Genomic DNA, 115343 nt, shown 5'->3' with positions numbered 1-115343 from the left:
GCGGCTTCATCGGGCAGACAGTATCTGTACGGCATTCTAAACAGCCTCTCGCCTGAGCAGCCTGCTCTACCTTTTTTACCTTCGGGTTGCATTCGTGATACGTAACTGGATGATCAGACGCGACCCATGACAATCGACCAATTAGAAGAGTATGGGCTTGAACAGATGGGCGACGAGGAGATGCGGGAATTCCTCGCCGCACACTCAACCGGGGTACTGGGGCTTCCAACAGCGGATGTCCCGTATCTGCTGCCGCTATCGTACGGCTTCGACGACGGGGCCTGCCTCTATTTCACGTACCTTCTCGGCGAGTCGAGTCAGAAAGCAGAGTTGACTGAGCGGGCCGGCCGTGGCCGGTTTCTCGTATACGACATCGACACCGCATTTGAGTGGCGGAGCGTGATGCTTGCCGGCGATATCGACAGTGTGCCGGAAGACGAATGGTCAGATATCACGGCGATGACGCAAAACGCCTGGCGACCCAACACACTCCAGACGGCCACCACCTCCGGTGGGGTTGCACTCTACGAATTCGAAATAACGGATCTAGCCGGTATCCGACAGACCGGATTAGCACCCGACTTTCGGGAGAACATCGAACCGTGACTGCCACCGGCTTGTGACGGGAAAAACTGTTTTAGCCATTGAGGATACGATAACCGGCATCTTCACAAAATTGGGCTGGTTGGTCTGTGGCCGTTTACTGAATATGGCAACAGATTATTGATATTTGAGAATGGACAACTAATTGAAATAGTATGGGGCCCATTCATCTAGCATGTACGACACAATTGTCGTTGCGACCGATGGCAGTGCTGACGCGAATCGCGCCGTGACACACGCGCTTGAACAGGCTGAGCAACACGGTGCCGAGCTGCACGCCGTTTTTGTTGTCGATACGGACCGACACGCCGAACCAGCCCTGAGCAGTATGGAACTGGAGACCATCGAAATCGAGGAGTGGGGGAACGACGAACTCGCAGAGGTCGCCGAGAGAGGCGACGCACTCGGCGTCGAGGTCACCACTCGGTGCTGTCACGGAAAACCGTACGTGGAACTCATCAGCTATGCCGACGAAGTCGACGCCGATCTTATGATACTCGGATACCATGGCCATTCCCACACGAAACCCGACCAAATCGGAAGTGTGGCCGACCGGGTCGTCCAGAACGCGGGCCGACCGGTTCTGGTGGCTACCTGAGAGGACAGACAGATCGCCGTTCAAACGGGTATACACGACGGAACTGTATCCGGGCTTGCACTCCGACTCACCATTCAGGCAGCGACTGCTACCGAAACCGATTCCAGTGTCACCGTCTGATTTATGATCCGAGCGATGCTCCAACCGACGGCTGACTGGCTCGGTCCCGGGCAATCCGCAATGTTGATAGCCGTGCTGGGTCTCGCCACACTCGGAACGCTGGCGTTGTTTTTCGTCGCAGCGGTCAGTACACGCCGACGCCGGTCACGGCCGTACGTGCTGTTGACCGCCGCTATCGGGCTTCTGGTCCTTCGGTCCGTGGTCGGTATCGGGACTGTCCTCGGTGCCGTCCCGATGGTAGTACATCACCTCACGGAACACGGGTTCGACTTCCTCATCGCGTTGCTTGTGCTGGGTGCGATCTATTCAGTCGCGCCGCCGAGTGTCCCCGACTGACCGGCGTTTCGACGGTCGCACCATGAACCATTTGGTGTCGTTCAGTGTACTATCTAGTATGTCTGAATATGCACCAACCCTGACACGCCGGCACTTCATCGCTGGGACCGCGACAGTCATGGCGCTCTCGGGATGTCTGGGGACCGGTGAGGAACTGGAACCGGTCAGCATCGAAAGCGGCCAGAGCTGTGACCAGTGTGGGATGGTCATCGACCAGCACCCGGGTCCGGTCGGGCAAACGTACTATCAGGACAACACGCCCGAGGGGCATGATCCGCCGGCTCGGTTCTGTAGTACGCTCTGTACGTACCGGCACCGATTCGCCAAAGAACAGTCGGGATGGACCCCTGCGGAGACGTTCCTGACCGACTACAGTGTAACCGACTACGAGATTCGAACCGACGGGGGCAAGACAATCATCTCCCGGCACTTGGAGACAGAGGCGTTCGCCCCAGTAGGGCAACTCACCGTTGTCGCAAACTCGGATGTTGAAAGTGCAATGGGGACCGCTATCGTTCCGTTTAGCGACAGTGCAGACGCCGATTCATTTGCCGAGGAGTACGGCGGCCAGACTCTCCCGGCAACGGACATAACCCGAGAACTGGTCGGCGGGATGTAGGCGATTTCCCGCGCAGTGAGAACGTCCGATACCCTGTTGTCTCGGTGGCTGGAAGACTGTCCTGAAGACTATGTCCACGGTTACTGAGCAAGTGCGTTCCCACGTCGAGTCCAAACCGGGGGTCCATTTCAACGCGCTTGCTGCTGATCTCGATATCGCGACTGGGCAGGCACAGTATCACCTGCGGAAACTGCGCCGTGCTGGCGACATCGTCGCCGAGGAGATTCAGGGCAAAACGCACTATTACAGCCGGGAGTACGACCCCTGGGAACGACGTGTGCTCGCCTTTGCCCGGCGGGAGACTGCGCGGACGACTCTCCTGCATCTGCTGGAAGCGGAGTCCCTGTCGGCAGACGAACTGGCCGACCGACTGGGAGTCGCCCGGAGTACCGTTTCCTGGCACGTTTCAGCGCTGGCTGACGCGGGAATACTCGAAAAGTCATACGGCGAACGAGGGCGCGTCGTCGTGACCCTGACCGACCCGGACGAAACACAGCGGCTGCTTGCGGCGGTCCGTCCGTCGCTTACCGACCGCCTCATCGACCGGTTCACGCGGCTGGTCGACGACGGGCTTGCGGCCGCGGCGGACGACGGCTGAACTCACACTGCTGGCTGTAACTAGTATACGTTGCTCACGGTGGGGTACTTCGTTACCGACGTACAGCCGACAGTGTCAGGCTGCATCCGTCGCAAGCATTGCCCCCACAAACGTGAGTCCCCACCAGAACAGCAGCGAGAGGGCGGCGACCCACGTCGGGACGAACGCGGACCGGCCCGGAACAGCGACGTACAGAACCTGATCGAACACGAGCCCGCGGTACGCCCCTGCAGGAGTCATGGCGAGTGCGCCGCCGAGTGTGCTCGACGTGACGCCGGTGTCCAGTGCTGCAAACACCGCGAGGTCACTTCCAACAGTGAGAACAAGCAGCCCGGCAAGTGCGAGTACGAGCGCTCGGCCCCGGCTACCGGCGAGTGCTGACAGCAGAAACGCGATAGTCAGCGACGAGAGCGCATACAGGACGGTCAGCGCGATAAACCGGATGAACAGGAACGGTGAGTCGACACCGCGATGGCTCGCAAACACCGTTGTCTCCGGTCCAGCGGTCGTCGCCACGGTGACGCCCAGCGCCAGCAACGGGACGACGACAATAGTGAGCAACAAGAGGGCACGACCTGCGTACACCCCGCCGACGTACGACCACGTCGAGAGCGGGTAGGTGTCAAGGATATCGAGTTCACCCCGGACGGCGGGGTCGGCTATCGCGCGATAGCCGACCGCGAAAGCAAGTGTCGGCACGAGTACTTCGACGGCGACGAGCGTATCGACGACGGTGGGGACGTAGCCACCGGCGGGGCCGCCGCCGGCATGGGCGAGGCCAAACAGAACAATCCCCGTGACCAGTCCGAGCGCGAGGTAGGTGCGTGTCCTGACCACACCCCGGACTTCTCGCACGAAGACCGTCCAGAACCGGTTTCCGTCCGTCATGCCTGCTCTCCCTCTGGCGCGGCGATAGCGGCTCTGTCCTGTTCCAGAAGCGCCGTGAACGTCTCGTGGAGCGGCCCGCCGGTCTGTTCTCGCAGGGATTCAACCGACCCGGTCCGCACGAGGCGGCCGGATTCGAGCACTGCCAGCCGGTCGGCCGTCGCCTCGACTAACGGCAGTTCGTGCGAGCAGAGAACCACGGCGCGACCGGCATCGGCAATCGACGCAACGATGTCGAATATCAGCCGGCTCATCGCCGGGTCGAGGCCGCTTGCCGGCTCATCGAGCATCACAATCGGGGGGTCACCGGCCAGTGCCTGAGCGATTCCCAGAAGGCGCGTCATTCCCCCGGAAAGCCCTGACACGGGACGGCTGGCTACTTCTTCGAGGCCAACACGTTCGAGAAGGCGGTCCGGGTCGTCGTCAACGAGATCCGCGTAGAACGCCGCGGTCTCTCTGACGCTGAACCCCGGCCGGAAGGTCGGTCGCTGTGGCAGGTACCCCAACTGCCGTTCGGCCTCCGGGCCGTCGTACGAGACGGTCCCGCTTGTCGGCTGCTCGACGCCCAGAAGCATACGCAGGAGCGTCGTTTTCCCGGACCCGTTTGGTCCAATGAATCCGGTTACGGCGTCGGACGGTACGTCGAGTGACACTTCCGAGACGGCCGTCACGTCGCCGTACTTCTTCGTGACCTCGTCCGCCGTGAGGTACGTCTCGCCAGTCATGTTGCCCCCTCTATCGATGTCTCATTGCGAAGTTTCCCGACCGTCTCGGGATTAGCAGGGCCTGAAAGCGGTGCCCTGTCGACGATACTTCCCCGGCGAAAGCCGGGCGTAGTTCCGCGGAGCGACCGGAGGCCACGGACGCTCGGTGCCGACCTGAGGACGACCGCAGCGTCGGTCTGATGGAGGCGACGGTCGACGGAGTCGGTGGGCGAGTAGGGCTGGGCCAACACCGGACTGCCACCGCCAGTGAGGTCATACGAACCACTCCAGTAGTTCCCCCTGCCTTCATGAGTGTACACGCGTAGCGGTCCCGGCCCGGAGACGGCGTGGCGGTCATTTGCGATGAAGTCGTTCTCGGTGACGATGTTCGACGGGACGACTGTCGACGCCCGCACGCCGATGTCGTTTCCGTAGAGTACGTTGTGCTCGTAGAGGGACCGGTCGGCATTCGTCGACATCGCCTGCGTGGTGTCGACTACCACGTTGTGCGCAATATAGCTCCGGGACCCGGCTAACATGACGCCACTGCCGGAGTGGCGCACGTCGTTGCCGACGATGGCGTTCGAGACAGGGTTCGTCATGACGACGACGCCAGCGTACTCCTGTTCCCGAGCGACGTTGTCGGCGACGAGCGACCGGGAGGTGTACATCAGGTGGACGCCGAAGCGGTTGTCCCTGAACGTGTTGTTCCGGATAGCGGTCCCGTCGGCCCGGTGGAGGTACACACCGTCACGCCCGCTGTTGAAGACCGAGTCCTGTACGACTATCGGCCCGTGCATCCCGATAACGCCCATGAATCCGTCTTGCCAGTCTGCTGTCCCGTTGATTGTGACGTTCTCCACAACCGCGCCGGGTGTCCGCCGCAGAACGACGCCACTGGCAGGCGTCTCGACGGTGAGGTCCGCGACGTAGAGGCCGGACGCGTTCCGACCGGTTACGGCGGCGTCGCTGTTGCCGTAGGCGGTTGTCACAGTTGCGTCCCAAGCGCTGTTGCTTTCGTTCGTCGGGTCGCCGACCGTCCTGTTTCCGACGCCGACGATTTCGAACCCGGTGACACCGACCCGGTCGGCAGTCACTGTCACGATAGTTCCGTTCCCACCCCCGTCAAGCGTCGCTTCGGAGCCGCTAAGGGTCAGCGGCTTGTCTATCGTCACCTGTTCGTCGTAGGTCCCAGACGGGACGTAAACCGTCGTGTTCGGCGGTGCCACATCGACGGCGGCCTGAATCGTCGGCGCACCGGTGCCGACCTCAACCGAGACAGGGCGGGTCCGACGTTGTCGTACCGCCTGTACGGTGGCGTTCGCATCGCTTCGTCGCGGCGCGACCTGCTTTCGGACCGCGGCCGCCTGTTCGAGGTCGAACGACCGGGTCTTGAGCGTCTCCCAATCGACGATTCGTCCGCCACACGTATCGGCAAACGCCGCGGCGTCGGCCCGGTCGGCGAACGGGACAACTGCCGGGCCGGACGGGACCCGCGCCGACCCATCGACGACGTAGTGGGCCTGATCCGCCACGACCCAGTCCGGCGGTGCGGCGGTCCGGAGGTAGCCGTCGTCGCCGCACCTGACCGGCCTGTCGCTGTAGTCTGAGACATACACCGTCAGCGGGTAGCCAAACTGCTGCTCGTGTCCCGGTTCCGTGAGTGCGGTCACAGCCTGGTCGAGGCCGACGTAGCCGACGACGTAGCGATACTGTGAGTAGAAGACCTCTACTTTCGGGACGCTGATGCTCTGGTTCCGGGCAATCTGTTCGTCAGCCATCGTCATCCCACGTTGCACGGTGTTATCGAACGGCACTGGTTCAGGCCGGGCGCTGGTTGTATCGACAGCAAACGACGCGGCGAAAACCAGTGTCCCGACAACTACCGCGAGGAGCGCGAAGACTTGCACGGTCGTCAGGGCTGGTCGCATCTACCGGGACTACGAGCGAAGGCCCATTACAGTATGTGGTGTACCTCTCGAAACTACCGAGAGACCGTCAGACGGTACGGCTACACTGGTCCAGAAATCAGCTTTGGCATCGGTAGAGTTGCGTCGTTGTTGTTACACTGATAAACTCACACACGTTTTACCGGTCGGCTACTTGTGCCTGCGAGCCGTTTGTCTGAGATAGCGATGAGTGACAATCAGGGCCAAAACCCCCGGGCCGAGGAGACAGTCTGTCCGTACTGTGGCGTCGGCTGTACGATAGCGTACGCGGGCAACGGCAAAGCAACCGGTACAGCGGGGCCTGTGAACACGAGCGGTGAGGTCTGTCCGAAGGGTGTGGCTGCATTCGACGTGGTGACACACGAGGATCGACTGACGGAACCGCTCGTCCGTGAGGGCGGTCGCTTCGTCACTGCACCATGGGAAACTGCCCTGAACCGTGTCGCTGATGCACTCACGGAAATCATCGACCAGCACGGGCCAAACGCCGTCGAGTTCTTCGCCTCGTCGAACTGTACGAACGAGGAGAACTACGTCTTCCAGAAGCTCGCGCGGATGCTCGGTACCAACAACGTCGACAACTGCGCTCGCCTCTGTCATTCGTCGACCGTCGCCGCAATGAGCGAGCGCCTCGGTGCCGGAGCGATGACGAACACACTCGATGACCTCGCCGAAACCGACTGTCTGCTCGTCACCGGGGCGAACCCGGCCGAACAGCACCCGGTCATCTTCCGTTCGTACTTCTTGCCGGCGATCCGAAACGGAGCGACACTCATCCATATCGACCCGCGCGAAACGGCCACGACCGATGCGGCCGACATCCACCTCGACGTCCGTCCCGGATGCGATATCCAGCTCCTCAATTCGATGGCGAAAGTCGTACTCGAGGATGGACTCGTCGACGAGTCGTTCATCGAGGAGCGAACGACCGGCTACGCGGACTTGACAGCACATCTCGACGACGTCGACATCGAATCGGGTGCCGACGTAGCCGGTGTTTCCCCAGAAACCGTCAGGGAGGCAGCCAGAGCGTATGCCGAAGCCGACAGAGCGGCAATCGTCACCGGAATGGGGATGAGCCAGCACACGTCCGGGACCGACAACGTCCACGCGCTGTTGAATCTCGCGCTGCTGACCGGCAACGTCGGCCGGCCGGGGACCGGTGTGAACCCGCTTCGTGGCCAGAACAACGTTCAGGGGGCCGGCGACGTCGGCGCGCTTCCCAGCGTACTCCCCGGCTACGAGCCCGTAACGGACCCGGAAGCCCGACAGCGTATCGCCGACGAGTGGGGCGTCGAGCCGCCAAGCGAGCCCGGCTTGACGGAGACGACTGCGACACACCAGTTCGGTGACGAGGTCCGGGCCGCGGTCGTGTTCGGTGAGAACCCGGCCGTCACCGAGCCTAACGCCAACTCCGTCAGGGCTGGCTTCGACGACCTCGATTTCTGCGTCGTTATCGACCTCTTCGAGACAGCGACCGTCGACCATGCCGATGTCGTGCTTCCGGGCAGCAGTTGGGCGGAGAAAGCGGGGACGGTGACCAACACGGACCGGCGAGTGATGCGGATGCGACCGAACGCTGATCTGCCCGGGAACGCTCGCCGTGACCTCGACATCCTCACGGCCCTCGGCGAGCGACTGGTCGGCCAGTCGGAGGCGTTCGACTACGACGGGCCGGAAGACATATTCGAGGAGCTAACGCGGGTCAATCCGCTGTACGCCGGCATGAGTTACGACGGCATCGGGGACAGCTACCAGCGGTGGCCGTTCCCGGCCGACGCCGATTCCGGAACCGACGTGCTCCACACGGAGACGTTCGCTTCGGGCGAGCAAACGGCACCGCTACTCCCAGTGTCGCCGACGCCGCCGGCCGATGCCGTCTCCGAGGACCAACTCGTTCTCACGACGGGGCGTGCGCTCCAACACTTCAACAGCGGCGCACTCACTCGGCGGTCGGAGACGCTCATGCGAATGCGCGGGGAGGACGTCCTCGAAATCCATCCGGACGATGCCACCGCTCGCGGTATCGAGGACGGCGATACCGTCGTCGTCGAGAACGACCGCGGCAGCGTGACAGTGTCGGCGGCCGTGACGGCGGCCATTCGGTCAGGAGTCGTGTTCTGTACGTTCCACTATCTGGATCCGCTCGCAAACGCCCTGACCGGCGATGCCCTCGACCCCGTCGCCGAGATTCCCGAGTACAAACATTCGGCAGTGCAGGTGCGAAAGCCAGCGTAGTGAGCCACCGGGAGGCCGAGCCCGTAGTGGCCAGTTCAAGCGATATCCGAAGCGCAATCGGCCCACTCCAGACACCAATAAAACAGTTTCTACGGTTCTCAGTGCAGTGGATTAGTCGCAATAGTAATTCCTGTCGGACACGTAGACAACGGTATGTTAGACAGTCGAAAAAGTCGCAAACTCAGTGCAGCAGTCGTACTTTGCCACGGCGTCGTGACTGCGCTCTTCCCGCAGATAAGTGTCAAATGTATCAAATTCATGATCGGGAAGAACTTCGACAATGCCTCTGCGCTCAATGTAAAGCCGGCGTATCGCCGGCAGTTGCGCGCGGTTGGCGTTGGTATGGTCGCCGCAGCCGGTACCGATCTCCTGTTGCAGAGTACTGAGGGGACAGACGACAGTCTCCCTGCGGGTGATGGAGACAGCGAGTAGCGCGGCCAACTACCCAGAGACGTGTAGGCGCGGGTCTGAAGATTCGAGGGTCAGACCCGTCACATCATCCAGTTTCTTCTCCCTGTGGACGGCCTTCTTGAATAGCCTGCGACCAGTTCAGTCGTCGCTGTCGACAGTCGGCTCGGTGCCGGCGTCGCGAACCTGTGTCACTTCACTCTCAACGTTGACACCTTCCCAGTCGTGGTCCGTGTGGAACCCCTCGCGTTCTTTCGCACTCTGGGCGACACGGATGAACTCCGCCTTGTCGCGGGCCCCAGTGATGGTATGCCCGCCACAGTAGGAGAGGCCGGAACGAACCCCGGCACAGAACTCCTCGGCGACGGCAGCGACCGGACCTTTGTATGGGGTCAGTGCTTCAACCCCTTCGTCGGCGCTGACGTTGTTCTGTTTATCATCGCGGTCCTCGGCCGCGGCGGTGGTCGCCATCCCTCGTGATCGCTTGTACCGCGTCCCATCGACTTCGACGACTGCACCGGGAGCCTCCTCCGTGCCGGCAAAGAGACTCCCAAGCATCACGGTATCGGCTCCGGCCATGAGGGCCTTCACCGCATCACCGGACGTGCGAATCCCGCCGTCTGCACAGATAGTGACAGCCAAGTCTTCGGCTGCTGTGGCACAGTCATCGACGGCAGTCAGCTGGGGGACGCCGGCACCAGCGACCTTTCGGGTGGTACAATGGGACCCGGGTCCGATACCGACTTTGACACAATCAGCCCCGGCGGCGGCGAGGTCTTCGACACCCGCGGGCGTCGCGACGTTGCCGGCGATGAGATCGGTGTCGGGAAACTCGTCAGCGAGGGTTTCGACGGCGTCGACCGCCCGGTCGAGATGGCCATGGGCCACGTCAACGACGAGTGCATCGACACCGGCCCCAATCACGGCCGCACTCCGTGCAACGTAATCTTCGTTGATGCCGACTGCCGCACCGATCTGTTCGTCCGCTGCCTTCGCCTGCTCGACCTGTTCGGCCTGTTCTCCGGGCGTAAGGAATCGGTGCAGTACCCCAAACCCACCCGAGCGCGAAAGCTCGATTGCCAGTTCTGCCTCGGTGACGGTGTCCATCGCGGCGGAGACGAGCGGCGTGTCTAGCTCGACGGTGGGAGTAAGGGGCGTCGAGAGGTCAATGTCGCTCCGACTGTCGACCGGAGATCGTTTCGGGACGAGAAGAACGTCGCCATAACTCAACCCAGTACGTAACTCGTTCATACCCCGCTAACGGAGCGCTTCCTAGCACAAAAGAACTCGGGTTGAAGACACTCTGCCCGCCCCGGTAACCGCGGTTTGATGGCCCTGCGGGACGCTGGCATACGCTTGCTCAACAAGCATACTGACGCAGGCACACGCTTCTGCGAGCAGCTACCAACCATCGGTAGAGTCTGGACAGAGACAGCAGCTGCACTCTCTCGTAAGCAAATCAGGCCAAGCAGGTTTTGCGCTCCTGCTCGAAAATGGACGCGGAGTGGCGGTGAGTACAAATTCGAAACGGCCCAGAACGGGGACCAGAACCCATGTAACTGTGAGTCATCGTTCGTGAAATTTTTGTGGGGGCTCCTAAGACAGTGGCAACTCCGCACGATGTAGCCATTCCCGGAAGACACGGCTCCGCCGTTCAAGTAAAGAGTAGTACGTTGCTGTGGGGGTGGGAGAGATGGGGTGCAACGTACCATCTGAAGTCGTCGGTTTCGACGACAGATTCCAACCCGAAGCAATCGCGCGGGTGAATCCAGCGCAATTGGGCAGGGGCCAGAACCCGTCTAGCTCCGATACGAGTGTATATAAAGTGCTTGTGATATTCCCACGCCGTCTGTGGGTTTTATCCCAATCCATTTGGTTCTCAGTAGCGGTAGTCATCCGACCACGCGCGAAGCACACTTGCACTCCAACAGCAACGGAATGGTGGGCAGCCGGGGGGAGTGGCGTGCAACAACACCATTTGGAGTCGTCATCCACGACGACGGGTTCTGGCTCCGGACCGTTTGATGACCGCGATCGGACGCAAGGGGGAACTGGTGCGGGGACCAGAACCCTAGCAGATGGCATGTGCTTGATACAAAATAACAGCTGTGACGTTTTATTTCATTTTATTAGCTCTGCGATCACTGAGCTTCCGCAATCGCGGCATCGGGAATTAGGTCACTCGATGACTTCGAGACCAGTACTCTCAAATCGTGTCCCACCCATTGAGCTCTCAGTGACGCGAATATTCCAATCGTGAGCGTCAGCGACTCGCTTGACGACGCTGAGGCCCAGTCCAGTCCCAGATTCTGAAGTCGAGTGGCCAGCCTCAAACACCTTGTCGCGGTCTTCAGCGGGGATTCCAAGGCCGTCGTCTTCGATGTAGAATCCGTTGGCGTCCTCGGAAATCCCCCCGACGACGACAGTGACATCTATGCCTGCGTGCTCAATCGTGTTCTCGGAGCATGATGCTGACCCAAATCTCAGATTATAGACTCCGGTGCCAGCGGCGCATGGTTTACCGATAGCGGTGGACGAGTAGATGGTAGCTGAGTGCATCAGACCCGGTCACGGTACGTTCGGAAAGCCTCCCAGTTCTGCTTCTGGGTATCACAAATAAGAATTAGCACATATACTTGATAAAAGCGAGCGGCGTAGATAGAGTAATGTCGTATACAGGTGGTGGAACTCCCGATGCCATTCATGTTCTATATATTAACGACGATGGTGATTTTGCCGAGTTAGCGCAGACGAAACTCGCGAATATCTCGTCGGATTTTGATGTCACAACTGTCGGGACTGTAGAAGCGGCCCTCGAATTGCTTGGGACTTCGACGGTCGATTGTGTGGTCACCTCGTACTCACTGCCGGACGGGACGGGAATCGACCTCTTGAATCAGCTCCAAGCCGAACAGTACGAGCTACCGACGATACTGTTTACCGGCCGGGGGAGCGAGCGAATCGCGAGCGAAGCAACACAGGCGGGCGTCTCCGATTACATCCCGATCAATGCGGGCCAGAACAATTTCGAGTTGCTCGCGCGCCGCATCCGGACACTCGCCGAGGCTGCCCGCAAACAAGTGGTCGCCGAGCGGCTGTCTGACCGCTTCCAGCGGACGCTCGAACGCGCAACTGACGCGATATATGCCGTCGACGACGAGTGGCAAATTGAATACATAAACGAGAAGATGGCTAGGCGTGTCGACCGCGATCCCGACGCTATCGTCGGTGCCACAATCTGGGAAGAGTTCCCCTCGATAGTTGGAACAGAGCTCGAAGACAAGTACCGGACCGCGATGGAGACCGGCGAACCGGTGGCGTTCGAGCAACGCTTGGGAGAGCCGTTTAATTACTGGATCGAAGTGCGGGCATTCCCGGACAATGACGGTCTCACTGTCTTTTCACGCGAAACAACGGTCGAACGGGAGCGAGAACTGGAACTGGAGCGCAGTGAGACGATACTCGAAAACATCCACGACGCTGTGTTCGTCCTCAATGATGAGGGGATAGTCGAATTCGCGAACGCGGCTTCGAAACGATTGATCGCCGGAGACCAGTCGGCGCAGATCACGGGACAGCAGCTAGAGACTGTTGTGGGTGACCGGATCTCTGCGTCTGATGCGGAGCAATTTACAGCGGCAGTTGATGCAACGCTTGAGGACATAGAGGGCGACGGTGGCGTCACGGGATTGTACGACGCGGACCTGCAACTCGATATCACGACCGGGGGCGATAAACGGACGTTTGATGTTCGAGTTGCACCGTTCCAGAGCAACAAGAGCCGTCAGGCGCTCGTCGTCGCTCGGGACATCACGGAACAAAGCGACGTCAAGCGACAGTTGGAGCGCGAGCGCGACGCGCTCCGGGAACTCCAGACCATTATTGCGAGGAGTGATGCCTCGGCCGAAACACGCCTTCGCGAGCTTCTTGAATTAGGGTGTCAAACGCTGGGCCTCGATGTCGGTATCGTCTCGCACATTCAGGGCGATGCGTACACGGTCAAATCAGTGCACGCGCCGGATGCCGAGATCGAATCCGGGGATCAGTTCGACCTCGAATCGACGTACTGCGAAGAAGTCGTGGGCACAGATTCAGTCTGTTCGTTCGCAGACGCGGTCACTGATGGAAGAGAAACCCATCCCGCGTACCGTGAGTTCGAGTTAGAGTCGTACATTGGCGTCCCACTCGTCGTCGACGGGGACCGGTACGGGACGGTCAATTTTTCCAGTCCCACAACGCGAGTCGCCCCCTTCGGAGCGCTTGAGCGGACGTTCGTCGAGTTGCTCTCTGAGCTCGTGAGCGCCGAAATCTCGCGGGGGCAAGACCGGGCGGACCTACAGCGCCAAGAGTTCCTGTTCGAGCGAGTGCAAGACATCGCAGAAATCGGCGTCTGGGAGTACTTCCCGTCAACGGGCGACCTCGACTGGTCGGATGGGGTCCGTCGGATTCACGGCGTTGACGACGAGTACGCCCCGACTCTCGATGATGCGGTTGAGTTCTACCATCCCGACGACAGAGAGACGATTACGGAGGCAGTTGCTCGGGCACTCGAGGACCGGGAACCGTACGATCTCGATCTCCGCATCGTTCGGACTGACGGGGAGGTACGCGATGTGCGGGCATGGGGCGAGCGCGTCGACGACACGCAGGACGACGAGCCTGTGCTACGGGGCGTGTTTCAGGACATCACGGAGCGAAAAGCCGAGGAGCGAGCACACCGAGAACTTGCACAGGAGTACGAGGCACTGCTCAACACCTCCGGGGACGCCATCTTCATGCTCGATGTCGAGACGGCCGGTGACGAGCCATCGTTCGAGTTTGCTCGACTCAGCCCCGGGTATGAGTCACAGACTGGGCTCACGACCGACGAAGTCCGGGGCCAGACGCCACGGGAGGTCTTCGGTGACGACCGCGGTGCCGAACTCGCGGCGAACTACACTCGCTGTGTCGAACAGCGTGAGCCAATCTCGTATCAAGAAGAGTTGGACATCGCTGACGACGCGCGGTTCTGGGATACCAGCCTCGCGCCGGTCACCCTCGGCGACGAGATCGTCCGGATCGTCGGTATTGCCCGCAACGTAACCGAACAGGTCGAGCGGGAACGCGAACTCGAGACGACGAACCAGCGGCTGGAATCACTCATCGACGCGACGCCGCTCACCGTCATGGAAATCGACACTGACGGGACCGTCGTCCGCTGGAACGACGGGGCCGAAAACATGTTCGGCTGGTCGCGCGAAGAGGTGCTTGGGGAATCCAATCCGATGATCCCGGACGAGCGACAATCTGAGTTCGCGTCCCACCGGGACCGCGCACTGAGCGGCAAGCCGATTCGCGGCAAAGAGGTACGCCGGGAACGGAAAGACGGCGAGAAGCTAGATCTGCTCCTGTCGGTCGCCCCGATCACGGCTCCGGACGGTGAGATAACGAGCGTACTGGCCGTGCTGGAGGATATCACTGAGCAGAAACAGTTGGAGTCGAAGCTCCGCTCACTGCAGGAGACTGCACAGCGGCTCAGTGCTGCACAGTCGAGTGACGAGATCGGGGACATCGCTGTCGAGGCTGCCGTCGATATTCTCGGGTTCGAGCTGACCGGGATCTGGGAGTACGCCGACCAGACCGACGAACTCATCCCGCTGACAGCGAGTGCAGCCACGAGAGAGCTACTCGATGAGTTGCCACGTTTGGAAGCCGGCGAGACGCTTGCGTGGGAAGCGTTCGAGGCGTCGGAGCTGCGTCGGTACGACGACCTCCAGTCCGTAACATCACTCGACGAGGCCGACACGGAACTCAGAAGAGGCCTGTTTGTCCCCTTAGGCGAGTTTGGACTTATCGGCGTCGGGGCACCACAGGAACGGACCTTCTCTGAGGCGGACGTGGACCTGTTCCAGATACTGGGCGCGACTGTCAAGGCAGCGTTCACGCGCGCGAGCCGGGAAACCGAACTACAGCGACAGAACGAACGACTCGATGAGTTTGCCAGTGTCGTCGCCCACGACCTCCGGAATCCGCTGTCCATCGCTATCGGGTTTCTCGACATCGTCGAGGAGACGGGCGATCTCACTCACCTAGACCGTATCGAGTCGGCACACGACCGCATGGAGCGGTTGATCGACGACCTCCTTACGCTGGCGCGCGGCGAGACCACGGTTACGGAGACGAAACAGATCGACCTCAAGACAATGACAACAGAGGCGTGGGGGTACGTCGACACCGCCGAAGCAACGCTGACGGTTGCCGAGACAGTCCCGACAGTGGCCGGTGACGCCAGCCGATTGACACAACTGTTCGAGAACCTCTTCAGAAACGCAATCGAGCACGGTGGGAAAGATGTCACAGTCACCGTCGGGCAGCTAGAGGACGGTGACGGGTTCTACGTCGCGGACGACGGCGACGGGATTCCACCGGCGAAACGTGGAGAAGTACTCGAACACGGCGTCACATCTACCAAAGGGGGCACTGGCTTCGGCCTCTCGATAGTGGAAGACATCGCTAAAGCGCACGGCTGGACCGTCCGTGTAACGGCGGGTGCTGCTGGTGGGGCACGGTTCGAGTTCTGCTACTGAGCGTCACGGTAGTCGCGGTTTCCCCGCACCGCCGGCCAGTGGCGGAATCCGTGATGGAACCGACAGAGCCGGTCTACGGCCAGAGCCCGCGTGTTTCGTGGGCCGTCGCAATACGGGACAGGGCGACAATGTACGCCGCATCGCGCCACGTGATGTCGCGCTTTTCGAACTCCGTCCGGACTGCATCCCAAGCTGCCCGCATCTCCTCGTCGAGTTCGTCGTTCACTCGCTCGAGTGACCACGACCGACGGTTGATATCCTGTAGCCACTCGAAGTAACTCACCGTGACGCCACCGGCGTTTGCCAGAATATCCGGAATCACTACCACATCTCGCTCGGCGAGAATCGAGTCAGCAGTGGACGTGGTCGGGCCGTTCGCCCCTTCGACGACGAAATCCGCGGCGATGTCGTCCGCGTTCGCCTCGGTGATGACGTTCCCGAGTGCTGCCGGGATGAGGACGTCAACATCCAGCGTCAGCAGTTCGTCGTTCGAAATTACGGTGTCAGCGTATTCGGTGACCGCTTCCGGTTCCTCGTCGTGTGACGGAACTGTCGCTGTATCGATGCCGTCGGGGTCGTACATTGCCCCGTTCACGTCGCTGATCGCGACCACAGACGCGCCCTGTTCGTCGAGCAACCGTGCTGCGTTCGCACCGACACTACCGTAGCCCTGTACGGCGACCGTGGTCTCCGCCAGCGGTTGGTCGTAGTACTTACAGACCTGCTGCGTGATAATCGCGACGCTCCGGCCGGGCGCGTCTTCACGCCCTTCGCTCCCGCCGACGACCGGCGGCTTGCCGGTGACGACGCCCGGACTCGTCTCGCCTTCTTGCATGGAGTAGGCGTCCATCAGCCATGCCATCGTCTGTGGGTCGGTTCCCATATCCGGAGCGGGAATATCTCGGTTCGGACCGATGACCTCGCGGAGTTCCTGTGCGAACCGGCGGGTGAGCCGTTCTTTTTCGTCTCGGCTCAGCGTTTTCGGATTGACTGCGATACCCCCTTTCGCACCGCCGAAGGGGAGGTCCATCACCGCGCATTTCCAAGTCATCCAGATCCCGAGTCCGACGCATTCGTCCCTCGTCACGTCGGGGTGATACCGAAGCCCGCCTTTGTACGGCCCTCTGACGTTATTGTGTTGGGCTCGATAGCCGGTGAACACGTCGACTGTGCCATCGTCCCGCTCAATCGGGACGGTGACTTCGTGAACGTTTTGCGGATGCCTGAGTCGTTCGACGATGTTCGGGTCGATATCGAGGTGGTCCGCGGCTCGGTGGAGTTGCAGACGGGCTGTTTCGAGCGCTGATTCCGGCTCAGACGGTGTCGACGAGTCTCCAGAAGGAGAAGCGGAGTTCAGTTTCTGTCCCATGGTTATTCCAGCGGTGTCAGTCGGTTGCGCATCTCACCGCCACAGTCCTGACAGTTCTCCGGGTGGCTCTCTGCAGTGATGACTTTGCCACACGCAAAGCACTCGTACGGTGTCTTCTCGTCGTGGTCTTGCTCGACATCTCTCATGTGTATTCACGAGTGACGGTCTCCGACCGCCAGTACTCGATTAAGGAATAGAAGGACATCAAAGGAATATTCAGAGGTTAAACAAAGAAGCAGGGGAAGATTGGGTTGTTTATTATTGAACCCCCATCAGGACTCCAGCCCCGATACGCTCCGGTCTTCGAACAGTGTGGTGAACAGCTTCCGTTGGACGGTCCGGACGTGCTGATAGAACGCCGGTGGCGAGATCTCGAGCATCGTCGCGATGTCCTCGCCGGATTTTGTGCGCGGTGACTCGAAATAACCGCTGTAGTAGGCGGTCTGAATCACTTCGAGCTGGCGCTCTGTGAGGTCCGTGAGTAACTCCGAACTCCGGTCCTGCTCGATACCCCGTTCGAGCGTTTCCTTGCGCTTGAGTTCGACGCCGGAGAACGTCCTGTCGACCAACTGCGCAATGTTTCGAACGTCGACGCTCTGTGGCACATCGACGACAAGCGTGGTTCCCTCCGGGTCCGCGGTCGCTTCCCGGAAGATAGCGCCGTGGTCGGCCAGTTCCAGCGCGAGAAACGGCTGTGACAACTCTAGCCGGAGGACGCCACTCTCAGTGTCGTCGTCACTGATCCGTGTCACGTCATCTATCGTCGTCATATCCGCTGCAGCCGCCGCAACTGTACGCATATCGGCGTCTTCGACCGTAACAAATACACTGTTACCGGCCGGCGCGTGCTGGATGCCGCCCTCGTAGGAAAGGGTACACCCCGTCGACCGGGCGAGTCGCGACAGAAGGAATCGCTCGTCGTCAATGTCGAACTCGACGCGGGTCACCGACGTCGTGAGCAACGCATGTTTCCGTTCGATGGCGCTGAGCGCCGACGCGATTGTTTCGCCGAGTTCGCGCAATACTGTTCGCGTTGTCTCGTCGAACGCGTCTTTCGTGTCCGCATAGATAGTGAGGACCCCGTGCCTGAGGTCGTTGTACACCAGCGGGATACTCAACACAGAGAGGAAGTCGCGCGTGAGCGCGTCCGAGCGCCACGGCGCGTTCCGGAGGTCGGCGGCGACGTTTGGTATCATGGTCAGCTCACCGGTCGCCGCCGTCTGGCCCGCGGGCTCGGTCTCGGAGTCCGCGACGGTGATTGACTGACTGTCGAGATACCCCTGTTCGTTGCCGGCCCACGCTTGCGGTTCGACGGTATTCCCGGCCGGATCGACGCTCCCGATCCACGCGAACTTGAACCGGTCCGTGTCAGTCAGCCGTTCACAGACGGTGTGATTGATCTCGTCCTGTGTTTCGGCGCTGACGATGGTCTGATCGATCTCCCGAATCGTGTTGTTGATGTGGTTCAGGGCGGTCAGTCGCTCGTTTTGTCGCTGGAGTTCGCGGTCCTGTTCCCGGAGCTGGGACTCCCGGACGACCCGGTCGAGGGCAGCTTCGGCGGTGGCTGCAAGCAGGTCGGTGAGTTCCTGTGTTACGTCATCGAAGACGCCGACAGCCGTCGAGCCGGTGACGAACACGCCGTGGTTGCCGAGCGGAATGAACATGACGCTCCGGAGGTCGGTTGCCCGGTTTTCCAGTCGGTCCGACGTGTGGACATCGTCGAACACGAGTGTCTCGTCGTTGACGAAGCTGTGGCTCGGAAGCGTATCGTCGTTCGTGCGGACGGCCGGCAGCGGCCCGTGGTGGTCGGTCATCGCCTGAGACTGTGCCACGGGCTGGAGTTCGTTCGTCTCGACGTCGTGCAGGTAGATGGCACTCGCGGAGACGTCGAAGACACTGAGCACGTCATCGACGATGTGCTGGGCGATTTCCTGATTTGTCTCGGTGTAGAGGAACTTCCGTGCGGTTTCCTGCAGGGTCGCCAGCGCTTCCTCGCGCTGTTTCCGTTTCGTAATATCCCGACAGCTGTACAGCAGTGTCCCGCCCTGAATCGCGACTTCGCGGACGTTGACCAGCAGCGTGTGCTCGTGGCCGGCTTTGTCGGTGACGGTACACTCGATGTTCTTGAGAACGCCCTTCTCGGCGAGTTCCGAACGGTCGAACAGGTCCTCGCCGAGGAGCGTGTCGATGGTTTCCTGCTCGCGAATCTCGTCGTCGGTGTAGCCGAAGATGAAGTGGACGTTCGGGCAGACGTAGGTGTACTCCCCGTCCTCGTTCGTCATGAGGACAGTGTCGGTCATATTGCTGAGCGTGACCCGGTGGAGTTCCTCGGACTGGCGGAGGTCACGGTCGAGGGTGACCTGCTCCGTGATATCGATCCCGTCGATCACAATCGAGGTGACGTCGCCGAAGTCGTTCTCGACCGGCCGAACCGAAAGCTCGATCACGCGGTCTGTGGCCGTGGTCGGCCAGTGAACGACTGCGTTACCGAACTGCCCGTCGCGTGCGGCCGCCACGAGTTGCCGGATATCGCGCTCGGTCGCCGGAGACTGTGCCCACCACGGCAGCGTCCAGAACAGGTCACCGATGACCGCGTCCACGTCCTCGTCAATCATCGCCCGTCCCGTCTGGTTTACACGGGCGAGAGAGCCGTCCGGGTCGAGGACCCACGTGGCCGTCTGTGCGTCGTGAAAGACGGCGTCGAACTGCCGTGCTCGTTCGCGCTGCGTGATCGCTTGCCGAGCGGACTGGAGCGCCTTCTCGGTTCGCTCAACCAATTCGTCTATCCGCAGACCGTCTGGCCCTGTGAGAGGCACGTAGTCGGAAACGCCAACCTCGATTGCCTCGCTTGCCAAGGCCTCACTTCCGTCCGTGGTACCGAGGACGACAGGGAGATCCGGAGCCGAGTCCCGGAGCTGTCGGACCAGCCCAGTGCCACTCCCGTCGTCGAGTGTCTCGCCCGTGACGACACAGTCGACCGAGCGCTGCCGAACGGTATCTATGGCGGCCGATGTCGTCGCAGCGGTGAGGATAGCGGCCTCGGTGCTGGCTTCGAGAGCCGCTGTGAACGGCTCGATCCAAGTCGTCGAACCAACGATGAGGACCTTGGCCGTGTTGAGGGGAGTTTCAGTGTCGCTCATCTGATGCTCCCGGGCCCGAAGCCGTCACTGAGACTACCGGTTCTATGCGTGGACGCTCGTTCGAGTTGTCGCCACCTGTCGGGAACGGGGTGCTTCAGTTGCCGCGTTTTGGATTGGGGGTTCAATAATAAACACCAGCTGTCTGGAGTCCTTCGTTGCTAAACAATTTAGTATTTGTTCATACCTGCGCTGCTTTCCGATGAGTGCCATGGGTCGACGGCAGGGACTCGCGGAGACAGACGACGGGCAGCACACAGACGTCGACGCGGCCGGTCCTGCTCGTCGTTCCGGCAGTCATGACCCATCAGCTCCCGCCGATCCAGCTCAGCTATGATGGACCTGCAACGTCGTTTGACCGAGAAGAGAGCTATCAGGCACGTCGACGAGCCGACGTCGATGCCAGTGTTCCGATCCGTGACGCGGATCTGGCACTTCCCAAGCGGAGACGCCCTGCTCGAACGTGCCGAGCGTCGTGACTGTCTGATTCCGGACGTTGACCGGGTCGATGTTCCAGCGAGTGGAACGGATCAGGTTGCGGGTGCGGTGGCACTCGATACGGACAGCACTGTGCAAGTGACAGACAGTACAGGAAACATAGTAGTAACAGAATTTAATGAAAATTTGAATATAGGTTAAGAGTTACGGACCAAAGCGCCGCTATTAGCCCTCTATTAGCTGCTAATATATCCACAGATATAGTAACTTTCTTGGGACAAATAGATAGCTTTTGGTATCTCGATAAGTCTCGTGGATACATGTCTGATGTAAATCCGTACCAAAGTCTGCGAACGCAGATCGATGCAGCAGCACAATATGTAGACATCTCAGAGGGACAACTGGAACGGTTGAAAACCCCAGAGCGGATACTTGAAACGAACCTATCTGTCGAGATGGATGACGGGTCGGTCGAGGTGTTCCGGGCCTATCGATCACAGTTCAACGGCGACCGTGGCCCGTACAAGGGCGGCATCCGCTATCACCCACAGGTGGACCGCGACGAGGTCAAGGCGCTCTCCGGGTGGATGGTCTACAAGACGGCGACGAGCGATATCCCACTCGGCGGGGGGAAAGGTGGCATCGTCATCGACCCGAGTAACTATTCGGAGAGCGAACTCGAACGCGTCACGCGGTCGTTTGCGAAGGAACTGACGCCGCTGATCGGTGCCGACCGCGACGTGCCCGCACCCGATGTCAACACGGGCCAGCGCGAGATGAACTGGATCAAGGACACCTACGAGACACTCGAAAACACGACCGAGCCCGGCGTGATAACCGGGAAAGACCTCGCAAGCGGTGGCAGCGAGGGCCGCGTCGAAGCGACCGGGCGGTCGACGGTCGTCGCGGCGCGTGAAGCCTTCGAGTATCTCGACAAGGACCTCGAAGGCGCGACAGTCGCGGTTCAGGGCTACGGGAACGCCGGCTGGATCGCGGCGAAGCTCATCTACGAGATGGGTGCCAACGTCGTCGCTGTCTCCGATTCGAGCGGAGCTATCTACAGCGAAACGTCGTTCGACCCCGTCGCGGTCAAGGACTACAAACGCGAAACCGGGAGCGTCGTCGGCTATCCGGAGGCCGAGGGGGAACTCACGAACGAGGAACTGCTCACACTCGACGTCGACCTGTTGATCCCGGCCGCACTCGAAAACGCCATCGGCGAGTCGCTGGCGCATGATATCTCCGCCGACGTCATCTCTGAGGCCGCAAACGGCCCGATCACTCCCGCCGCGGACGATGTTCTCAGTGACCGCGAGACACTGGTCATTCCGGACATCCTCGCGAACGCCGGCGGCGTCATCGTGTCGTACTTCGAATGGGTCCAGAACAGACAGCGCTTCTACTGGTCCGAAGGGCGCGTGAACGAGGAACTGGATTCGATTATCGTCGACCAGTTCGAGAACCTCGTCGATGCCTACGAGGAGCGGAACCTCCCGTCGCTCCGAACCGCCGCGTACGTCGTTGCACTCCAGCGGGTCATGAACGCCGGCGAACAGAGCGGGACTTGGCCGTAATCAGGTTCCGGATGCCGTCCAGACGCGCCGTTCTTGCTGCGGTCTGAGAGGTCTCTGTCACCAAACGACACGATATTAAGGCCATCCAGTGACGAGGGCCACTATGCCAACCGACCGCGTCACCGTCTCTCTCGACGAGGAGACCAAGGAGACGTTAGAAGGGTTGACCGACCGAACTGGGGAGAGTCAAAGCCAACTGATCCGCGAGGCAATCGCGTTCTACGCGGCGAACTTCGATTCAGCGCACGCGAGCGACAGCGACCACCTCCAGACGTACTACGAGATGCTCTCGACGGGCGAACACGTACTGCTGGATATCGACTTACTGCATGCACTCCTGAGCCAGTTTACTGATCCAGCGGACCGGGACGAGGCGACTCTCGAAATGATCGATCAGGTGGCGCAGTACCACGCCCAAGAGTATGCCGAACGGTTCAATTCGCTCGAAGACGTGCTCGAGTGGCTCTCGCTGTGTGGCTTCCTGACCGTTCGACGGGATGAGAAGGGAAGTTTCCACGTGGTGTTCCCGTCCGAGTCAGTGCGGTGGTTGATGATCCGGTTCATTCGCGGGAGCATCGCCGACCTTCCCTTCGAGATCGAGATCGAAGAGAGCGTTTCGAAGGTACTCTTGAGAGAACAGGACCCGTGAATACTTCCACCCGAAGCCAGACGTGGGCTGTTCTTACTAATTCATACAGTCAGTGAGGGATACACAGCGTTCATACGACCGACGTGCTGGCCACACACAGGTCTTAACAATGTTTTTCCTTACCTGCCGGAACCGTGACAGTGGCTATCAAAACCAACAATCATGAGCATTACGAAACGACTCAAAGCCGTCGGCCCGGGAGCGATGGTCGCCGCCGCGTTCATCGGCCCAGGCACGGTCACGACTGCGAGCGTCACCGGAGCGGAGTTCGGCTATGCGCTTCTATGGACAATGGTCTTCTCGATTGTGGCAACGATTGTGCTTCAAGAGATGAGCGCGCGACTTGGCCTTGTCTCGGGCGAAGGACTCGGCGAAGCACTCCGGGAGCGGTTCGACAATCAGATCGTCGAATACGTGAGTATATTCCTTGTCGTCGGCGCTATCGGCGTCGGGACTGCCGCCTACGAGGCCGGGAATATCCTCGGCGGTGCCGCAGGGCTCGCGACCATCACGGGTATCGACTCGACGGTGTGGGGCGTCGTGATTGGACTCGTCGCCGGGCTCCTGCTGTACACTGGCCGGTACAAACTGATCGAGCGAGCCCTCATCGGCTTGGTCGCCGTGATGGCGTTCTCGTTCGTGGCATCGGCGATTCTCATCGGCCCCGATCCCGGTGCGATTGCGATGGGGTTCGTCCCCGGTATCCCCTCGGGGTCGCTGTATCTCATCACCGGCCTCATCGGGACGACCATCGTCGGGTACAACCTGTTCCTGCACGCGAGTAACGTTCAGGAGCGGTGGAGCGGTCCCGAGGATATCGGCCACTCACGTATCGACACAGTGCTGTCAATCGTTGCTGGGGGCGTGATCACGATCACGATCATGGTGACCGCGGCCGCGGCCTTCGAGCCGGGGACGCAGATCAGCGATATCGGCCAGATGGCCGAACAGTTGCGACCCATCGCCGGTCCGTACGCCGAATTGTTCTTCAGCATCGGCATATTCGCTGCCGGGTTTACGAGCGCGACGACAGCACCGCTTGCGGGCGCGTGGGCGACCACGGGTGCACTGGGCTGGGATTCGGATATGCAGAGCACACAGTTCCGCGCCGTCTGGGGGACCATCCTCGGGGTCGGGGTTCTCTCGGTGTTGCTGGGTGGCAGTCCCGTCCAGATCATCGTGTTCGCACAGGTTGTCAACGGGATTTTATTGCCAATCGTCGCTGTATTCCTGATATACGCGATGAACCAGCGGGATCTCCTCGGAGAGTACACGAACGGGTCGGTAGCGAACGCGCTTGGCGTTATCGTGACGCTCATCGTCGTGTGGCTCGGGGTTCGAACGCTGCTCAGCGTCGCGGGGGTGCTGTAGATGAGCGACCGGCGAATCGGTGTCGACGTCGGTGGCACCTTCACTGACGTGACGCTGTCACTCGATGGCGAACTCGTGACCGCAAAGGTCCCAAGCACCGAGGACCAGAGCGAGGGCGTGATCGCCGGGATCGAGAAGGCGTGTGCGGAGGCTGATATCGACCCGGAGACCGTGAGCGAGTTCTCCCACGCGATGACTGTTTCGGTCAACGCGCTCCTCGAAGAGAACGGCGCAAAGACCGCGCTCGTCACGACCGAGGGGTTCCGAGACGTGCTGGAAATCGGCCGTCAGGATCGCCCGTCGCTGTACGACCTGTCCGCCGAAAAGCCGACGCCGCTGGTTCCCAGACGCCGACGGTTCGAAGTGTCCGAACGGACGACCACCGACGGTATCGAACAGTCCGTCGACGAGGCCGACGTGCGATCAATCGCCGCGCAGTTGCGCGAGATCGACGTTGAGTCGGTCGCCGTCTCGCTGTTGCACGCGTACGCCCACCCTGAAAACGAGACGCGCGTCGCAGAGGTCCTGCGGGACGAACTCGACGTTCCCGTTTCGGCCTCACACGAAGTCCTCGCCGAGTTCCGCGAGTACGAACGAACGTCGACGACGGCCGTCGACGCCTATGTGCGACCGGCAATTGACCACTACATCAGTCATCTCACCGACCGAGCACGGGAGCTCGGGGTCCCACAGCCCCGGATTATGCAGGCTAACGGCGGAATCACCGACGCGGACACCGTCAGGCAGAACGCCGTGACGACCGTCCTCTCCGGTCCTGCCGCCGGGGTCGTGGGGGCAGGTTCGATGGCGGCCGACGAACAGAACGGGCTGGTCACGTTCGATATGGGTGGGACTTCCAGCGACGTGAGTCTCGTCCGCGACGGGGAAGCCGAACGGACGACGGAGGGGGTCATCAACGAGCGGCCGATCAAGACGCCGATGGTCGACGTGGAAACAGTCGGCGCAGGTGGCGGCTCAATCGCTTGGGTCGACGCCGGTGGCGCACTGCGAATCGGACCACGTTCGGCCGGCGCTACTCCCGGTCCCGCCTGCTACGGCAAGGGCGGCACCGAGCCGACCGTCACCGACGCAAACCTCGTGCTGGGATACATCGGAGAGAGCACTAGCCTCGGTGGCGAGCTCTCACTGGACGTGGACGCAGCGTACACCGCGCTCGCAAATCTCGCCGACGAAGCGGGTCTCGATGGTCCCGTTGAAGCCGCTCGTGGCGTCTACCGCGTCGCGAACGCGAACATGACCAGAGCCATTCGCTCCGTGACCGTCGAGCGTGGGTACGACCCGCGGAAGTTCGGGCTCGCTGCGTTCGGGGGTGCCGGGCCGATGCACGCGGCAGCAATCGCGGACAGCCTCGATATCGACCGGGTAGTGATCCCGCGCGCCTCGGGCGTACTGTCGGCATACGGCCTGCTTGCGGCCGATGAGAAGCGCGACGCCGTACGGACGTATCAGCGATCGCTCGACGCGGTCGACCCCGACGATGTCGATGCAGTCTACGAGGACATGGCCGAAGAACTGCTGGCTGAGGTCAGCAACCGCGAGGCGGCGACAGTGCGATACTCCGCCGATCTCCGGTACGCCGGCCAGAGCTTCGAACTCACTGTGGATATCGACCGACCGTTTGACACCGCGGACGCCCGCGAGCGGTTTGCAACAGCCCACGAGTCCGCGTACGGCTATCGAGCGGACGAGTCGGTCGAACTGGTGAACTGTCGCGTGACGACGACAGTCGAACGGAGCGCGCCGCCGGTCGAGTACGATGCCGTTGGCGACCCGCGAAAGGGATCCCGCGAGGCAGTGTTTGCCGGTGATGCCCGCGAAACGCCGGTTTACGAGCGGGCACGACTGCCACCACGGGACGAGATCGACGGCCCTGCGATTGTCGAGGGCAACGAGAGTACAATCGTCGTCCCACCGACTTGGAACGTACAGGTGCGTGATGACGGGACACTGACAGCGGAGGTGAGCGACAGATGAGCGACAACACTACGACAACGAGCGAGAGACACATCGACCCTGTAACGCTTGAAATCCTCAGGAACCAGCTTGAGAGTGTGGCAACCGAGATGGGCCACGTACTCATCCGCGGGGCGTACTCCCCGAACATCAAGGAGCGACAGGACTGTTCGACGGCGCTCTTTGATGCATCGGGGCGGATGGTCGCACAAGCGGAACATATCCCGGTACACCTCGGCGCGATGCCCGACGCGGTAGATGTCGTTCTTCAGAAGGACCCGAAGCCGGGCGACGTCTTCATCGTCAACGACCCGTTCGCGGGTGGGACACACCTCCCGGACATCACGCTCGTCTCGACGATAGCACCCAACGGCGAGATCATCGGGTACGCAGTCTCGCGAGCCCATCACGCCGACGTGGGTGGGAGTTCGCCGGGCAGTATGCCACCGGGCGCACAGGAGATTTACGAGGAGGGGCTTCGACTGCCGGCGGTTCGCCTCGTTGACGGCGGCGAGCCCAATGAGGCAGTTCACGACCTTATCCGAGCCAACGTTCGGACGCCGGACGAGCGGGAAGCGGACCTCCGGGCCCAGCGCGCCGCGAACGAGCGGGCTGAGGAACGCATCGGAGACCTACTGGCGGACCACGGTTCAACCCTGCTTGACGCGTTCGATGCCGTCATCGAGTACTCCCGCGAGCGGGTCGAGGCTGAACTCGATTCGCTCCCGGACGGAACATATCGAGCACAGGATATCCTCGAAGGCGACGGCGTGACCGATGACGACATCCCGATTGAAGTGGCCGTTACCATCGATGGGGCCTCGATAGCTGTCGACTTCGACGGGACTGCCGATCAGGTGGCGGGCAACCTGAACGCGCCGCTCTCAGTCGCGAAGAGCGCGGTCTACTTCGTCGTTCGGGCGATCACCGACCCAGAGATACCGCCGAACCACGGCTGCTACGATCCGGTCTCCGTGTCCGCACCGGAAGGATCAGTACTCAACCCGGACGCGCCAGCCGCTGTCGTCGGTGGCAATGTCGAGACGAGCCAGCGCGTCATGGATGTCACGCTGGCGGCGCTCGCCACGGCAGTCCCCGACACGGTACCTGCCGGTGGGCAGGGAACGATGAACAACCTCATCATCGGCGACCGAACCGGCGATTTCACGTATTACGAGACAATCGGCGGTGGGTTCGGTGCCCGGCCCGGGAAAGACGGGATGGACGGTGTACAGGTCGGCATGACGAACACGCTCAACACGCCCGTCGAAGCGATGGAGACCGAATATCCGCTCCGGGTCGAACGGTACGCGCTGCGCCCGTCAAGCGGCGGAAACGGCCGATACCGCGGCGGACTGGGGCTCGAACGAACCGTCACCGTCGAAACCGACGCCACCGTGTCACTGCTGACAGAGCGGCGGCGGACGGCCCCTGCTGGACTCGATGGCGGCGAAGACGGCGCGACGGGGGAAAATCTGGTCGACGGCGAGCCGGTCCCTGCGAAGGCCTCCGTCGACGTCGAGGCTGGGACGACCGTCTCCGTTCGAACACCGGGTGGCGGCGGCCACGGCGAGCCAGCAGAGCGGGACCCGGAAGCTGTGGAACGTGACCGATGTGACGGAAAGGTGGACGACCGATGATGTATTGATTCGGTTGCTTCCTGATTGTCTGGTCCCGACCTGTAAAGCGGTTTGTGTCGAGCGCTACTCTCATAGGGAGCGGGCACAATACTGTGTACTGACATGAAGGTCCCGCTCGGAATCACGACCCTCCACCTTTCACAGCGGAGTGCACTTCTACTGCTCCTCGCCATCGGCCTTCTCGGGTTCGGGGGGTACGACTACGTCCAGCAATCACAGGCGATCAACAACGGCGTTGCCGTTCAGGCAACCATCACTGACGCCCATGTCGACCGAATGGAAGGGGGTCGGGGGATCGACTACGAGCCGGAGATTCACTACACGTACCAGTATCAAGAAGAGACGTACACCGGCGAACAGGTGTTTCCAAGTACGCGCACTCGGACGTACTCCGCCCGCTCGGAGGCAGAGTCGGTAGTCGAGTCATACGAACCGGGGACAACGGTCCGCGCGTACGTTTCACCAGCCGACCCGACCGATGCATTCCTGATTCGGGAGCGGACGCCGTGGCCACTACAAGCCATCACTGTCGGTGGTCTCCTCTCAGTCATCGGCGTACTGGCTGGGCTAGGGGCCCCGAATCCGGGCCAGCAGGAGCTTCGCCCAGCACGCGAGGTGCAGCCAGCGCCACGTGAGACAGGGGGTGACAGCCACGGCGAGACCATCCATGGGCTTTCGAAACAGGTGCTCGGCGCCTGCTTTGTCGGCTTTTGGTTGTCGATGGTCGCGCTGGTGTTCGGCCTTCTCAACACCCCCGGTGAGTTCGGAGGGCCGCCACAGGAGATACAGGCAGAACTTCTGGGACCGGTCGGTCTCCCGATGCTCGCAGGATTCAGCTTCTGGGTCGGGATGATCCTCTCACTGTGTCTGTACGGTGTCTGGTCGTTTACCGAGTACCAGCAGCTCCGACGACGACTTCCCGAGCCGAAAGCGCCAAGTCCGTTCAGGCGGCCGAGTCGGCTTGTCACGATACTTGGAACCGAGAACAGTGATTTGAGCGAGTATGGCCAGCGTGTCCGGCTGACTGGCTGGGCGATTATGATGGCTGCCGGGATGACGGCGACACTGGTGCATCTCCTCTACACTGCAAGCTGACCGGGCAGCGGGATTGGGACGGATCGCGGAATTGAGCCACAAATAGTCAGCTATCCGCCGTGCCGATGGCTTTCTGCACCCCGAGCCAGTTCGTGACAGAGCCATCAGGGCCGGTGAGTGGCACTATTGTCACTCGGTTTTTGAACCGGGTGCCGTCCGCCCGGTAGTTCCATAGTTCGACTGTTCGCTGTTCCCAGATATCGATCCCCTCCTGAAGTGTCGCGACCGCCTCTTGATCCGTTGCCGGCCCTTGTAGAAGTCGAAGGTTCTCGCCGCGGAGTGCCGCAAGCGAGTAGCCCGTCAGCTCTCTGAACGTCTGTGTCGCATATCGGAGTGGGTTATCCTGATACGCGGGTCCGGTGAGTGTCAAACCCAGCGGCACCGTGTCGAGACAGGCCATTCTGGCGATACGTTCTCGCTCAAACTCAGTCACGGAGCGAGGTTCAAACCCATCGAGGTCTCGAAGACGGGCCGTCACTGACCTGTCGACGGGTTTTGGGCCAACACTCCGTAGCTGATGTGTGTCGACGAGTCCCGGGAGCCGACGGCGAAACCCCGCTTCGTCAAGCAGCATAACTTCAACAAGTGCGTCCCTGAGTGCGGCCATGGTCGCAGTCGGCAGTTCTAGCTGGCGGTCGCACAAACGCCCGTCGATGTCCGGTCTTGTGGCTTGTCGTCGTGCGATTCATGCTGGTACAGCGCCTGTTACGGATGCACGCCCGAGTCCCACGATATCAATGTCTGAACGTGAGTACCCGGTGGCTAGCCTTCCGACGCCCAGTGAGACGTACAGCCCCGACGAGGCCATAGCCATCCAGCTTGCTGCGCTGGAAACAAACGGTGACCCGTACGAAAACGCGGGCATCATGACAGCGTACAATTTCGCCGCCCCAGCCAACCGCCGCTCGACTGGCCCGCTTGACCGGCTCATAGCCATGGTCCGGTCACCGCAGTACCGCCCGATGCTTAATTTTGCGGAGGCTGTGCGAGGCCCCGTCGAGCGGAACGGGAACTACGCTGACCAGCGGGTAACAATTACAGGGCCGGGTGGGCGAACAGTCACGTATGAGTTCGGCCTGTCAGTGCAGTCCGTCGGCGAGTTCCGGGGATGCTGGCAGACCGACCGTGTTGTCGTGATCTGAGCGAAGCAGTGGCGACAAAATTAGTACGCCACAACTGCCCTTATGGCTACTCGCTATCGGTTTGCGTATATCCCGTTTTATATCTATTTTACCAAGATATTATATCATATGAGTGCCCTATTCTTCTTAGTTAGGAGTGGAAAGACACATCATATCTTTTCTCTAGCTATTTATCGGCTTTATCGCAGTAGTTGGTCCAATTCCTCTGCATATAGGATACTGTCAGCTCCATCTGTACTGAATCGATATCCGACTCTGCTACGTCTGAGACGTGCTCTGTGACCGCCGTATCAGAGCGGGGCTTTCACGTAGGCTATCCCCTATCACCGGGCGTATGCTCAGTCACTGTCTGCCGGTGCAGCAACATTACCCGTTGTATGGCTTTCTGCCTCAGTTTCGGTATATGTGATTTGCCAGCCGGTCACTCCCATGAGAATGAGGATGAGCGGCGAGAGAAAGCCCAAGAAGTAGTAGGGCGCGTACTGGAACGTACTGACGCCGAGAGTTCCAGCCATGAACACCGCTCCGCTATTCCACGGAATGAGCGCACTCGTGACGGTGCCGGAAGACTCAATTGCTCGGGAGAGGTTCTCTGTCTTGAGCCCCTTCTCTTCGTAGAGACTTCCAAGCGTCACGCCGGGGACAACGATACTGATGTACTGTTCTGCCGCAAGGACGTTCATTGAGACTGACGACAGAACCGTGATGCCGGTGAGACTGCCGACGCTGTTGCTGAGCCGACCAAGGTGATATGCCAAGACAGCGATAATCCCAGTGCACTCGAACAGGCCGCCGAGTGCAAGCGCGGCGATAGCAATTGTCACCGCCCATGCACCGCCGACCATCCCACCGCTCGAGAGGAGTCCGTTTACCAGTTCCATTCCCGTTTCCGGACTTGTGCCGCTCTGTGCAACGGTCCAGACCGACGTGAATGAGTTCCCCTGAAGGACGGCTGACGTTATCGCGCCGGCGAAGACACCAGCACCGAGGGCTGGAATCGCAGAGATGCCGTATATCGCCAGCCCAAATGTGACGAGAAGCGGGAAGAAAGCAAGCGGAGAGATCGTGAACGACCCCGTGAGCGCGGTCTGAATCTCGGCGATCCGGTCCACAGGGATGGCTCCCGACGCGCGTATCCCGAGGCCAGCGTACAGGAGGACGGCAATCGAGAAGGCCAAGAAAGTGCCCGCGCGCATCGCGTTGATGTGATCGTACAGATCGGTGTTCGTCACCGCCGAAGCGAGGTTTGTTGTGTCCGAGAGTGGTGACTGCTTGTCTCCCGTGTATGCACCTGTTAGGATTGCTCCCGCGGTCATCGGCTCAGGGAGTCCGAGCCCAGACCCGATCCCGATGAAGGCAACACCAAGGGTCCCCGCTGCAGTCCACGATGACCCGATGGCGAACGTTATCGCTGCAGTAATGATCGCTGTGAGCGGAAGGAACACTATTGGGTGCAGCAGGTCAAGGCCGTAGTACATGAGCGTCGGAATCGTTCCAGCCTGTATCCAAGTCGAAATGAGCGCATAGACAATAAAGAGGATGAACACGACCTGAATGCCCATCAGCAGCGTGTGTGTGATACCTGTATACATCTCGTCCCAAGATATGTCGAACCGATAGTAACTGAACAGCCCGGTGAAGGCAATACCCCAGAGGAGTGGGAACTGCGGGTCAAGCCCGTAGATTCCGATACCGATGCCCAGTGCTGTTAGCATCCCGATAATCGGTATCAGCGCCTCCACCAGAGAAGGTCGGTCTTCGGGGTCAATGTCGTCGTACAGCTTGATGTCGAATTCAGAGCTCATGCTTATTGGCTCGGTTGGTTATTTCCAGTTCTCTCGTGTCCCACTAGTGTATTTGTACACACAGATGTTCCGACTGGTGGGCTTTGAACTGGCTTCTCAGTCGCTATACGGCTAGTTTGGCGACTACACCGACTGTGGCAACTGCGCATGTCGTTTGCTCCATTGACACCATCATTAATAAAAGTTCATGGAGAGCGGAGGGCGGAACAGTCCAACTCGGGTTCAGGCTGTGAGACACTACAAAATCCAGTTACTGGAGCAATTCATACCGGTTGGGTCCCGATATACTGAACGAAAGACCACACCGAGAGACGAACCGTTCGATATACCAAAATCATATAACCTTGATAAGCGAGAATCAGCATATGGCTGAACACGAACCGCCGACTTCTTCCCGACAGATCAAGTCGATTCAGACTGCTAGTGAAATCCTGCGCGAGATTCAGTCACAGTCCGAGGCGACACTTGCTGATCTCTGTGATAATGTAGATGTCGCGAAAAGTACGCTCCACACGTATTTACAGACACTTGTTGCTGAGGGCTTTATCGACAAATCAGACGGGGTATATCGGTTGGGGCTGCGGTTCATCCCACTCGGTGAAAGCGTGCGGAATCGAGTCGACCTTTATCAGATCGGAAAGGAAGAAGTAGAACGTCTAGCAGAGGAGACAAATGAGTGGGTCCATCTCACAGTCGCGTACCGGAACAGCGAGGTAACGTTGTGCGAGCATAACGGGGGAGAAACTGTCGCCATGGACTATCAACGTCGGACTAGGGAGTCCCCACAGTATCTCCACTGTACTGCAACAGGAAAAGCGCTGCTGGCACACTTCGATGAAGCCAGAGTCACTGAAATATTGGCTACTGAAGAGCTCGTTCAGCAGACAGAGAAAACGATTACTGACCCCAGCGAGCTTCGTGAAGCACTCGCAGAGATTCGAAGGAGGGGGTACGCGATAAACGATGAAGAGGAAATCCGGGGAATGCGGTCCGTGGGCGCTCCGATACATGGCGTGGACGGGACAGTCTGTGGTGCAATCAGTGTGACCGCACCGAGAATGCGACTGTCCGGTGAATATCTCTACAGTGACCTTCCAGAGTTAGTAATGGAAGCGGCAAACATCATCGAGATTAATTTGGAGTCTGCAACCGCCCGAGATGAATAGTTCACATATATCAAAGATAGCTATCTCTTCTGTGGTGCGTGATACAACTCTGGTTTAGCCTATTGACGGTACAGGCGGCCATCGATCTGGTGCTGTATTCAGATGTTCTCTCTGGACAGTTAGATCGTGACAGCCTTTCCAAATTTTTCTTAGATCGCCCTGTGCACACGCCGTCTCTTCTGTACCAATCTAAGCGGCTGAGTAGCTTGATTATCCTGTGTCGTCGGACGCTTGAATTCTCCCTGAAAGAGGTGGCCCAACGTCGGTTCGTGGTCCTGCAATCAACGGCCCCTCGCTGCTTGAGACCTGTGCACCCAGTTTCAGTTGGTGTCAACAGTCTTGGAATGTCTACTCTATCCTGAGTGACAGTCGTATTTGTTCATTCCGAACTAGAGCTTCGAGCTATCGTGAAAAGTACTGTTACCGCCAACAGTTTGCTCCGTACTCTCTGTCTGTTGTGCCTCGGTCACACATCAGCCAGTGCAGCAGATGGGGGTAACTGAGAGATTGTTCGGTATCGTCAAACTGTTATAGAGTGGTCGGAAGACAATCAGTCTCCTGCTGGGTAGCCTCTCTCTTTCCGTGTCTCCCAGACAACAGACTAGGCGGTATGATTCGATTGCGCGGTCGAGACTCTCATATGCGCTCGTTATCGTCCGTCAGTAGTTCCACGTCTACTCATCAGCGACTACAACTCTTCCCTCAACAACCGGTTTGTACGGCGATGGCGTGGCCGCGCCAGCGATAACCAAATCCGAGGGTTGCGACGGTGATGAGTGGTCGGGCATCCAGAGCGAGAGGCTACCGCGTTCCGATTATAATAACAGCAGTACAGTTGTTAGACAACCGCACATGCCAAGCCGAAATCAAAAATCGGAACTCTGTGCATGTTCAATTGGTTAACAGTCAGTCGAGTGTTGTAGATAGTCAAACCCCCATTATAAAACTATATTTCGGATATGATCCCATATAATGCGCTTCTGTTAGTACTATAGAGAGAATATAATGGCATACTCGAATTAGATGAATATAATTGGATATCTATATTAGATAGTCGTACTTCTATACGTAGGCATCCCATAGTCACGATTTAACTATTCAACTTGCACTCATTCTGCCGGATCAACGATACTGAACCTTCTATATGAGATTTTCAAAGTGGGAGAGGCTGACTGGACCTTTCGGCGCGGCACAAACTCTGAATGTTACGTGGTTTTGACTCGGCACACAGAGTATCCCATCTGTTATCTGCGACAGCCCTTATCGGCTGACATTAATTTGGAGTCGACGTACTCGAACAGCTGTTACACCAGTTTGTGAGGCCAGCGCCGGTTTTCAGCCGCATAATACTGCTTCTCCCAGCGTTCACGGAACGTCACCGTGTGCATGCGAGCAGATAAGTATATTTGAAATAGCTACCGTCAAAGGTGACAATATGAGGATTTCTATCGTCGGTGGGGGATTCGCTGGATTAGCAGCTGCACAACTGGCTGAAGAGGTCACTTCGGACGTACGACTCTATGATAAGGGTACATACAGTGGCGATCGGAGAGGCGCGTGGGGCGAAATGGTCTGGGACTATTCACAGTTGCCACTAGGTCGACACGTCCCGGGATACGTCAGAGAAGCTAATACTGGAATATTTGTCGGGTCTGACGGGAAGACCGTAATAAACGTCCCTGATGGTGTGATACTGAACAGAGGGGAGTTAGAAAAACACTGGGCAGGGACGCTCAAGCAAACAGAGATCGTAGAGGACGCAGAAGTCGACGAAGCGGAGTTTCGGAGGCTATCTACGGAAGCAGATCTGTTGATTGATGCTACCGGGCAGTTCCCGATCTCAAGCCGATTCACGTCCCTGTCGTATGACGTGGCATGTCCGACGCTGAGCGGGAGGATTGAGGCCGACTTCTCCCACTTGTATCCGGAACCAAGGGCACTCGCATACGAGAACTACTTCCTCTGGATTGTGCCACAGTCACCGGGGGAAGCGACTGTCGGACTCGGGTGTCGAGAAGACAAATCCCCTGCGCAACTATACGCGGATATGCAAGAGGTGCTTGCGGAAGTCGATATTGAGCCACCAGAACGCGAGGCTCTGTACAGTGGGACCGATGTCTCAAACGGCCTGCGAAGTATCTCGGACTGCTCGTACGAATTAAACGACTGCACGGTCCATATCGCGGGGGATGCCCTCGGGTTGGCGAACCGGCTGACAGGGTTCGGGATGGTACATGCGGCACAGTCCGGCCGGGCCGCTGTGAGATCCTTCGTGCAAGAGGAATCGTATAAGCGGCGGTTGTTGTGCCAAAACTTCTGGACGAAAGCTGTCACTGGTGTGGTCTCTCCTATCCATCACAGCATCGGGTTGGAAGGGATCGCTCGTCTATCGAAGGGGGAGATTGAGTATCAGGAGAGCTTCGAACCGCAGCAGCCTGCAGATATTCTAAGCGCTGTTCGAACCTTCGTATAGCGACTCCGGTCTATTTGTATATCTCTGACCAGAAGGGCTTGTCAGTTCTGTAATCGTGATATCGGGTTCAACATGTCGTTGGTTACTGTCGCTGGGATGGTGGCACGATGGTAAATTTTTGCCCGAAAGCTGCTGAGTAGTTGACCCGTCTTGGTGGTATCTGTCCGCAGTAGCTCGCTTCAGCAGTTATAAAGAGCGGTCAGCTTTTATATCCATATTTCACAACTACACGGTGTAGCCAGTACAGGTAGCTATACTTTATAGCTATACTGTATGGCGAATGAATATAGCTGAGTGTTATAGCTGTTGAAGGTGACCAAAAGATCCAGCAAATTAAGGTAGCCATTTGGTACAGCTAGCAACTCCAGATGTATTCGAGGGCCTACCGAATCAAAACTGGAAGTCTACCAAACAAACCATGGCTGAGTACAAAGAGAGATTCCAGCTGTACCCCTACCGTCAAGAGGCGAAAGGCTCAGCGGGAAGCGGTCGACTGTTCCCAGTCGTACCCCCACTCACGGAGCTTTTCGGCGACGAGGTCCGGATTATCCATAGCAACGACGAGGGCGGCTTCCAGTGCATCGGTCTTGTATACATCCTCACCGACTTGGTCTTCGAGATTACGGAGAAAAGTAGACTCCCGGTCCTCGACCTCGGGCCGAATGAAAATCGGCCGTTGCTTACGGTCTTGTTTGACTGAGTCACGACGAAATTTGTATGGGATGTCGGGCTGGGTCGTCGGTTCTACGTCCGTGGAGTCGGTTTCAACATCCATCACATCATCCTGCTGGTCATCCGGTTCTGGCTCTGGGTCTGTGTTCGTCTCTGCAAACGGATCGTCACCGGAACCGGATTTCATGCTGTTGCCTCCTGTTCGCGAGTCTGACGGAGATGCGCAGCCAATTCTTCGAACTGCTCCAAGGTTTCGAGTTCGTAGTCACGTTCCCGGCTCCGGTGTTCTTCGATATATTTGAACGCTGAGCACTGTTTTCGCCAACACCCTTCGAGCAAGGACGTTCGCTCACGGAAGACAACAGGGATATCATACGACTCTGCACGGAGCCGTTTGAGCATCTCTTCTTGATCGTTAGTTCCTTTGAATCGGTTCGGTACAGCAGCTAACACGCCAACATTGATATCCAGCGTGTCTTCAAGTCCGGTAACGAGATCCGCCAGACCTTCGACGGACTGTTGGCCCTTCCCGCTTGGTTCGAACGGGATGACGAGGTGCCGCGTCGCGTGCAACGCGTTGTACAGTTTCACGTCCGCGGTTGCCGGCGGGTCGATAATGACAGTGTCATACTCAGACGGAACGCCCGCGTCCTTTAGGACACGAAGGAGCTGAACATTCGGGTTCCAGTTCTCACCGAAGTCCGCTGCTTCCTCCTCACGACGCCGTAGATGTTTCGAAAGTACCTCCAGCGAGTTGTGTGCGGGAAGGACATCGACACCTTCGGAGGTTTCAATGAGGTCAGCGAACGGCCCCCGTGGCCGTTCGACGAGGTGTCGGACCAGACTGTCAGCCTCCGAGTCCGTTCGGTGGTCCGCGACATCGAACAGGAACGAGAGGCTCCCCTCCTGTGGGTCCATATCGATTGCCAGTACGTCGTGACCGGCGCGGGCATCGGCGACAGCGAGGTTCGCCGCCATCGTTGTCTTGCCGACACCGCCGGCCTCACTGTACACGGTGTAGGTCAGCATACCGTATCGGATTCACTACACAGATATAAAGATTAGTCAGACGGCATAGCTATATAGTATAGCTATATAAATATACTCGTACTTTCAGTGAACGTTAGCTACTCGTCAAAGAGTCCCGCGAGCGTCTCGCGCATCTCTGACCGTCGGTGAGACCGGGCCTCGGACTCGGAAAGGTAGTTATCCAAGACGACCTGTGCGGAAGCCGACCCCTGCTCGGCCGCGACGTCTTCGAACCGCTCGGCGACCCGTCTGACAGCTGCGCCGTACGTCGTATACCAGAATCGACGTCCCGTTTTCGGCGTCGGTCGAGCGCCGTCGACGGTGATATCGGCGGTTTCGGCCACCGATTTGAACCGCCGACGGACAGTTTCGGCAGTCAAATGGCCGGTAGCTGACGCCGATGAGGGCAGGAAATAGCCGTTCCAATCCGGGCTGGAGAGGGCGTCGATGCGTTCCCTGGCCGTCTCCAAGCCGGCCAGCAGAGCCACGGTCCCCGGACCGTTTTTCCGCTCGCCGTCACCGAATTCGATGTATGGATGGGAGTCATCGTCCGGATCGAGGTTGAGCTGTCGGACATGTAGCGATGCGACTTCACTCGGGCGAAGCCCCCAACCGCAGCATGCGACCACGATAAATCGGTCTCGTTGATCAGCTGTTGCCGCGTACAAGCGCTTGACAGCGCTTCTATCGAGTGCCTTGTTGTCCCAAGACGGGGTTCTATCCCATCCAAACCGGATTTCGAGGTCAGCTAGCGGATTGTACGTGGCGCTTCCGAACATCACCATGTGCTTGTAGAACTGCCGTGTGTCCTGAACGTATTTACGCCGTGACGCAAGCGTCGTCAGGGCATCGTCCAGTTGGTCCAGCGCATCAAACGTCGCCGCCACCCGGTCCATCTCCGCAACACGTTCGTCGGGATTCTTCAGCGGTGCGAGCAAATCTTTTGTATCGTGAATATTGGTATATATTTTCGCGTAGCGTCGTAGAATCGACCGCCGTGTGTCGATTGTCGCGTCAGCACGCCCACGTCGAGTCGAGAGTTCATCAAGATAGTCCTCAATGGCCCGCTGTGTGTTGTCAGAGAGGAAATCAAATGGTCCTGATGTAGTGTCGGCTTCTGGTACTCCGATCTCGTCGTAGAACTGCCCCGGAGACAGATCGAGTTGCCGTTGCAGGTGCTTGACGAATCCCGGGAACTCGCCATTTAGCCATGTGTACGTGGGGGTTTCAGTGGCCGGATCCAGACCGTCGTTTTCCATTGTCGGCACGACGCTCTCATGATAGAAGGACTCGCAGTCAGCTAAGCCCATAGTTGAGTAGCGAGTTTCAGTCATTGGAGTGCATGTGATGTGAACTGCAGTAACCGACGAACTGTCTTGGCTGGTTCGTCTGAATCACCGAGTTTTCGTATATAGCGTACTCGCATCGAACAACTAATAGTTTGTCTTGTCTTGTTTTCTCGTGCAGAAACCCACAACAAGACAGATAGTAGCGATTGTATTGCCACAGGTCATAAATCATATATCGCTATATCAAATTTGTCGGATAGGAGTTAAGGCAATAGTAGGTTTAGCGGAGCTGTATTGCGTGAATTTGGGTGAATTGTCGAGCGGAAACTGCTCTATATTACTCAGTCTCCCAGCAATAGCTGAGCTCAGATGGTGTCATAGAAGAGATTTCACATCGTTATCACGGTACTCCGTGATTGTCTCCACGTTCGTAGTGTAATAGCGATAACGAGGCGAAGGCACAAAGCGAGGAAGAGCTGCGCTCGTCGCCTGTCGACCCCTCACTTCCGGGACACCCCACTAACGGTGTACCCCCAACCGCCGCCACTTCCATCTCATCACAGTGGCTGTGGGCAGGATGGACTGATGCTACCGGCGAGCCTGAATTCAGGGTCTGTATTTCGACGAGACACTGTCCACCTCAATTGGCGCTCGTCTGTAACAGCTGTGCAACCCCTGTGAGTGACACTGAGACGCCAAGGAAGATCAGACCGAGGTACGCAATCGCTATCGATTCGAGATCTTGAATCGCCGAGTGGTACTTGTTAGTCGTATGCTGGAACAGTAACACCGTCCCTGTGATACTAATGAGAAGGCCTACCGCGTTTACCGACAGCCCGGCTTTTTTCATAGCACCATCTCGTTTACCGCGGTTCAAATTCGATCTTCCGGTTCGGGTCACCGGGAGGCTCGAACACGGAGGTCGGCAATGTGGTCGATCCCGAGACAGGCCAGTACAGCGGAATCATCACCGAATCCGACAGCATGCAACTGGTGGCAGTGGGGGCCGATATCGATTTTATTCATGTTGCTGTGTTTCTTAGCCACCAATTGTCACGATTGCCAGCACAGAAAATAGCCACGCCGCTGCCACTCTGATGAAAGAGCATTCGACCCAGTCACCAACGACGGCGACCTTGTAGGCATCCTCCCGACAGCGGATCTCACCCATTATCTACCTCGGCTCAGGAACACACTCCTCCGTGGACGAACCGACGTGACCGCTCAATGAGCATCCTTTCCTGATTGATGGACTCCGAGTCGCTCCAGTAGACGACGAGAAGCAACTCGAAGCTTATATTGGTGACAAATATGATCTTGGCTTAGAGACAACAAATGGAGTCACTGCTAACCGTCGCAGGTGTCGTTGTCGCTGTATTCGTCGGGTTCAACATTGGTGGCTCGTCGACGGGGGTAGCGTTCGGTCCGGCGGTTGGCTCACGCCTCGTGCGGAAGGCAACCGCAGCGATGCTATTCGTGGTGTTTGGCTTCCTCGGTGCTTGGACCGTGGGTCGAAACGTTATCGCAACGATGAGCAGTAGTATCGTACCCGCGACCCAGTTCACCCCGCTTGCGAGCGTCGCCGTCCTGTTTTTCACCGGGCTGTCGCTACTCATTTCGAACCTCTACGGCGTTCCGGCCTCGACCTCAATGACCGCCGTTGGCGCCATCGTCGGGCTAGGTCTCGCGACGGATACGCTCAATCAGGCGCTAATGTTCGTTATCGTCTCAGCGTGGATTGTCGCCCCGCTGATAAGCTTCACCATCGGAATCGTAGTTGGTCGCTATCTATACCCGTATCTCGACCGCTACGTCGCGTTTACGAAGTTCGACCTCCACTTCATCCAATTCGACCGCTCAGGAACGATTCCGCGTCCGCATCTAAACAACAATGCGTCGGCGCAGGATATTGTCGGATCACTCTCGGTGGTCGTCATTGCCTGTTACATGGCATTCTCGGCGGGGGCATCAAACGCCGCGAACGCTGTGGCCCCCCTCGTTGGAGAAGGCGGGTCACTGACCGTAGATCAAGGGGTGATGCTCGCGGTGGTGGCTTTCGGTCTTGGCAGTTTCACCATCGCCCGCCGCACCTTGGAGACGGTTGGAGACGATATCACGGAGCTACCGATTCTGGCGTCACTGATCGTCTCCATTGTCGGTGGCACAGTCATCACGATTCTCTCCTACTTCGGCATTCCCGCAAGTCTTGCGGTAAGTACGACATCGACGATCATTGGACTCGGGTGGGGTCGTGCGAGTCGGGCAGCGACACTTGCGGAGTTGGCGACGCCGACACCTGAGCCTCCGGATATGGATATCGCGACAGGGGCGTTGGTCACCTCGCGCGTCGAAGAGGCCCCGGCTAGTCCGACAATCGGTGATATAGCCCGCCACGAAGAACCGCCCGAGACGACGGAGGAGGTCCCGGATGTGCCAGACGTCGGCGCAGAGGAATCGGTTGACCTCGACGAGCGAAGTCTCTTCGACCCAGCGGCGGCCAAGCGTATCGTCATGATGTGGGTTTTGACGCCCTCGCTAGCGGTTGTCGCCTCCTACCCGGTATTTGTATACCTGTCGTAAGCTCCACACAAACGAGATGAGGTCAGTTCGGCACTCCCACGAAGTGCGTGGTGGAGACAGTCACGCTCGCCGGGTCCGGGACATGACGTTCTCGTGACCTCAAGGTGCTGAGAGAAAACGAATGGAACATCTCGAAGACGTGGCCACGGTGTGGGAATGATACGAAGGCGACCCGCGTCGCGTTGCGGATCAGGTTTTTCTCCGGACGGACACCGATTCTTGGAGGTCGTCTTCGATAGCAGAATTTGACGGACAGTCGCTCCGAGGGGAGGAGCGACCACCCGAGCACCGCCGTCATGTCCCGTCGAGCAGGGCTACCAGTACTCCGTCGTCGCACCACGTAGCTCAACAGCGGGGTTTTCACTGTTGGGAAACCGGGAGTCTACTGTCCACACAAAAATAAGATAGCCCAGTCACGACGGTTAGTGGTTGTCTCAATTCCGAAGTTCCGAAAGCAGTCCACCGATACCACCGAGAATGAATACCCCGGCGAGAAGAGCCCAGTCACCGTCGAGATACTGTAGCGTCCCGATTGCGACAAAACCGCCGTACATCAGTGGCTGGTAGAGTGGGTGGCTTCGAACGCCGGTTACTGTCGCCGCGAACAACATTGGGACGCAGATTATCCAGAGGACAACTGTATACGGAGTTGTCGGCCCATAATACACGAACTCGAAGTAAGTGGCTGCGCCGATAAGCGCCATCATAAATAGGAACGCTCCCGGACGGATTCGGTCTCGAAGATTGTTGAGGGCGGCCATCCAGATATGATTGATCGCCACCAGTGAATAATTATTCTGTACTAGCTACAGCGACTTGTGCAACAAGTCGTGACTCAGTATTTCAAGTGGCCTTTGAGAGATGGCCACTCAGTATGTCTGTGGCCGGTAGATTTAGTCGGATGCAATTGAAACCGACGACAGTCCACAGTACAGATCCCCAGACGAATCACATACTGTTCCAAGGCTCTTGATGCGGTAAAGATAGAGTCGAGACCTCAACCGCGGACTGTTCGAATTGCTTCGACGAGGGGTCCCACTGAAATCTCTTCTGGATCTTCGGCGTCAATTGTGACTACCAGTTGGACGGTCTGGTCCGGGTCGATGAGGAACGCAGACCGTTGGTGAATGCGCGGGGACTCTTCGTAATCGTCCAGCAGGACACCATATGCCTCTCCAACTTCGCGGCTAGTGTCCGCCAGCAGCGGATAATTTATATTGTGGTTCTGGGCGAACTGTCGGTGGGCATATGGGCCGTCGCCGGAAATGCCGAGGACGGTCAGATTGTCCTCAAATTGAAGGAACTCAGCGTCTCGTAGCGAGCACATTCCAGACGTACAGACCGGGTTGAAATCGAATGCGTAGAAAGTGAGCAAGACCCATTCACCCGCAGTTGTATAGTCGCTCAGCTGATGGGTTCCGAACTCACCCTCGTAGAAGCCACGAAGCGAAAAGTCCGGAGCCGCTTCTCCTTCCGTGATCATTTGTAACACAGTGGCACCCCAGACACATATGACCAGCGGTAGCACCAGTTTGTCACTCTCCGTCGCGCTCAGAGACGCCGCTGTTGGGAGTACCCGCGCGGGCGTGGCAACGTAGACGACTATCTGTACGAGCATTGGCTCGGTCAGTGCTTTCATGTACTGACCGACTCGCCTGCGAATGCTTGGGCCAGCGCCCGCTGTTTCTCGGTGTCAGTGGCGAAGATGCAGCGCAGTACTGGGACAGCGACGAATTCGCTGTCGCTGTTGTTTCAGCTGACGGGGACGCCGAGAAAGTTGAGCTGACAGCCACGCCGTTTGCGACACTCTTGGAGTGGTGTGAATACACGCGCTCAGAACGTGGCTGGGATATCGGGCCACATGTCGGCGGCTCGCTCGTCGGCGACCTCGTTCGGAGTGTCAAGCCATGAGCGGGGCGTCTGTTGCCGACGCGAAGGGCTTCGTCTACGAACCAGCCCGAGGCCCAAAGCGGAGGATCGAGTTCGAACCACGAAGCGATGCCAGCTTAGAGTCCATCGAAGCTGTCTGGACCGGGTGTCGATGGTGGGCCACTGGGCGAGAGGTCGTGACGACGATGCGACGGATTCGAACGCTGGTCCGAATCTGGCAGAACAAGACACATTAGATGTCGCAGAAGCGCAGATTTACGGAACGACGCTTGATCATGCCCTTTCTTGTGACTCCGCGAGCACGACTAATGCGCGATGGTCCACACACCCTCTCGACGGGCCCTCCTTACCACGCTGGGTGCCGGTGTCGTATCTACGTTCGCTGGCTGCAGTACCCCCGAAACGACCAGTACACCGCCCGACAACGGTACGCTTGTCACCGACTATACCGTCACCATGACACGCTCTCCGGGCGAACAGCCACCTGTCGTCGCGCCCACCAAGGACAGCGACGGCACTGGCCACAATGAGAACACATCGCCGACTCCCAAGCCGCTGTCTCTCCACACCGTTTCGAGCGAGGATGCGGCCGAAGCGCTCGAATTTGGCGTCAATGCGCGGAACGTCGCAGCCGTTCGTCGACTCGTTGCAGAGACGGCATACTCGAACGAATCCGTGCTCGTCTACCAGACACGCGTGGGCGAGTGCCACCGGCTGAAACTGAATTACATTACCCGGGACGCTGACGAGGACCCAAATCTCCAGTTCTGTCGGATGATCCGTGATGCGCACATCTCCTGTGAGCGCGGCGCTCGCGACCACGTCGCCGCCTTCGTTCGCCTGCCGTTTCCCGCCGATGAGTATGACGGAGTCTCCGTCGGTTCGGGCGGGGGCTGCGATCCGGTCCCCGACCGCTACCGGAACGGGAGTGAATCGTCATGACCCGCCGCACTCGCCGCTCGCTGCTTGCCGCGGCTGGCACCGCACTCACGGGAACGCTTGCGGGCTGTGGCAGCTTATCCCCGTTGTCCGGGGACTCCGCTCCCGACTACGATGGGTCAGAGCTCGCGGCCCTCCCTGATGACTTGCCGCGGGTGTCCACCGCACTCCCCGTCCAGCCGACGCCAGCGCACCTCACGGCTGTCCGTCAGCACGTCCGCTCACTCCTTGCGGACACAGACGTCTCCCGGGTTCCGAACGAGGTCGTCCGTCACAGACTCGCTCGCGAGCGTGAGGCCGCCCGCGGTGCCCTCTCACAGGCCGCCGACCGGGAGATAGATCGGACCGACTCGGTCGTGAGTCTCACACACCCGCGCTCGGAGGCGATGTTCGTCCACGCCGGACTCGCCGCCTTCGACGGTGACCTCACCGAGTCGGATGTCGCCGCACGGCGCGACCGCCACTATCGAAACGCCAAAACCTTCCTCGCGGAGTCCCGATACGCGGGCCCACCGACCGATCCAGTGGGCACACTCGTCGAACACGCCCGGATCGAAGACTGGGGTCAGACCGGTGTCAGGATTATTAAGCGTGATAGCGTCCACGAGTTCGAAAATGCCACCCTCCACATCGCCGAACTCGCGAAGGATGTCGAGTGGGGGCGGGCGTACGCCACGGATGCTCGCCGTCTCAGCGAGCACTACGTATCAACATTGGAGGAAACACACGACTACGAGGACCGGTTCTCACGGGTCGCAACAACCCTCCTCGCAGACGTCGAACCGTACGTCGACGCCCCGGACAAAGACGCACTGACAAGTGAAATCGACCGCGATATCGAGAACACGGCAGCCGAAGAGCTAGTTCAAGAACTCGCTCGGATTCGGTGGAGCGGCGCGGAGAACGCTGTTAAGCATCATGACAGCGGTCGTGTCGCTCTCACTGTCGGCTCTACGATGCGGGCACTTACCGCAGACCATGCACTCGCTGCCACGACTGATGCTATCGCGGACAGCGCCTACGGTGTCCCTGAATCAGTCGCTCGGATCGACACGGAGCGCACCGCCGCGATAGAGGGGCTCCGAGGCCTCCTCAACGAGTCACCAACACTGCTGGCGCGTCGCCTCGCCACCTACGTCCGCAGTACAATCCAAAGCGCTGACAGCCAGATCCGTCAGGGCTCCGTCTCCTCGCCCGGACACCATCTCTACGCGCAATACGCCATCGCGAACCGCTTCGCGGCCGCTGCACCGTCCGTTATTCGTCGTGTCGGTGATGCACTCAGGGAATGAATTGACGGTGCCAGCGGCTGCCACCACTCCCGGCTTCTTGTCTTGACGCGGACTGTGACACAGAGACGGGAAGCGGTGAGCGTTTCACCGTCCCGATGGTGTAGATCGCCTTCGCGAGCCACGCACTGAGTCGCTGACCTGTGCGGAGGGGCACCGGCGAGTCGTCTAGCCCCGCTGGCCTGCGGTTCCGAGGCCCGCTACTGGCGGAAGCTGTTCGCGACGTTTCGGTCAAGCTGTCCAGTTGGTGTCTCGTCGTTCGTGGGGTGGTTAGCCGAGTGTGACCTGATCAGAACGGGATTGCCTGAACTATATGCGACGGACAGTTCTATCTCAATCCAGAACGATGAACGCACGACGCATCGACCACGTTCACCTCCGAATTCCGGAGGACGAGATCGAGCACGCAATCGAATTCTATCAAGGCCTCCTCGGGTTCCCGCTCGAAGGATTCGACGACTACGAACGGGGTGAGACGCCGATTTTCCACTTCCGGCTGTCACCAGACACGATTATCCACGTCAGACCGACCGACGAGTTCGTCCACCCCGAGCGGGAGAACTTCGACCATCTCGCAATCATCCTGAACGAGGACATCAAAGACGTCAAGCAGGAACTCGAGGACGCAGGAGTCATTATCGAGCGAGAAGGGACGCCCGACGGGGCGACCGGTGAAGCCCCAGCGATTTACGTTCGAGATCCGTTCGGCTACCTCATCGAACTCAAAGAACCCGTCGCGACAGCCTAATCGCCGCACGCACACGACCAGCAACAGAACACAGTTCAGCACACATGGGACGCCTCATCGACGGCCACTGGAAGACGACCGACGAATTGACCGAAGACGACCAGAATCGAAGTGAAGATGAGTTCCGAGACCGCATCTCACCGACCACTCACTACCCGCCAACATCGGGACGTTATCACCTGTACATCGCCCGTGCCTGTCCATGGGCACACGGGGTTGTTCTCGTCCGGAAACTACTCGGGCTCGAGGATGTCATCTCGATAGACATTGTCGACCCCTATCGTGGGGCCGGAGGCTGGCAGTTCACTCCTGACAAACCCGGCTGTACGCCGGAGTCCATCCACGGATCTGACTTCCTCCACGAGGTGTACACGGCAGCCGACCCTGAGTATACTGGCGGCGTCACTACGCCAGTTCTCTGGGACCGTGAGGAAGATACAATCGTCAACAACGAGTCCATCGAACTCATGGAGATGCTCGCGACGGCGTTCGCTGACCACAGCGACGAGTACGACCTCTATCCGGCGGACAAGCGTGACCGCATCGATGCAGTCGTCGAGGAGCTGTACGAACCAATCCTCCAAGGCGCTTACACCGCCGGGTTTGCAGACACCAAAGACACCTACGAGGGAGCGGTCGAGACCATGTTCGACGCCCTCGACCACTGGGAGGAAGTACTCGGCGACCAGCGGTTTCTCGTCGGGGAGTCGCTCACCATCGCCGACCTCCGACTGTTCCCCGCCCTAGTTCGGTTCGACCCCGTCTACTACACGCACTTTAAGTGTAACATCCGACGACTCGTCGACTATCCCAACCTGTGGGGATACACCCGCGACATATACCAACACGACAGGGTCGCAGAGACGGTTAATCTCGACCACATCAAGGAACACTACTATCAGAGTCACACGGACATCAACCCGGCCGGGTTCATCCCAGTCGGCCCAAATATCGATTTCACGGCCCCACACAGTCGGACAGAGTGATGAGCACCCCATTCAGGAGCAGTTTCGTTGAGCGCAGTACCGTCTTGAGCGTGTCATAGAGCGAGACTCAGACAGTTACGAACAGCCGACACACGCCAGTCTACTATTGCGGGCTCCAGACAGCAGACTGATGCATTGATTCCGAAAAGCTCGATATGCGGTCGCTCTCTTGATGATACCACTCACTGGCATCAGCTTCGCTACACAGATGGTGAACACTCCACGCAATATGTTGTAACGACATCTGGCATTCTAGCAGGAATGTGTGTACTGACCGTGGGTATCGCGTATGGGGACCGATCAGTAAACGGGTGGCGCTCGTGATCCGTGGCTGATTCTATGACACGCCGCGTCTCTGCAAGACGAATTCTTACATATTGGTGTACCCTATTTCCAGTATGGTTCCAGAACCCGACGACGACATTGACGAGAATCTACGAGAGGTTCGAGAACTCACACCGGAAGCGTGTTCGGGCGTTCAATCGCTGGATCAGTTCGGCACCAAGTGGCGACTTCGGATTCTGTATACCCTGTTCGATGGCGACCACCGGTTTAATGAGCTGAAACGAGCCTCCGGGGCGAGTTCGTACACACTATCGCGAGTTCTCGAATCACTCGAGGCGGACGCGATTGTCGACCGACGTGTCAAGGACGGACCACCCATCGAGACCCACTACAGTCTGACTGAGAAGGGTGCGGCACTCGAGCCAGTGTTCGACGCAATCGACGAGTGGAATGCAGAGTGGGTGGGCGAGAGAGGCGAAGACACCACAGAAACGCCGGAGGTGTAAGCCACTCCTCGGGGGGATGGGCGGCGACTGTGAGTTTCCCGTGACCACCACGCTTACTGACGACTGTCACTGTCTCGGCGCGTTCCTGCTCAGACACCCCTCGTGTCTGGGCGACTGCAACGATGTCGTTCACACCGCTCGGAGTTCCATCGGCCGCACCGAGTGCCAGCACAATGAGTGTCTTCGTCTGTGCAGACCGGTCGTCCAATTGAATCGAGTTCCGGAGAGCCGTCGACGGTTATCGCTGCACGGGCATCGAATCGGTTCCAATACACCACCTCGTCCGTTTTGTCGTTTTGGACAGCAGCTCAATACGATATGATGTAGTCTCGCGATTGCGGACCGTACTCCCGGGTAGACGAACTCCTGTCGGTTCTGAGGTGAACGGGATTGCGGAGCTACACCAAACAACACCACCAAGGAGAGAAACACTCACCAGTCGGAGAAGGAAGCGGCATCTGGGGATATTACCTAGGACACACAGATAGTTTGACAAACGTCTTCTGCTACGGAGTCACCCTGTTCGCACACACTGAGCAGCTAACTCGGCGAGCAGTGTCTGAAAGAGATGAGACAATCTTGCGGAACTCACCCTCTAAGTCTGGCACACCGTTCGTGATAGGAACTGAATAGAGCGACGGCCGGGACGATACGTTGCCTCTCTGGCCTGACCTGCCCGAACCACTCTACAGCGCTACCCGACAAAGAGTGCTGTAACCGATTTGATGGCTAGCCACGGGTGTTGGAGCCTCAATCGCCTCAAAGCCGTCCGGAACGCCTGTCAGTGGCGAGTGGCCGGTGGAGGTCGTGACGACGGCAGACCGGACAGTCAACCAATCTCAATCCATCGCTCAGAGAACACCGGAACAACCGTTCACTGTCTCTGCAAATTGAACACGACCTGCTACGATGACCCGAGAATAACTTCGGGAACAAATATCGTGAGGGTGAGTAGACCGGTCAGCAAGAGAATCGCGGTGGCGCGCAGTACGCCTGCTATCTGTCGGCGCTCCGTTGGGAGGACCTCGGCAAGGCCAGACAGAGCGAATCCAACCGCCATAACAAGCGAACTGATGTCGGAAACACCGCGTAGAATGTCGTAATAAATATAGATACTTAACATAGCGAGTGAGCTAGCAAACATTACCAACGCATGGACTCTTCCGGAGGGTTCACTAAACACAGCGTCTTTGATTTTGGAGAGCACGGAACAGGCTATTCTCCAGACACAGTAAATAGGTGCCGCAAACTCAAGTTGCCCGGCGGTGACCGATCCACGGTGAAGACATGCACTGATCGAGTCGCTCGCGGATTACCCACCCAGCGCTCCCGTTTCTCGATGCCACTGACAAAAACGGATCATCGAGACACCGACGAGTCGATTCTCGGCGGCCGAGACGCCTTCGCCGTGACGACCACAAGATCACGGTCCTGAGTAGTTAGACGGCGAGCGTGTCACAGCCATACGGTAGGCGGATTTATTGGGACAGCCTGTGTATCGTCTCTCGTATGCCTGAAGAAGTCCTGTTCAAGTCCGAAAGTGACCAGAGTCGAGAAGAGATCGCATCGTACCTCCGGAAGGTCGCGGACAATCTCGACAGCGGAAGCGCTATCAACCTGAAAGCAGGCTCCGAGTCTGTAACTCTGAGCCCCCCTGCCCGACCGACCTTCGAAGTCAAAGCCGAACGTGAAGGCCCGGCAGGCAATATGACTGAATTAAGTGTCGAGTTCGAACTTGAATGGGACGAGAATGATGGCGAGGAGGGCGGCGGAAGTGGTCAGTTAGAAATCGAGTAAGCACTCCGCAGACACTGAGAAGGAGGGTCAGCGCAGCGGCTCTGGAACGAGTGCAGCCGCTGTGCTGTCTGGCTCCGCAAAGTCTTGTCCTGTTCCGGTCAGAGCAGGGTACTGTCGTGTTTCGTTTGGAGCATTGTGCCAGCGAGCGAAACTCTGAAACCAATTGTCAGCTGTGCTCGGTTCGGCGTGGCTGAAGCAGTTCGTAAACGAAGAGGGTCGCCTCGCTATTGCTCGAAGAATCCGGTCAACAAGAAGTGAAAATTGCGGACTGAATGAGTAGTATGAAACGGCAGAGCGTGTCATAGAACGGCTCGTTCGAATAATCGTATGATATGCTACTGCAAGCTATCGGAAGGTGACAGCCGCTTCACACCGCTGGCGACAGCGAGATACAGTGGCAAGGCAACCAAGAGGACCGCTCCAATCAGTCCCCAGTCAGTCGGTCCGAGTGGAATCGTCCCAAAGTAGTCGTTGAGGGGGGTATACAGGACGGAAAGTTGCATGAGTATTGACCCGCCCACAGCGAGCGCCAGCCATTGATTTGACAGTGTTGGAGTCTCCCGGAGCCAGCGGATGATATAGAGTTTCTCGAATTCGAGACACACGAATCCAGTGAATACCATCGTCATCGCGTAGGGAGTGACCACCGGTGCACCGTCAAGCGTGAATACTAGTAGTCCAAGCATAATCACTGTCGAGATCAGTCCTGTTCCCCCAATGAGCCCCAACATATCATGATCGACGATACCGAGATCCGGATCTCTGGGCGAGCGCTGCATCACGTCACCACTCTTGGGATCGGCCCCGAGCGCAAGTGCTGGCAGACCATCAGTCAGGAGATTAATCCACAACAACTGGACTGCTGGAAGGACGAGGTAGCCAAAGAGCGAGGCAATAAAGACGAGGGCAACTTCGGCCACGTTGGCGCTCAGCAGGTAGCCGACGAACTTCCAGACGTTGTCGAAGATCGCCCGCCCGCGCTCGATTGCTTGCTCGATTGTCGCGTAGTTATCATCCAATAAGATAACATCGCTGGCCTGTTTGGCAACGTCAGTTCCGCGCACGCCCATCGCGACGCCAATATCGGCGTTTTTTAACGCCGGTGCGTCGTTGACTCCGTCGCCTGTCATTGCGACAGTGTGGCCGTTCGCTTGCAGCGCCTGAAGGATCCGGACCTTGTGTTCTGGTGACGTACGTGCGAACACATCGACTGCCTCAACGCGGCCGCCAAGTGCATCATTGGAGAGTTGCTCAACATCGCGACCCTCCATGACGGTCTGACCGATGCCGAGTTCGCCAGCGATAGCGGCCGCTGTCCGAACGTTGTCACCAGTCACCATCTTTACATCAATACCAGCACGGTTGGTCGCCGCAATCGCGTCGGCGACTTCGTCTCGGGCAGGATCGATCATACCGACTAGGCCCGCGAGGATCATGTCGTCATTGACATCGTCGGCGTCACCAGTTACGTCGTCACGTTCTACTACAGTCGTATCCTCTGTGTACGCCACTGCGAGAACTCTGAGCGCGTCGTCAGCGAACGTCCCGACCTGTTCTCTTATCTGCTCGGCCCTGTCGGGTGTCAGATTCGCGGGTCCGTCGTCGGTGAGGACACGAGAACACTTCGAGAGGATGACTTCAGGTGCGCCTTTTATGTAGACCGTATCCTCGTGGACGGTCCCCATCCATTTCCGCTCCGACGAGAACGGGATCTCGCCCGTTCTCGGGTGCTCGTTGCGAAGGCGTTCAACGTCGATTCCGGACTCGTCGGCCGCCATAACGATGGCCCGTTCTGTCGGGTCACCTGCTTCAAGGGTGGCATCGCTACACAATGTCCCTGCACGGAGGACTGCGGTAACGCGATCCAACGGGGATTCGTCATCTGTCTCGTCAAGGTCGACAACAGAATCGGTGACCCAAATCCGGCTGACCGACATTTGCCCCTCGGTCAGCGTCCCGGTCTTGTCTGTACAGATAACATCGACAGATCCTAAGGCTTCGACAGCAGGCAAGCGCCTCACGAGAGCGTTCTCGTCGGCCATTTTCCGGACACCAAGTGCCAGCGTTAGTGTCACAACCGCTGGGAGTCCTTCGGGAACCGCGGCCACAGCGAGCGAAATAGCGGTGAGTGCTGCCTGAACCAGTTCGGTGCCTCGGAAAAGTAAGAACGGAATCACGAGTACAGCGAGGACCACCACACCGATGCCGAGTGTCCGGCCTAGCGTATCGAGTTCTTCCTGCAGCGGTGTGTCAGTCTCCTCAGTTCCCGCGAGCTCGCGGGCGATAGCTCCGACTTCAGTGTCCATTCCGGTTGCCGTGAGGACGGCGATGCCCGAGCCGCGTGTGATATTTGTCCCCTTGTATACCATTGATTCCCGCTCTGCAAGCGGCGCGTCAGCGTCGACCGGTTCGCTTCCCTTCGATACCGGTGCACTTTCGCCAGTAAGTGCCGCCTCGTCGACTTCCAGAGACTGCTCTTCGATCAGTCGGCCATCAGCTGGGACGACATCGCCGCTCTCCAGTTCGATAACATCCCCCGGAACGAGTTCGGTTGCATCAACCTCAACAGCAGTTCCGTTGCGTCGGACAGTCGCTGTTGGCGCGGTCAATTCACGTAAAGACTCAAGCGTTTCCTCTGCGCGATAGTCCTGTACGAAGCCAAAGAGGCCGTTAGCGACCACAATGACGGTAATCAGTACCGCGTCGATAGTGTGCCCGGCCCACACGGAAAGTGCCGCCGCCGCAATGAGTACCCAGATAAGCGCGCTGTCGAACTGAGCGAGAAATATCTTGAGTGGGGTCCGTTTACTCCCCTGCGTGATCTCGTTCTCGCCGTGTTTTGCACGTCGATTTTCGGCTTCCGATGCCGAAACCCCAGCAGGATCGCTGTCAAGTGCTGCAAAGACATCGGCAGTCGATTGTGTGTGGGCTGATTTGGACATAGAGCAGTGGTCTACTGCTTTCTTCATATTAGTTGCCATACTGACACTGTTGGCTGTAACTATTGCAAGATATTCGCCACCCCGGGGTGGCGAAATTCTTCATAGACTTACAGCCGACAGTATGATTTGCGGATTATCCTACACATATTCGTGCACTGTGTCCTCGCTGTCAGGGCTTCGCCGACAACGCCGCGGAGCAGTTGCCCCGCAGGGTCGATTCTCTGTGAAGATCACAGTGGGCTCATAGCCCAGACCGAGACGGAGGGCGACACAGAGCACCGCCACGCAATTTCCGTGGCTCTTTCAGCGACGCTTCGTCACGGTACTGGATACCGGTCATTCGGGGCATTCTCCACGCTCAGTCGGTGTACCAGTACGCCCAGAGAATCAACACGCCCTGCAGCGGCAACCGGGCCCAGCGGGCCAGTGCAGAGGGATCGCCGCCACCTGTCCCTTCGATGGTGACCATGGAGACTGCCATATAGACGTTCGCGGGAAAGATCGCGACGAGCAATGCAATCGTCGCCCATGCGGCGTACGAGCGCGTCCGGGGCACCAACAGGCCGAGCCCGACAGCGATTTCGGCGACACCGGACAGATATACCAGCGCAAGTGGCGCCGGCAAGACCGGTGGCACGATCTGGACGTATAGTTCCGGCACGACAAAATGCAATCCCCCCGCGACGACATACAGGAGCGCCATCACGTAGCACAACGGCCGTTTGAACTGCCTCAAGCCAACACGCATCTACAACCATGTATGGCGACCAGTGAAAAGCCAGTTGGGATCTGTGCTCAGTGAAAAGACAGCGTAGCGATCTCTCACCCGGGAAGAAAGAGATTAAGAATTGCGACGACTAGGCCGGCAAGGCCCATCCGAGCTGCGGCAACGTACCACCGCTGGCCCGAAATCGATCCCATGTAGGCGCCGAACACACCCAACACACCGATACCCAAGCCGACCGCAATGAGTGCCGCTTCTGCCATTGTGACGACAGTCCCCGCTACAACGAATGGGGTCAGTGGGATCAGAATCCCGATAAGTGGACCCAGACCGCTCATTATCGCGTGTACGAAGCGGGCACCGCTCTGGTTCCGCTGAACGCGGGTATCGTCGAGATCTTTGAGCATCGCTCGCTCGATACGTCTGATTTCGGTCCGGGTTTCGGCACGTTCGATCTCCCAGACACTCCAGACAGCAGATGTCCCGAGGCCGACTGCCGCTCCCAGTCCGATTTTGATCACAGTGTGTCCATCTGGAACCCCCGAAAGGACAGCGCCGACGATGATGCCAATGCTCGTAAGCGTCCCGTCAAAGCCGTTCGAGATGAAGTACCGACGCGAGATTGCGAGGACATCCTCCTTTCCGAGAAGTCGCCTGAAGAGTTGTCGAATGGACGCCACGGCGGATCAAGCATCCTGTAACGTACGTCGATCCGTCACAACGGAGTCACCGCAGGCAACCTGATCCACAGAGTGGACCGACCCGCCGAGGTTTTCGATTGTATCTTCAATCACCTCGAAATTCAGATCCTCGCTTTCGAACGTGAGCTTGACGTTTTGCACTTCCTGATCCAATTCGATCAGAGACGAAGTTACGCCCTCGACGCTCTCAATTTCGGCCAGTTGATCGGTGAACATCAACAGGGGCGGATCATGTGGCTTCAGTACATCGATAACAAGGCGTCGGACTGCTGCCATATCTCAATACGGTGGGGGGATTGGCTTAAAAATATGTGTCAGTACCGTCCAGTCGACGCACCGACCCTGTTGAGGCCAGAGAGCAAGCCGCTGCGTGTTCCATCCACAGATGTCTCAAAAGTGCTCTGTTGAATAGATGCTGAGTCACAGTTAGAGCGGTTCACAGAGCGGTTCTATGTTTGTGATGGCGAACATCAGGATGATTTCACGGAACTGCCGATACCAGCCAAGCGCTCGCACGGCATCGCCGAGCGAGCGCTTGACCGTCGAATACGAGGTTTCGGCCATCCACCGCTGAAAGTAGCCTTTTGACCGAATGAGCGCGTTATTCGCAGTGGCGTTCAGTGACGAACCACGGTAATGAACGAGGTAGTCGATATCTAGTGCGGCAATCTCGTACTCGGTGTTCCAGTCTTGGAAAGCATTGTCAGCGGCGACGGACAGCAGGTCGTCCGCGTTCCGGCGGACGACCTGCGGTCCAGTCTTGGTGTCGTGTTGCCACCGTGCAGAGATGTGCACGTCAAGCACAGCAAGGGACTCCACATCGGTTAATGTCGTCACTTTCACCGTCTGAACACTGTTTCCAGAGCGTTGGCGGTAGTACGATGAAGAGATGCGGCGGTCGAAGAACGTGCTGTCGAGTGCTGCATGACCGGACTGCGGGTGTTGCTGCGCTGAAACGCGCAGCAACGCCCGCCAGACCCACATTTTCAGCCGGTCGAAGGACTTGTAGATCGTTGTGTAGTCCGGGAGCTCGTCCTGGTCAAGATCAAGAAGCTCACGGAGTTCAGCCATATATTCCAGCCGATTCGGCGTTTCACGGTAGCTGTACTCTTCTTCGACCCGGAAACAGTGCAAGACGACGTGGACCCAGCGGGCGAACCCGCCGCTGGCGGGCTCGCCCGCGTGCTTCCCTAACGCTTGTTTAGCTAGATGCCGACACTGTTCAACGAAGTCGAGGATGTCGATCTCCATGGACAGAGTCGATTTCCTCGGCTTCATCCTTCTACTCCGTGATATCAGTAGATTAGACTGCTATTCAACACAGCACTCAAAAGGACTTCTGCAGGCGAGATATTATTATCTGTCACTGCGTAGTTCTTCAGACAGTGTCTCTGAGTTACAATGTCTCCGAAACCAGACCGACGGAAGTGCTTTGCTGCTTGGGCAACGGTACACTCGGGGACTCAGAAGCCACAATCAAGGAGTGTGAAAACGGGAACCCAGCTACGGACAACCGATACACCCTCCACTGCCCGGATAGCTGACCCACATTCCAGCACGCCACTACCAGTATGTACGACACCATCCTGTTCCCGACCGACGGAAGCGACGCCGCAGAATCAGTTCTCGAATACGCACTACAGATCGCAGCCGAACACGAGGCGACGATTCACATCCTCAACGTCGCCGACACCGGCCGAGATAGTGTCACCACAATTCGTGGAGAGGTCATCGACGTTCTCGAAACAGAAGGGGAGCGCATCGTGGCGGAAGCCGCGCAATATGTGAAAGACAAGGGCGTTCCCGTCGTCTCCGAGGTCCTTCAGGGTGACCCGCACAAGACGATAGTCGACTACAGCAAACAGTCCGACATCGACTGCATCGTTATGCCGACACACGGGCAGCGTGGGATCCAGCGAATCCTCCTCGGAAGCGTCACCGAACGTGTCATCAACACGGCGGCGGTTCCCGTCGTTGCAGTGAACCCTGCCAGAGTTCGGGCACTCGTATATCCTCCGAACCACGTCCTCGTCCCAACAGACGGAAGCCGTGGCGCAGAACTCGCGTTGACACAGGGGATCGATATCGCGAGGGCGACGGGGGCAACACTCCATCTGCTTCACGTTGTCGAGACCGGCGGCCTCGGGCCCGATGCACGCTCCGTCCTGAAAGAGAGGGAGGTGACTGAGCGGGCGAATGAAATTATAACCGAGGCGACCGAGAAGGTCGAGAACGCGTCGCTTGACGCGGTCGCCAGTGTCATTGAACACGGCACCCCCTCGAAGGAGATCTGTGACTACATCGACGAGAATGAAATCGATCTCGCGATTATGGGGACACACGGACAGACTGATTTCAGCAGGTACGTCATGGGAGGTGTCAGCGCCAAAATCGTCCGGAAGTCCCCTGTCCCAGTGACGTGGGTTCGTGAGTCTAACTCTGAGCCGCAGGAGTAGTTCAGTTCGTGAACCGGTCAACTCATACCAGTACACAGACCGGATAAAACTCCGCGTGTGAGAGACCGCAGCAGTCCGTTCGATATGCGGGAGTGTTTAGTAACTATGGGGTTCATTTAAATCGGATCATGACCACAGACGACTCACAGCCGGGTGGGGGAACGAACAAGGTCGATACCGTAATTCAAAAATACGATCTTGTCGGGATGGGTGCAGAACTCGAAGCGCGGTGGGTTGGTGCTGACGGGGAGGAAGAGAGTACCCGAGATCTTGCTGATTATTTCAATCAGTCGGTGCTTGCGTCCGCCATCGAAGGAAGTGACGCGCCGACATTGAGTGGCGATATCCAACAGGTCTATCGATCACTTCGCGAAGATGACGCGGACGCCCCGCTCATACGCTCCCGGCTCGAACAGAACGGGGTCGATGTCGAATCTGTGATAGATGATTTTATTTCCCACCAGACGGTGTATCGCTATCTCAAGAACGACCGGGGCGCGGCCCGACCTGAGCAGACACCCGCAGAACGAAAAGAAAACGCCATTGAATCGATACAGCGCCTCCGGGGCCGAACAACCGCTGTAACGAGACAGACTATCGAGAGTCTCGAAAAGAACGACGCCATCTCGGTAGACGATTTCAACATCATCAACGAAGTTCAGGTGCTGTGTGAAGACTGCGGCCGTAGCTACGATATTGTAGCGTTTCTGGAGCAGGGTGGCTGCGACTGTCAACCCGAGTGAGGATATTGGTTCGCGTTATCACTGGGAAGCCAGAACCCCAGCCAGTGGTCCTGTAAACGGACAAATTCTCCACGCCGACCAGCGCTCAACTTAGTCTCGGGAACCGAGCGGTCTTACAGTCGACACCGCAAAACGCGTATTCCGAAACGTTGCCAGCACTATCTCTGGTAGTAACATTTCGATACCGGACGTTCTCGCCAATCGTTTCGCCGCAGTGGTCGCAGTGTCGCGTTTCAATCGAGCTAATTACGACTCTGATTGATTGGCGCTCAACGCTTTCGAGGGCTGCACTCCGCGTTTGGTCTGCGTGTGCAATGTCTGATGATTGTGGGCTACGGTACTCCTGCGTGTTTTGTGCGTTCATGATGTCGCTGAGTGTGTTTTTGTAGTTGGTGTCGCAACGCTTCGTGAAACGGGTCATCACGACCCGAGAACCGTCGGCTGGTATTTGTGAACCAGCCAGAACCGACGTTTTTCACCTGTGTGCTGGCGTTTGCCCGCACTGTGGTGGTCTACGTCGGTTTAAAATTTGAAAAATGTAAAAAACGTAAAACCGGATGTGAAGGAATCCGCACCGATCAAGTGCCGGGACAGTGGGCTTGCTTCCCAAGCCATAACGTCGACGCCCGGTTTCATGTATCTATCTTTAATGGATGTACACTTAGTTGTTTTGTGAGTGTTGTTCACATTCATCTTGCTTCGGGCTTGCAGGCGAAACCAGTTCAGTGGCGAGGCTGTAGATGCTAACCAAATGATTAAATATAGTAGATTCGTATGGGAAGGTATGAATCCGGGTACCCAGACGACAAAAATGCCCCGGCAAGCGAGGCAACTAGCGGCTGTAGCGCTCCGTTATACGTTTTTTACACTTTCACCCCGGTAACCTGCGTAGACCACCACAGTCCGGGCAGTAACCCAGCATAGGTGGAAAACGTCGGTAAAACGACCAGTACGGCTCCGGAGTAGTACGTAACAGTAGACGGAACAAGTGTGATTGCGGTCAACAGCGAATCATACGATGAATGGACAAACTGAGGCGGAGCAGTCACTGACAACTGCTCGTTGCGCTATGGAGGCCAGCAGCAATGCAGCCGCTGGCGAACTGAATATCCAAAACAAGTCAACCCGAGTCCTAGTCGATGGGTCACCGAATTACCGGTGTGATTACTGTGGACAGGTAATCAGCGAGCAAATGAAGTACAGTGGGGTTACGATACGCGATTCAGACGGAGAGATAGCAGAGCACTTCTTCTGTGGCGAGGAATGCATGACATCGCAGTACCCCAAAATCTAACACACCCGTTTAGATTTGAATTAGACCCGATCTTAGCTCTGCAACAATATAGAAGATAATCCAAGATTGTCGGATCACATTCGGCACTATAGAATATTCAAATGCCAGAAATTATCAGCAAACGACAGAGAGACTGAAAATTTTTAGTGTAAAAAACAGGTCGAGTGTATTCACAATCACACTGAGTCTAAACAAATACGCTATTACTGTGTTCTGGAATATTGGTCAATATATAAACAGTCATAGATTATTAATATTCAACGGTACAGAATAAGGGACGGGCTTATATGTTTCCATCAGCCATGTCATCGCATGACATGCTATAACGCAAGCAAAGGAATTCTGTACGAAAACCTCCCGACAGACGCACCGAAGCCTGAAGAAGAGGAAAACAAACTGAGTGTCGGGGACGGTAGCGCAACCCAAACAGTCGCAAACGACTGAATCCAGATTGTATCGGGCGCACTACGCTGGAACCTAGCTGTGGTCTATATAGCCCACAAAGCAACGTAGCGCCCGCTCAACGATTCTTCTGTTCCGGAGTTGCTGTCTCGGTTCAGTAAACAGTCTCAGATAGACTATGAGTGGGTAGAGATTCCCTAAGTCCGGTCGTAAATAGAGTGACTGAGGAGTCAATATGGACCAGTCAATTTTGTCTGTGTATTGCTTTCCCTCTCGCATTCTGTGCGGCCTCCATTATCGCCTCACTTAATGTTGGATGTGTGTGAACTGTTGAGCCGATGTCCTGAAGCTTTGCACCCATTTCGATCATGGCTGCGATTTCTGCAATCAGCTCGGAGGCCTCCGGACCGACGATCTGTGCACCGATCACACGTTCGGTTTCTTTTGCGGCGACAATTCGGACAAAGCCTTCTGTCCGGTTTGCTGTTAGTGCTCGTCCAGATGCTTGGAACTGAAACTCGCCAGTGAGAGGTGTGATACCCTCGTTTGCTGCTTCGTTCTCCGTCAGACCGACAGTTCCGATTTCCGGGTCGGTGAACACAGCTGCCGGGAGCGCCTGATAATCGACCGCAGCGGGCTCACCGGCGATTACTTCGGCTGCAACCTCCCCTTCTTTCGATCCCTTGTGCGCGAGCATCGGTTCACCCGCAACGTCACCGACCGCGAAAATATGCTCCTTGTTCGTCCGACATCTACTGTCCGTTGGGATGACCCCCTGAGCATTGGTTTCGACGCCGGCATCTTCGAGACTGAGCGTGTCAGTCACCGGGCGTCTACCGACGGCAACGAGTATTTTGTCAGCGGTGAGTTCGATATCGCTATCGTGCGCCGCATCCGCTGTGGGGACAGCAGTCAGGACAGCCTCACCGTCCGACTCTGCCCAGCTGTCCGCAGTGTACCCGAAATGGAAATCCACGCCGAGCCGCTCTGCTCGCTTCCTGACAATCGAGGCAACGTCTTCCTGATAGCTGGGAAGCGCCTGCTCTAGCATCTCAATTACCGAGACATCGCTCCCAAGCCGGCTATAGACCGTCGCTAGCTCCATGCCGATGTATCCGGCTCCAACGATCACGAGTTCGTCGGGTACCGTTTCAAAGTTCAGAGCGCCATCTGACGAGACAATGCGTTCGTCACCGAAGTCGAACTCCGGAATTTCAATCGGTCTGGACCCCGTTGCGATGATGCAGTTATCGAATTTCAGCGATTCAGAGCCCTGTCCCTCTCCCTGATGGACGATTCTGATCTTGTTTTCATCAGCAAATTCGGCAGTCCCTTGCATCAGATTCACGCCGGCTGCCGTACACAGTTGCTCGATACCGCTCGTTAATTGATCGACAATGCCGTCTTTCCAGCTAATCATCTCGTCGAGTGCGACTGTTGGGTCTGCGTAAATCCCCAGTTCCTCCGCCTGACCCGCTTCCGAGGCCAGTTCTGAACCGTTTATCAGCGCTTTGGAGGGAATACAGCCACGGTTGAGACAGGCGCCCCCGTACTCTCCCTTTTCAACGAGCGTGACATCGAGGTCAAGCTGTGCAGCGCGGATTGCGGCAACGTACCCACCGGGGCCCGCACCGATAACCAGTACATCAGTCGACGTAGTTACATCTCCGACAACCATTATTCTAGTAGTAGCAGGTTTGGATTTCGCAGGTACTTCTGTATGGAGTTCGTGAACCGTGCGGCGTCTGCGCCATCAAGCACTCGATGGTCGAACGACAGCGATAGTGTCATTATATGACGAGGTTCTATCGTCTCTTCACCAGCAGCTTCCACGACCCGTGGCTTCTTTTTGATCTCTCCCAGTGCCAGAATGGCGCTTTCCGGCTGATTGATGATCGGTGTCCCGTACTCCCCACCGATACCACCGATGTTCGAGATAGTGAATGTCCCGCCACGCATTTCCTCCGGCGAAAGACTCCGTTCTCTCGCCTTCTGCGTTTTTTCGTTGGTTTCGGATGCGACCTCCAGCAGCCCCTTCGTATCAACGTCCTCGACAACAGGAACCAACAGCCCAGCATCAGTTGCTGTTGCGACGCCGATATTGTAATACTGCTTTTCGACGATCTCTTCGTTTGCTTCGTCGAGGGAGGCGTTCACTTGTGGGTTCTCTTGCAGAGCCGCGGCACACGCCTTCATGACAAACGGCATATACGTCAGTCGTATATCGTGCTCCTCAGCCTCCTGTCTGAGCGCCGAACGAGCGTCGACCAGAGCAGTAACGTCGACCTCGTCCTGATGAGTGACGTGCGGAGCCGTGTATTTCGACGACGTCATTGCCGCTCCAATGGTCTGTCTGATGCCGGTGTACGGCTTCCGGGACTCCGGGCGCGCCGGATCGTCAGCTGCTGCTCTCTCAACTAGAGCCTCTTGTTCTGTGCGTTGGGCCTGCTGTTGTGCTTTTGCGTATTCTTGGACCGATTCGAGCGTGACAAAGGGTTCTCCGTCTTTTCGCTCATCTGTGGGAATAGTATCGAGATCAATCCCTTCCTCGGCCGCGATGTGTCTGGTTTTCGGAACGGCCACTGTCGTGTCTCGGTCGGCCGTTTCGCTCGTCTGAGTCGGACTGACAGACCCCTCCGTATCTGCCTGCTGTTTTCGTCGACTCGAAGCAGTTGTCTGCTGGCTTGAACGCTGTTGAGTCGCGGATTCCGTATTCGAGTATGCGCGGACATCTGCTTCCGTGATACGTCCCGAAGACGAGTCCGCAATGCTGGAAATATCGACGCCCAGCTCGCGTGCGAGACGCCGCACAGACGGTGCGGCGGCGATCTGGACGCTCTGTGTCACAGCCGGGTCTGACTGCTTGTCTTCGGCTGGCTGTGCTGTAGCTCCGTCGTCGGTTTGGTGGCCACTATCCGCAGTGGCGTCGTCTGTAGGCGTTGTTTCGGTACCTTCTAGGTCGTCTTCCCCCTCGACCCGGAAGACGATAATAACGTCACCGACTGGGACGATATCACCTTCTGTGGCACGAAGTTCGTCGACAACACCGTCTACAGGAGACGGGACGTCGACGACGGCTTTGTCCGTCTCGACTTCGGCTACTGGCTGATCTTCCGAAACTGAGTCGCCCGGTGCAACCCGCCAGCGCAGCAGTTCGCCCTCAGCAACACCTTCACCGACATCGGGTAGTTCGAATTCACGTACCATGTTAGAAGTCGACTGTTTCGCGGATGCCGTCCTGAATACGGACTGCCTGTGGCAGGTAGTAATCCTCCAGCGAATGGAGTGGCATGGGGGCATCGAAGCCAGCAATCCGTTTAATTGGCGCTTCCTGATGAACGAGCGCTTCCTCCTGAATCGTCGTTGCGATTTCCGCCCCTAATCCGCCAGTTTTCGGTGCTTCGTGTACAATCGCGGCTCTGCCAGTCTTTTTGAATGAGTCTGTAATCGTCTCGATATCAAGGGGAGACAGGGTTCGAAGGTCGATGACTTCTACATCGATGCCATGTGACTGGCTCAGATTCTCCGCAGCGATCAGGACCGGCCGAGTCATTGCTCCCCAAGTGTAGACTGAAATGTCACTGCCTTCGCGCCGGACAGCAGCCTCGCTCAGTGACACTTCATACGGTTTCGTCGGGACATCGTCACGGAAGGCGCGGTAGATTAACTTCGGCTCTAGGAAGATAACTGGATCCGGGTCATGGATAGACGCCGCTAGCAGTCCCTTGGCATCGTACGGCGTGCTCGGTGAGACTACTTTGAGTCCGGGCTCGTGCACGAAGAACGCTTCCTTTGACTCAGAGTGATGCTCTGGGGCCCGGATCCCACCGCCGTATGGTGCCCGTATCACCATCGGCACCGAATACTGCCCTTGGCTACGGCTGCGGAGCCGCGCAGCGTGACTGACGATCTGGTCGAAGGCAGGATACATGAAGCCCATGAACTGCATCTCAGGAACAGGCTTCATCCCGGTCTGAGCGAGCCCAATCGATGCACCGACGATTCCGGCTTCTGCCAGTGGAGTGTCGATGACACGGTCTTCGCCGAACTCTTCGTATAGCTGGTCGGTTGCTCTGAAAACACCGCCGTTCTTCCCGACGTCTTCGCCCAGAACGACGACGCTATCGTCCTGCGACATCTCTGTGTACAATCCGTCCTGTATCGCCTCCACGAGGGTGAGACTCTGTGCGTTTTGCCCCGACTGCGTACTGGCTGTCGAACTCATTCCAGCACCTCCGAGAAGGCACCGTCGTCATACTTCTCGCGCAGTCGGTTCAATTCGTCCCGCTGTTGTTCGAGTCGCGCTGGAACGTCTTCGTACACATACTCGACGATGTTATCTGGACTCGCTGCTGTCTGCTCTGCTGTTTCTATCGCCTCGCTAACTTCTTGTTCGACACTGTCTTGGATCTCACTCTCAAGGTCGGAATCGAGGATGCCCTCGTTGTACAGATACGTTTCAATGCGGTCCACAGGGTCGCGGTCTCGCCAGACCTCTTCTTCGGATTCGTCTCTGTAAACGGATGGGTCATCTGCAGTGGTGTGGGCACCGAAGCGATACTGGACAGACTCGATGAGCGTTGGGCGAAGCTCTCCGGGGCCGGGGTTCCGGGCTTTCTCCAGTGCCTCACTGGCGACTTTGTAGACCGCCAGCGGATCCAGCCCGTCAACGCGAACGCCGTCGAGACCATACGCCTGTGCCTTTTCGGCGATGGTTTCACTCGCGGTTTGTCGCTCTCGGGGGACTGAAATCGCCCATTGGTTGTTGTTGCAGACGAATACAGCAGGGACATCGAATACGCCTGCGAAATTTAGCCCCTCGTGGAAGTCACCTTCAGAGGTCGCCCCATCGCCGAGGTGACACATGACGGCCGTATCGGTCTTTCCCTGTAGCTTGTGTCCCCACGCCATTCCCATGGCCTGTGGAACCTGCGTTGCAATCGGAATGTACTCAGGCATTACATTGACATCTTCAGGGATCGCATATCCCTCCTGATGGCCCCTCAGTGGCTCGAACAGTGATGCCAACTCCATCCCGTGCGCGTATTTCGCCGCGTGCTCTCTGTAGGTCGGGAATAGCCAGTCTTGCTCGGCAAGTGCCAGACTCGTGGCGACCTGTGACCCCTCTTGCCCAGTCATTGGTGCGTACGTCGCGAGCCGCCCCTGCCGCTGGAAGCTAATAGCCCGCTGGTCGAAATGTCGAGCGAGCTTGATGGTCTCATACAGCTCAAGTAACTGCCTATCTGAAATGTCCGGGACAGACGCCTGTGGTAAGACGTTGCCTTCAGCATCCAGTATCTGGACCAGATCCGAGTCTTCTCTGACGGGCGCTGGTACGTCCTTGCTTCCTGCTTCGTTTTTCATGTTCATTGTTTTCGATGATGTTTTTTGTATTTGATACACGCTCCCTCAACAGACCCTGATAACCCGAACGGCCGCTGGTTACGGCTCTTCGAGCGTTTTCAAGGCTGGCGTTTTCCACCGGGCACAGGGGTCATCTGTGCGCTGGCAGTCTACGCCAGTTTAAATGTCGAAAATGTAAAAAATGTGGCTGTGGATGAGGGCAGTGCCCAATCCATTAACTGCCGGGACAGCTGACCTGCAGGGCAGGCAATAGGGTTCAAGCCCGGATGCATATGTGAAGACTAACATGGTAGATACTTATTATTTGCGCGACACTCGTTCACACGCCACAGTAGCGGTTCCGATGTGAGCGGAGACAGTTGCTGGTCCGAAGCCGTGTAGAGATTGTTGAAACTAAATTATAGTTGACCATAATATCTGTCTGTCATATTATATGATAGTATTAATACAGCCACTACTCACGCTATCTTATCGGCGGATCGATATTACGAGCCGCTGCTAAGACCGAGGTATAGTCAGATATGTGATTGTTTACTGGGTCCGTAGCGTTGAGATTTGTGCGGTGGCTATGGCCACGAGGAAGAATTCACCGGCCCTACAGTGTCTCACGCAGAGACGATGACCGTCGCAAGACATAGGCACCAAGCCAGTACAGGGCTACAAGAGCTACCCGCCGAGGAAGTCTTCGCGAACTTGTTGGTCGTTGAGCAGTGCCTCACCACTGTCCTCGTGTCGGTTCTGCCCTTGCACCAGTACGTATCCACGGTCACACCGTCGCAATGCCTCTTTGGCATTCTGTTCGACGAGGAGCACGGCAGTGCCGGCATCGTTAATCTCGTCAATGCGGTCAAACATCTCATCGACGAGATCCGGTGCGAGGCCTGCGCTGGGCTCGTCGAGCAGTAACAGGTCGGGGTCGAGCATGAGTGCACGCCCCATCGCGAGCATCTGCTGTTGCCCGCCTGAAAGTGTGCCCGCCTTCTGCTCTGACCGTGTTTCCAGTATCGGGAACCGGTCGTAAACCGCCTGTAACCGTTCTTCCGGGAATTGGTCCAGCGTGTATGCACCCATCTTGAGGTTCTCCGTGACCGTCAGCGGCTCAAACACGTTGTTGCTCTGGGGGACGAAGCTCAGCCCATACGAGATGATATCTTCCGGTTGTTCGCCGGCGATGTCCCTGTCGTTGAATATGATTTCACCTCCCATGTACGTCGTCAGTCCGAACACTGATTTCATTACAGTGGACTTGCCTGCACCGTTCGGGCCGACGATGGTGATATACTCGCTCTGTCCGACTTCCATGTCGACATCTGTGAGAATCTGTAGATCACCGTACCCGGCGTCCAGTTGTTGTACCGACAGCAGGCTCATATTTTCACCTCTTCGCCGAGATAGGCGTCAAGCACTTTCTCGTTATTTTTCACTGCGTCCGGTTGCCCCTCTGTGAGAACACTCCCCTGGTGCATAACGATGACCGTATCGCAGTTATTCATAATCACGTCCATGTCGTGTTCGACAAAGAGGAAGGTGTAGCCCTGCTCTTTGAGCGTATGCAACCGGTCAATGAGTTTCTCTTCGAGTGTTGGGTTGACTCCCGCAAGCGGTTCATCCAGCAGAACCATCTCGGGATCGGTCATAAGCACGCGTGCCATCTCTAAGAGCTTCCGTTGGCCGCCTGAGAGATTGCCGGCAGATTCGTGCGCGACGTGCTCGATCTCGAACAGTTCGAGCATCTCCCAGGCCCGTTCTCGGAGCTCTTTTTCTTGTTCGACGACCTGCGTTCTAGCTCGCGGGAGGACCGCCCGCCAGACTGCTTCGCCGGCTTGGTTCTGTGGTGCCAGCATCAGGTTTTCGAGCACGGTCATCTCTGATAGCTCTCGTGCAATCTGGAAGGTCCGGACGAGGCCCTGATTAGCAACCTGATCTGACCGATACCCCGTTATCTCCGTGTCGTTGAATTCGACTGCGCCCCCGTCTGGACGTTGCACACCAGTAATCAGGTCGAAGGTCGTCGACTTGCCGGCACCATTCGGACCAATCAGACCGGTAATTGACCCTTTTTCAACGTGGAAAGAGACATCAGCGACAGCGGTAATACCACCGAACGTCTTTCGTAGATTCTCCACTTTGAGTATCTGTTCTTGCTGTCCCGTCTGCGTCTGTTCGCTCCGTGCTGATTGTACGTTCTTACTCATTGTCGTCCTCGCGAGTCGCCTGTTGTGAGAGGTCAACGCTTGATGCGATTGCTTTTCGATGGCCAAGCAGCCCATCCGGGTGCCGTTGCATGAGATACACCAGAACGATACCTAACAGCATGAGCCGGAGCGCAGAGATACTCACGTCCTGCACGGAATACGCCAGCAGTGGTGTGACATCAAGGGTCCCTAGCTCGGCAAGGGCACCGACAAGCGTATCAGGAGCGTTACTGAGCTGGAGGTACTCTGCCACGACGCGACGGATGAACGAGGGCCCCTCGAAGAGTAGACTCGCGAACAAGGCACCGCCAACAATGCTCCCCGTTGGCGACCCAGTCCCGCCGATAAACAGCGCAATGAAAATGTAAAACGTCTGTATGGGCTTGAACATCCGTGGCGATGCATAGCCCCCAGAGAGACGCCAGAGGATGGCAATCAGGCCCATAAGCGCACAGCCAAGCGCGAACGTCTTTATCTTGAACAGGCGCGTATCTTTCCCCAGCGCCTGCGTGACCTGTTGGTCCTCTCGAATGCTCTTGAGTACCCGTCCGAAGGGTGACTTACCGAGGCGAACCATCAGCCAGTACAAGAGGCCAAGACAGAGACACAACGCAACCACGTACGTCCAGCCGATAACAACGGTCTGCTCGATGCCCAGTGGCTCCACGGCGCTGAATATCGCCACACCGAGGGCGTTGGGCTCGGCAGCTGCGGCGGCGGGGTTTATGTAAAAGAGAGCCCGGATCGGGTTCGATGGCAGCGACAGCCCCGTCGCACCACCAGTTCCGAATGCAACGCCGGCGATACGAGTGTTCGCGAACTCCGGTGCACGGAGCGTGAGGCGAACGATTTCGGAGAACGCAACGGTTACGATTGCGAGATAATCGGCACGAAGTCGGATCGCTGGCAACGCGGCGAGGCCGCCGATGATCCCCGTCACGAGTATCGCACACAGGATGGCAACGGGGAGTGGCAGCCCGAATCCGGGCGGACTGGCCGTGACCGGCGCTGTCAGTATTCCCATGGTGTAGACACCGATTGCCATGAATCCGGCCGCGCCAAGATTGAACAGGCCCGCGTACCCCCACTGGAGGTTTAGTGCGAGCGCTAGCATGGCATAAATCACTGAGAGGAACGCGACGCGACGGAGGGTGTTGACTGTACCGTTCAGTTGGAAGCCGAGGACGACACTGAAAAGCGCGTACAGGCCCCCAATCGCGAGAGCAAGGGCGATAAGCAGGCGCACGTCACTGTTGCCAAGCCAGCCCTCAGCCCGCGCCTGAATGGAACCCGTACTCATGCCGTCGTCCTCCCACTGAACAGACCTGACGGACGCACGAGCAGCATGACGATCATGATAAAGAATGCCGCAACCAGAAGGAAACTGGCTGGGATCCAGACGAGCGCAAGTCGGCTCGCGATGCCGAGAATGACCCCGCCGACCATTGCGCCGTAGATCGAGCCGACACCGCCGAGGATGACCGCTGCGAACACCAGTAACAGCAGGTCCCACCCCATTGTAACTGTGAGCGTCCCCTGCTGTAATGCGATAAGAAAGCCTGCACAGCCGGTAAGTCCGCCGCCGATAATCCACGTGAGCTTGACGACGCGTTCGGTTGGGATGCCCGTGACTTTTGCGAGGTCCTTGTTCGCGGCCATCGCACGCATGGCCGTGCCGATCTTGGTGTACTGAAGCAGAATGTGAGTGCCAAGCATCAGGAGGGCGGCAACGACGACCAGCGTAATCTGGTGCCCGCCGAACGTGACGCCCGCGATCGTAAATTGAGGGATATTGCCACCTGTCAGCCCACGACTGTCAGTCAGAAACGAATAGGTGAGGAAATTACGAAGGAACAGTGCGACGCCGACACTGGCAATCATCAGCGTCACACCATCGGCACTGCGCATCGGTTTGAACACGATTCGATCCAACAAAAGCGAAAGAGCGGCTGTGAGGGCTGCAGCGATAAGTAATCCAGCCAGAAGCGCCAGCGGGGTATTGATGACATTTATACCAAGCTCATTCGAACCGACTGCGATAGGGCCACCGATGAGGACGAGCGATTCGACAGAGAACTCCCCAAGCCCTGCAATCAGAAACGCCGTCGCCCATCCGGCGAACGCACCGCTCGTAATCAAGTCACCGTGGGCAAAGTTCGCGAAATTGAGGATACTGTATGTCATCGAGAGACCGACACCAGCCAGTCCGAGCGACATCCCAAGCACCAGTCCGTTCCAGAGATAGCTCACGAGGTCTGTGACGACGAGTGTGCCGGTGCCTAACTGTCGAAGGACGTCGAATACGAGAAAGACGCCGATAACTGCGAATATAACGAGTACTGGGCGGTTGTATACGAAATTCTGTCCACGGCTGTAGTAGTCTCGTGCCGCCATAATATGGTGCTCTATACCCAGTCTTAAAAATCTTGATGTAAAATCGTCATAGAATCCCATGAACCGAAGATATGCGCCAGATTCGTGATAACAATACACATGTTCATAGTTATCAAATATGGATGTTCAGCGACGGCCGGCGGACGGTGCAACCGCAAGCGTCAGTGACAGGCTTCAATACACAATCGCGGACGCATATGCCCCGGCTTCGGCAGTGAATTCCCGTGTGCGCATATGGGTTTGCGTCCTCAACAGGAATCGTGTGTCCGTTTTCGCGTGAGAGGCCCCAGAAGCTGCTGTAGTATCTGCGGCGAAAAATATGAAACCGGTCGTCGGAAGGCACGGCCAGTCGTGAGTCCCTGCTGTCGTTCTACAGAGAATTCGTGACCGTTCGCATCACTTCCAGCGCCTCTTTCAGTTCAGCTGTACTCGTAGCATACGAGATACGCGCCTGCCCCTCGCCGCTCGGCCCGAACGCTTCGCCGGGAACCACGATGACATCGTTTTCCAGCATCTTCTGGGTCCAACCTGCTGGGACATGCGGCATCGCATAGAACGCTCCCTTCGGGACTGGCGTGTCGAGGCCGATATCTTCCAGCCCATCGAGAAGGACGTCCCGGCGCTCCTCAAACGCCGAAACCATCTCTCTGACTGGTTCCTGCGGGCCAGTGAGAGCCGCTTCAGCAGCGTACTGTGCTGGCGCACTGGCACACGCCTGCACGTACTGGTGCACTCGGAGCATCCGTTCGATTCGCTCCGAACTGGCCGCTACCCACCCAAGCCGCCAGCCTGTCATTGAGTACGTTTTCGAGCACGCACTGGCCTGGATTACCCTATCAGAGTTCGCGAATTGCGCCGGTGAGTGGTGTTCCCCATCAAAAACGATTTTCTCGTAGACCTCATCGGAGAGGCAAATGACTTCGTGCTCATCCGCTATCCGTGCGAACTCCGCCATATCTCGCTCCGATTGTACTGCGCCGGTCGGGTTCGCAGGACTGTTAACGATAAACAGTGACGTGTTCTCCGTGATTGCATTCTCGACAGCAGCGGGATCAAGAGTCAGGTCATCTCTGAGTTCGACCCGCTTTGGTTCGCCACCAGCGAGTAGTACCAGTTGTTCATAGGCAAGAAATCCGGGGTCAGGACAGATCACTTCGTCACCCGGCTGGACGTGAGCTTCGATTGCGACGTGGATCGCCTCGCTCGCGCCGGCAGTGGCAATGATGTTTTCAGGCGGTATGTCCTGCCCGTTGTCGGTGGCGTAGCGTTCACTGATAGCTGCTCTGAGTTCTGGAATCCCCTTGTTGGATGTATATGAATCACCCATCCCATCCTGAATCGCACTCACCGCTGCCTCTCGAGCGTGTTCTGGGGTTGGGAAATCAGGCTGACCGAGGCCCAGATTTATTGCGTCTTCGCCTGCCGCCTCGAAGACTTCGCGGATGCCACTGATATCCATCTCTTCGACGCGTGCTGCGTACTGAGACATCAGTTCATGTTTATAACGGTATTTGGTTATAGTCTTTCGGTTGTGCGACAATGGCTGGTCCCCACTCATGAACCCAGTAGGATGGCCGGTCTCTGCCTGAGACTGTCAGCTGTACGTCTGTCAAGAACGATTCCATCCCGGGGTGGCAAATATCGTACAATAGGTACAGCCGACAGTATGAGTCACGGCTATGGCGCAGAGCCTTCTCGAACCGCGGTCTCTGAAGAGTAACGTAATCAGGAGTGGGAAAGCGCAGCAGTGTCTCCGTTACACTTCCACTTGCTCGATATTCTCTGTGCCGTTCTCTGTGTATCTGAAGTAGTTGTACACGGCGCTGGCCAGATCGCCATTGTCGTCGAACTCAACGGGGCCTGAGACGCCCTGATAATTGATTTCGTTTCCGTCGGCCGCCAGCGCAACGCCCTCGCCCAAGTTTTCAGGTCCGACTGCGTCACCACCAGAGTCTGTGACCGCCCGCATTTGATCTCGAATGGCAGTCCCGTTGTCTTCACCGGCTGCCGCGCGTGCCAGCATGAGGACCGCCGCAGCATCGAACGACTGCTGATTGAACGGCCCCGGTGCAGAGCCATACTCGTCTTCGTATGCAGATCTGAAGTACTCGATCCCCGGTCCGGCCGAGGATGGGTTGGTCCCGCGAACGTTTGTCATGTCGTGCCCCACATTCCCGGGCAAGTCATCAGCTCTGAGTCCGTCCGGGACCAGAATATCCATGTCCGCTCTGTCGAAGTTCTCGTAGAAGTTCCGGAAGATCTTGTTTCCGCTCTCAGGGTAGCCGATAATCACGAGCGTCTCCGGTCCACCGTCAAGGGCGTTCTGCAACTGTGACGTGTAGGAGGAGCGACCCGCCGAGTACGAGACCCGATTCAGAACCTCCCCACCATACTCCCCCTCAAACGTACTCGTGAAGCCGTCTGACAGCCCGTTCCCGTACGCATTGTTGAGAAAGAGGATAGCTGCGCTCTCTTTCTCAAGCCGTTCAGCCGCTATCTGGGCCAGCAGTGAGCCCTGCAACTTATCCGTCGGGGGTGTCCGGAATACGAAGTCATTGTCTTCAAGTGATGTGACATCAGGCGAGGTAGCCGATGGTGAGCACATCACCGTCTGATTCGGAATTGCGACGTTCTCCGCCACCTGCAGTGTCACTGATGATGCTAACCCCCCGCAGATCATCGGGTAGCCACCATTCACAAGTGCTTCTGCACCACTGACACCTCGGCTTGGCTTCGTCTCCGTATTCTCAAACTGTGTGTCGACTGAGAATCCGTTGTCCGCGTCTCGGACTTGCTTTACCGCTAACTCTGCTGCATCCCGAATTGCGGGGCCGACCTCGGATAAACCGCCCGTTACCCCCATTAGGATACCCATGCTGATGGTGTTCTCACTGCTACCACCACCACCATCTGCCGAACAGCCTGCAAGGCCGACAGCGCCTGCGGCACCAATGCTCTTCATGACAGTTCGCCGGCTGACTGTATCGTACATCGCAACACCGTCCATGACACCATCTTTCGTGATAAACGTTATTATGAACCGCAACGGTTCCACACAGCTACGAACGGGCCCTGAAAAGGTCCGAGTCGGATACAGTGAAACATATCGGTCGCTGTGGTTACGCTACTGTGTGTCATCTGGAGTGTCTGCATTTTCCATGCTGTCATGTGCGTGCCACGCCAGTGCTGATACTCGTTCGAACTATACGAACGGTGACGGTGACAGGGCGTTGTACATACCATACGTCTACTACAGCGCCGTCCCGACCCTCATCTGGACGGTTATCCGATACGCGAAGTCTGCTTCGAGCGTCCACTCGATCACCAGTAGTGGACGCTCTATACTGAACGCGTAGTATGCTGCTCGTGTCGGACTGCAGTCCCATATCCGGCGCTCCGTCATCACCCTCCGCTCGACCAAGAGACCGTGTAGACTGACCCTATATATAAATTAGCTGTAACGGCCCGGGGTTCGGGTTAGTAGAACAAACAGATAGCCACGCCCACTGTGATCCCCGTATGTAGTTCAATGAATGGATGCCAGTTGTCACTGAATCCCCGAAACCACCGCTGCCACGCAGCATCGAAGAGCGGATATTTTGGCTCCAGACAAAGACCATTCGTCGACGTATATGATGCGAAACGTGAAATAATATAAAACGGGTCTGCGAAGGAGCATCCTGTTACATCTATATGAGTGTAACAGTAGGGACTGATCGCGGAACGAGTCCTGTTACAGCAGTAAGGCTGTAATCCACCGCCGTTATGTCCAGCACTCGAAGATGCAGGTTTCCTACTCAACAGCTGAACTCACATCTACAGACGTCTTATCGACTATTAGTCCAAATTACTTCTTATATTTCTATAAATCAATATATTATGTACTGGAATTTATTTGTCCCAACTATTAGAACAGTTTTCGTGATTGGTAGCAAGGTATACGGGCAGTAGAGGGATTCTGTTCGGTAGAAACTGCTGCTATAGCTTAGTCGAATTACTTGAACACTGTTGCAGGACATCTGGGTTCTCAGACTCTCGAGTAGTCTGTCCGTTCAACCGTGACTGGTACAATGTTGCACCCCAAACTCTATATCTTGGGAGTTACCCACAGTGGGACGTAACGCGACAATCGATAATGACTCCCAACTTCACTACCCATGACTGAAACAGGAAAGCGCCTTGTCGAAGAACTGGACGAGCAAGGCGTCGAGTACGTCTTCGGATATCCCGGTGGTCGTGCCATCGAGATTCTTGATCACGTACCGGATGCTGACGTTGAGATGGTCCGACCACGCGATGAGCGCGAAGCCAGCGTCATGGCCGAGATGCACGGGCGACTCACCGGCAATCCCGGGGTCCTCGCGGGGCAGGGTCCTTGGATCGGGAGCCTCGGCGCAATCGGCCAGATGGAAGGCAAGCTCGCTTCCTCACCGATGGTCGTTATTACCGAGGCAAGCGAACGGGGCGATTACTCCACACTTGCGCCGTACCAGCAAGCTCGCGGTGATTACGGTGGGCTAGACCTTCCGTCAGCCCTCGATGCCTACACCAAAGAAAACTGGTTCCCTCGCTCACCAACGGAAACGGTTCGGAGCCTCCAGCTCGCGTTCAAACACGCGACTGCCGGCCGGCCCGGGCCGACTGCAATAATCCTCGACGGTGACGCCGTCACCGAGGAGGTGCCCGAAGATCCGATTCCACCGGTCTGGGACGGCCACGATCAGGTCCAGAACTGGGACTCGCGACCCACCCGCGACGATGTCGAGACAGCGATTACCGCACTAAACGACGCCGAGCGGCCGGTCATCATCTCCGGCAACGGCGTTCACGCCGCCGACGCGTACGACCAGCTTGAGACTGTTGCCGAGGCTACTGATGCTGTCGTCACTACCTCCTATCTCGGTAAGTCGACGTTCCCCGAAACCCACGAGCTGGCTGCGGGTGTCATCGGCTCCTTCGGTCATGAAGGTGCAAATCAGGTTGTCAGTGAGGCAGACGTGCTCCTCGTGGTTGGCTGTCGCATGAATCCGATGGACACGAACTGGCAGTCCCCGGAATTCATCCGCCCCGACGAACAGACTATCATCCACGCAGATATCGATACACGCAACGCTGGCTGGGTCTACCCCGCAGATGTTGCACTCATCGGAGATGCCGCACAGAGCCTCGACGATTTGGCGGCGAACCTCCCCGACAGCGCTGGAAACGACTGGGCGCGCGACCGTGCAGCCACAGCGCAGGAATCATTCTACGCCCCCAGATGCGATTCAGACGCGTCACCGATCAAGCCACAGCGGGCTGTCAAAGAGATCGAGGCTGTGGTTGATTCGGAGACGATTGTGACCGCCGATTCCGGGAACAACCGGTTCTGGTTGCTCAATTACCTTCAGGTACCGGACACTGAGACCTACTACGGCAGTGGTGGCGTCGGCGCGATGGGGTGGGCAACGCCGGCCGCGGTGTCCGCCGCCATCACGACGGAGAAAGATGTCATCGGCGTTGCCGGCGATGGTGGCTTCACGATGACAATGACCAGTGTGGAGACGGCCGTCGAGAACGGCGTCGCGCCCACGTTTGTCGTCCTCAACGACACTAGTCTGGGGATGGTCCGGCAGATGCAACACGAAGAAGGTGACATCGCTGGCGTCGAGTTCCACGACACTGACTTTGTGAAAGCAGCCGAAGCGTTCGGCGCTGAAGCGACGCGGGCAGTGACACCCGCTGAACTCGCGGATGCACTCGCTGACGGGACCAGCGCCGATGTTCCCTTCGTCATCGACGTTCGTATCGACCGTGACGAAGAGATGGTCGAGTCACTGCAATCATCGTTCTACAAAGAAGTCGGCGGGCTCCACGAATGAGGGCCCGAACGCGGTTTAGCAAAGAATATAAATCAACCACGGAACACACACTGATATAACAATGACAGATACGACGGTGCTCGTCACTGGCGGAACCGGCTTCCTCGGCTCGTATGTGGTCGAGGATCTCATCGAACACGGCCACGATGTCGTCGCCTATGACCTCTCGACGGACGACCACATCCTCTCGAAGTTGGGTGTCGCCGACGATGTGACCATCCGGCGCGGTGATGTCTCCGAGGCGACGGACGTGATTCGTGCGGTCAAAGAGACAGGGACGACACACATCGTCCACCTTGCGGCACTGCTGACGAACACAGCACGGGACAACCCGCGGGCTGGCCTCGATGTCAACGTCAAAGGGACGAACAACGTCTTCGAGGCCGCACGCACCCTTGACGACCAGATCGAGCGCGTCACATGGGCCTCCAGCGCTGCGGTGTACGCGCCGCCACACAACTACGATGCCGAGTACGTCGACGAGAGCGAACTCGTCTATCCGGATACACTCTACGGTGCGACCAAAGAGTACAACGAGCATCAGGCCCGCGTCTACCACGAGGACTACGACGTTGACCACGTTGGACTTCGTCCGACAGTCGCGTACGGCCCCTACCGGGAAACCGGTGGGTCGGCGTTCCTCGCAAATATCATCGAGAAACCGGCACTTGGCGAGTCGTTCAGCGTCGAGTACGGTGATCAGGTGATCGACTGGCAACACGCTCGGGATATCGCTCAGGCGTTCCGAAAAGCAACGTTCGTCGACGACGACGATCTCAGCCAGCGCATCTACAACGTCCGCGGCGTCCTCGCGACGATCCGTGAAGCCGCCAACGCTGTCCGAGAGATCGTTCCAGATGCCGACCTCGATGTATCCGACGAGGGCGAACTCCCGTGGACCCAGAACCTCGACATGACCGCCGCACAGCGGGACTTCGGCTACGAAGTCGAGTACGACCTCGACACCGGGTTCCGGTCCTACATCAACACGCTCCGGAAGGAGAACGGGCTCGAATCGCTCTAACACATCTGTCCCGCCGTCGACTGTGTAGCGTGTGTACGGTGGCTCACGTTTCTCGCTCATTGAATCGCCCTGAACCCAGTGTTTGATTAGGGACCTCGCTGTACGCATAGGTGATGTACGAGCGCGACTTCATGGAAGGAACGCGTGGCACCATGGCCGTCGACTGGGAAGAACGGATTAACGTCCAGCGGATGCGGCGCGAGCGCAAAGAACGAGCGCTCGACCGACTGCAGGACTCCGAACTGGGGTCGATGCTGCTGATCAACGACCCGAATGTTCGGTACGTCACCGGGCTGGCGATGACCGGTGGGAGCGGGGCAGACCACTATACACTCCTGACCGAAGACGGCGATGTCGTCCACTGGGACACCGCGGACCACGCATCGAACCAGCGGTTCAACTGTCCGTGGCTCGACGACATCCGCTATGCCTGCCCCGGACTCGGCAACGTTCCCCGGGCGTCAGGTAGCGCCTCCGCGCGTGACTGGCTCAAAGACAAGATGGCCGAGACAGTGTACACCGCCATGGAGGAGTACGGTGTCGACCGGGAGCCGATGGGCATCGACGTGGGGAACGGGACGCTCATCGAGAAGTTCGAGAACCGCGGCGTCGATGTCGACACCAGTGCGGCGACTGATATCATGCTCGACGCGCGAAAGACCAAGACGCGTGACGAGGTCGAGTGTCTGCGACAGGTCGCTGCCATCTGTGAGGCAGGCTTCCAGAAGATCACCGAGAGTGCAAAACCGGGCAAGCGCGAATCAGAAGTCTGGGGCGATGCGGTCGGCGAACTCTGGGGCCACGGCGCAATGGCCCAAGGTGGCTACGTTACCTCTGGCCCGAACACTTGGCCGAAACACCAAGCGAACACGACCGACCGAATGATTCGGCCGAACGACCTCGTCTACGCTGATTTCTACAACATCGGCTATCTCGGCTATCGCTCCTGTTACTACCGCACGTTCAGCATGGGCGAACCGACGCAGGCACAGAAAGACGCCTACGAAAAAGCGCGCGACGACCTCTATGACGTCCTCGAGCGAATCGAGCCGGGGGCCACGACCGACGAGATCTGCAAGGGCTTCCCCGACAGGGACGGCGAGCATATGGACTGGTACGACGCAGACGAGTTCTGGCAGATGACGACCAACCACTGGGCGCATGGGCTGGGACTGCAGCTCTATGAAACGCCGCTCATCTGGCGCGGGCTCTCGCCGGACCACCCGATCGAAATCGAGGAGGGCATGACGATGGCTGTCGAGACGATGCAACCCGCGGAGCGACAGGGTGTCCGCGTCGAGGAGATGGTCGTCGTCCGCGAGAACGGCGTCGAAATCCTCAGTGAGTGGCCCGTTTCGGAGATCACTCGGATCGACTACTGAGCTGACCGGCAAGCACCGCGGCCGGTCTCACGCACTGTTCGGTTGCCGGCGTGCCACTACCGTTAAGTCAGTCGCGCCGTAACGAAAATGTATGCAACTGGGAACAGGCCTGTTTACCTGTCAGCAGCGCCCGGACGACGACCGCGAAACCAGCGAGATTTACGACGAAATGCTCGAACTGGGTGAAGTGATCGACAACGCAGGGCTCGATAGCGCCTGGGTCTCAGAGCATCACTTCCTCGACGACGACTATCTGTCGGGCGTCACCCCGGCGCTTGGCGCGTTGGCTGCAGTCACCGAAAACATCGAAATCGGGTCCTGTATCGCACTCGCGCCGCTGTATGACTCAATCCGGCTCGCCGAGGATATCGCAACAGTCGACCAGCTCTCCGGTGGCCGAACAACGCTTGGGATGGCGATCGGTTCCAACGTCTCCGAGTTTGACGCCTTCGGGATTCCCGACGACGAACGGGCCGAACGGCTAGCCGACACGGTCGACACACTTCGAGGTGCTTGGTCTGACGGGCCACTTGACTACGACCCGGAGTTCCACGACATCTCACCGGATATCACTGTGACACCGAAGCCTGCACACGACGTTCCGCTCATGCTCGGCGGGGCGTCGCGACCTGCCGTCCGGCGGGCCGCCCGGACCGCTGACGCGTGGTGTGCCCCGTCGTCGCTGTCAGTCGATGGCGTCCGGAAGCGCGTCGAGGACATCCGAAACGTCCGTGAGGACGAGGACATCGAGGGCGACTTTCAGGTGTACGTCCTCCAGCACGGGTTCATCGGTGACTCCCGCGAGGACGCATGGGCGCAGATGCGTGACGGCTACCTCTACATCCAGCGCCGGTACGAGGAGATATTCTCCGGCGAGACGGTTGCGGAACTCGACGAGGAGCGCAAGCAGGAACTCAAAGAACAGGCGATCTTCGGGACACCCGAGCAAGTCACAGCTGAACTCGAAGCGTACCGCGAGGCGCTGGGCGACGACATTCACTTCATCTTCCGGACCTACCACCCCGGAGCTGGAACGCAGGAGATGGCCGAGTGCATCCGTCGACTGGGTGAAGAGGTGCAGCCGAAGGTCAGCTAAGGACTGCTCCGTCGTGTCGGTGACTGTCGAGACACCGGATATCGTCCGGCTTGGAGGGACTGAAACAGCACGACCACTGCTGACTCACTCAGCGTCAACCGTGTGTTTCGGAACCCTGTGAACACCAATACTTATTCCCCCTGCGGAAAAACCGAACGGATGAGTATGGACATCGAAGCATTCTTCGAGAACATGCCGTTTGCCGACCTGCTCGATATCGAGATAACCACCGTCGATAACGGGCACGCCGAAGGCCACATCGAAATGCGCGAGGACCTGTCGTGGAACGAGGAGCAGATAATGGCCCACGGCGGTGTGACGTTCACCCTCGCCGACACTGTTGGTGGGGCCGCTCTCGTATCCCTCGTCGAACAGCCGGTGCCGACCATCGATATGCGCATCGATTACCTCGAAGCCGGAACAGGGGACCTCAGGGCGGAAGCGGACGTGGTTCGCAACGGTGGTGACGTTGGCGTCGTCAGTGTCGAAGTGTACGCCGAAGACGGTGCACAGGTCGCGGATGCACGCGGCGTCTACAAGACCGGATAGCCCGATTGCAGCAACTGAACAGCTTCTGTACACTGCCACAGCCAGTTGAACCCAATGTCAGACTCACTCACAGCACTCGACGAGGTACGTTACGAACCGAGCGAGACGTTCGTTACCCAGAGCAACGTCTACGCGTTCATGCAAAAGCACGGCATCGAGACCTTCGAAGACCTCCACAGGCGGACGGTCACCGATATCGACGGTGAACCGGCATCCGGACTTGACTGGTTCTGGGATGAGGTCGTCGACTATCTCGATCTGGAATTTTACGAGGCGTACGAGCAAGTCCGCGATGACACAGACGGCCCGCAGTTCACGGACTGGTACGTCGGTGGGGAGCTCAACATCGCTCACAACGTCGTCGACCGTCATGCAGCCCCTGACTCGGAGACGCGAAATACGGTTGCGACAATCTGGGAAGGCGAGGACGGAGAGGTTCGTGAAGTCACCTATCACGAACTCCACCAACAGGCCAATCGCGTCGCCAATGCACTCAAAGAGCGTGGGATCGGAACCGGCGATACCGTCGGGCTGTATATGCCAATGGTCCCGGAAATCGTCCCATTGCTGTATGGCTGTTTCAAGGTCGGTGCGATTGCTGTCCCTATTTTCTCCGGTTTCGGGGTCGACGCGACAGCAACCCGCATCGAAGACGCCGAGTGTTCAGTCCTGTTCACCGGTGATGGCTTCTACCGGCGGGGAAGCGAAATCGACCTGAAGTCGGCCGCGGACGAGGCTATCGAAGTGGCCGGCCACGTCGAACATACCATCGTCTATAATCGGCTGGGTTCTACGGAGTCTGGGCTCTCATGGGACCCGACTCGTGACGAGTGGTGGGCGGATGCGGTCAGCTCCCAACCGGACGACTACGAGACGCAGTCACTCCCCGCTGACCACGAGTCGATGCTACTCTACTCCTCCGGGACAACGGGCAAACCGAAAGGCATCGTCCACACACACGCTGGCGGGCTCGTCCAACCGGCAAAGGAGATCTTCTTCTCGTTCGATCACAAGCCCGCAGACCGCTTCTTCTGGGTCTCGGACATCGGCTGGATGATGGGTCCGTGGACGCTGATCGGCAATCACGCCCACGGTGGGACCGTCTTCATGTACGAAGGAGCGCCCGACTATCCCGAACCGGACCGGTTCTGGGAGATGATCGACACCCACAATCTGTCGGTATTCGGGATTTCACCGACAGCGATTCGTGCGCTCCAGAAACACGGCGACGAGTGGCTGGATGGCCACGACCTTTCGACGTTGCGCCTGTTGGGTTCGACCGGTGAGCCGTGGGACCCGGACTCATGGAAGTGGTTTCTGGAGAACGTCGGCGACGGCACGACACCGATTATGAACATCTCCGGGGGCACAGAGATATTCGGCTGTTTCCTGCAACCGACGCCGCTCCATTCGCTGAAGCCGGGGACGCTCGGTGGGCCGGCACTCGGTATGGATATCGACGTCGTTGATGCACAGGGGACCTCCGTTGCCGACGACCACGAGAAGGGGTATCTGGTCTGCAAGTCGTCAGCGCCGTCGATGACAAAATCGCTGTGGAGCGGTGACGAGCGGTACCTCGAAGAGTACTGGTCGCGGTTCGGCGATATGTGGGACCACGGCGACTGGGCGCAAAAAGACGAGGACGGGTTCTGGTTCTTACACGGTCGTTCGGACGACGTGCTCAACGTCGCTGGCCGGAAAGTCGGCCCGGCCGAGGTCGAGAGTGCACTTATCGAACACAGTGCAGTAAACGCCGCTGTTGCGATCGGAGCGGACGACGAAACGAAGGGGACTGCGGTTGTCACATACGTCATCCTCAGCGAGGGCTACGAGGCGTCAGACGCCCTGCGCGAGACGCTGCGCACGCAGGTCGGGACAGCGCTCGGCAAGCCGTTCCGTCCACGCGAGGTCCGCTTCGTCGATGCGTTCCCGGAGACCCAGTCAGGGAAGATCGTGCGGCGAATCATCCAGAACGTCTACGAAGGCGCAGAACTTGGGGACCTCTCGAGTATCGAGAACCCCGACGCAATCGACGAAATCGACAATGCACGGTGAAGTAATCCACCGTGTGGTTGCGACTGGTTGCAGAGACAAGCAATAGCGAGGGCGAGACGACCTCGCTACGCTACTATTTTCACCACGGCGGGGGACAGGAGTGCAGCCGAAGTCTATGTAAAGCTGACACCGACATCGTGCATATCCTCGTTGTAGCGAGCGATATTGATGAGCAGTGGCGTCAGGCTCTCGACTTCCGCGGCGTTCGAAAGCGGGCCAGCAGGAATCGGGCGGACACCCTCAAGGTCAGCAGTGAGCGCCACGACTCGGTCGCTGATCGCCGGCTCGTCCGCGACTACCAGCGTATCCACGTCAAGCGTGGCCTCCAGATCCGCCAGCCGGTCCGCTGCGAGGTTGTGGAACGCGCCGGCCACTGGAACCGATTCAGGGGCCCGCTCAGCGACAAACTCAGTAACACTCCCCGTCGACGGCGGTCGGTAGTGGAGTCCATCCTCGTCACCTTTCATCCCGACAGCAGGGCTAATGAGCAGTTGGTCCGAGAGCACGTCATCCTCAGTCAGTGCTTCGACTGTATCGCCAACGTGGTGTGGTGGAATGGCCAGAATAACCACGTCTGCACCCGCCGCGGCGCTACTGTTGTCTGCCCCGTTAATTCCAGTCTCGACACCGTGCTCGGACAACTGCTCTTCGTACGCTCTCGCTCGCTCACTGGCTTTCGCAGCGTCCCGCGAGCCGACCGTAATCGTATGGTCCGTGTCGGAGGCAAACCGCATCGCGAGTCCTTCGCCGATATCACCAGTACCGCCCAGTATGGCTAACTCCATGGACTCGCATACCACCCCTTGAAACAAGAAGCTTTGTCCTGTTACACTACTCGCTGGCTACCGTACGCTGATGCCGGCAAGTGCGAACCGGGTACGTCGATAGTACAAATACCGGCCAGTGTCAAACGCGGATCGTTATTCGGTCCAGACAGTCTTTTTGTTGACAAACTCTTTCATTCCCATCTCTGAGAGCTCACGACCGTAGCCGGCGTCTTTGATGCCGCCGAACGGGACCCGTGGATCTGATTTGGTCATCTCGTTGATGTAGACACAGCCCGCGGAGATATCTCGTGCCAGACGCTGGCCGCGGTCCCGGTCCGCAGTCCAGAGACTCGCACCCAGACCAAATCGGGTGTCGTTCGCGACTGCAATTGCTTCCTCAGCATCGGCGACCTCGTAGACGGTCGCCACTGGTCCAAACGTCTCTTCGGTGTCAGCAGGGCATCCCGAAGGAACATCAGTCAGTACTGTCGGGGGATAGAAGGCACCAGCCCGGTCAAGCGGCTCACCACCAGTCAGCAACGTTGCACCGTCAGCAACACTAGCCTGTACCTGCTCGTGGAGTTCGGCCATCAGGTCCGGGTCCGCCTGTGGACCGACATCGGTTTCTTCTGACAGAGGGTCACCGAGAGTGAGGTCTTCAAAGGCAGCGACGAGTCGGTCAACGTATTCCTCGTAGACAGCCGTGTGAACAATAAAGCGCTTGGCAGCGATACACGATTGTCCACCGTTTAGCGTCCGTGCTTGCACCCCCGTCTCAAGGGCAGCATCGAGGTCTGCGTCATCGAGGACGATAAACGGATCAGACCCACCGAGTTCCAGCACAGTCTTTTTCAGATGCTTACCGGCTGTTTCGGCGACAGCACGACCGGCAGGGCCGCTTCCGGTAAGGGTCGCCGCGCGGACACGGTCGTCTGCGAGAATGCCGTCGACGGTACTGGAGTCAACTAACAGCGTTTGAAACGCGCCTTCAGGATAGCCGGCCTTGGTAAACACTTCTTCGAGCGCGAGCGCACAGCCAGGAACGTTTGAGGCGTGTTTGAGGAGGCCAACGTTGCCGGCAGTGAGATAGGGGGCAGCAAAGCGAATGACTTGCCAGAACGGATAGTTCCAAGGCATCACCGCAAGCACTGGCCCGAGCGGGTCATGGACTGTCTTTACTTCTGTCCCCGGTGGACTGGGATGGTGTTCCTCGGAGAGGTACGTGTGTGCGTATTCGGCGTAGTGGTCGCATGCCCATGCACACTTTTCGATTTCAGCGATAGCTTGTGTGATCGGTTTGCCCATCTCCCGGGTCATCAGCTCAGCGTACCGCTGTTTGTTCTCCCGGAGGACCTCACTGGCGTTGATAAGCAATTGCTCGCGCTCACGCAACGAGACATCCCGCCACTCCTCAAAGGTCGATGCAGCGCGGTCCAACTTTCGTTCGACCGCCGCATCGCCATCAGGCTCGTACCGGTCCAGCCGCTCGCCCGTAGCCGGGTTGACTGCTTCCATATCGGTTCAGATGTCGGCGGCAGACATATATTAATCTTTACTGACCTACATTTGTTGACAGGACTTACCGTTAGCTTTTATGTTCATAGATCAGAAACGTGCTGATGATGTACAAGCACGTAGCCCTGCTAGTCAGACAGGACGGTATGTCTCACGAGGAGTTCGTCGATTACTGGCAGACCAACCACACGCCAATCGCGACGGATATCGAAGGCGTCGTTCGCTACCAGCAAGTCCTTCCAACAGAGCCAGCACACGCCGAATTCGACGGACTGGCGGAACTATACTTCGAGACGCTTGACGACCTGCACGAGGCGCTTGGCAGTCCCGGCTCCCGAGACTATGACCCAACCAAAGAGATCGCCGCAAAGGCCCGCGAGGACGTGAACAACTTCCTCGCTGTCGAGGAGCGGCCGCGTATCATCGGCGAAGAGATCGTCCAGAAAGACGAGGTTGGCGGCGACACTGACGGCCTCTACAAGCACTCGGCGTTTCTCGTCCGACAGGACGACATGACACACGAGGAGTTCGTCGACTACTGGCAGACGAATCACACTCCAATCGCCCGTGAGATCGAGGGCGTCGTCAAGTACAATACGGTCATCCCCACAGACCCCGAGAACGCCGAGTTCGACGGTGTCGCCGAACTCTACTTTGACGACCTCGAAAAGCTATACGACGCGCTCGGTAGCGAAGGATCGCGAGATTATGCTCCTGACAAAGGAAAAGCGAAGGCGGCTCGCGAGGATGTAAATAATTTCTTGGCTATCGACGAACGGCCGCGATTTATCGGTCAGGAGCAACTCATCAAGGATGAGGGGTAGTATGCCTGACTACGAGGAGCAGATCCAGCAGGCGTTCCCGGAACTCGACTACATCTCATCGGAAAGCCTCCGAGAAAGAGTCATCGAGGCATGGGCACTCGCCCTCGAACGCGGTGGCTGGCGCGACATCACTGATATTCCGTACGCTTGGAATATCCACGAAGTGAGTAACGTCAGGCACGTCCGCGGTGTCACCAGAATCGCGCGGGAAGCCGCTATCGAACAGCAGGAGTTCCATGGTGCAGACCCTGATATCGATGTCATCGTGGCGGCGACGTTACTGCACGACGTCGGAAAGTGTTATGAGTACGTTGACTTTGTCGAGGACGAGAAGCTAATCGATCCGGACCCCAGATACGCAACTGAAGAGGTCCCACACTCTCTGTCAGGCTATGCGCTTGCTCACGAGGTCGGTTGTCCGCTGGCTGTTCAGCGGGCGATTCCGCACTTCATCGGCGAAATCCCGACACGAACACTCGAAGCCGAACTCGTCAAAAGTGCGAACTCCGCGTCTTCGAACGCGATTACGCAGTCAACGATGGGTATCACGCTTCAAGAGTGGGTCGATGAGTACTCCCAGACGTAACCAGTGGCGGGAGCGATAGCGGTCTCTGCCGAGGACTTGGCCGGCGGAGTTAGTAGTTCGTAGCTACCGGTCGCAACTGCGTGATCCAAGCTCTCGTGACAGTTGAGAGCGTCGAGTTCGACGCTAAGCGAAGCCACTACCCACCGGATATCCGCACTCACACTTTGAGATGGTAGTGCGACACGGCACAGTGTGTCAGCTGCCTGTAGAGCCAGAAATTGAGCACACAGTGTCAGCCCTCGAAAGCGTTTTCGAGGAGCGACGAGGCGATAGCCGTGCCTTCAGCAACGATACTATCGACCCTATCGAGCGTACTCTGAGTCAGCAGCATCTAAGTTACGTGTCCGGGAACGATTTTGAGATGTTCGATTTAGTTCTACGTTCTCGCCGAGTAGTAACATCTAAACAGATCAAGATAAGCCACAAGTGTCAGTATATCGTGATTCAGACACCCATAAGATATCCAAATTTGTCTCCCCCAATACAAAGTACAACTTAAACGATTATTGATGTCTGAATCTGGGAGAGATACTACCAGTTAGGTCAAATACAAGGATATAATCCGTTGGCCGCTACTTAGTCGCTGAATTCAATGTACGATTTGATAGTATCCGGTGATTCCTCGAATGCATCCGCAAACTCAGCTACCGAGCACTGGGTCGTCATGATTGATGCAAGGAACCAGTCCGGATATTCTGCAAGTGTATTACAAGCGCGTTTGTAATGCCGGACATTCGAATTCACGCTTCCGAGCAGCGCTTTGTTCTGGAGTACCAACTGCCTGTGGAGAGCCCCGCCATTGACAGTAAAGTCCCAGTCCTCCGGGATTCCGAGGAGGACACCGACCCCGTTTGCACCGAGTGCTTCGACCGTTGAAAACGCGTGTTTTGCGTGCCCCGTCGCCTCGAACACCAGATCCATCGGCTCGTGAACTGTTGGAATCTCATCCACAGCCGTCTGGTGAGAATTGATGTATGTGGCCCCCAGTTCCTCGATAATATCGATGGTCGGGTCTGGCCTTTCACGACGGCCGAGGCAGTACGTTCGTTCACACCGGTCTGTAAGCATCGCTAATGCGAGCAGTCCTAACGGTCCGTTTCCAAGAACGAGCCCGGCAGAATCCTGCCACTCGAAGGTCGACCTCGAACGTTGGGCCAACTCGAGTGCCTTTTCTGCATTACTGATCGGTTCCACGAGAAATCCGACATCCGCCAGCGATTCCGGGATTGAAACGAGAAACGATGCGGGAGTCGTGAAGTACTCGGCCATATAGCCGTGCGCCCCCGAAATCCCCCGTTCGAGATATTCCCCGGGCGGTGCCATATCTGGCTCGCTGTTCTCGAAGAACCGACTCGCTGTGTTTGCTGGCCGCCGGACCGTTGGGACAACGATTTCGCCTTCGGTCAGCGCTGTCCCGTTTGAGGACTCGACGACACCAACGGCCTCGTGCCCCAGTATCTGGTAATCGCTGCCAGCCGGAAACTCACCGTGTGACCCCGATAGCACCTCAAAGTCCGTTCCATCGATACCAACCCGGAGGGTCTTCACGAGCACTTCTCCCTCATCCGGTTCCGGACGCTCGATATCAATGCGCTCTGGACGAGTCTCCCCCTGCTTGACGGCGATTGCATCCATTGTGATAGGTATCCCGTGAGTGAAATCCACCACCCATCAACATTTGAATGTTTCGACCACTAAACAAAGCTACCGCTCGATTTAGTTTCGCATTATGAAACGTTGTTGGGATGCTGGAACCATGATGAACGATAGTCGGCGATAAAAATACGCGGATAAAAGTATGACCGGTACAGTCCCGCTATATTACGATCTGTAGATCTGTGTAAAGTCTAGGCCCAGTTCCGGAACATGGATAATAAGTGTACAGATGTTATCTCCTATCTCAAGCGTCCCGATATAGTTTCTCTAAAAGAAATACTCTATCTCGGATGAATATTTTTGTTGAGACCTGTCTCGGACCTTATTGACACGATCGCAGGTCAGAGACGGCCACAGTTGAACGATAGTTGCTGAGCACTGCTAAATCAAGACGGTCCTGATAGCGCATCCGTGAACAGGAGTGACTCCCGATCAGACCTGCTCGGCATTGAGTTGCCTGACGGCGCTCAGTATCATCCCGGGGACATCCTCTTGTAACCGCTTCCCACTCAGCCGCTCAGCGTGCCCCGCCACGTACACGGCTGCGGTTGTTGACTGGTCCTGAATCGGAACCGCGACGCAATTTACGTCTGCATACTGCTCACGGCGCTCAAACGCGATACCCCGGTCCCGGATATTATCGAGTTCAGCAGTGAGCGTCTGGCGGTCCGTAATCGTGTTTTCGGTCATTGCAGGCAGACCAGTGTGGTCTAGAATAGCTGCAACCTCCGCCGCGTCGGCCGCTGCGAGGATTGCCTTTCCCGGAGCGCTGCAATGAAAACAGGGGGAGTTTACGTGCCTCGGAGAGTCCTCAGCAGCGGTATGATAGACGTCGGCGATCTGCTTTTCGCACTTGATTACCAGTCCGGCTGACTCGCCGGTCGTCGCTGATATCTGGTCGATCTGGGGCTTTGTATCGTGATAGATGGGTGTCTGAGATTTAACGTGTTCGCCGATATCGGCAAACTGTACCGTAAGCTGATAGTCACCAGTGCTCTTTGTAACGTAGCCTGCCTGTAACAGCGTATTCAGGTGTTTGTATGTCGTGCTCCGTGTGTAACCGAGCCGCGAAGCCACTTCTGAGACACCAAGCGCCCCATCGGCATCTCTGAGCACATCAACGATCGCAAACGTCTTCATCGGTGCCGAAAGTGTTGCCGTCTCGGTATCGTCGGGCATACGATAATTAATCCCGTCCATCGCTTAAGTTTTTACTATTGTGAAACGATCGCTACCAGTCGGCGACGCTGCCGTCCTCGTGCCGCCATATCGGGTTATGCCAGTCGAGGTCGGCTTCTGATTTCTCCCGAACCACGTCTAGCGCGACGTCGATACCCAGTCCCGGGCCGTCCAGCGTCTTCAGATAGCCATCGTCGAACGCGAACGGATTCGAATCCAGCAGGTCGTGTGCGGGACTCGTCGTCTGAGAGTGCACATCGAACCCCTGATCCTGTACTAACAGATTCGGGACGACCGTATCGACCTGAATCGATGCAGCCAGTGCAATTGGTCCCAATGGGCAGTTCGGTGCGATAGCGACATCGTGTGATTCCGCCATGTTTGCTAGTTTGACCATCTCTGAAATACCGCCTGCGTGAGAGACGTCAGGCTGAATCACATCAATTGCCCCCGTTTTGAGGAGGTCTTTGTAATCCCATCTCGAGTACAGCCGCTCACCTGCTGCGATGGGTGCGTGTGTCTGAGAAGCGATGTTTGGAAGGTGTTCGATGTTCTCGGGAAGCACTGGCTCCTCAATGAACATCGGCTCGACGGCTTCGAGGCGGTTAATAAGCGTCTTCGCCATCGATTTTGACACTCGCCCTCTGAAATCGATCCCGAGGTCCACTCGGTCATCCACCGCTGTTCGAACGTGCTGAATTCGTTCTGTGATCTCGTCGAGCGACGCTCTCGTTTCGATGAATCGCGTCTGATTCGTCGCATCCATCTTGAGCGCGGTGTAGCCAGCCTCAGCTAACCGCGTCGCTTCTGCAGCGACATCCTCTGGCCGGTCACCACCGATCCACTTGTACACTCTCACTTTGTCTCGGCTTTTGCCACCCAGCAGTTCGTACACAGGTGCATCGAAGTGTTTCCCCTTGATATCCCAGAGAGCCTGATTGATACCAGCAATGGCAGACATCAGGATCGGTCCGCCGCGATAGAATCCGCCCCGGTACAGCGCTTGCCAGTGGTCCTCAATTCTAAACGGATCTTTGCCGATGAGGTACTGGTCAAGCATCTCCTCGACCGCCGCTCGAACTGTTTTAGCTCTGCCCTCGATAACGGGCTCACCCCAGCCCAGAAGTCCGGTGTTGGTTTCTAGTTTCAAGAAAACCCAGCGGGGAGGAATTTCGAACAGTTCGTATCCAGTGATTTGCATGATACTCTATCGTATCCGGAGTGTGATTAATCTTCATGATATAATTGGCATAATCTAGCTACTGCAGCGATTAAATACCGGTTGTGAACACCTGTATCATGACTTCCGACGCCGCTTTCCGATGTCTACAGGGTTCAAGCACTCCCGAGAGTGGAAAGAACGAGCCAAGTCGGTAGATGCGGTTCAAACGGTACTCATTACCAGCTGCTATGTGGTAGTCGCTGGGCTCGCCGGTGAACCCGTTATCTCAGTGCGCTCCACTCGACGTGTTTCGAGAGTTCTGGTGGATCATCTGGGTCGTACCCCTTCTTCATGGCCGTCTGATACGTGAGCGATTGCAGGATCTTTAACGGAACTATCGGGTGTTCTGGTGCTTGGGTTGGAAGTTCGATTGAGATATCCCCGCCATAGTCGTTCGTTGGCCGCCGCAGGACAATTGTGGTAACTCCGGCGTCGTGTAGCTTCGATACTACCTCGCTGGTCAGAGATGACTTCGGTTCTTGGGTAGCGACGATGAGTGCCGGCTCACCGGCAGCGTTTGCGATTGGACCGTGGCTGATTTCGGGCGTCGGGAGTGCTGTCGTATGCAACAGTGCTCCCTCGCCGAACTTCGTCGCAGCCTCGCCTGCAAGTCCATATTCGATTCCCTGTCCGAGAGTGTAGAGTGTTTTCGCCTCCGCGAGGACAGCAACGGCTGGCTGGAAATCTCGGTTGATTACGTTCCGGCACGTGCGTTGCAACTCACTCGGTGCGCGCTCGCTATATTTGCTTCCGAGCAACGAGAACGTCAGCATCAACGCGGCGTCGACTGTTTTGGTTGCAAGGACGGCCTTCTCAGTTCCCGCCGGTGTGACAAGGACCTCATCCGCTACTGACCCTAGCGTCGAATCGTCGCTGTTTGTAATACCGAGAACAGCCGCACCCCTATCTTTTGCCTGTCGAGCCGCTGAAACGGTTTCAGATGTCTCTCCGGACTGAGAGTAGGCGACGACAACCGTTCGGTCAGTAATCGGGGGACCGGCAAACAGGTATTCTGACGCGGCGTACGCTGTTGCATCGACGCCACTCTGGAAAGACGCATACTGAGCGATCACAGCGGTCCAGTATGAGGAACCACAGCCGATGAAGTGAACCCGGTCCGCTTGCGCAATACGCTTGCGTGGCTCAGAAAGGTCATGCGTGTGCATCTCGAAATTATTCAGTCGGTCGATACCGGAACGGATCTCGTTGTAGACTGCGTGTGTTGTCATATTTCGATTGGGGCCGCACTGCGATCAGTTGTTTCAACGGCAACGCTAGCAGAGGCACTCTCGTCAGCCGGTAACTGTCTGACCGTATTCTCTCTGCAATCACGTAGACTGCTGATTGAGCGCAGTTTCATATAAAACCATGCGATAGGTTTTGTATGCTTCGTGGACAGTGCAACCGGGAACATCATCCTAAACAATTATCTATATATACTACTTGCGTCGTTGGTGATAGCATATGTCAGACAGTAGTTTGCGGAGTGGCAAGCGACGTCGCTTCATCAAAAGCGCCGGAGCGGCAACGGTTGCTCTGCTCGCGGGCTGTCGAGGCAGTGAAAGTACAGAGAGTACCCCCGGAGACGGCGGAGGTGGCGACGCCGGTGTGAGTACCGGGGAGCAATCGAACAATATAACCACCCTCACAGTCCGCCACTTCGTCAATGACCACATTGAGACGTTCTACAAGAAACACAATCCCATACTAAAGAAAGAACACGGAATCAACGTGGATTTCGAGACGATGGGCTGGGGCGTCGCTCGCAAGAAGCAAAACAACAGTATCTCCACCAGAACCGGCCCGGATGTCGAGGAGATCGCATCGACGTGGATGCCACAACAGGTCAATTCCGACGGCTGGATGGACCTCGAAGAGGCAGGCGTCTCACTGCCGACAGACAATATCTACGATTCACCGCTTCAGATAGGCAAGTTCGACGGTGTTCGAGCTGGATTCCCTTGGTTCTGGGGACCCCGTGGGCACATCTATTATAAATCGCTGTTCGAGGAAGCTGGTATCGACGGTCCCCCATCGACGTGGGATGAACTCGCGAATGATGCGACGAAGTACAATAAACGGGCCGAAAAGTGGGAACAGGAGGGCTACAACACGAGATACCTGTTTGGTATTCCCGGTGCGAACAACTGGGCCGTTGTCCAGTACTATATGATGCTCATCTGGCAAAACGGCGGCAGCGTGATTGACGGGTCCAAGCCGACATTTGACAGTGATGCGGCGGTGGAGGCGCTGAATTTCTACAAGGATCTGTCCACAACGCACAAGGCGTCCCCACAGGCGTCAGTCGAGTGGAACGGTGTTGCACGGAACAACGCGTTTAGCAGCAAGCGGATCGCCTCTACGTGGCAGGGGCTCAGGGTTGCCAACGATATCGACGCCGAGCTCGGCGTCGGTAGGCCACCTGCTGGTCCCCGGGGAGAGTCCTCGACCTTCTTCGGAGTGAACCTCATGGGGATCCATCCTTGGACGAAAAAGAAGAGCGAAGCCGCGACGTTCATCGAGTATCTGATGCAGCCAGAAGTCAACGCGGAACTCGCGAAAGGGTCTGGCTTCTTGCCGACCATCAAGAGTAGCTTCGAGCAAGAAGCCTTCCAAGGAGAGCTGTATCAGTCTTTCAGTGAAGACGTGCTGAACAATACAAACGCCAAGACAGCGCCGCAAGTCGTGGGATGGGGTGATGTCTCCGGAGCGATCAAAGGGGCTGTCACGAAGGTACTCACGAAGGCAGCAACAGACTCTTGGTCCGAAGGCGATACCCAGAAAGCACTCCAACAGGCGGCGATGCAGGCAGAGAACGCCCTCCAGAGCTGAGCCCCGAAGACGGACCCTTCCAGTGTGCCTCCGTCCATCTAGTCAGTTATCTATCTATTCTGTACCGACACAGAGGTACTCCGCTGTCGTGCAGAACGGTTAAATACATAGCATAATAATCGATTGTGTATGCTCCTGTCCGCGTACCAGCGAGTCAGACGTCGGCTCCCAGCAGTTCATATCCCGTACGTTAGCTCGTTACCTGCAAGCCAACGGTTTGGACTCAAACTCATTGCTCCGGCCCTCGCAATGATGCTACTCGTCCACGGGATTCCAGTCATTCTGGGGTTCGTTATGAGTTTCTATGAATTCCCATCGCTGAGATATACCGACTGGTTCCGCCCTGAGACGTTTGTCGGACTTGACCACTTCATGAAGGTCTTCCAGAAAGACACGATCTATGGCGCACAGTTCTGGAACTCGCTCAAGGTCACAGTTCTGTATACGGTTGGTTCGGTGATAGGGACGTACGTTCTCGGGCTCGTCACCGCGCTCACCCTCGATAAGCAATTCCGAGGCAAGCTTGTAGCGAGGACCGTAATTCTGATTCCGTATGTGACACCGGTTGTCGTCACGCTTCTTACTTGGCGGATGATGTTCCGGAGCGATACCGGAGTCATCAACGCGTTACTCCGGCAGGCCGGACTCATTGAGGGGTCCCTGTTCTGGCTTCTGGGCCCAAACTCGCTGTATGCGATAATCATCGCGAACGTCTGGCGAAACTTCCCGTATGCGGCAATCATGTTGTACGCTGGACTACAGTCGATTCCCGAACAGTTGTATGAGGCTGCTGAGATAGATGGGGCCGGCCGATGGGGGAAACTGCGGTATGTCACGCTGCCACAGTTGAAGCCCGTCTCTGCCGTCATTCTCCTACTGTTGATCCTCTGGACCTTCATTAACTTCCCCGTTCCGTATATTCTGTTGGGTGGGTCACCGAGTGAATCAGGGAACGTGCTGATGTTACTCATTTACTCCTTTGGCTTCAAACAGAGTGCGTACGGGATCGGGTCCGCACTCAGCGCGATGCTGTTCCTGTTCTCGATGACCATCGCATACGTCTATTACAAGCGCGTCGTGGCGTCAAGCTACGACGGAGGTACTATCTGAGATGCTTAGTTCGCTCATGGCTGCTGTTGGGTCAGAAAAGACGATAGTGCCCGACGAAATGCGGCTAACTGCGGATGGCAAAGAGCTCGTTTACCAACTGCTCTGGCGCTCCGTGCTCATCCTGATTCTCATCTTCGCGATATTCCCCGTCTGGATGATGTTCACGACATCGTTCAAAACTCGCGACGAAGTGCTGCAGCTCGGGCTTGATATAATCCCGACAGACCCCTATGTCCAGAACTACTTCCTGATGTTCCAGCGATTCCCGCTTGTCGACTACTACGTTAACAGCTTGGTCATTTCGAGTGTGACAACAGTCCTCTCGCTGTTTATCGGTGGACTGGCTGCCTACTCGTTGTCGCGATATGAGTTCCCCGGCAAGGAGAAGTTCGAGATGGGGGCACTCGCAACGCAGATGATCCCCGGCGTACTCATCCTCATCCCGATGTTTCTGTTGTTCATCATTATGGACCAGTCCGCGAACGTTCCGATGAAAGACACGTACCATGGAATGATATTCCTCTATACGACGTTTACCGTCCCGTTCACCATCTGGATGCTGCGTGGGTATTTCGACACGATTCCGACCGCACTGGAGGAAGCCGCACGAATCGACGGCTGTACGCGGACACAGGCCCTGTTCCGCGTCGTAATGCCGCTTGCAGCACCGGGGTTAGCCGCGACTGGGATGTTCGTGTTCCTGCTCGCCTTCAATGAGGTGCTTTTCGCGTCGGTCTTGGCGACTGACAACGTTACGCCGTTCTCCATTGGGATTCAGAACTTCCAGCAGCAGGATCAGACGATGTGGGGACAGATGATGGCTGCCTCGACGCTTGCTGCTGTGCCATTGCTCGCGATCTTCGTTGTGTTCCAGCGCCAGATCGTTTCCGGGCTAACCTCCGGGAGTGTCAAGCAGTAATCTTCGGGTCCAGCTTTGTACCGCTTCGCGGTCGCAAACGTAGTTTTATATCCCCAGCACCTCGGATGTTGTTATATGCAGGCGCAGACGGTAGCGAATATGCCAGTAGCACAGAAAGTCGGCCAGTTGTTCATGGCTGGCTTTGAGGGCCCTGAGCCGACTGATGGGGTGCTGGAACTGATTCGTGAGTACAACCTCGGAAACATCATTTATTTCACCAGAAATATTACGTCGCCAGCGCAGGTGGCAGCGCTCTCAGCGGAGTTGCAGTCAGAAGCCACAGCAGTCGGCGCTGGGCTCCCACTGTTCGTCGCCACCGATCAGGAGGGGGGCGTCGTCTCACGCCTCAACTGGGGCACACAACTACCGAGTCAGATGCTCATTGGGGCCTGTGATGACGACGCGATGGCTCGGAAAGCAGGTGCGACCGTCGGACGGGAGCTACGGAGTCTCGGGATAAATCTGAACCTCGCGCCGGTCCTCGACGTCAACAACAACCCAGACAACCCCGTAATCGGTGTCAGGTCCTTCGGGGAAGATCCCGAGCGTGTGGCCGCGCTGGGCACAGCTATGGCTCAGGGCCTCCAGTCTGTGGATGTCGCTGCCTGTGGAAAGCATTTTCCCGGTCATGGTGACACTGCAGTCGATTCACATCTCGATCTGCCGGTAGTTGCCCACGAGCGACCCCGACTGGAACGCGTCGAGTTCGCACCGTTCGAAGCTGCGATACAGCACGGCATCGACGCGATCATGACAACGCACGTCGCATTTCCGTCGATAACGGGCGACGAAGAACTGCCAGCGACGATATCTTCGGCAGTGCAGACAGCGCTTCTTCGCAAGCAATTAGGGTTTAATGGCTTACTCGTTACGGACTGCCTCGAGATGGATGCGATTGCTGAAGGCGTCGGCCCCGCCGAAGGGGCTGTTCGTGCAATCGAGGCCGGGTGTGACATCGTCACTGTTTCGCATACACTTGAGCGACAGCGGGCAGCGATTGAGGCCGTGCTTTCCGCCGTTCGGTCGGGGCGGCTTACCGAGGAACGAATCGACCGGTCGCTACATCGCATCCAGCGCTGTAAACAGCGACGGGTGGGTGAATCTGAGACTATCGAAGTGCCGGAATGGCGTCGCTGTGCGACCGCGTCGAAACAACTCGCAACTGAAATCGCAGACTGTGGGGTAACACTCGTCAGAGATGACAGCGAGACACTACCGTTCGATACGTCACGTCCTCTGCACGTGGTCAGTTTTACCGGGACGCGAGGGTCGCCCGCTGAGGACGAGCGCTACGACCCAGAGGTGATCTCTGCTGCGCTCAGAGAGGTCGGGTTTGATGTTAGGACACAGATCACAACTGGGGACGATACCCTCGATATTGAGGTAAAGAACGAACAGCTGGTGGCTGTTAGTTACGATGCAGTGGCTACCGAGTCACAGGCAGAGACACTCCAGAGGCTCATCGAGCACCACGACCAGTTGGCTGTCCTTGCTGTGCGGAACCCGTATGATCTCTCTATCTGTCCAGACGCAGTTACGTTTTTGACGACGTACGACTACTCGCCCGGCGCGATTCAAGCGGCGGCAAAAACACTGGCAGGGATAGTCGAACCAACGGGGACGCTCCCGGTTACGGTTCCGAAATGAGGAATTTACACCGACAGTGGTCGGGTAGTCTCCGAAACGCTAGCCGAGAAATTCCTGTGCAGACTCATGGAGCGGGACGAACCCCTCCGCACTCCGGGCACCAACCTGTTTACCGAACACGAGATTCTCAGCGCGAAGTCCGTCAATGAGGTTATCGAACTCGGCATCAATGCCGCCGTGCTCGACGAGGAACTCCACCTGAGACTCGTGTTTCTTGATCGCAGTGACCTTTTGTTCGAGATACCCCTCGATATCGATGAACATGGATGGGGTAAACTCCGACGTCGGCTTGCCGAAGTAGTGAGGGTGTCATAGAACGAGTAGCACACCAAAGAGCAGGGTGAACGCTGAGGTGGATGAGTCCAGCGACCCTGCAAGATGATCCTTCGGTAGAGTCGTTCTTCAATGTCGTGGAGACGGAAACGTTAGCGTTGTTTGAGCACCTCTCCTTCGAGTTTCTCGAAGGGTTCGACGTGTTCGCCCCGGCAAAGACGGGGCGAACACGAGACCACGAACCACCAGAGCTGATGCGTGGCTTTCTCCACTGCTACTACAAGGACATTTACGGCATTCGTCCGGTTGAGCGGGAGCTTCGGAACACGGTTGTTTGGCTGAGCTGTGGCTTCGATCGACCGCCGTCGAGAGACGCGGTCGATCGCTTTCTCACCGACCTCGAACACGTCGTCAACGAGGTCTTTGACCGACTCGTCGAGCAGGCCGCCCGACGCGGCCTGCTCGACTTGACCTACTGTATCGATTCAACCGACGTGAGGGCGATGCCCACCGATCCAGACGCGTCGAAGTGCTACGATCCAACCGACGACGAGTACTACTACGGCTACGGTTGCACGATCGTCTCGACCGGGCAAAAGATCCCGATTGCAGCCGAGTTCACCGAGAGCAAACAAGCACCGGAAGAGACGGCGATGCGCGTCACACGTGACGCGCTCGCCGTTGAGCAACCAATCTGGATGGTTGGTGACAGCGCCTACGACACGCTCGACTGGCACGACCACCTGCTGACCGCAGGGGTCGTGCCAGTCGCTCCGTACAACGCGCGAAACACTGATGACCCGAAAGACATCGAGTACAGGATCGAAGACCGCATCGAGGAACACAGTGAGGGCGTCCAGCTGAAGCAATCAATCCTAGACGAGACGTACAACCGCCGTACTGGCGTCGAACGAACCAACGAATCAGTGAAGGACTGCGGCCTCGGGCGAACGCACGCCCGAGGCCGCGTCCACGCACGATCGCAGGTGTTTCTTGCTCTGTGCCTTCGCCTCGTCGTCGCTATCACCAACTACGAACGCGGAGACAATCCGGGAAGCACGATCATCACGGTGTGACAAGAGTTCTATGACACCCTCGAAGTAGTAGATATTGTCCGGGTCACAGGGTTCGAAGTCCGTCTCAACGAGGGGTAGCGAAGCCATGTAGTACGCGTCCGTAACTAACCGTGACGTCGCTCGGTGGTCGGGATGCATATCGTCTTTATAATGCGTGAGGATGATATCCGGGTCATACTTCCGGATGACATCCACCATCTCGAAACGGTTCTCAAGGGAGTAAGTGATCCGCCCGTCTCTGAACTCGAGAAACGCGACTTCTGATGCGCCTAACACCGCTCCCGAGGCGCGAGCCTCCTGTTCGCGGACGCTCGCGACCGCCTCCTGTGAGTCCGTTCGCAGCCCGCCGTATTCTCCGCGAGTCATGTGTACGATGCTGACCTCGTCACCACGTTCAGCGTGCTTTGCTATCGTACCGCCACAGAAGACGTCTGCGTCGTCTGGGTGGGCAACTACTACGAGGACGTCCATGCTATGCTATGGTATTATAAGTTATTATTTATATCTTTTCTTTATTACAGATGTGTGAGCAGGCGGTCGACGACGTACGCAGCATCGTCTTCGTCAAGGCACATTGGGTTGAGAACGATCGCTCCCTCGTCTATACGGTCCTCACCGACATACACACGCGGGTCCTCACACTGAAGTTCTGACACCAAACCAGCTGTTGAGAGGGTGGATTGGGAGTGACTGATATCCACAATGACCCGAGGAGCAACGCTCTGCTCACCGCCAGCGACAACTGTGGTCTCTACGCCCGCTGCCTCGAGTTGGCTCGCCATCTTCTGTGCGAGGTTCTCCCACTCGGCAACAAGCGCTTCCTGATCCTCCTCAATGAATAGTTCCAGCGCGCGAATGAGGCCGACAAGTTCCTCTTTACCGACCTTGAGCGACCGCCCGATTCCCTGTCTTGGAACCCCGTCGAACCGTTCCGTATCAATAAGCGAACTGGGTGGGTTCCAGACCCGACTATCGACGTGCATATCTTGATGCTGCACCGCGATTGAGCGGATATACCGGCGTTTGCCGGCGATGATACCCGTCGTCTGTGGACCGCGGATGCCTTTGCCACCACTGAACACGACCATGTCTGCTCCCTGCTCGATGAAACGAGAGAGGTTCTCAATGGGCGGCACCTCAGCGGCAGCGTCGACAATCACGGGAACGTCGTGTCGGTGTGCAATCTCTGAGACAGTCGATAGTTTTGGTTGTGTGTATGTCTTCTGTACGTACGCAATTCCAGCAGTGTTTTCGTGGATAGCGCTTTCGATTTCCCAAGGTTCCACATTTGTTGCGCCAGTACCGAGGTGGTGATCATTTGTTCCGACATCAACGATGTTTGCGCCAGCCGCTCGCAGCGCGTGGTCGTATCCCGTCCGGTGAGTCCGGGGCATCACGATGTCGTTTGGTGCGTCTGTCGGATGTGGTAACTCCGACATAGTCTTCGGGTCGTCCCCCGCAATCGCAGCAGCCGCGGCCAACAGCAGACCGGCTTCGGCACCCGGCGAAACGTATCCGGCTTCAGACCCAGCGATTTCAGCGATCTGTTCGGACGCCTTTGCCTCTAGGTCGCTCAGCTGGACGAATTCGTCGGCAGCAGCACGCATGGCTTCCGCGGCTTCCTCTCGAATAAGGCTGCCGCCGATCCGCGTTTTTGTTCCCGCTGCATTGATGACTGGTGTGACACCCAGTTGACGATACACCGACTCAGACTCTGTTGTGAATGAGACCATAGTTGTACGCTTGTCACTACCGCTAGTCCTGTATACGAACTCAAACCCTCTCCAAGTATATGAAAGGTTCCCATCTGTAATCGAACAACACAAACTATTATATATCTCTGTGGAACAATAACAGGTATCGCATGGCACAGTTAGAGCTTGATAACCTTGTCAAGACGTTCGCTGATGGGAATGATGAGGTTGTCGCTGTCGATACGGTGAATATGTCGCTGAACGACGGTGAGTTTCTGGTACTCGTCGGCCCATCCGGGTGTGGGAAGTCCACAACCTTGCGGATGGTTGCCGGGCTTGAGACGGTAACTGAGGGTGATATTTTGATCGGTGATGAGTCTGTTATCGGCAAGGAACCCCGCGAACGTGATATCGCGATGGTGTTTCAGAACTACGCACTCTATCCACATATGACCGCAAAGGAGAATATGTCGTTTGGGTTGAAGATGACGACAGATATGGATACAGAGACGATTGAACAGCGTGTCACCGAGACAGCCGAGATGATGGGCATCAGAGACCTCCTTGATGATCCGCCAAAAGAGCTATCTGGTGGCCAGCAACAGCGAGTGGCTCTTGGGAGGGCGATCGTCCGGGACCCAGCGGTGTTCTTGATGGACGAGCCACTGAGCAATCTGGATGCCAAACTCCGAACGAAAATGCGGACCGAACTAAAGAGCCTCCAGAACGAGCTCGACGTTACGACCATCTATGTCACCCACGACCAGACCGAGGCAATGACGATGGGCGACCGTATCGCTATTCTGGATGACGGAGTGTTACAGCAGGTTGGAACACCACTAGAGTGTTATCACCGTCCAGCCAATCGGTTTGTTGCCGGATTTATCGGGTCGCCCTCGATGAACTTCATTCCTGTCGCTGTCGAGGACGGAACACTAGTCCATCAAGAGTTCACCTATGCGCTATCTGCCGAAACCGCCGCCCAGCTTGACGGGTACGAGGACATCACTCTCGGTGTGCGGCCTGAAGACATTCAGCTCAGCACCGCGACAGGGCCGGAACAGACAGTTACCGCGACTGTCGACGTCGTCGAGCCGCTTGGAGATCTGTTTCATGTGTACGTGACGATTGACGGGCAGCAGTATACGGTTACCGTCGAGGATGGATCAGCCCTCGGGAATGGAGTCACGGTCGGATTGAAGTTCCCAGAAAGCGTCATCCATCTCTTTGATTCGGCCTCCGGCACTGCAATCAAAAACAGTGAAACAGAAATCGACGAAGAGAGTCCGGTTGCGGCCTGATTTTTCTCAGTCTGTGCTGATTGGTAGTACGTGAGTCGCGAAGACAACCGAGAGAAACTGGTGGCTGTAACGACTAGGAAAGTACGCAGTCGGTCCTCTGAAAGCAGGACCGACTGACGATTTACTCTGATAGACGCTTCCACAGCATTCAACATTCGCTCTCTGCGGGCAAGTTTGAGAGTTTATTTCGTAATATGAAAAATATCCGGGCAACCACCAGAAGCAGCTTGCAAGCCGAAATCACTTGCTGGCCGAGCTGTTATCTTTGAGAAGCGTCAGGATAGCGACGTTCCCCTGTTTCGTAATACGATATCTTCGAAGAGTCCAGATAACAGGCGTACAGACATTACCGGAGTGATCGACTGGTCCCGTATCTCTCACTAAATACAAGAGCAACAGAGAGACAGCTCACCCCTGACTGAGATTCAACACCTGTGAACAGTCCCCATTGTAGGCCAGATGTTGCGCGACGAATCTGGAACTCACAGACTACGAGGAACGGCCATAGGATAACAGGTGTACAAATATTATTCAGGCCGGTATTGGCCTGAGAATCACCGGTTGCGGGTGATCGCGTTGGATTGAAATAACAGATCGATATTGCGATACTACAGGAAGGGCTGCGGTTGTGCAAGGAGAGTGTTGAACACGAACAGGGTGAATCGAGGCGGACTGGCATACTGTGACAGGACTATTCTCGATCACCCCGGTATCCTCGTGACGTTTTCACTGCAGTTCGTATGTTAGGATAGAATTCGATCAGCTTGAACACAAGAATGGACAGTAAAAGTCCCAGCGTGCGATGACTGCACTGGCCGGAACGAAAACACCGAGGTGGGGTCGCGCTGCTTCGTTTTTCAGGACGGGACAGTGGTCACTAGACACGCAGACTGAAAGTGATACTTAGATGATTGCCGAGTCTTGGGTCGGCTTAGCATGGACAGCTGCCCCAGCATCACCGGGACGACGCCGGGCAGAGCAGTCTCAGAGCGTGGAGTTCAATCCACTTGAATAATTTTATAAACAGTTAGCCAAATATACACGTATGACAGGACAAGACCCGATAGAATCCGCCGAAAGAGTGCTGGACATCATTGAAGCACTGAAAACAGAACAGTCACTTGGCGTCACTGAGCTAGCAGAGCAGGTGGGAATGCCCAAGAGCACAGTCCACGTTCACCTTTCAACTCTCAAGAGCCGAGGCTACGTCGTTCAGGACCAGAACAAGGCATATCGGCTGAGCTTGCGGTTTCTGGATATTGGAATGAAAGTCCGCGAGCGACAGGAGATGTATCAGGAGGTCGCGCCGAAACTGAATGAGATAGCTGACGAAACTGACGAAAAAGCATGGTGGATCGTCGAAGAGAACGGAAAGGCGGTCTTTTTAGCCAAGTCACTCGGCAGTCGAGCGATTCAGACGAACTCACAGATCGGCCAGTACACCGAACTGTACAGGCTCGCTGGTGGCATGGCAATCCTCTCAGTGTTGCCGAAACACCGGCGGGAGACAATCCTCGAAAGCTACGACTATCCCCTCCCCGACGGTCGAAACCGCGCGGAGCTCGAAGCAGAACTCGATGAAATTCAGGACCGCGGCGTCGCCTACGGTATTGACCAGTTCCTCGAAGGCGTAGCCGGTGTTGGTGCACCACTGGTAGATAACGCTGGCAACACGTACGGAGCTATCAGTGTCTCGGGACCGGCGAACCGACTAGATTCGGAACGCATCGAAAACGAGCTGACTGACCTTATCCGTGGGATCTCCGGCGAACTACAGGTAAATCTCTCCTATCAGTAGTTCGACTGACTCGAATACCCTGATTTGGGCGAAGTATCCGTGTTACCGTTTGAATCCCGCCCAACAAGGCCTTGGTCGAATAATATCCGATTCAATAGAATAGAACGAACCATGTGAAACATACACATCCGAATCGTCTCTACCAGTTGGTGTCTGGAATTCAGACGGTGGTCGGGAGACACTGAGGCGAACAGGGACACTGCGCCAGATAGTCCTCCGACCGGGATGTGAGTCGTTGTTTGCCGATTGTGGCGATAGTCAGTCGGTGACGCCGACGCCGAGATGTTGGTCAAGCACTTCCTCGTTGTCCTGAATCTCCGCCGCAGTTCCCTCATGGACGATGTTTCCCTTTTCGAGGATATACGTATACTGTGAGACCTCCAGTGCAACCGGGATGTTCTGTTCGACGAGCAGCACTGTGATACCCTGATCGTTCAGTTCGAGGATAAGGTCCTCTATCTGCCGGACAACATAAGGGGCGAGCCCCTCCGTCGGTTCGTCAAGCAACAACAGATCCGGGTCGGCAGTCAGGGCACGACCGACCGCGAGCATCTGTTGTTCGCCACCCGAAAGGACCGATCCGTCCCTGTGTTCTCGCTCTGCGAGGTTCTCGAACATATCCAGTACATCGTCTACTGACGGCCCAGCAGGTGACTCAGCACCAATCTCTCCCATTCTGATGTTCTCCCGAACGGTCAATTCGGGAAAGATACGTCGCTCTTCGGGAACGAACCCGATACCACTCCGGATCGTCGCCTCGGAGTTACGTGTCGTGATGTCCTCGCCGTTGAACGTAATCGACCCGCCAGTCGGGGTGATATTGCCGACGATTGAACGGAGCGTCGTTGTCTTGCCGACCCCGTTGCGCCCGACTAACGACACAACACTCCCGCGTTCGACATCCATCGAGACGCCCTGTAGCACTTCAGTCATCCCGTACCCGGCCCGGACGTCTTTGAGAGAAAGTAGTGAGTCAGTCATTCTCGGACACCACCGAGGTACGCATCACGGACGTCCTCGTTGTTTGCAATCTCTTCGGGTGTGCCGCTTGCGAGTTCTTCGCCACGAGTAAGAACGGTAATCCGGTCCGAGACACGCATCACGAGGTCAATATCGTGTTCAATGAGCATCAGGGACTGGTCTGCAAGGACGGTATCGATAAGATTCATTGTGGCCTGTGTTTCTTCGCTACTCATTCCGGCGGTCGGTTCATCGAGCATGACGAGATCGGGGTCTGTCGCCAACACGAGACCCAGTTCGAGTCGTCGCTGGTCGCCGTACGCCAAGGCCTCGGCGTGTTCGTCAGCCCGATCTTGGAGACCAATCTGGTCCAGCACTGTCTCAGTTTGCTCCGAAATCTCGTCAAAGCTGTTCTTGTCACGGAACAGTGCCTCGCCGGGGTTGATTCCGTCACTATGGACGGACTGGGCTGCCAGACGCACGTTTTCTCGAACGCTGAGGCCGCCGAAAACATTCGTGATCTGGAACGAGCGCCCCAACCCACGGCCGACCCGTTCGTGTGGAGCGACATCAGTGATATCCTCACCTTTGAATCGGACGACTCCCGCTGACGGTGACAGTGCGCCAGTGATGAGATTAAACGTCGTTGTCTTTCCGGCCCCGTTTGGACCGATGACGCTCCTGAACTCACCGTCCGCAACCGATAACGAAACGTCGTCAACGGCGGTGAGCTTGCCAAACCGTTTCGTCAGTCCGTCTGTTTCGAGTACAGTTTCAGTCATCGCTTTTCACTTCCGACTCGTCCATATCAACGGGACTATCCGCGTTGGTGGCCGTCTCCAGTCGCTGTGTGACAAGGGACGGAATCGATACGATACCGCGTGGGACAAACAGCACGAACAGAATGAACATGGTCCCGATGAGTAGCCGCCACTGGTCGGTGTACGACGAGAGGAATTCTTCAGCGCCGAAGAAGACACCGGAGCCGATCATGGGACCGTACAGTGTCCCCATCCCGCCGAACAGCGCAATCACAATGACCTCACCAGAATGGATCCAGTTGAGTGTCTGATCCGGTGAAATGATCACAGTCGATGGGTTTACTGCGAGGAGCCCGCCGGCCAGCCCAGCCATGCCGCCACTGATGACAAACGCTCGGCGTTTGTATCTGTTGACGTCGTACCCGATGAACTCCGCTCGGTCTTCGCTTTCGCGAATCGACTGCAGAACACTGCCAAAGGGCGCGTTCATCATACGTCGAGCGAACAGGAACGACAGAACGGCGATAAACAGAGCGAAATAGTAGAACACTACCTGCTGTCCGACTTCGTACCCCAGAAGCCCGAACTCGATGTTCGAGAGTGTTGCACCGACACCACCGAGTCCGAGGAACGCCTCGAAGCCGAGCAAGCCATCGCTCCCGCCGGTGAATTCGAACTTGAACACAGCACTGTAGAGCAACTCCGCAAACGCCAGCGTGATCATTGCGAAGTACACGCCGGACACCCGGATAGACAGGCTGCCGACGATCCAAGCCAGAATTGCACAGAGGAGAATGGCCCCGAGTAACACGACAAAAACCGACTGCGAGTAGTGCAACATCACGAGTGCGGCAGTGTATGCACCGACGCCGTAGAACATCGTGTGCCCGAGCGGGACCAGTCCGGCGTACCCCATCACGATATCGAGACTCAGTGCGAAGATAGCCCAGATCAATATCTCATTGAGGACGACGAGATAGTACTGGTTGCTCATGAATAGAATCGCGACCGGGGCAAGTGCGAGCGCGACAACAGCGAGACCGCCAAGGCGTACCCGTGTGCTGTCAGCCAGTATTCCGCCGTACCCGCCGACGAGAATCTCACCTTCCCCCTCTGACTCATCACCTCGCGTTCCGAACAGTCCCTGAGGTTTCACGAGTAACACACCGATCATAAGCAGGTACACGGTCAGCCCTTCGAGATTGGGGATGCTCAGCGTTGTATCACCGAACGTGGCAAGGACACTCCCACTGTAAGCCCGCATCAGCGTCTGGACGACGCCGACAAGCAACCCACCGAAGACGGCACCCCTGAAGCTACCGAGGCCACCGAGGACGACGACAACGAACGCGGGGATAATCACGCTGTTTCCCATACCAGTGTTCACGTTCTGATACCCGCCAAGGACGATCCCGGCGACGGCAGCGAGCGCCGCACCGACCCCAAAGACCAGCGTGTAATACTGGTCGATATCAATACCGACGTTGCGAACCATCTCACGGTCCTGCGACCCGGCACGGATGATCATCCCGTACTTTGTCCGGTTCAGCAAGTACCACGTCACGACCGCGAGCAACGCCGCAAAGACGATCATGAAATAATTGTACACTGATACTTGAACGCCCAGTATGGAGACGGGTTGGCTCAGATACTCAGGGACGGCTAGCTGTCGTTGCTGTGTCCCCCAGACGAGACGGATGCCGTCATTGATCACGAGCACGAGCCCGAAGGTCAGAAGAATATGATACAGTGGGTCTCGACCATACAACGGTCGGACAGTCGTTCGCTCGATAGCGGCACCGATGAGACCGACGACGACCGGTGCGACCACTATCGCAATCCAGAATCCAGTCCCCGCACCGAACGGTGCGATGATGCTCAGGGAGAAATACGCACCGAGTGCGAACAGTTCGCCATGGGAGAAGTTGATCACGTCCATTACGCCGAAGATAACTGACAGTCCGGCAGCTAGCAGGACGTAAACCATCCCCAAGGTGAGGCCATTCAGCAGTTGTTCGATGAAGTCGGCAGCAACCATTGTGCTACCTACATCTCACAGCCGAGGTCACTGGCCGGTGGCAGCGTCTCCGAACCCGGGACCTGCTCAAGCAGTTCGACATCCGCTGTGTCGCCGTCTCCCGCAACGAGTTTAGCCATCCACGTTGGGTTCGTGGCCTGATGGTCGCTCTCCCGAAGCGTGATGTCTCCCAGTACTGTCGTGAACGTCCCGCCTTCGAGGGCGTCTCGGACATCCCCCGGTTCGGTACTCCCAGCTTTGTTCATTCCTTTCGCCATCAACCGCATCGAGTCGTAGCCGACGCGGGCGAAGTTGCCGGGCTCTCTGTCGTTCTCGCTGGAGTAGGCCTCAACGAATGCCTGATTGTCCCCGGTCTCAAGCGAGGGGTCGTACCGAGCGCCACCGAAGGTGCCAACGCTGTTCGAGCCAGTCCCGGCGCGAACGCTCTGGAACGTCTGTGTCGGGCCGACAACAGCGATCTGATCGGTGAGGCCCTGATCTGCGGCTTGGTTTGTGAAGTTCACCAGATCTCCGCCAGTCATCCCCAGCACAACCACGTCAGCCTCGGAGTTGCTGATCTGCGTGATGAACGAACCGTAGTTGCTTGCACCCAACTCCGAGGTTGAGGTCCCGATCTCGGTGTAGTCGTCGCTGGCGTTTTCCATTCGCCTGCTCGTGCGGTTGTACACCGAGTCGCCGTAGGCGTAGTCCGCGTAGTGGAACCAGACGTTGGTCCCCAGATTGTTGACTGAATACGCCGATATCGCCTCGGCAATCTGTGCAGTATTCGTCTCGAACCGGAACACCCATTCGTTGCAGGCAGACCCGGTGATCGGAACCGCTGCGCCGCCGGGGAAGTAAATATGCTCTGACTGCGCGGCAAAGTCATTCAGCCCGAGTGCAACGGAGCTAGAAATCGCACCGAACACGAACTCCGCCCCCTCCTCCTGAACGACGCGCTGTGCCTCAGACTGTGCGGCTCCAGCCTCGGTTTCCGTATCGCCCGTCACCAGATCGAACTCGAAGTCGTAGTCGTCGTTGTTGTTGATCTCAGTCACAGCGAGCTCGGCCCCAGTTCGCTGACCCGGCCCGAGAGAGCTGAAGGGGCCGGTCATCGGGTTCAGGCTCGCAACGGTCACCGCCTCGTCGCCGCCTGTTGACCCACCTTGACAGCCGGCGAGGCCAAGCGCGCCGACCGCGCCGGCGGCGGCGATGAACTGTCTCCGTGAACGGTCGATTCCCACACTACTGTCTGGTGAGGTACCTTCGCTCGACATAGGTTCATTATCTATTGTTAAGCAAGTCGTATTAAAGCCTTGCCCCATGTCGGCGTGTCTCGCGCTGTTCGCTGCGTTCAGTAGCAGCAGTATCGCGGTTCGCTGCTCCTGCTCCCCGCCCGTCGTAGTGGCTAGCGAGACGTGTCGTCCTGTCTGTACAGCCACGCCAGCGCAGTCCCGAGTACTGCGGCCACCCCGGTCAGTGTCGTGAAGCCGGGGCCACTGGCGTCAGTCCCAGTATTCACCTCCGTCGCTGTGTCGGTGCGCTCTGTCCCGGCAGTGGTTGATGCCGTGCTCGTCACAGCCTTTTCGTCTGTCTCGGTGCCCGCACTCGTCGGCGTGTCACCGATTGCGGCGTCAGCCGGGCTTGCTGGCATCGTCACCGTCTGGGTTTCAGTTGTTGCGGACTCGATATCCGCGTCGGCGAACAACAGCTGTTTGTACTCGAAATTCTCGAACATCGCCAGCTGGTCGTCGTAATGCTCGTCGGTCGTGCCGTCTGGAGCAACGTAGCCGTCGTTTCCGGGCGGGAGGATGTTCTCTGCCTTCGGGTCGTCGCTGAGTCGGACGACGTGGTTCTCGGTCCCACGGTTCATCAGCGCCGTGTTCCCCGCGGACGTGACGCCGATAGGCATCCCGAACAGCGCGAGGTTATCGAACTCGTGTAGTGCGGCCTCGCGCCGCCAAGTCTCCGGGTCGCCGTCGTATTGCTCGGCAAGTTCGCTCACGGCGGTCCGGAACGCGCTGACCAGTGCGTCCGTGACGTTTTCATCGGCGTATGCTGCCTGTGTCGGCAGTGCTGTCTCGGCTGGGTTGAGGACCCGCATCAGGGTGCCGCGACCGTAGTCGTAGCCGAGGAAGTACGAGGCCGGCCCGTATGCGTTCCCGAACGTCTCGCTGAAAATTTCCTCCAGAATATACGGGAATGTCGTATCCCAGATGGTGTACCCGGCAGAGTGGCGTCCCTCGTTGTCTTCGCCGGTAGCCTGTGCAAAGTGGTCCCACGAGGCCAGTTCGTCGCGGGCTTGCTGTTCGGTGTCGGAGAGATCCGCGTCCGCAAGCGCATCAAGCAGATGCCCTCTGTACCGGATCGAACGCAGATCAGTGAACGAAATATCGTAGATAACGGTCTTCAAGAAGTCATAATCGACTGCCCCGTCCTGTGCTAACCGCTGCTCTACGAGATTGATGATCCGTTGTACGCGGTGGTCGGTCGACCACGAATAGCTCAGGTCACCGTTGTTCCACTCAGGCGCGGGTTTGTTGTTCCACTGTGCCGAGTATCCCGGGTCGGGGTTGATCGCGTAGGGCACGTCGCCGTCAGCCGCGCGCAGGTAGTCTTCAGCCGTCAGTTCGTACTGCGTCCCGTCAGCGGGGAGCCGGGTATCCCATTCGACCGATTCGCTGTCCGGATACCGTCCCAGATGAACGTACGCGATGTCACCGTCTTTGTCGGCCCACATGAAATTCAGCGCGTAGTCACAGCGCTTTGCCGACTCCCGGAACTCCTCTGCATCTGTCGCGAACTGACATTCGTAGAAGGCCCGCCAGCAGTTCATGTGCCGGCCGGCATACGACTTCGTCTGTGTCAGTGCTTCCCCGTTGTCGGGGTCCCACTGCGTCACAACGCCGTGGCGTGTGAACCGTTCAGTATAGGTTACGTCCTCGCCGTCGGCGACAGTGATGGTCCGTTTCTCAGTTTCGACCTCGTACTCCTCCCCCTGAAAGGTGTACGTGTCCGGACCCGACGAGGTGGTCGTGATCGACTCGGTGAACATCTGGATGCAGTTATCGATGCCAGCAGTCGAGGTCATCGCCCCGTTGCGGTTGTGCCCGAACATGATGAACGGGTATCCTGTGACAGTAATGCCAGCGACATCGAAATCCGGACCGTGCAGGCTCGCCTCGTACATTATCGACGGGGTGTTGAACCCCATCTGTGGCCCGCCCATCAGTAGCGCATCGCCACTGGCCGTGATGTCACCTTGGACGGCGAGGGCGTTGCTTCCGTACTTGATCGGGAGGCCAAGCCTGTTGAGCCCGGACGCAAGCGTTCGCATCCGCTCCATCTCGGCGTCGTGCATTCCTTCGGCGTCAGTTGGAGGCGTGTAATCCCCGCCGGTCACTCGATTGCTCGGTGTTACCGATGCACCGCTTCTGCCACGTGTCACCCTGTTCGTGCTCCGGTTTTCGGTTACATTTGGCGTCGGGCCCGTTCCGACATCGGTGTACGCTGGCGAATAGGCCTCCGAGGACTGGACCGTCGAAGTCGGGCAGCCGGGGTCGTCGCCCCACTGCAGGTCTTCGAAGAGTTCCATGGCTCGCTGTTCGCTATCGGTCTCCTGTGTGAGTGCATCGAGGACGGTCGCGCTAAGCGTCTCCAGCTGGAAGCCGCTGAAATACGCCATACTGGCGACAAACATCCCGGCGGCGTCCGTGGTGGTAAACTCCGCAGGTTCGAACCCGTGTTCCTGAAACGCCTGATGGAATTCCAAGTCCTCACTCTCACGGACTTCGGTAATGTACCGGTTGATGCCGTCAGTAAACGCCTGCAGGACCGCTCGCTGGTCCGCAGTCAACTGTTCAGCAGCCTGCTCGTCAAGCGACGGCTCGCCGGCGGTGTTGCGCCGTGCCTCGATATCGAACTGGACCCAGTCAGTGTCCCCCTCACCCGAACCGAGTACCGCGGCAACAGTCCCATGATAGTACCGTCGGTACAGTTCTAGCTGATAGAGCCGGTCCGCCGCGGTGGCGTATCCGAACCCATAGAACACTGGTGCGCGGCTGTCGGTGTCGCGAGCGTAGATGTGTGGCACACCGTAGTCGTCCCGACGTATCGTGACCGTCGCATCGTCTGCCTGTGCGTACGCCAACTCCGTCTCAACAGCTCCAAGACAGCTCATACCGGTAACCGCCGCGCCTGTCTTCAGAAGTGTTCGTCGTGTGAGGGGCCGCCACGATTGCTGGTGCTGTGCTGGCATCCCGTAAGTGACAGTCTGGATATTTAATAAATATTTGGGGATATTTCAGGTGAAATAGAATGTTCGCCTGCGCAGATCCCGTTCTGGGACCCGATTCACGGCTGAGTCGGACAGAATACCGACGCTCAGCACCCGACCCAAGCATATAATTAGGAGCCTGCCGCAGGGCTCGCTATGTCACAGGAGACGCCGATCCGTGTCGATCACATCGGAATCGCTGTCGAGGACATCGGCGACGCTGAACCGTTCCTGTTCGCACTCGGCTGTCGGAAACTCATCGAAGAGTCCGTCGAGGAACGGTTTCGTTGGGCGCAGTACGATTTCGGTCGGGACGCGTCGCGGCTAGAGCTCATCGCGCCGGAGGCACCGGAGACGTTCCTCACATCGTATCTCGCCGACCACGGTCCGGGCCTCCACCACGTCACGCTCGAGGTGGCGGATATTGACACGGTGACGGCAGTACTGGAGCACAACGGACACAGTGTTGTCGAGTATCGCGAGTACGAGGACTGGACCGAGGCGTTTGTGCCACCGTCGAACCCGACCGGTGCGCTCTTTCAATTGTTCGAGTACCACGACAGCTACGACGCTGACCGACCGCCTGCCGAAAAGCTCTACGTCGATGGAAGCCGAGTTGATAGCTGATAGCGGTAGCGGGCCGCTCTCGGGAAACGCGTCGGTCGGTAAAAGCAGGAGCGGCGCTGTCAGTCGTCTCGTTCGTCAAGCTGGACGGTTTCTTCGACGATAACTCGTGGGCCGGCCTCCAAGTCGATAAACTCAGCCGCGTCGGCCTGAACGGTCTCGGCAAGGTCGGAATCAAAAGCGTCGCTGAGTGCATCCATATCCTCGAAGTATAGCTCAAGCACGCCGTCGTACGCTGCGCGCTCCGGGTCTGTTGGCACGGATGTCACGTAGCGTTGCAGCCCCGGCAGGTCCTTCGCTAACTCCGAGTGGTCGCCCTGCCATCGGTCAGCGAACTCCTCGTGCGTGTATCCGTCTTTCCGGACGAGCAAATCGACGATTTTTGTCATGCGTTCGTTACATCGGTTCGGAGTGGTTTTTATGTACCGATCTGACAGGGCCGCCCTTGATTCAAGTTACTCGAACAAAACACTTGTAAGTCGATTAGTCATGTGTGTACGTATGGCAATCCCGCCCGCTGTCAACAGGCCGGTCGGAACGATTGAGCGAGCAATCGAGATTATCGAGTATCTCAAGAAAAACGACACCGCCACCGTGTCGGAAATGACAGACCACCTCGACTGTGCGAAGAGTACAACGCATAGGTACCTGAAGACACTCGCGGCCAACAGCCTCCTGATCGAGGAGGACAACGAGTATCAGCTCGGTATCCGCTTTCTGGACTACGGTGAAGTGGCACGGAATAAATACCGGCTCTACGACGAGGCGAAGCCAAGAGTCGACGAACTCGCGGAGGAGACCGAGGAAAAGATCTGGTGTGCAGTCGAAGAACACGGCCGGAGCGTCCACATCTACGGCGCGCAGGGCAAACACTCGGTGCAGACGTACGCCCGAGTGGGCCATCGGAACTATCTCCACCAGCACGCCGCGGGGAAGGCCATACTGGCACACCTTCCAGATAGCCAGATCACGGAGACTATCGACAGGCATGGCTTACCCGGCCGGACGCCACAGACAATCACCGACAGGGACGACCTCTGGGAGGAAATCGAGACCATACGTGACCGCGGCTACGCGTTCAACTTTCAGGAGTCAGTCGAGGGTCTGCATGCGGTCGGTGCCCCGATTACGGACGAGAACGACATTGCCATCGGTGCAATCAGTGTCTCCGGCCCAGCAAGCCGTCTTGAGGGAGCCTTTCTCCGGGACGAACTGCCGACGCTGCTGTTGGGCGTTGTCAACGAAATCGGCATAAATATGGCCCATCCGTGAGGCCGACAACGGAGTTTTAGCGGGGCGGCTGGCTGTTTTCGAATTCAGTCACTGTGTGTGGCTGCAACCGAACTGGGCCTCCTCGTTCTGTGGTCGAAACGCGCTCACTCGCTGGTCCACTCCGGCTCTCTGTCCTCGAGGAACGCGTCGATCCCTTCGTCCTTGTCACCAGTGGCGAACAGTTGTGCGAACAGTTCGGCTTCGTACTCGATGCCGGCTTCCAGATCCATTCGGGAGCTGGCACGGACGGATTTCTTCGCGAACTCGAGTGCCGCGGGACTTTTCTCGGCAATCGACGAGGCTATCTCGTAGACCCGATCGTCGAAGGAGTCGTCGTCGTGGACCTCGTCGACGAGGCCGATGTCGGCGGCCTCCGTCGCGTCGATGAGTTCGCCAGTGAGGATCAGCCGCATCGCGTGCCCCTCCCCGACCAGCCGCGGCAGCCGCTGTGTTCCGCCACCGCCGGGCATGATGCCGAGGTTGATTTCCGGCTGACCGAATTTCGCGTCCGTACGCGCGATCCGGATATCAGCCGCCTGAATCAGCTCACAGCCGCCGCCGAGGGCGTGCCCGTTGATGCGGGCGATGACCGGCATCGGGCACTCGTCGACGTACTCGTAGACCCGGGGCCGCTTGCTCGCCTCCCGTTGCTCTAGCATATCTCGCTCGCGGAGTTCCGTCACGTCCGCGCCCGCGACGAATGCGCCGGTGTCTGCCGCGCCAGTCACCACGACAGCCCGGACGTCACTGTCCGGGATTGCGTCGAAGACCTGTTTGAACTCCGACCGCAACTGGGCGTTGAGCGCGTTTCGGGCCTCCGGCCGGTGTAACTCGACAGTGGCGACGTTCTCGACGCGGTCCCCGACGCTCACCGAAACTGTTTCACAGTCCGCTGCGGCGTCAGCGAGCCCCGTCATGCGTCCCCCCAGTCGCCGCTGGTGCCGACGATGTCACCGTCCTCCCAGACGTAGAACCCCTCGCCGGATTTCTTGCCGAGTTTGCCCGCACGGACCTTCCGTTTCAGGATCTGTGGCGGACGGAACCGTTCACCGAGTTCGTCACGCAGGTACTCAAGGATGTCGAGGCGGACGTCGAGACCGACTACGTCTCCGAGTTCGATAGGCCCCATGGGGTGATTGTAGCCAAGCTCCATCGCGGTGTCGATGTCGTGCGGTGTTGCGACGCCCTCCTGCACCATCCGCATCGCTTCGACGCCCAGTGAGACGCCAAGGCGGGAGGAGGCAAAGCCCGGTGCATCGGTCACCTCCACCGGTGTCTTGTCGATCCCGTGTACGAACTCGCGGGCACGCGCGACCGTCTCGGCACTCGTCTGTTCCGCAACGACGATCTCGACGAGTGCCATGATGTGTACCGGATTGAAAAAGTGGAGGCCGATGGCTCGGTCGGGATGTTCGAGGACGCTCGCGATCTCAGTCAGTGACAGCGAGGAGGTGTTTGAGGCGATCAGCGTTGCCGGGTCGACGTGGGATTCGACCTCGGTGAGCGTCTCGTGTTTGATCTCCATGTCTTCGGGGACTGCTTCCACAACGAGATCTGACCCGGTCACAGCTTCCGCCAGCGATGTCGTCCCCGTGAGACGGCCCAAGGTTGCCTCGGCCGCCGATTCGGTCACTTTCTCCCGGGCAATACCCACTTCCAGATTGGACTCGATAGCGGCCAGTCCGTCATCGACGATATCCGCCTCGATATCACGGAGAGAGACGTCGTGACCCGCCATTGCCGACACCTGAGCGATACCGTGGCCCATGGTACCGGCACCTAGGATAGCTACGTGCATCATTTCTGAGCACAGTAGCGAGGGGTAAAAACGTTGCCTGCGTCTCGCCGCCAGTGTGGCCTGCATTTAATATGGCGGCCGCGATAGGAGTCGGTGAGGATGACTGCTTCCGACTCGCAAGCCGTTGTTGTCGACGCCGTACGAACGCCACAGGCACGGAAAGATGGCGCATTGGCCGGGACCCATCCCGAAGACCTCGTCACCACTGTGCTTGCCGCACTCGTTGACCGGACCGGTGTTCCGGCCGTTGAGTGGGACGACTTCCGGCTCGGGTGTGCGAATCAGGAGGCGGAGCAGGGACGAAACCTTGCCCGGCAGTCGATACTCGCCGGCGGGTTTCCCGAGACAGTACCCGGGGCGACAACGACCCGCTTGTGTGGCTCGTCACTGACAACGCTTGTTGACGCCGCTCGTGCCATTGAGGCGGGCGACGGTGAAGTGTACCCGGTCGCTGGCGTCGAGCATATGAGTACCGTTCCCTTCTCCGACTGGCTCCATCCCGCTATCGAACAGCGGTACAACCCTGATAGGCTTCCGATGGGGCAAACGGCTGAAACCATCGCACGGTCCCACAATATCAGCCGTACGGCTCAGGACGAGTTTGCGCTGCGTTCACACGAGCGTGCGGTCGCTGCCACGGAGAACGGGCGGTTCGATGCAGAGATAGTGCCGGTCCACACCGACGAGACAGCGATAGAGACCGACAAAACACCACGGACAGACACGTCAGTGGAGCAGTTGAACGAACTCCCAACAGTGTTTCGTGACGACGAGGCGGCGACAGTCACGCCGGGGAACGCGTCACCACTGACCGACGGCGCGGCCGGGATGCTCGTCACCTCGGCAGCGTACGCAGACCAGCACGGTCTAGACGTTCTCGGGCGGGTCAAGACGCGCTCTGTCGCCGGTGTCGATCCGCTGGTTATGGGCCGGGGGCCGATTCCGGCGACGCGTGCCGCACTGGACGACGCCGGTCTGACAATCGGTGATATCGACCTCGTGGAGCTCAACGAGGCGTTCGCGGCGCAGAGTCTCCACTGCAAGCGTGAACTGGATATTCCAGCCGAACGGCTCAACGTCAACGGTGGGGCCATCGCGCTCGGCCATCCGCTCGGCTGCTCGGGGGCGCGAATCGCGACAACGTTGCTGCACGAGATGCAACGGCAGGACGCGACGCACGGACTGGCGACAATGTGTGTCGGTTTCGGTCAAGGTGTCGCGGTCGTGTTCGAGCGTCGCTGAGAGTAGCGGCTAGCGGCGCTGGCTGGCGACCTGTGCTTTGAAGCCGTATCTGATGACGCCCTCCTGCGTGTAGATGCGCCGCGTTGTCAGCACAACAGGGGTGCCTATTGTGACCTCGTCCGTCCCCTGTAGCACCTGTGTGGGGACACTCACGGTCTGCTCACCCGATGGGCCATCAAGCGCGACGATAGCGCTGTCGAACTGACCGCTGCTGGACTGCTGGGCAACGAACTCCGGAGGTGCACCGCCCTGCTCGATAGTCGTTACTGCCGTCACTGTCCCTGTCCCGGGCAGTTCGACAGCCTCGAAATCACTAGTCCGCTCGTGGCAGTCGTTGCAGGCTCCCGCCGGGGGGAAGTTCAACGCTCCACAGGCGGCACATCGGCCAGCGACGAGCCGGTGGCGTTGCGGAAGTGTCCGCTGCCACGACGGGACGCTAACGTACGCTCCGCCACCCTCCGGTTCGTCGCGTGTAATCTCACCACGCCGCCTGAGGTACTCGGCGTAGGACAGGCGGATATCTCCGCCAAGTGCAGTGCTGACCGGAACGGGACCGGCAACGACGAACAGCGTCGCACTCGCACCGCTTCCGTACGCGGCGATCAGCACGCGCTCGGCGTCGGCTGCAAACGCTGTTGCCGCTCCGAGAAATGCACTTGTCGCGCCGGTGTCCCCGAGCGTCCCAACTGTGTCCGCAGCAGCGATGGTTTCGGCGTCGACCCCGAGTGCGCCTGTCGCCCGATAGGGGAGCTTGCCGTCCGGGGACTGGACCGCTGCCGCATCGATGTCGTCTCTCGGCGCGTCCAGTCTGTTCGCCGCACTGCCGAGCGTGGTCGTGAACGCCTCGCGGTCGTACTGCGTAACGCCAAGGCCGGTCGTCCGGTCGTCCCCGCCCGTTCTGAAGCGCGTTCCGGGGTACGCCTCCGTGTGTGACGCACGGTCAGTGACGGTCCCGGGGCCGTCCTCGTCGACAACGAGCGCAACACTCCCGGCACCGGCGGCGTGCTCGATACCGCTGTCTGGGTCGCCCCGCGGACAGTCACTGATAATGACGAGGCCGACATCGTCCCCGAACGGCCCGCCGTCCATGGTTGCGTCCAGTGCCTGAGCACCGGAGTGTGTGGAGCCGGTCATCGTCTGCGTCTTGGCATCGTCAGGGACGTTGAGAATACTGCACAGCCTCGCGGTGAGGTCCTCTTCCGCCATCGGTGGTGTCGTCGTCGCGAAGGCGAGGTGTGCGACGTCTTTCCCGGACGCGTCGGCTGCACCTAACGCACGGCGCGCTGCTTCGACGCCCATCGTGACTGCGTCCTCGTCAGCATCAGGGACCGCTTTCTCGTCGATT

Annotated in this window: 95 protein-coding genes and 3 pseudogenes (1 of these 98 cut by a window edge); 47 read left to right on the top strand and 51 right to left on the bottom strand. The window is 57.7% G+C overall.

Annotated features, from left to right (window positions below; genetic code table 11):
* The first annotated feature begins 126 nt into the window (after positions 1-126).
* The 5 genes from Har1129_RS20105 (at position 127) to Har1129_RS20085 (ending at position 2874) form a co-directional block, all read left to right on the top strand.
* On the top strand, positions 127-606 hold the full coding sequence (locus Har1129_RS20105) for a pyridoxamine 5'-phosphate oxidase family protein (RefSeq protein WP_151102580.1): 480 nt from the start codon (positions 127-129) through the stop codon (positions 604-606).
* A gap of 172 nt (positions 607-778) precedes the next feature.
* Positions 779-1201 (top strand): universal stress protein, encoded by a 423-nt coding sequence (locus Har1129_RS20100; RefSeq protein WP_151102579.1) that lies wholly within the window; start codon positions 779-781, stop codon positions 1199-1201.
* A gap of 135 nt (positions 1202-1336) precedes the next feature.
* Positions 1337-1657, top strand: a complete 321-nt coding sequence (locus Har1129_RS20095; protein ID WP_225307888.1) for a hypothetical protein — start codon at positions 1337-1339, stop codon at positions 1655-1657.
* Between the two features lie 58 nt (positions 1658-1715).
* Entirely contained in the window at positions 1716-2276 is a 561-nt protein-coding gene (locus Har1129_RS20090) for a nitrous oxide reductase accessory protein NosL (protein ID WP_151102578.1), read from the top strand.
* A 70-nt stretch (positions 2277-2346) separates the two neighbouring features.
* Positions 2347-2874 carry a helix-turn-helix domain-containing protein gene (locus Har1129_RS20085; protein WP_151102577.1) on the top strand — a complete coding sequence of 176 codons (528 nt, stop codon included), beginning with the start codon at positions 2347-2349 and terminating at the stop codon, positions 2872-2874.
* A gap of 75 nt (positions 2875-2949) precedes the next feature.
* On the opposite strand, the gene Har1129_RS20080 is transcribed toward Har1129_RS20085, so the two are convergent.
* From Har1129_RS20080 to Har1129_RS20070, 3 genes are read right to left on the bottom strand one after another with little or no spacing between them, the layout of a single operon-like run.
* A complete protein-coding gene (locus tag Har1129_RS20080; RefSeq protein WP_151102576.1) occupies positions 2950-3762 on the bottom strand; it encodes an ABC transporter permease in 813 nt (270 codons plus the stop codon).
* Complete coding sequence (locus tag Har1129_RS20075) at positions 3759-4484, bottom strand: ABC transporter ATP-binding protein (RefSeq protein WP_151102575.1); 726 nt, start codon at positions 4482-4484, stop codon at positions 3759-3761. Before Har1129_RS20075 ends, Har1129_RS20080 begins: the two co-directional genes overlap by 4 nt.
* Positions 4481-6394 carry a NosD domain-containing protein gene (locus Har1129_RS20070; RefSeq protein ID WP_151102574.1) on the bottom strand — a complete coding sequence of 638 codons (1914 nt, stop codon included), beginning with the start codon at positions 6392-6394 and terminating at the stop codon, positions 4481-4483. The genes Har1129_RS20075 and Har1129_RS20070 overlap by 4 nt, the downstream gene beginning before the upstream one ends.
* A 204-nt stretch (positions 6395-6598) precedes the next feature.
* Between Har1129_RS20070 and fdhF the strand changes: the two genes are divergently transcribed.
* Positions 6599-8650 carry a formate dehydrogenase subunit alpha gene (gene fdhF, locus Har1129_RS20065; protein WP_151102573.1) on the top strand — a complete coding sequence of 684 codons (2052 nt, stop codon included), beginning with the start codon at positions 6599-6601 and terminating at the stop codon, positions 8648-8650.
* Between the two features lie 153 nt (positions 8651-8803).
* Entirely contained in the window at positions 8804-9082 is a 279-nt protein-coding gene (locus Har1129_RS21410) for a hypothetical protein (RefSeq protein WP_151102572.1), read from the top strand.
* 117 nt (positions 9083-9199) lie between these two features.
* Here the strand turns inward: Har1129_RS21410 and Har1129_RS20055 are convergent, their stop codons facing one another.
* Together Har1129_RS20055 and Har1129_RS20050 are read right to left on the bottom strand one after the other, a co-directional pair.
* Entirely contained in the window at positions 9200-10309 is a 1110-nt protein-coding gene (locus Har1129_RS20055) for a guanosine monophosphate reductase (protein WP_151102571.1), read from the bottom strand.
* A gap of 927 nt (positions 10310-11236) precedes the next feature.
* Positions 11237-11617, bottom strand: coding sequence for a HAMP domain-containing sensor histidine kinase (locus Har1129_RS20050; protein ID WP_225307887.1), 381 nt, complete (start codon positions 11615-11617; stop codon positions 11237-11239).
* Between the two features lie 107 nt (positions 11618-11724).
* On the opposite strand from Har1129_RS20050, the gene Har1129_RS20045 reads away from it, so the two are divergent.
* Positions 11725-15624, top strand: a complete 3900-nt coding sequence (locus Har1129_RS20045; RefSeq protein ID WP_151102570.1) for a PAS domain S-box protein — start codon at positions 11725-11727, stop codon at positions 15622-15624.
* 73 nt (positions 15625-15697) lie between these two features.
* Here Har1129_RS20045 and gdhB read toward each other — a convergent pair whose 3' ends face one another.
* The 4 genes from gdhB to Har1129_RS20800 all read right to left on the bottom strand — a co-directional run bounded on the left by gdhB (position 15698) and on the right by Har1129_RS20800 (position 20706).
* Positions 15698-16993: a glutamate dehydrogenase GdhB gene (gene gdhB / locus Har1129_RS20040; protein ID WP_151102569.1), complete on the bottom strand. Its 1296-nt coding sequence runs from the start codon at positions 16991-16993 to the stop codon at positions 15698-15700.
* A 2-nt stretch (positions 16994-16995) separates the two neighbouring features.
* Complete coding sequence (locus Har1129_RS20035; protein ID WP_151102568.1) at positions 16996-17139, bottom strand: rubrerythrin-like domain-containing protein; 144 nt, start codon at positions 17137-17139, stop codon at positions 16996-16998.
* A 126-nt stretch (positions 17140-17265) separates the two neighbouring features.
* Positions 17266-20133, bottom strand: coding sequence for a bacterio-opsin activator domain-containing protein (locus Har1129_RS20030; RefSeq protein ID WP_151102567.1), 2868 nt, complete (start codon positions 20131-20133; stop codon positions 17266-17268).
* 324 nt (positions 20134-20457) lie between these two features.
* Complete coding sequence (locus tag Har1129_RS20800; protein WP_191906213.1) at positions 20458-20706, bottom strand: hypothetical protein; 249 nt, start codon at positions 20704-20706, stop codon at positions 20458-20460.
* A gap of 182 nt (positions 20707-20888) precedes the next feature.
* On the opposite strand from Har1129_RS20800, the gene Har1129_RS20020 reads away from it, so the two are divergent.
* The 6 genes from Har1129_RS20020 to Har1129_RS19995 all read left to right on the top strand — a co-directional run bounded on the left by Har1129_RS20020 (position 20889) and on the right by Har1129_RS19995 (position 28871).
* The gene (locus tag Har1129_RS20020; protein WP_151102565.1) at positions 20889-22142 is read left to right on the top strand and encodes a Glu/Leu/Phe/Val dehydrogenase; all 1254 of its coding nucleotides are present in this window, start codon (positions 20889-20891) and stop codon (positions 22140-22142) included.
* Positions 22143-22245: 103 nt separating this feature from the next.
* Entirely contained in the window at positions 22246-22791 is a 546-nt protein-coding gene (locus tag Har1129_RS20015; RefSeq protein ID WP_151102564.1) for a ribbon-helix-helix protein, CopG family, read from the top strand.
* A 162-nt stretch (positions 22792-22953) separates the two neighbouring features.
* On the top strand, positions 22954-24162 hold the full coding sequence (locus Har1129_RS20010) for an Nramp family divalent metal transporter (protein WP_151102563.1): 1209 nt from the start codon (positions 22954-22956) through the stop codon (positions 24160-24162).
* Positions 24163-26157 (top strand): hydantoinase/oxoprolinase family protein, encoded by a 1995-nt coding sequence (locus Har1129_RS20005; protein WP_151102562.1) that lies wholly within the window; start codon positions 24163-24165, stop codon positions 26155-26157.
* Positions 26154-27776, top strand: coding sequence for a hydantoinase B/oxoprolinase family protein (locus Har1129_RS20000; RefSeq protein ID WP_151102561.1), 1623 nt, complete (start codon positions 26154-26156; stop codon positions 27774-27776). The genes Har1129_RS20005 and Har1129_RS20000 overlap by 4 nt, the downstream gene beginning before the upstream one ends.
* A gap of 102 nt (positions 27777-27878) precedes the next feature.
* Positions 27879-28871 carry a DUF3592 domain-containing protein gene (locus Har1129_RS19995; protein ID WP_151102560.1) on the top strand — a complete coding sequence of 331 codons (993 nt, stop codon included), beginning with the start codon at positions 27879-27881 and terminating at the stop codon, positions 28869-28871.
* A 46-nt stretch (positions 28872-28917) separates the two neighbouring features.
* Here Har1129_RS19995 and Har1129_RS19990 read toward each other — a convergent pair whose 3' ends face one another.
* Entirely contained in the window at positions 28918-29478 is a 561-nt protein-coding gene (locus Har1129_RS19990; protein ID WP_151102559.1) for a PAS domain-containing protein, read from the bottom strand.
* A 130-nt stretch (positions 29479-29608) separates the two neighbouring features.
* Here Har1129_RS19990 and Har1129_RS19985 point away from each other — a divergent pair, with 130 nt between their 5' ends.
* Entirely contained in the window at positions 29609-30013 is a 405-nt protein-coding gene (locus tag Har1129_RS19985) for a DUF4864 domain-containing protein (protein WP_151102558.1), read from the top strand.
* Between the two features lie 338 nt (positions 30014-30351).
* Here the strand turns inward: Har1129_RS19985 and Har1129_RS19980 are convergent, their stop codons facing one another.
* A complete protein-coding gene (locus tag Har1129_RS19980; protein WP_151102557.1) occupies positions 30352-31818 on the bottom strand; it encodes a Na+/H+ antiporter NhaC family protein in 1467 nt (488 codons plus the stop codon).
* Positions 31819-32183: 365 nt separating this feature from the next.
* Here Har1129_RS19980 and Har1129_RS19975 point away from each other — a divergent pair, with 365 nt between their 5' ends.
* Together Har1129_RS19975 and Har1129_RS19970 are read left to right on the top strand one after the other, a co-directional pair.
* A complete protein-coding gene (locus Har1129_RS19975; protein WP_151102556.1) occupies positions 32184-32984 on the top strand; it encodes an IclR family transcriptional regulator in 801 nt (266 codons plus the stop codon).
* Positions 32985-34419: 1435 nt separating this feature from the next.
* Positions 34420-35457, top strand: coding sequence for an NAD(P)/FAD-dependent oxidoreductase (locus Har1129_RS19970; RefSeq protein ID WP_225307886.1), 1038 nt, complete (start codon positions 34420-34422; stop codon positions 35455-35457).
* Between the two features lie 475 nt (positions 35458-35932).
* On the opposite strand, the gene Har1129_RS19965 is transcribed toward Har1129_RS19970, so the two are convergent.
* The 4 genes from Har1129_RS19965 to Har1129_RS19950 form a co-directional block, all read right to left on the bottom strand.
* Positions 35933-36316 (bottom strand): hypothetical protein, encoded by a 384-nt coding sequence (locus Har1129_RS19965; RefSeq protein ID WP_151102554.1) that lies wholly within the window; start codon positions 36314-36316, stop codon positions 35933-35935.
* Positions 36313-37158, bottom strand: a complete 846-nt coding sequence (locus Har1129_RS19960) for a ParA family protein (protein ID WP_151102553.1) — start codon at positions 37156-37158, stop codon at positions 36313-36315. Before Har1129_RS19960 ends, Har1129_RS19965 begins: the two co-directional genes overlap by 4 nt.
* Positions 37159-37256: 98 nt before the next feature.
* Positions 37257-38492 (bottom strand): tyrosine-type recombinase/integrase, encoded by a 1236-nt coding sequence (locus Har1129_RS19955; protein ID WP_151102552.1) that lies wholly within the window; start codon positions 38490-38492, stop codon positions 37257-37259.
* 595 nt (positions 38493-39087) lie between these two features.
* Positions 39088-39297, bottom strand: coding sequence for a hypothetical protein (locus Har1129_RS19950; RefSeq protein WP_151102551.1), 210 nt, complete (start codon positions 39295-39297; stop codon positions 39088-39090).
* An 80-nt stretch (positions 39298-39377) separates the two neighbouring features.
* Here Har1129_RS19950 and Har1129_RS20795 point away from each other — a divergent pair, with 80 nt between their 5' ends.
* Together Har1129_RS20795 and Har1129_RS19945 are read left to right on the top strand one after the other, a co-directional pair.
* Positions 39378-39545, top strand: a complete 168-nt coding sequence (locus Har1129_RS20795; RefSeq protein ID WP_191906214.1) for a hypothetical protein — start codon at positions 39378-39380, stop codon at positions 39543-39545.
* Between the two features lie 237 nt (positions 39546-39782).
* Positions 39783-41027 carry an inorganic phosphate transporter gene (locus Har1129_RS19945; protein ID WP_151102550.1) on the top strand — a complete coding sequence of 415 codons (1245 nt, stop codon included), beginning with the start codon at positions 39783-39785 and terminating at the stop codon, positions 41025-41027.
* A gap of 434 nt (positions 41028-41461) precedes the next feature.
* Here Har1129_RS19945 and Har1129_RS21045 read toward each other — a convergent pair whose 3' ends face one another.
* Together Har1129_RS21045 and Har1129_RS19935 are read right to left on the bottom strand one after the other, a co-directional pair.
* A complete protein-coding gene (locus Har1129_RS21045; RefSeq protein WP_225307885.1) occupies positions 41462-41638 on the bottom strand; it encodes a hypothetical protein in 177 nt (58 codons plus the stop codon).
* Between the two features lie 386 nt (positions 41639-42024).
* Positions 42025-42666: a peroxiredoxin family protein gene (locus Har1129_RS19935; RefSeq protein WP_151102548.1), complete on the bottom strand. Its 642-nt coding sequence runs from the start codon at positions 42664-42666 to the stop codon at positions 42025-42027.
* On the opposite strand from Har1129_RS19935, the gene Har1129_RS19930 reads away from it, so the two are divergent.
* The 8 genes from Har1129_RS19930 to Har1129_RS19885 all read left to right on the top strand — a co-directional run bounded on the left by Har1129_RS19930 (position 42645) and on the right by Har1129_RS19885 (position 49467).
* Entirely contained in the window at positions 42645-42938 is a 294-nt protein-coding gene (locus Har1129_RS19930; protein ID WP_225307884.1) for a hypothetical protein, read from the top strand. The genes Har1129_RS19935 and Har1129_RS19930 overlap by 22 nt on opposite strands.
* Positions 42935-43153, top strand: coding sequence for a hypothetical protein (locus tag Har1129_RS19925; RefSeq protein ID WP_151102546.1), 219 nt, complete (start codon positions 42935-42937; stop codon positions 43151-43153). The genes Har1129_RS19930 and Har1129_RS19925 overlap by 4 nt, the downstream gene beginning before the upstream one ends.
* A 220-nt stretch (positions 43154-43373) precedes the next feature.
* Positions 43374-43859, top strand: coding sequence for a hypothetical protein (locus Har1129_RS19920; protein WP_151102545.1), 486 nt, complete (start codon positions 43374-43376; stop codon positions 43857-43859).
* On the top strand, positions 43856-45148 hold the full coding sequence (locus tag Har1129_RS19915; protein ID WP_151102544.1) for a hypothetical protein: 1293 nt from the start codon (positions 43856-43858) through the stop codon (positions 45146-45148). The genes Har1129_RS19920 and Har1129_RS19915 overlap by 4 nt, the downstream gene beginning before the upstream one ends.
* Positions 45149-45491: 343 nt before the next feature.
* Positions 45492-45893 (top strand): VOC family protein, encoded by a 402-nt coding sequence (locus Har1129_RS19910; RefSeq protein ID WP_151102543.1) that lies wholly within the window; start codon positions 45492-45494, stop codon positions 45891-45893.
* Positions 45894-45937: 44 nt separating this feature from the next.
* Positions 45938-46879, top strand: a complete 942-nt coding sequence (locus Har1129_RS19905) for a glutathione S-transferase family protein (RefSeq protein ID WP_151102542.1) — start codon at positions 45938-45940, stop codon at positions 46877-46879.
* 398 nt (positions 46880-47277) lie between these two features.
* On the top strand, positions 47278-47670 hold the full coding sequence (locus tag Har1129_RS19900) for a helix-turn-helix domain-containing protein (RefSeq protein WP_151102541.1): 393 nt from the start codon (positions 47278-47280) through the stop codon (positions 47668-47670).
* A gap of 1509 nt (positions 47671-49179) precedes the next feature.
* A complete protein-coding gene (locus Har1129_RS19885; RefSeq protein ID WP_151102539.1) occupies positions 49180-49467 on the top strand; it encodes an amphi-Trp domain-containing protein in 288 nt (95 codons plus the stop codon).
* 123 nt (positions 49468-49590) lie between these two features.
* On the opposite strand, the pseudogene Har1129_RS21040 reads toward Har1129_RS19885, so the two are convergent.
* The 6 genes and pseudogenes from Har1129_RS21040 to Har1129_RS19860 all read right to left on the bottom strand — a co-directional run.
* A pseudogene (locus tag Har1129_RS21040) lies at positions 49591-49716 on the bottom strand (IS6 family transposase); the annotation flags it as partial.
* 86 nt (positions 49717-49802) lie between these two features.
* The gene (locus Har1129_RS19880; protein WP_151102538.1) at positions 49803-52436 is read right to left on the bottom strand and encodes a calcium-translocating P-type ATPase, PMCA-type; all 2634 of its coding nucleotides are present in this window, start codon (positions 52434-52436) and stop codon (positions 49803-49805) included.
* A 331-nt stretch (positions 52437-52767) separates the two neighbouring features.
* Positions 52768-53157 (bottom strand): MauE/DoxX family redox-associated membrane protein, encoded by a 390-nt coding sequence (locus Har1129_RS19875; protein ID WP_151102537.1) that lies wholly within the window; start codon positions 53155-53157, stop codon positions 52768-52770.
* Between the two features lie 74 nt (positions 53158-53231).
* Positions 53232-53813 (bottom strand): VIT1/CCC1 transporter family protein, encoded by a 582-nt coding sequence (locus Har1129_RS19870; protein ID WP_151102536.1) that lies wholly within the window; start codon positions 53811-53813, stop codon positions 53232-53234.
* Between the two features lie 6 nt (positions 53814-53819).
* Positions 53820-54110 (bottom strand): DUF211 domain-containing protein, encoded by a 291-nt coding sequence (locus Har1129_RS19865; protein WP_151102535.1) that lies wholly within the window; start codon positions 54108-54110, stop codon positions 53820-53822.
* Positions 54111-54260: 150 nt separating this feature from the next.
* Positions 54261-55085 (bottom strand): IS5 family transposase, encoded by an 825-nt coding sequence (locus Har1129_RS19860; RefSeq protein ID WP_151100279.1) that lies wholly within the window; start codon positions 55083-55085, stop codon positions 54261-54263.
* Positions 55086-55405: 320 nt separating this feature from the next.
* On the opposite strand from Har1129_RS19860, the gene Har1129_RS19855 reads away from it, so the two are divergent.
* Positions 55406-56290, top strand: a complete 885-nt coding sequence (locus tag Har1129_RS19855) for a universal stress protein (protein ID WP_151102534.1) — start codon at positions 55406-55408, stop codon at positions 56288-56290.
* Positions 56291-56418: 128 nt separating this feature from the next.
* On the top strand, positions 56419-57033 hold the full coding sequence (gene rdfA, locus Har1129_RS19850) for a rod-determining factor RdfA (RefSeq protein ID WP_151102533.1): 615 nt from the start codon (positions 56419-56421) through the stop codon (positions 57031-57033).
* A gap of 1940 nt (positions 57034-58973) precedes the next feature.
* Here rdfA and lpdA read toward each other — a convergent pair.
* From lpdA to Har1129_RS19790, 10 genes are all read right to left on the bottom strand, one after another.
* Positions 58974-60407, bottom strand: coding sequence for a dihydrolipoyl dehydrogenase (gene lpdA, locus Har1129_RS19835; protein WP_151102530.1), 1434 nt, complete (start codon positions 60405-60407; stop codon positions 58974-58976).
* Positions 60407-61936, bottom strand: a complete 1530-nt coding sequence (locus Har1129_RS19830; RefSeq protein ID WP_151102529.1) for a dihydrolipoamide acetyltransferase family protein — start codon at positions 61934-61936, stop codon at positions 60407-60409. The genes lpdA and Har1129_RS19830 overlap by 1 nt, the downstream gene beginning before the upstream one ends.
* A 1-nt stretch (position 61937) precedes the next feature.
* A complete protein-coding gene (locus Har1129_RS19825) occupies positions 61938-62954 on the bottom strand; it encodes an alpha-ketoacid dehydrogenase subunit beta (RefSeq protein WP_151102528.1) in 1017 nt (338 codons plus the stop codon).
* Positions 62951-64099: a pyruvate dehydrogenase (acetyl-transferring) E1 component subunit alpha gene (pdhA, locus tag Har1129_RS19820; protein WP_151102527.1), complete on the bottom strand. Its 1149-nt coding sequence runs from the start codon at positions 64097-64099 to the stop codon at positions 62951-62953. The genes Har1129_RS19825 and pdhA overlap by 4 nt, the downstream gene beginning before the upstream one ends.
* A 660-nt stretch (positions 64100-64759) precedes the next feature.
* Positions 64760-65464: an ABC transporter ATP-binding protein gene (locus tag Har1129_RS19815; RefSeq protein ID WP_151102526.1), complete on the bottom strand. Its 705-nt coding sequence runs from the start codon at positions 65462-65464 to the stop codon at positions 64760-64762.
* On the bottom strand, positions 65461-66288 hold the full coding sequence (locus tag Har1129_RS19810; RefSeq protein ID WP_151102525.1) for an ABC transporter ATP-binding protein: 828 nt from the start codon (positions 66286-66288) through the stop codon (positions 65461-65463). Before Har1129_RS19810 ends, Har1129_RS19815 begins: the two co-directional genes overlap by 4 nt.
* The gene (locus Har1129_RS19805; protein WP_151102524.1) at positions 66281-67588 is read right to left on the bottom strand and encodes a branched-chain amino acid ABC transporter permease; all 1308 of its coding nucleotides are present in this window, start codon (positions 67586-67588) and stop codon (positions 66281-66283) included. The genes Har1129_RS19810 and Har1129_RS19805 overlap by 8 nt, the downstream gene beginning before the upstream one ends.
* A complete protein-coding gene (locus Har1129_RS19800) occupies positions 67585-68682 on the bottom strand; it encodes a branched-chain amino acid ABC transporter permease (RefSeq protein ID WP_151102523.1) in 1098 nt (365 codons plus the stop codon). Before Har1129_RS19800 ends, Har1129_RS19805 begins: the two co-directional genes overlap by 4 nt.
* Before the next feature lie 370 nt (positions 68683-69052).
* A complete protein-coding gene (locus Har1129_RS19795) occupies positions 69053-70171 on the bottom strand; it encodes a pyridoxal phosphate-dependent aminotransferase (protein ID WP_151102522.1) in 1119 nt (372 codons plus the stop codon).
* 267 nt (positions 70172-70438) lie between these two features.
* Positions 70439-71644: an ABC transporter substrate-binding protein gene (locus tag Har1129_RS19790; protein ID WP_151102619.1), complete on the bottom strand. Its 1206-nt coding sequence runs from the start codon at positions 71642-71644 to the stop codon at positions 70439-70441.
* 1195 nt (positions 71645-72839) lie between these two features.
* On the opposite strand from Har1129_RS19790, the gene Har1129_RS19785 reads away from it, so the two are divergent.
* The 6 genes from Har1129_RS19785 (at position 72840) to Har1129_RS19760 (ending at position 80649) form a co-directional block, all read left to right on the top strand.
* Complete coding sequence (locus Har1129_RS19785; RefSeq protein WP_151102521.1) at positions 72840-74543, top strand: thiamine pyrophosphate-binding protein; 1704 nt, start codon at positions 72840-72842, stop codon at positions 74541-74543.
* A 61-nt stretch (positions 74544-74604) separates the two neighbouring features.
* A complete protein-coding gene (locus Har1129_RS19780; protein WP_151102520.1) occupies positions 74605-75567 on the top strand; it encodes an NAD(P)-dependent oxidoreductase in 963 nt (320 codons plus the stop codon).
* A 113-nt stretch (positions 75568-75680) separates the two neighbouring features.
* Positions 75681-76949, top strand: coding sequence for a Xaa-Pro peptidase family protein (locus Har1129_RS19775; protein ID WP_151102519.1), 1269 nt, complete (start codon positions 75681-75683; stop codon positions 76947-76949).
* Positions 76950-77040: 91 nt separating this feature from the next.
* Complete coding sequence (locus Har1129_RS19770; RefSeq protein WP_151102518.1) at positions 77041-78045, top strand: LLM class flavin-dependent oxidoreductase; 1005 nt, start codon at positions 77041-77043, stop codon at positions 78043-78045.
* A gap of 165 nt (positions 78046-78210) precedes the next feature.
* Positions 78211-78594, top strand: a complete 384-nt coding sequence (locus tag Har1129_RS19765) for a PaaI family thioesterase (RefSeq protein WP_151102517.1) — start codon at positions 78211-78213, stop codon at positions 78592-78594.
* A 54-nt stretch (positions 78595-78648) separates the two neighbouring features.
* Positions 78649-80649, top strand: coding sequence for an AMP-binding protein (locus Har1129_RS19760; protein ID WP_151102516.1), 2001 nt, complete (start codon positions 78649-78651; stop codon positions 80647-80649).
* A 113-nt stretch (positions 80650-80762) separates the two neighbouring features.
* On the opposite strand, the gene npdG is transcribed toward Har1129_RS19760, so the two are convergent.
* Together npdG and Har1129_RS19750 are read right to left on the bottom strand one after the other, a co-directional pair.
* Positions 80763-81434 (bottom strand): NADPH-dependent F420 reductase, encoded by a 672-nt coding sequence (gene npdG, locus Har1129_RS19755; protein WP_151102515.1) that lies wholly within the window; start codon positions 81432-81434, stop codon positions 80763-80765.
* A 135-nt stretch (positions 81435-81569) separates the two neighbouring features.
* The gene (locus Har1129_RS19750; protein WP_151102514.1) at positions 81570-82931 is read right to left on the bottom strand and encodes an NAD-dependent succinate-semialdehyde dehydrogenase; all 1362 of its coding nucleotides are present in this window, start codon (positions 82929-82931) and stop codon (positions 81570-81572) included.
* A 104-nt stretch (positions 82932-83035) separates the two neighbouring features.
* Here Har1129_RS19750 and Har1129_RS19745 point away from each other — a divergent pair, with 104 nt between their 5' ends.
* Both Har1129_RS19745 and Har1129_RS19740 read left to right on the top strand, forming a co-directional pair.
* Entirely contained in the window at positions 83036-83755 is a 720-nt protein-coding gene (locus Har1129_RS19745) for an EthD family reductase (RefSeq protein ID WP_191906215.1), read from the top strand.
* Position 83756: 1 nt separating this feature from the next.
* Positions 83757-84341: an HD domain-containing protein gene (locus Har1129_RS19740; protein ID WP_151102512.1), complete on the top strand. Its 585-nt coding sequence runs from the start codon at positions 83757-83759 to the stop codon at positions 84339-84341.
* A 576-nt stretch (positions 84342-84917) separates the two neighbouring features.
* Here Har1129_RS19740 and Har1129_RS19735 read toward each other — a convergent pair.
* The 4 genes from Har1129_RS19735 to Har1129_RS19720 form a co-directional block, all read right to left on the bottom strand.
* Positions 84918-85976 carry a glucose 1-dehydrogenase gene (locus tag Har1129_RS19735; RefSeq protein ID WP_151102511.1) on the bottom strand — a complete coding sequence of 353 codons (1059 nt, stop codon included), beginning with the start codon at positions 85974-85976 and terminating at the stop codon, positions 84918-84920.
* A gap of 453 nt (positions 85977-86429) precedes the next feature.
* On the bottom strand, positions 86430-87176 hold the full coding sequence (locus Har1129_RS19730) for an IclR family transcriptional regulator (protein ID WP_151102510.1): 747 nt from the start codon (positions 87174-87176) through the stop codon (positions 86430-86432).
* A gap of 52 nt (positions 87177-87228) precedes the next feature.
* Positions 87229-88377 (bottom strand): galactonate dehydratase, encoded by a 1149-nt coding sequence (gene dgoD / locus Har1129_RS19725; RefSeq protein WP_151102509.1) that lies wholly within the window; start codon positions 88375-88377, stop codon positions 87229-87231.
* 242 nt (positions 88378-88619) lie between these two features.
* A complete protein-coding gene (locus Har1129_RS19720) occupies positions 88620-89627 on the bottom strand; it encodes an SIS domain-containing protein (RefSeq protein ID WP_151102508.1) in 1008 nt (335 codons plus the stop codon).
* 235 nt (positions 89628-89862) lie between these two features.
* Between Har1129_RS19720 and Har1129_RS19715 the strand changes: the two genes are divergently transcribed.
* From Har1129_RS19715 to nagZ, 4 genes are all read left to right on the top strand, one after another.
* A complete protein-coding gene (locus tag Har1129_RS19715) occupies positions 89863-91230 on the top strand; it encodes an extracellular solute-binding protein (RefSeq protein ID WP_191906216.1) in 1368 nt (455 codons plus the stop codon).
* A gap of 249 nt (positions 91231-91479) precedes the next feature.
* Positions 91480-92340: a carbohydrate ABC transporter permease gene (locus Har1129_RS19710; protein WP_151102507.1), complete on the top strand. Its 861-nt coding sequence runs from the start codon at positions 91480-91482 to the stop codon at positions 92338-92340.
* A 1-nt stretch (position 92341) separates the two neighbouring features.
* Positions 92342-93259, top strand: a complete 918-nt coding sequence (locus Har1129_RS19705; protein WP_151102506.1) for a carbohydrate ABC transporter permease — start codon at positions 92342-92344, stop codon at positions 93257-93259.
* A gap of 99 nt (positions 93260-93358) precedes the next feature.
* On the top strand, positions 93359-94906 hold the full coding sequence (gene nagZ / locus Har1129_RS19700; RefSeq protein WP_151102505.1) for a beta-N-acetylhexosaminidase: 1548 nt from the start codon (positions 93359-93361) through the stop codon (positions 94904-94906).
* Positions 94907-94945: 39 nt separating this feature from the next.
* Here nagZ and Har1129_RS19695 read toward each other — a convergent pair.
* Positions 94946-95209: pseudogene (locus Har1129_RS19695) on the bottom strand (PIG-L family deacetylase); the annotation flags it as partial.
* Between the two features lie 53 nt (positions 95210-95262).
* On the opposite strand from Har1129_RS19695, the gene Har1129_RS19690 reads away from it, so the two are divergent.
* On the top strand, positions 95263-96255 hold the full coding sequence (locus Har1129_RS19690; protein WP_151098964.1) for a transposase: 993 nt from the start codon (positions 95263-95265) through the stop codon (positions 96253-96255).
* A gap of 21 nt (positions 96256-96276) precedes the next feature.
* On the opposite strand, the pseudogene Har1129_RS19685 reads toward Har1129_RS19690, so the two are convergent.
* Both Har1129_RS19685 and Har1129_RS19680 read right to left on the bottom strand, forming a co-directional pair.
* Positions 96277-96726 (bottom strand): annotated as a pseudogene (locus tag Har1129_RS19685) (PIG-L deacetylase family protein); the annotation flags it as partial.
* Between the two features lie 44 nt (positions 96727-96770).
* Positions 96771-97988: an aminotransferase class V-fold PLP-dependent enzyme gene (locus tag Har1129_RS19680; protein ID WP_151102504.1), complete on the bottom strand. Its 1218-nt coding sequence runs from the start codon at positions 97986-97988 to the stop codon at positions 96771-96773.
* 131 nt (positions 97989-98119) lie between these two features.
* Between Har1129_RS19680 and Har1129_RS19675 the strand changes: the two genes are divergently transcribed.
* Both Har1129_RS19675 and Har1129_RS19670 read left to right on the top strand, forming a co-directional pair.
* Complete coding sequence (locus Har1129_RS19675) at positions 98120-99250, top strand: ABC transporter ATP-binding protein (RefSeq protein ID WP_151102503.1); 1131 nt, start codon at positions 98120-98122, stop codon at positions 99248-99250.
* A 1045-nt stretch (positions 99251-100295) separates the two neighbouring features.
* On the top strand, positions 100296-101048 hold the full coding sequence (locus Har1129_RS19670) for an IclR family transcriptional regulator (RefSeq protein ID WP_151102502.1): 753 nt from the start codon (positions 100296-100298) through the stop codon (positions 101046-101048).
* A gap of 258 nt (positions 101049-101306) precedes the next feature.
* Here Har1129_RS19670 and Har1129_RS19665 read toward each other — a convergent pair whose 3' ends face one another.
* The 5 genes from Har1129_RS19665 to Har1129_RS19645 form a co-directional block, all read right to left on the bottom strand.
* Positions 101307-102029: an ABC transporter ATP-binding protein gene (locus Har1129_RS19665; protein WP_151102501.1), complete on the bottom strand. Its 723-nt coding sequence runs from the start codon at positions 102027-102029 to the stop codon at positions 101307-101309.
* Positions 102026-102790, bottom strand: coding sequence for an ABC transporter ATP-binding protein (locus Har1129_RS19660; protein WP_151102500.1), 765 nt, complete (start codon positions 102788-102790; stop codon positions 102026-102028). The genes Har1129_RS19665 and Har1129_RS19660 overlap by 4 nt, the downstream gene beginning before the upstream one ends.
* Complete coding sequence (locus Har1129_RS19655; RefSeq protein WP_151102499.1) at positions 102783-104807, bottom strand: ABC transporter permease; 2025 nt, start codon at positions 104805-104807, stop codon at positions 102783-102785. The genes Har1129_RS19660 and Har1129_RS19655 overlap by 8 nt, the downstream gene beginning before the upstream one ends.
* 8 nt (positions 104808-104815) lie before the next feature.
* On the bottom strand, positions 104816-106063 hold the full coding sequence (locus Har1129_RS19650) for an ABC transporter substrate-binding protein (RefSeq protein ID WP_151102498.1): 1248 nt from the start codon (positions 106061-106063) through the stop codon (positions 104816-104818).
* 131 nt (positions 106064-106194) lie between these two features.
* The gene (locus Har1129_RS19645) at positions 106195-109044 is read right to left on the bottom strand and encodes a penicillin acylase family protein (RefSeq protein WP_151102497.1); all 2850 of its coding nucleotides are present in this window, start codon (positions 109042-109044) and stop codon (positions 106195-106197) included.
* Positions 109045-109218: 174 nt separating this feature from the next.
* On the opposite strand from Har1129_RS19645, the gene Har1129_RS19640 reads away from it, so the two are divergent.
* Positions 109219-109689: a VOC family protein gene (locus tag Har1129_RS19640; RefSeq protein WP_151102496.1), complete on the top strand. Its 471-nt coding sequence runs from the start codon at positions 109219-109221 to the stop codon at positions 109687-109689.
* A 59-nt stretch (positions 109690-109748) separates the two neighbouring features.
* On the opposite strand, the gene Har1129_RS19635 is transcribed toward Har1129_RS19640, so the two are convergent.
* Positions 109749-110075, bottom strand: a complete 327-nt coding sequence (locus Har1129_RS19635; protein ID WP_151102495.1) for an EthD domain-containing protein — start codon at positions 110073-110075, stop codon at positions 109749-109751.
* Positions 110076-110187: 112 nt separating this feature from the next.
* Between Har1129_RS19635 and Har1129_RS19630 the strand changes: the two genes are divergently transcribed.
* Complete coding sequence (locus tag Har1129_RS19630) at positions 110188-110958, top strand: IclR family transcriptional regulator (RefSeq protein WP_151102494.1); 771 nt, start codon at positions 110188-110190, stop codon at positions 110956-110958.
* A gap of 104 nt (positions 110959-111062) precedes the next feature.
* Here Har1129_RS19630 and Har1129_RS19625 read toward each other — a convergent pair whose 3' ends face one another.
* On the bottom strand, positions 111063-111875 hold the full coding sequence (locus tag Har1129_RS19625; RefSeq protein WP_151102493.1) for an enoyl-CoA hydratase/isomerase family protein: 813 nt from the start codon (positions 111873-111875) through the stop codon (positions 111063-111065).
* Entirely contained in the window at positions 111872-112756 is an 885-nt protein-coding gene (locus Har1129_RS19620) for a 3-hydroxyacyl-CoA dehydrogenase family protein (RefSeq protein WP_151102492.1), read from the bottom strand. The genes Har1129_RS19625 and Har1129_RS19620 overlap by 4 nt, the downstream gene beginning before the upstream one ends.
* Before the next feature lie 99 nt (positions 112757-112855).
* On the opposite strand from Har1129_RS19620, the gene Har1129_RS19615 reads away from it, so the two are divergent.
* Complete coding sequence (locus Har1129_RS19615) at positions 112856-113998, top strand: thiolase family protein (RefSeq protein ID WP_151102491.1); 1143 nt, start codon at positions 112856-112858, stop codon at positions 113996-113998.
* Between the two features lie 9 nt (positions 113999-114007).
* On the opposite strand, the gene Har1129_RS19610 is transcribed toward Har1129_RS19615, so the two are convergent.
* Positions 114008-115343, bottom strand: the 3' portion of a protein-coding gene (locus tag Har1129_RS19610; protein WP_151102490.1) for a zinc ribbon domain-containing protein. Its footprint extends 101 nt past the window's final position; 1336 of the gene's 1437 nt are visible here — the last part of the coding sequence; its start codon lies off the right edge, out of view; the stop codon is at positions 114008-114010.

Origin of the sequence: Haloarcula sp. CBA1129 (assembly GCF_008729015.1) — an archaeon.
Classification (GTDB): Archaea; Halobacteriota; Halobacteria; order Halobacteriales; family Haloarculaceae; genus Haloarcula.
This window is presented reverse-complemented; position numbering and strand designations above follow the sequence as displayed.

Excerpts from the sequence above, each read along its gene's own strand:
- Har1129_RS19775 (WP_151102519.1), top strand. The coding sequence starts at position 75,681 with ATGTACGAGCGCGACTTCATGGAAGGAACGCGTGGCACCATGGCCGTC.
- Har1129_RS20070 (WP_151102574.1), bottom strand. The coding sequence starts at position 6,394 with ATGCGACCAGCCCTGACGACCGTGCAAGTCTTCGCGCTCCTCGCGGTA.
- fdhF (WP_151102573.1), top strand. The coding sequence starts at position 6,599 with ATGAGTGACAATCAGGGCCAAAACCCCCGGGCCGAGGAGACAGTCTGT.
- Har1129_RS19910 (WP_151102543.1), top strand. The coding sequence starts at position 45,492 with ATGAACGCACGACGCATCGACCACGTTCACCTCCGAATTCCGGAGGAC.
- Har1129_RS19935 (WP_151102548.1), bottom strand. The coding sequence starts at position 42,666 with ATGAAAGCACTGACCGAGCCAATGCTCGTACAGATAGTCGTCTACGTT.
- Har1129_RS19690 (WP_151098964.1), top strand. The coding sequence starts at position 95,263 with ATGAGTCCAGCGACCCTGCAAGATGATCCTTCGGTAGAGTCGTTCTTC.
- Har1129_RS19790 (WP_151102619.1), bottom strand. The coding sequence starts at position 71,644 with ATGAAGAGCATTGGTGCCGCAGGCGCTGTCGGCCTTGCAGGCTGTTCG.
- Har1129_RS19740 (WP_151102512.1), top strand. The coding sequence starts at position 83,757 with ATGCCTGACTACGAGGAGCAGATCCAGCAGGCGTTCCCGGAACTCGAC.
- Har1129_RS20005 (WP_151102562.1), top strand. The coding sequence starts at position 24,163 with ATGAGCGACCGGCGAATCGGTGTCGACGTCGGTGGCACCTTCACTGAC.
- Har1129_RS19880 (WP_151102538.1), bottom strand. The coding sequence starts at position 52,436 with ATGAAGAAAGCAGTAGACCACTGCTCTATGTCCAAATCAGCCCACACA.
- Har1129_RS20075 (WP_151102575.1), bottom strand. The coding sequence starts at position 4,484 with ATGACTGGCGAGACGTACCTCACGGCGGACGAGGTCACGAAGAAGTAC.
- Har1129_RS19770 (WP_151102518.1), top strand. The coding sequence starts at position 77,041 with ATGCAACTGGGAACAGGCCTGTTTACCTGTCAGCAGCGCCCGGACGAC.
- Har1129_RS19660 (WP_151102500.1), bottom strand. The coding sequence starts at position 102,790 with ATGACTGAAACTGTACTCGAAACAGACGGACTGACGAAACGGTTTGGC.
- Har1129_RS19990 (WP_151102559.1), bottom strand. The coding sequence starts at position 29,478 with ATGGCCGCACTCAGGGACGCACTTGTTGAAGTTATGCTGCTTGACGAA.
- Har1129_RS20035 (WP_151102568.1), bottom strand. The coding sequence starts at position 17,139 with ATGAGAGATGTCGAGCAAGACCACGACGAGAAGACACCGTACGAGTGC.
- Har1129_RS19760 (WP_151102516.1), top strand. The coding sequence starts at position 78,649 with ATGTCAGACTCACTCACAGCACTCGACGAGGTACGTTACGAACCGAGC.
- Har1129_RS19715 (WP_191906216.1), top strand. The coding sequence starts at position 89,863 with ATGTCAGACAGTAGTTTGCGGAGTGGCAAGCGACGTCGCTTCATCAAA.
- Har1129_RS19720 (WP_151102508.1), bottom strand. The coding sequence starts at position 89,627 with ATGACAACACACGCAGTCTACAACGAGATCCGTTCCGGTATCGACCGA.
- Har1129_RS19795 (WP_151102522.1), bottom strand. The coding sequence starts at position 70,171 with ATGTCTCAGTACGCAGCACGCGTCGAAGAGATGGATATCAGTGGCATC.
- Har1129_RS20100 (WP_151102579.1), top strand. The coding sequence starts at position 779 with ATGTACGACACAATTGTCGTTGCGACCGATGGCAGTGCTGACGCGAAT.
- gdhB (WP_151102569.1), bottom strand. The coding sequence starts at position 16,993 with ATGGGACAGAAACTGAACTCCGCTTCTCCTTCTGGAGACTCGTCGACA.
- Har1129_RS19630 (WP_151102494.1), top strand. The coding sequence starts at position 110,188 with ATGGCAATCCCGCCCGCTGTCAACAGGCCGGTCGGAACGATTGAGCGA.
- Har1129_RS19810 (WP_151102525.1), bottom strand. The coding sequence starts at position 66,288 with ATGAGTAAGAACGTACAATCAGCACGGAGCGAACAGACGCAGACGGGA.
- Har1129_RS19865 (WP_151102535.1), bottom strand. The coding sequence starts at position 54,110 with ATGGCAGCAGTCCGACGCCTTGTTATCGATGTACTGAAGCCACATGAT.
- Har1129_RS19675 (WP_151102503.1), top strand. The coding sequence starts at position 98,120 with ATGGCACAGTTAGAGCTTGATAACCTTGTCAAGACGTTCGCTGATGGG.
- Har1129_RS19985 (WP_151102558.1), top strand. The coding sequence starts at position 29,609 with ATGTCTGAACGTGAGTACCCGGTGGCTAGCCTTCCGACGCCCAGTGAG.
- Har1129_RS19735 (WP_151102511.1), bottom strand. The coding sequence starts at position 85,976 with ATGGATGCAATCGCCGTCAAGCAGGGGGAGACTCGTCCAGAGCGCATT.
- Har1129_RS19830 (WP_151102529.1), bottom strand. The coding sequence starts at position 61,936 with ATGGTACGTGAATTCGAACTACCCGATGTCGGTGAAGGTGTTGCTGAG.
- Har1129_RS19855 (WP_151102534.1), top strand. The coding sequence starts at position 55,406 with ATGTACGACACCATCCTGTTCCCGACCGACGGAAGCGACGCCGCAGAA.
- Har1129_RS19815 (WP_151102526.1), bottom strand. The coding sequence starts at position 65,464 with ATGAGCCTGCTGTCGGTACAACAACTGGACGCCGGGTACGGTGATCTA.
- lpdA (WP_151102530.1), bottom strand. The coding sequence starts at position 60,407 with ATGGTTGTCGGAGATGTAACTACGTCGACTGATGTACTGGTTATCGGT.
- Har1129_RS19705 (WP_151102506.1), top strand. The coding sequence starts at position 92,342 with ATGCTTAGTTCGCTCATGGCTGCTGTTGGGTCAGAAAAGACGATAGTG.
- Har1129_RS19885 (WP_151102539.1), top strand. The coding sequence starts at position 49,180 with ATGCCTGAAGAAGTCCTGTTCAAGTCCGAAAGTGACCAGAGTCGAGAA.
- Har1129_RS19655 (WP_151102499.1), bottom strand. The coding sequence starts at position 104,807 with ATGGTTGCTGCCGACTTCATCGAACAACTGCTGAATGGCCTCACCTTG.
- Har1129_RS19970 (WP_225307886.1), top strand. The coding sequence starts at position 34,420 with ATGAGGATTTCTATCGTCGGTGGGGGATTCGCTGGATTAGCAGCTGCA.
- Har1129_RS19625 (WP_151102493.1), bottom strand. The coding sequence starts at position 111,875 with ATGACGGGGCTCGCTGACGCCGCAGCGGACTGTGAAACAGTTTCGGTG.
- Har1129_RS19665 (WP_151102501.1), bottom strand. The coding sequence starts at position 102,029 with ATGACTGACTCACTACTTTCTCTCAAAGACGTCCGGGCCGGGTACGGG.
- Har1129_RS19950 (WP_151102551.1), bottom strand. The coding sequence starts at position 39,297 with ATGAAAAAAGCCGGGCTGTCGGTAAACGCGGTAGGCCTTCTCATTAGT.
- Har1129_RS19945 (WP_151102550.1), top strand. The coding sequence starts at position 39,783 with ATGGAGTCACTGCTAACCGTCGCAGGTGTCGTTGTCGCTGTATTCGTC.
- Har1129_RS19780 (WP_151102520.1), top strand. The coding sequence starts at position 74,605 with ATGACAGATACGACGGTGCTCGTCACTGGCGGAACCGGCTTCCTCGGC.
- Har1129_RS20055 (WP_151102571.1), bottom strand. The coding sequence starts at position 10,309 with ATGAACGAGTTACGTACTGGGTTGAGTTATGGCGACGTTCTTCTCGTC.
- Har1129_RS19640 (WP_151102496.1), top strand. The coding sequence starts at position 109,219 with ATGTCACAGGAGACGCCGATCCGTGTCGATCACATCGGAATCGCTGTC.
- Har1129_RS19745 (WP_191906215.1), top strand. The coding sequence starts at position 83,036 with ATGATGTACAAGCACGTAGCCCTGCTAGTCAGACAGGACGGTATGTCT.
- Har1129_RS19905 (WP_151102542.1), top strand. The coding sequence starts at position 45,938 with ATGGGACGCCTCATCGACGGCCACTGGAAGACGACCGACGAATTGACC.
- Har1129_RS19615 (WP_151102491.1), top strand. The coding sequence starts at position 112,856 with ATGACTGCTTCCGACTCGCAAGCCGTTGTTGTCGACGCCGTACGAACG.
- Har1129_RS20030 (WP_151102567.1), bottom strand. The coding sequence starts at position 20,133 with ATGAGCGACACTGAAACTCCCCTCAACACGGCCAAGGTCCTCATCGTT.
- Har1129_RS19765 (WP_151102517.1), top strand. The coding sequence starts at position 78,211 with ATGGACATCGAAGCATTCTTCGAGAACATGCCGTTTGCCGACCTGCTC.
- Har1129_RS19980 (WP_151102557.1), bottom strand. The coding sequence starts at position 31,818 with ATGAGCTCTGAATTCGACATCAAGCTGTACGACGACATTGACCCCGAA.
- Har1129_RS19620 (WP_151102492.1), bottom strand. The coding sequence starts at position 112,756 with ATGCACGTAGCTATCCTAGGTGCCGGTACCATGGGCCACGGTATCGCT.
- Har1129_RS20000 (WP_151102561.1), top strand. The coding sequence starts at position 26,154 with ATGAGCGACAACACTACGACAACGAGCGAGAGACACATCGACCCTGTA.
- Har1129_RS20090 (WP_151102578.1), top strand. The coding sequence starts at position 1,716 with ATGTCTGAATATGCACCAACCCTGACACGCCGGCACTTCATCGCTGGG.
- Har1129_RS19730 (WP_151102510.1), bottom strand. The coding sequence starts at position 87,176 with ATGCCCGACGATACCGAGACGGCAACACTTTCGGCACCGATGAAGACG.
- Har1129_RS19650 (WP_151102498.1), bottom strand. The coding sequence starts at position 106,063 with ATGTCGAGCGAAGGTACCTCACCAGACAGTAGTGTGGGAATCGACCGT.
- pdhA (WP_151102527.1), bottom strand. The coding sequence starts at position 64,099 with ATGAACATGAAAAACGAAGCAGGAAGCAAGGACGTACCAGCGCCCGTC.
- Har1129_RS19975 (WP_151102556.1), top strand. The coding sequence starts at position 32,184 with ATGGCTGAACACGAACCGCCGACTTCTTCCCGACAGATCAAGTCGATT.
- Har1129_RS20045 (WP_151102570.1), top strand. The coding sequence starts at position 11,725 with ATGTCGTATACAGGTGGTGGAACTCCCGATGCCATTCATGTTCTATAT.
- Har1129_RS19785 (WP_151102521.1), top strand. The coding sequence starts at position 72,840 with ATGACTGAAACAGGAAAGCGCCTTGTCGAAGAACTGGACGAGCAAGGC.
- Har1129_RS19750 (WP_151102514.1), bottom strand. The coding sequence starts at position 82,931 with ATGGAAGCAGTCAACCCGGCTACGGGCGAGCGGCTGGACCGGTACGAG.
- rdfA (WP_151102533.1), top strand. The coding sequence starts at position 56,419 with ATGACCACAGACGACTCACAGCCGGGTGGGGGAACGAACAAGGTCGAT.
- Har1129_RS19805 (WP_151102524.1), bottom strand. The coding sequence starts at position 67,588 with ATGAGTACGGGTTCCATTCAGGCGCGGGCTGAGGGCTGGCTTGGCAAC.
- Har1129_RS20015 (WP_151102564.1), top strand. The coding sequence starts at position 22,246 with ATGCCAACCGACCGCGTCACCGTCTCTCTCGACGAGGAGACCAAGGAG.
- Har1129_RS20010 (WP_151102563.1), top strand. The coding sequence starts at position 22,954 with ATGAGCATTACGAAACGACTCAAAGCCGTCGGCCCGGGAGCGATGGTC.
- npdG (WP_151102515.1), bottom strand. The coding sequence starts at position 81,434 with ATGGAGTTAGCCATACTGGGCGGTACTGGTGATATCGGCGAAGGACTC.
- Har1129_RS20020 (WP_151102565.1), top strand. The coding sequence starts at position 20,889 with ATGTCTGATGTAAATCCGTACCAAAGTCTGCGAACGCAGATCGATGCA.
- Har1129_RS20085 (WP_151102577.1), top strand. The coding sequence starts at position 2,347 with ATGTCCACGGTTACTGAGCAAGTGCGTTCCCACGTCGAGTCCAAACCG.
- Har1129_RS19925 (WP_151102546.1), top strand. The coding sequence starts at position 42,935 with ATGAGCGGGGCGTCTGTTGCCGACGCGAAGGGCTTCGTCTACGAACCA.
- Har1129_RS19960 (WP_151102553.1), bottom strand. The coding sequence starts at position 37,158 with ATGCTGACCTACACCGTGTACAGTGAGGCCGGCGGTGTCGGCAAGACA.
- Har1129_RS19915 (WP_151102544.1), top strand. The coding sequence starts at position 43,856 with ATGACCCGCCGCACTCGCCGCTCGCTGCTTGCCGCGGCTGGCACCGCA.
- Har1129_RS20095 (WP_225307888.1), top strand. The coding sequence starts at position 1,337 with ATGCTCCAACCGACGGCTGACTGGCTCGGTCCCGGGCAATCCGCAATG.
- Har1129_RS19860 (WP_151100279.1), bottom strand. The coding sequence starts at position 55,085 with ATGGAGATCGACATCCTCGACTTCGTTGAACAGTGTCGGCATCTAGCT.
- Har1129_RS19920 (WP_151102545.1), top strand. The coding sequence starts at position 43,374 with ATGACACGCTCTCCGGGCGAACAGCCACCTGTCGTCGCGCCCACCAAG.
- Har1129_RS21410 (WP_151102572.1), top strand. The coding sequence starts at position 8,804 with ATGTTAGACAGTCGAAAAAGTCGCAAACTCAGTGCAGCAGTCGTACTT.
- Har1129_RS19825 (WP_151102528.1), bottom strand. The coding sequence starts at position 62,954 with ATGAGTTCGACAGCCAGTACGCAGTCGGGGCAAAACGCACAGAGTCTC.
- Har1129_RS19900 (WP_151102541.1), top strand. The coding sequence starts at position 47,278 with ATGGTTCCAGAACCCGACGACGACATTGACGAGAATCTACGAGAGGTT.
- Har1129_RS19995 (WP_151102560.1), top strand. The coding sequence starts at position 27,879 with ATGAAGGTCCCGCTCGGAATCACGACCCTCCACCTTTCACAGCGGAGT.
- Har1129_RS19710 (WP_151102507.1), top strand. The coding sequence starts at position 91,480 with ATGATGCTACTCGTCCACGGGATTCCAGTCATTCTGGGGTTCGTTATG.
- Har1129_RS19645 (WP_151102497.1), bottom strand. The coding sequence starts at position 109,044 with ATGCCAGCACAGCACCAGCAATCGTGGCGGCCCCTCACACGACGAACA.
- Har1129_RS21045 (WP_225307885.1), bottom strand. The coding sequence starts at position 41,638 with ATGTTGTTCGCGGCGACAGTAACCGGCGTTCGAAGCCACCCACTCTAC.
- dgoD (WP_151102509.1), bottom strand. The coding sequence starts at position 88,377 with ATGCAAATCACTGGATACGAACTGTTCGAAATTCCTCCCCGCTGGGTT.
- Har1129_RS19800 (WP_151102523.1), bottom strand. The coding sequence starts at position 68,682 with ATGGCGGCACGAGACTACTACAGCCGTGGACAGAATTTCGTATACAAC.
- Har1129_RS19955 (WP_151102552.1), bottom strand. The coding sequence starts at position 38,492 with ATGACTGAAACTCGCTACTCAACTATGGGCTTAGCTGACTGCGAGTCC.
- Har1129_RS19635 (WP_151102495.1), bottom strand. The coding sequence starts at position 110,075 with ATGACAAAAATCGTCGATTTGCTCGTCCGGAAAGACGGATACACGCAC.
- Har1129_RS19680 (WP_151102504.1), bottom strand. The coding sequence starts at position 97,988 with ATGGTCTCATTCACAACAGAGTCTGAGTCGGTGTATCGTCAACTGGGT.
- Har1129_RS20105 (WP_151102580.1), top strand. The coding sequence starts at position 127 with ATGACAATCGACCAATTAGAAGAGTATGGGCTTGAACAGATGGGCGAC.
- Har1129_RS20050 (WP_225307887.1), bottom strand. The coding sequence starts at position 11,617 with ATGCACTCAGCTACCATCTACTCGTCCACCGCTATCGGTAAACCATGC.
- Har1129_RS19965 (WP_151102554.1), bottom strand. The coding sequence starts at position 36,316 with ATGAAATCCGGTTCCGGTGACGATCCGTTTGCAGAGACGAACACAGAC.
- Har1129_RS19875 (WP_151102537.1), bottom strand. The coding sequence starts at position 53,157 with ATGCGTGTTGGCTTGAGGCAGTTCAAACGGCCGTTGTGCTACGTGATG.
- Har1129_RS20080 (WP_151102576.1), bottom strand. The coding sequence starts at position 3,762 with ATGACGGACGGAAACCGGTTCTGGACGGTCTTCGTGCGAGAAGTCCGG.
- nagZ (WP_151102505.1), top strand. The coding sequence starts at position 93,359 with ATGCCAGTAGCACAGAAAGTCGGCCAGTTGTTCATGGCTGGCTTTGAG.
- Har1129_RS19670 (WP_151102502.1), top strand. The coding sequence starts at position 100,296 with ATGACAGGACAAGACCCGATAGAATCCGCCGAAAGAGTGCTGGACATC.